Below are 115,343 nucleotides of genomic sequence, written 5' to 3' on the forward strand. Positions count from 1 at the left end.
AACTGGATATTGTTGAATATCTCCAATTTTGTGGCAGTGCCGTTGTTGTTCTACAAACACCTGTACCTGACCGCACTGTTGACCATCTTTTTGTTTATCATTGCTATCTTCGGATATTTCAGCTGGCGTAAGGCTGTGCTGCAACAGGAAACTTCCCATTCATGAAAAAAGTAGTAGTCATAGGGCCTGAATCTACAGGCAAAAGCACGCTCAGCGCCAAGCTGGCAGCGCATTTCGATACTGTCTGGGCGCCGGAGTTTGCCAGGCAATACCTGGACAGCCTCGAAGGTCCCTATGAACAGGAAGATCTGCTGAACATCGCCTACGGACAGATGATCGTGGAACAGAAAGCGGAGGCCAAAGCCAATGACCTGCTGATATGTGATACTGATCTGTATGTGATAAAAGTATGGAGCGAGCATAAATACCAGGACTGCGATCCCCGTATCCTTAGCGCTATTGCGAATCAGCGGTGTGATCATTACCTGCTTACCTATGTTGATCTTCCCTGGGAAGAAGATCCCCAGCGCGAATACCCAGACCCGGAGATGCGCCAGTATTTCTACCAGGTGTATCGGGATATCGTGATGCAGTCAGGTGTAACCTGGACGGATATACGAGGTAGTTATGAACAGCGGGAGACGCTGGCTATTGAGGCTGTGAGTCGCCTGTTGGCGGAGTAGTATTCTTCACACCGGAAACGAGTTCCATAATATCCGGGTCAGGCGCCAGATTGCGCATTTGTATCAGAATTTTCCGCTGTCTCCAGGCGGTGATCCTGGCCGGCGGGTTGACCGTATACTTAACCGGATTAGGAAGACAGGCCGCTATCATGGCAGCTTCTTCCCGGTTAAGACTAGCGGCGTTTTTATGATAGTATGCCTGTGAGGCAGCTTCAACACCGAAGATACCGTCGCCTGTCTGGGCCACGTTCAGGTATACTTCCAGTATCCGCTGTTTGCCCCAGATTTTTTCGATCATAAAAGTGAAGTATACTTCCAGGCCCTTGCGTACCCAGCTGCGGCCCTGCCATAGGAATACGTTTTTCGCCACCTGCTGGCTGATGGTACTGGCTCCTCTTATCTTTTTGCTGGCTTCGTTGTGTTTCATGGCCTTTTCGATCGACTTATAGTCGAAGCCGTCGTGGTCGGGGAACAGCTGGTCTTCACTGGCGATGACGGCCAGTTTAGCGTGCTGGGATATTTCGTCGTAGCTGACCCAGGATTTTTGAAGGTGTTTATCGGTACCCCAGAGGCTGAACCAGCTGGAGATCATAGTAATGGTGATAGGTGGATTGACCCATCGTAACAGGATGATATATACAAATTGTGCGACAAACAGGACCAGCAATATCCGCTTTAATCTCCTCCACGTTCTGGGGACAATGCCTTTTAACTTCATTCCGCGTAGGTTTGGAAAAATCGGGCTGAAAGATAGGAAGTAATTGTGGAATTATGAATTACGAATTGCATATTATGTTACAGTGAGGATTTAATTTGGTAATTTTACACTAGCAGCACGGTTGTTGCACATGTTGTCATCGTTGTTACTTTCACTTAATCTATGATACTATGCTGTTAAATGTGCACCCCGAGAATCCGAATCCCCGCCATGTAAAAACGATCATCGAATGTCTGAAGGATGGAGGAATCATTATCTATCCTACCGATACCGTTTACGGGTTGGGCTGTGATATTACCCAGCATAAGGCGATAGAACGCATTGCCCGTATTAAACAGATCGATCCTAAAAAGGCGCAATTTTCATTTATCTGTTATGACCTGAGCCACCTGTCGGACTATGCTAAAAGTGTGGACACGCCGGTATTCAGGATGTTGAAGAAAGCGCTGCCTGGTCCATACACTTTTATCCTGCCTGCCAGCAAGATGGTGCCGAAGTTGTTAAAGACAAAAAAGGACACGGTTGGTATCAGGGTGCCGGACAATAATATTTGCCGGACGATCGTACATGAATTGGGTAATCCGCTGATGAGTACTACGCTGCCCGTTGACCACTACGTGGAAGAATATACGGACCCTGAGATCATTTATGAGAAATTCGGTAAGGTAGTGGATATTGTGGTGGATGGCGGGCCCGGTGGAATAGGTTTTTCCACGGTGGTGGATTGTACCGGTCCGGAGCCTGAATTGGTACGTGAAGGCATCGGTAGTTATGAAGCGATTAGCTGATGATATTTTATGAAGATGAAATGGTGGATAATGAGTTGTCTGATAATGGGGCCTGTAACGTTACTGGCCCAGATGGCGTCTGAAAAGATACCATCGCAGGCATCCTTTGCCCGCCGCCACCTTTTTCCTGATACAGCAAAAACTACCCGGTATGTGTCTTTCGGTACTTTTACGAAAGAGGGCAAACCGTCCGGGTTGCCCCTCCCCTCATTGAATAACCAGGCCCCGTCTCCCCTTCCTGCTTACCCCGTATATATGATGGCCAGCCATGCGTATTATGACCAGCATTTTGGCTTCTTCTGTAAAAAAGAATGGACCTGGCAGAAACAGACCGGGATTCCAGTGAAATTAAGGCTGGGAAGTTATCAGTTGACCCAACAACAGGAAGGAAAACATTAATCAAGAAATTGTTAAACAATATTTTATAAATAATTATTTGACATAATCAAATATTTTTATTTGACCGTGTCAAATAAATTGACGCGATCAAAAAATGTGGTTTTCAGGGGAAATTTGCCTGATTTGAAGGCTATTTTTACTGCCTTGGCGAAACGTTATAGCATAGATTTTCCCTTCGTCCCGGGTATAAAAAAAGACCGCCTCGCTCCTAGCGAGGCGGTCTTTTTTATGTTATCGACGGGTGCTGTTTGCCCGGCTTATTAGAGTTTTAATTTTTTTGCGATATCAGTCGGCAGCGCTTTTTTGTTCACCATGAAGCTGGTGGTTTTATAAGCGAAATATGGCATAGAGGCGTAGAAATAACCCTGACCGAAATTCTCGGTGCCCCAGGAGTTTTTCACGCGGAAATATTTGTTCCCGTTCTGGTCTTTTACGATACCAACGATGTGCATGCCATGGTCGTCCTGTGTTTCGTAATTATCGAAGGCGAGCTGGCGTACCTCAGGGGTAATGGTTTTTTCCTTTACCGGTTCGAGGAACATGTTTTTCTTTTCCTCTGCGGACATGTCAGACCAGTCTTTGTCTGGTACGATGGCGAGGCCTTCTTTGAAGTTGAAGCCTTTTTCGCTTACGTCAGCGGCCCATGCGAGGGTGTAGCCGTTGGTAACGGCAGTTTCCGCGATGCGGGTGAAATCCTCCAGGGTTACGTTGTATACATTTTCCCAGTTCCAGTTGTCCGGTACTTCCAGTACGAACTGGCTGTTGTATGGATGATGGGTGAAAGAAGAGATCAGTACATAGTCGTCAGCGTTGAGGCCCAGTTCTTTAGCGAAGGACTGCGGCGTGTAGGATTTACCGTTATACTGGAATTTTTCGGGAGCTTCGCCCATGTAAGCATTCAGTACGCCATTAAATGCTTTTTGCCAGTCCGGGTTGATGGTACCATTGGCGTTGCCGATGGTTTTTACCAAACCTTCTGCAAGGTTTTCCATTTCGGCGTGGTTGTACATTTTACCTTTGTTGCCATCATAAACGCTTTGTGGTACCAGTCCGTATTCACGGAGGCACAGCAGGTCGTCAGGGAATCCGCCGCCTTCGCCGAAATTGGCTTTACCATGCATTCTTACGTAGTTGGCCGCTTTCAGCGGGTACATTTTACGTACAACGAACATTTCGCTCAGGTTGAGGCCTTTGCCTTTACCATTGCGGAGCAGTTCAGATTCAAAAAAAGAGAGGCCGGAGAAGGACCAGCAGGTACCGGTACGGCCCTGGTTTTGTACATCTCCTGCGTCCATATTTTTAATAACGGAAAACTGGTAACGGCTACCTTCCACATTGGTGCTTGTTTGCGCAAATACAGCAGTACTGCACAGCATGGCAGCGCTGATCATCCATTTCTTCATGTTGTAAGACAGGTTTTAGACAAGGGCCAAAAATAAGGGAATCGGGGTATTCATCCCTGAAAAAGATGGATGAGCGGAGCTTTGCTACGGTTTTTGTACAGTATTTTGTTGTTCCTGGTACTGTTCTCTCGTGATCTCCCATTCCCAGAGATCTTCATTTTCCTTGTTTTTAACGGCGCCGACAAATCGCATTCCGGATTTTTGCAATATTTTAACGGAGGCGTTATATTCTTCTTCGGTATGGGCGATTACTTTTTGTACGTACGAGTGTCCGAAGGCGAAGCGTACGAGTGCTTGTGCCATTTCAGAGCCGAGGCCCTGTTCACGATAATCTGCAGTAATTTCATAGCCCATCTCAACGAGCCCCTGGTGATTGGGTTTTCCTTTGAATCCGCCGGCGCCTATCAGGCGTTTATCTTCCCGGTGAATAACGAGGTAAAAAAACCATCCCAGCATGGAAGGGTCGTTGCGTAATTTATCATATGCTACCAGCACCATTTCGGGATATTCTGTCCATCCTTCCGGAACCGCAATTCCAAGAAGTTCGGCCAGTGTATCATTGCCCTGTAATAGCGACTCAAAATGTTGCAATGTGCAAGGCAACAATTGTAGTCGAGGAGTTTGGATCATGTTCTGAAACTAGTAAACTGTTTTGGGAAATACAACCATTTGGTATTTTTTCATTTTGATATTTAATTATTGGGAATGCCGGGGGTAAACGGCTTCTTCCGCGTGCAATAATTAAATATCAAAATGAAAAAATGTGCAAATTAAATTAGTGCGCCTGCAGCCAGTTTTCACCGATTCCCATTTCAGCTTCAACGGGAACGTCCAATGGCAGTGCATTACGCATACAATCTAATATCAGGGGTTTAATAATGTCTAATTCTGAACGATGGGCGTCAAAAACCAACTCGTCATGCACCTGCAGGATCATCCTGGATTTCAGGTTCCTTTCTTTAAACGCCTTGTGTATCGCGATCATGGCCAGTTTGATCATGTCAGCGGCCGTGCCCTGGATAGGCATATTGATCGCGTTCCTTTCCGCATAACCACGCACTACGGCATTGGAAGAATTGATGTCTTTCAGCCATCTTTTACGTCCCAATTTCGTTTGTACGTAGCCGTTAGTCTGCGCAAATTTTACCTGATCGTCCATGTATTTTTTGATGGACGTATACTGCGCAAAATAGTTATCGATCAGTGTTTTGGCTTCGCTTCTGGCGATACCCAGGTTTTCAGACAGGCCGAAAGCGCTCACGCCATAAATGATACCGAAATTGACGCTTTTTGCATTCCGGCGCATATCTGCGGTCACAGCGTCCAACGGAACGTTGTACACTTTTGCCGCAGTGGCCGCATGAATGTCTATTTTCTGACGGAAAGCATCCATCATTTGCTCATCCTGGGCAATGGCCGCAATGATGCGCAGTTCGATCTGGGAATAGTCGGCAGATAGCAGCACAAACTCCTCATTGCGGGGCACAAAAGCCTTTCTCACTTCCCGTCCTCTGTCTGTGCGGATAGGAATATTCTGAAGGTTGGGATTGTTGGAGCTCAGACGGCCGGTTACTGCTACAGCCTGATTATAGGAGGTATGTACGCGGTTGGTCCGTTTGTTGATCATTAACGGCAACGCATCTACGTAAGTTGATTTCAATTTGCTCAGTTCGCGGAAAATCAGGATGTCATCCACGATCTTGTGTTTGTTGGCCAGCTTCTGCAGTACGTCTTCACCGGTAGCATATTGACCAGTCCTGGTCTTCTTTGCCTTGGGGTCCAGCTGAAGTTTTTCAAACAATACCTCACCCAGTTGTTTGGGGGAAGCCAGTTTGAACCTTACGCCGGCTTGTTCATATACGCTTTCTTCGGCGCGTTTTATTTCAATTTCCAGTTCACGGGAGTAATCGGCCAGGGCCAGGGTATCAATACGCACGCCCTCAAACTCCATATCGGTCAGTACTTTCACCAGTGGGTTTTCCACATCGTAAAATACATTCTCCACTGCTTTTTCCGGCAGCATGGGCTGGAAGGTATGTTTCAGTTGCAGGGTGATGTCTGCATCTTCGGCGGCATATTCCTTGATTTTTTCCACTTCCACATCCCGCATACTACCCTGCCCTTTTCCTTTTTTGCCGATCAGTGTTTCGATGGCTACCGGTTCGTATTGCAGGTATTGGGCGCTCAGTGCGTCCATGCTTCTGCGGCCTTCCGGCTCTATGAGGTAATGGGCCAGCATGGTATCGAACAGCGGTGTAGTCACTTCCAGTCCGTACCATTTCAGTACCAGCATATCGTATTTGATGTTCTGTCCTACCAGCGTGATTGACGGATGTTCAAACAGGGATTTGAACTCATGCAGGATAGCGCGGGCTGCTTCATAATCGGCCGGCAAGGGAATGTAGTAGGCTTCGGCATTTTTGTAGGCGAAGCTCATGCCCACGATGTCAGCTTCATTGGCATCGGTACCGGTTGTTTCGGTGTCAAAGGCGATTTCTTTTTGCTGCAAAAGGTCCGCCAGCAGGGCTGCCCGTTTTTCCGGGGTATCTATCAGCACATAATTGTGCGGCGTATTATGGATGTTTTTGTCGGGTGCGAGGAAGGTGGCCGCTTCGGCGGGTTCTTCCGCCACTGCTGTTTCCACGGCCTGGCCAAAGAGATCGGTCTGTACGACTTTTGCCTTGCCCGGCTCGGGTGTACCGCCGGTCATAGCAAAACCATCTCCGAGCACTCTTTTACCGAGGGATTTAAATTCCAGTTCGGTAAATATCTCGGTGAGTTTTTCTTTATGAATACCGGTCAGGGAAAAATCTTCTTCATGGAAGGTAACCGGCACATTGGTGATGATAGTGGCCAGTTCTTTGGACAGCAGGGCGTTTTCGCGGCCGGCTTTAATTTTCTCTGCCATCTTGCCGCCGATAGCGTCTGCATTGGCCAGTACGTTTTCCAATGTTTCGTACTGCGCCAGCAGTTTCATGGCTGTTTTTTCACCCACGCCGGCAATACCAGGGATATTGTCTACCGCATCGCCCATCAGGCCGAGAATATCGATTACCTGGTGTACGTCTTTGATCTGCCATTTTTCGCACACTTCTTTCGGGCCGAGAATTTCTTCCTTGCTGCCCATGTATGGCGGTTTGTAGATGAATACGTTTTCTTTCACCAGCTGGCCATAGTCTTTATCGGGTGTTACCATGTATACGGTATAACCAGCGTCAGCGGCCTGCCAGGCGAGTGTACCGATCACATCGTCGGCTTCATACCCGTCAAGTTCCACCACCGGGATATTAAATCCTTCAATGATCCGTTTTATATCAGGGAGGGCCTCCAGCAGATCTTCCGGAGCATCTTCACGATTGGCTTTATAGTCGGTGAAAGTGGTATGGCGTTCGGTGGGCGCATGCGTGTCAAACGCAACGGCCAGATGGGTAGGTTTTTCCTTATTGATAAGGTCCAGCAAGGTGGTAGTAAAACCAAATTGGGCATTGGTATTGCGACCGGTACTGGTAAGCCTGGGATTTCTGATCAACGCGTAGTAAGCCCTGTAAATCAAGGCCATAGCGTCCAGTAAAAATAATTTCTTTTGCATCACTAAACCTACAAGAATTAATTTGAATGCACAAAATTAAGATAGTACCACAATATACGTTCAGATTGTATTTTTAAACCTGGAAAATATAGTAGCATATGAATAAGATATATCATTTGTCGACCTGCAATACCTGCAAAAAAATTCTGGAGGAAATAAAAGCCAAAGAAAGAGGGATTGAGTTGCAGGATATCAAAACGGAAAAGATCACGCCCGAACAGCTGGACGAGATGCATGCCCTGTCTGGCAGCTATGAGGCCCTTTTCAGCCGCAGGTCACAGAAATACAGGCCTATGGGGCTCCACGAGAAGGACCTCACAGAAAAAGATTACCGCGGCCTCATACTGGAAGAGTATTCTTTCCTGAAAAGGCCGGTAGGCATTGCCGGAGACCGGATTTATATAGGGGCTGAGGTGAGGAACATGTAACCCCGTGATATACATGATTATTACTGATTCGCCTGACAGGCGAAGATGATCTTTTGAGATGGAGTTGAACGGGAAAAATGCAGGTGCTTGTTTTTCCCGTTTAGCTGCTTACGGCCGTTTTTGAAGTTTTTGGACAAACTGTTTAACTATTTCTTTGTAGAGCGACATGTCCTGCTCATGTTGGAAGGACTTGAAGGGGAAGCGGGAAACCTCATCCAGCGCTGTCTTCAGATTAAATTCTTCCTGTGAGACAGAATAGAAATAACCTTTTTTCATGAGGTGTTCACCGAGATATACCTGCTCAGACTGGCCGGGCGTGGGTATCAGGATCGCTTTTTTGTTGAGTTTTACGAGGTCCATCAGGGTGGTGTAGCCGGAGCGGCTCAGCACCATGTCGGAAGCAAGCATGGCTTCGTTTAACGCTTTGGCGTCCAGATGGTTAACATGCGTTACGCCGGGAGCTACCTCTTCATGATAGTGGGTTCCCGGTTTACCGCTAACGATCAGGGCTTTCAGGGAGAGGTCCTTTACCTGGTCCAGCACGAGCTTTTCCAGGTTGGTACGCTGGGGTTCCGGCCCTGAAATGAGCACCAGGAGGTCGTATTTCTTTTCGACGTCCGGTTGTGGCTCAAAACGGCTAAGACAGCCGATGTACGTAGTGTTGGGCGGGAGTTTTGCCGGATGCGCCAGTTCACCGGAGAGATTATTATCGCCGGCGAAGTCCGGGATCCAGCAGGCGCTGTATTTACGAATGAAATTATAGTTGATTTTCTGTAATGTCCGCTCTATCCAGCCACCGAATGGTGTTTTGATCAGGAGCTGATGGGTGATGAATACGGTCGGAATGTCTTTTTGGTACAATCCGAAGCGGTTGTCCGAAATAACAGCATTGATCTGGTATTCCTTCACGATCTTTTTGAGCCACCGCTGCTCATATTTCACCGCGTTATATATTTTGGGAATCTGTTGTATAATCTTCATTCCGAAGAACTTACCTTTTTGCGCGTACTGGATGCGGTATCCTGGCAGCGGTAAAATGGTGATTTCCGGGAATTCCTGTTTCAGCAGTGCGGCATGTTTTCCTTCGGCGGCAATAAAAACCTGAGCGCCTGCGTTTAGCATTTCGTAGATGAGTGGAATGTCGCGGGTGGCGTGTCCCAGGCCCCAGTCCAGAGGCACTGTTAAAATTTTTACGGGAGGCTGGATTGTGGACAAATAAATTAAATTTTTTTGCGAATTTAGCTTAAATTACAAAGGGTGATTGTTAAGAAAAGGTAAACTAATTTGGGAAGGATTTATATTTAACCGGAAGAATATTAAATAGCACTATGAAAAGGCTTAAATGGATGGTGATCTTTTTTCTTTGTGGAAGTTTAACGATGACAGGTTGCAAAGTGTTTAAGAAGAACGATTGCGGTTGTCCCACTATGAACAAAAAACGAATGCACTAGAAGGCACATCTGACACAACATTAAAACGATTTTTACCTTATCTTTTTTGAATTATCCCATGAAAACCTGGCCAAACAATTATTTCGGGGAACAGTCAAAATTTTTTTCATGAAACCGGTAGATAGAGATTTATTGATCCTGCTACATGAAGATAGGTACACAGAGCAGCAGATACAGTCTGCTGTAAGGCAAATCAGTGAGATGTTGTCTTTAATTGAAACCATGGATTATCTGTGCGCAGTAATGGAAGTAGTAGATTGCAACAAAAGTAGAATTACCAGCAAACGATCGGTGCTGGAGAAGGCAATTTCACGTAAAGCACACAAGCCTTTCGAATTTATCATTCACCGCAACTAACAGTCGTACATTTGGCATTTCCGGTACAGTAGCATAACCCGCTGCTTATCTGCTTCATTGATGTATTTTTTTTAAATTCTTGTTGTACGTTTGCCGTCAAACAAACCCAACTAAGTGATGGCAGATTTTTCGCACCTGCAGGATTTTTTGCAGCCTGTTTCCAAAGCTTTTCTGAACGATGATCAGGAGTATGACGCTTTCCAGATTGGAGGTGTGATAGATGTTTATGAGGAAGAGCATCATCCGGACCTGGATGCTGCTGATATTGTATTGCTGGGAGTGGGAGAAGAAAGGGGCAGCGCCAGCGGAAAAACAGGCACCAGTGGGCCTGATGCGATCCGGCGGGAGTTCTTTAGGCTCTACAACTGGCACCGTGATATCAAGGTGGCTGATGTAGGCAACCTGCGTTCAGGCGCCTTTCTCGCCGATGCATATGCTGCCATGAAAACAGTTGTAGGGGAACTGATACAAGCCAATAAAACGGTGCTGATATTAGGCGGCTCCCATGATCTTACCTATCCGCAATACAAAGCCTATGCGGCTCATCAGCTGATCATAGAGGCTACTGTGGCAGATGCACTGATCGATCTGCAGGAAGAATCCTCTCACCGTAGTGAAAGATACCTGATGGATATCCTCACCGAACAGCCCAATTATCTCCGTCACTACAACCACCTGGGTTTCCAGAGCTATTTCGTACATCCGCGTATGTTAGAGACGCTGGATAAACTGCGTTTTGATTGTTTTCGTTTAGGCCGTATCCGTGAGAATATGGAAGAAGCGGAACCAGTACTGCGGCACTCTGATTTGTTCAGCCTGGATATCAATATCATCCGGCATACCGATGCGCCGGCCAACAACCTCTCCCCCAATGGGTTCAGCGGTGAAGAAGCCTGCTCTCTTGCCCGTTATGCAGGTATGAGCAGCCGGTTATCTTCCTTTGGGATTTATGGCTACCGGCCTGAAAAAGACAAGGAGCAACTAACGGCCCGCCAGATCGCTCAGATGATGTGGTATTTTATGGATGGCCGCTCCGTCAAAAACAAAGAGGCCCTGCTGGATGACCGGGACGCCTTCTGGGAATTTCATATAGCCTTCTCCGATATAGAAACTGTTTTCCTGAAAAGCAAACGTACCGGCCGCTGGTGGATGCAGCTCCCCGATCAGGAGTTTGTGCCCTGTGCGTATAACGATTACCTGCTGGCCAGTAACAATGAGATGCCGGAACGCTGGCTGCGTCACCAGGAACGATTGTGATATTTTGTTATTTAGAAATTTTCTCATTTAGAGAACCCATTAAATGACCAAATTTCTAAATAATGAAATGGTTAGATCTCCATATCAAGAAGGGCGGTGACACGGTCTTTCACATAAGCAGCCTTGTTGTCTGTAGAGATCATGTCATCGTCCAGCCCGTTCATGGTGCTTTTATGCATCTTCTCCACCCGCTCGTCTATCTTACGGAAATAGGCATCTTTCTTCTCTTCCCAGGCACCTTGTTCTGTCTGGAGGGAGTGTAGCTTGTTAGGCTCAATCTGGCTGTAAAGGCGCTGTAATGTGCTGTACAGGAGGCTGTCGAGCTGCTTGTAATATACAAGGGCGCAGCTGTAGCTGTTGCTGCCGGTAGAAAGGCAGCGCTGATAACGATTTTCCAGTGTGTCCAGTGCCGTCTGGCGGGACTGGGAATAGGCATTGCCACACAGGAATACCGCCAGCATCAGGATAGGGAGTCTCATAGGCGTTGTGGTGTACGCCAAATATACAGAAAATAATATGTAATTTATATTATATAAATGTTGACTATTCCGTTGCTCCAACGGAACCGGTGCAGGTTTCCCCCGGAGGCAGGCCGTTGAGCCACACCCGGATAGCATCTGTGCGCTGATTGGTCAGCTCAGCGAGGTAATTGGATTTACATACCGGGAACATGCTGCCGTAACTTTTCGCGGATTCCGGGTACATAGCCTTCAGCTGGGCATCGCGCAGTTGTACCCACAGCCTTTGGGCCTCCTTGAAATTGGTGATAAACGTTTTATTGGCCGCATATTTTTTCAGGATCTCCTGGTATATGGTATTCAGCTTCTTATCTGCCTCTTTGTACTCCAGGCCGGCCTGTTTGTTCATGTCTGACTGGGATTGCGCCATCCCGGTGAGGCTGCCTGCCACGATTAACAGTGTAATGACAACTGCTTTCATATGTTAAGGTTTAAGGAACTTGAATGCATATACCATCGGCAGTTTTCCTTCCATCCCTTTGATCTGAAAATGCCCGTTTTCGCCGGTGGTGTTCTGGAAACAATTGTACGGGGAATAATCAAACTCCTGAAACGTCTGTAGCTGTAAACCCTTTGTCAGCAAGGATTCGAAGACTTCGCTCAGCGGATGGTTCCAGGAATAGGCAACACCTTTTACGTCTGCGTTATCTTCAGCATCCGTATAGGTATCGTTGTTGTTTTCCACAATCGTTTCCGTATTGAAATAATCGTACTGCACGCGGGTAAACTGATCATCGAACATCCACACTACCGGATGGAATTCAGCCATTACGAAAATGCCGCCCGGTTTCAGAAAGCGCTGCACCACCCCGGCCCATTTGTTCAGGTCGGGCAGCCAGCCGATAGTACCGTAAGACGTGAATACAATATCGAAGCTGTCCTGCAAGTGTTCAGGAAGACTATAAACATCACAGCAAATAAACTGTGCCTGGTCCTGAAGACCCAGTTGCGCCGTTAGTGCATTGGCCTGGGCAATGGCTGCATCAGAGAGGTCTACTCCGGTCACGTCTGCGCCCATGCGTGCCAGAGAAAGCGTGTCCTGCCCAAAATGGCATTGCAGGTGCAGGATACGCTTTCCCCGGACATCGCCCAGCAATGCCAGCTCAATGCTATTGAGTGAGCTACGCCCTTCCAGAAAAGCCGGCACATCATAAAAAGAAGAGGTAACGTGTACGGCTGTACGTTTGTTCCAGAGTGCTTTATTGGCTGCCAGGTAATGTTGATCGTCTTGCATGATTATCACATCAGATCACCACCAGTTCATAGAAATCGCCGGGCGTGAGATATTGTTTGGCGAGTTGCTGTAATTCCTCTGCGGTGATAGTCTTGATTGTCTGAATGTTGTTGTAGAAATAGTTTTCGTCCAGATCGTTGAGGATCAGGTTTTTCCAGCGTTGTATCAGCTGGAAGGCGCCGTCCAGGTCGCCGAGGATGGAACCGATCATGTAGTTACGCACGAGGTCCAGTTCTTCCTGCGGCACCGGCTCATTTTGCAGTCTGCGCAGCTCATTGTACACTTCTTCGATAGTAGCTTCGCACACATCCCTGCCGGCTTCGGTCTGGATGTTGATAGCGCTCACCTGCCGGAAATTATACAGCTGTGAATAGATGCCATAGGTGTACCCCTTTTCTTCCCGGATGTTGCTCATCAGCCTGGAGCCGAAGTAGCCACCCAGGATAGTGTTGAGCACCAGCATCTTAGGAAAGTCCGGATGATAGCGGTTGGGGAAAGGGCGGGCGATACGGATAGCACCCTGCACACCATTTTCGTCATTGAAAATGCGGAATTTCTTTTCCTCTGCCGGTTGTACGGGCAGCTCCGGCCTGAGCAGGCTGGTCTCACCGTTCCAGCGGGTACTGCCGAAGTGTTGGTTCAGCAGCGCCAGCATATTGGCTGGCATATTACCGGCCACAAAAATGCGGCAGTTGTTGTACGTATAATGCTTTTGATAGAAAGCACGCAGCGTTTCTGTCTGTAATGCGTCATAAGCCATCATGCTGCTCACACGGCCGTATGGATGGAATTCGCCAAACAGGTATTTATCGATAAAGCGGTTGGCCACAAAATCACATTTCTGGAGATTGACGGCCAGCTTCTGTTTCTGGTTTTGTTTGTAGAGCTGTAATTCTTCTTCCGGAAAAATAGGATCGAGTATAACGTCCTGTAATACCGGCAGCAGCACTTCTGTATGTTTGGTGAGGCAGTGCAGCGTGAAGGTGGCGTTTTCATGGTACGCGTTCCGGTTAAGGTAGGCGCCATGATAATCGATAGCCTCGTTGATCTCGAGGGCTGTACGCTTGCTGGTGCCGTTTTTCATGAGAAAGTTGGTGGCCAGGGCTTCCAGGCTTTCGCTTTCATACCATGAACCGGCAGGGAATACCAGTTCCAGCTGCAGGGTATCCTGTTCTTCTGATTTGATCACATAAACGGGGATACCGTTGTCCAACGTGAATTTCTCGTAGGGCTTCAGCTTTATATCAAACTCCACAGCGTCTTTAATGGGAGGAGGAATCGTTCTATTCATATAGATCTCATTTATACCGTGTGACTGAGATGTGGTTTATCCCTGATTTTCGGCGTAATAGTAAATGGTATTGGCATTTTTTTCATCGAAGAGCAGCTTCGCTTCCCGGTGAATATCTTCGGCTGTCACCACGTCATAGTTTTCAAACTCTTTGTTCATCAGACCGGCATCACCAAGCAGCTCATAGAAGGCCAGGTTGTTGGCGCGGTTGAGCAGGCTCATATCTTCAAATGCGAGCAGGCTTTCCACGCGGTTTTTCACCTTTTGCAGTTCGCGGTCGACAATCACTTCGGCCTGTAATTTTTCCAGTTCAGTTTGTATGGCTTTTTCGGCATCTTTCATCTTCACGCCTTTCACCAGTTTACCTTCGATGGTCAGCAAACCGGCGTCGAGGCTGCCGAAATGGTAACAGTCAATATTACTGAAGAGTTTTTTCTCTTTTACCAGCACCTGGTGCAAACGGGAAGAGCTGCCACCGCCGAGGATATCGGAGACCAGGTCGGCAGCATAATAACGTTTGTCTGAACGGGCGTACATATGGTAACATTTGTACAGGGCGTCCAGTGGCACGTTGGCTTTTACATCCAGTTTATGCGCAGCTGTTTGTGGTGGTTCCACCGGCAGGTTGCGATGATATTTTTCTCCGGGAGGAATATCACCAAACCATTTCTCCGCCAATGTTTTCACCTGTTCCGTAGTGACGTTGCCAGCCACGGAAAGGATGGCATTGACCGGACGGTAAAACTTAAAGAAGAAAGCTTTTACATCTTCCAGCTTAGCGTTTTCAATATGCGACAGCTCTTTACCGATGGTCATCCAGCGGTAAGGGTGCGAGGAGTATGCCAGTTCCCTCATTTTGTGCCATACATCGCCATAGGGCTTGTTGATGTAATGTTCCTTAAACTCTTCTGATACTACTTTGCGTTGTACATCGAGGCTTTTTTCACTGAAGGCCAGTGAAAGCATCCGGTCACTTTCCAGCCAGAAAGCAGTTTCAATGTTTTCTGCCGGCAGCTGTATGTAGTAGTTGGTGAGGTCGCTGGTAGTGTAGGCGTTGTTCTCCCCTCCTGCCATTTGCAGGGGCTCATCATATTCGGGAATATTGACTGAGCCGCCAAACATCAGGTGTTCAAACAAGTGGGCAAAACCGGTCTGTTCGGGGTTCTCATCCCTTGCGCCTACATCGTACAGTACGTTTAATACAGCCATGGGCGTAGTATGGTCTTCATGTACCACAACCCGCAACCCATTAGCTAATGTAAATTTATTATAATGAATCATAATGTAATATTCGTATAGAAGTAAAAATAGGGTAAAAGGACTAATTACGTATTAGGAATTAGGAATTAGGGTTTGGGTTTTCCATTATCAGGATGGATTTGGGGGACGCGTACGGGCTACAACACAATGTCAGTGGTCATTCCAGGTAGAGTTCCTTCTTTCCGTAGTTTATTGTGATGGTGAATTGTTTCCAGACATCATAACCAATAGAGCCGGCAATTTCAGTGTATACGCCTACATCATTGATGTCTTTACAATAGCTCACGGGCACATTGGCCAATGTTTTTCCGCCCAATTGCAATGATGGGATGTTGCTGTTGATATAATACAACACCCTGACCATATCCTGTACCCTGTCTGTATTGAGTGTAGGGAGACTGTTGATGCGGTTGGAATCCACGTAAGGCCAGTTGAACAGGATGCCGTAGTCGCCGCCGGTGGTGATGTGATAATGGCCGGGAAGATGACGGCCATCAGGCATCGTGATGGCGGCATCTATTACCGGCGTGGAATAGTTGAGCTGGAAATGCAGCTGTCGCCCGGTATTGCCGACGGGTGTTTTACCATTACGGTACAACACCAGTTGTTGTTGCCGGTAATCGATTTTCACGATATACAGCTTCAGCAGGGCCACGCCGATTACACCGTCAATATCACCGAGGTTATCGAGATTTTCAAGATAGGCGTCCACGTAAGGAAGGCGTAATTCTTTCAGATACAGGGCATTGAGCGTTACCACATTGGTCCTTACCATGGCATTATTGGTGCCGCTCATGAAAGCCTGATGTCCGCTGTTGATACGCATCTTTTCAGAAACCCGTTTATGCAGCACCGTGACTTCCGCACCGCTGTCAAAAACAAACCGTAGCGTATCGGTACTGCCGGAGAGCACCACCGGTATCACCACATGTTTGTCGATCATGCGGAAAGGAATTACAGCCACAGGTTTGCTGTTGTCTGCCGCTGCGGGGGCAGCATTTTTTCGTTGTGCGAAGGCAGGCAGGAATAAATTACAGCACAAGCATATTACTATCACCAGAGTACGCCACATGCTGCAAATAACGTTAAAGAATACTTTTTATTGGCAACTTTTTAATTAACAAGTCGTTATCTCTGGCAATCAACAGCGTGGCCTTGGTGCCTACATTTTTGAGCAGTTCACGGAACAGCTGCAGGTTAGAGCCAAGGTTGTTATTGACTGCCATAATGATGTCTCCTTTCCGGATGCCGGCTTTTTCGGCCGGTGATCCTTTGATGATGTCGGTCACTTCCACCCTGCCGTCGATCAGATAGATAATAAGGCCGGTATAGGAGTAGTCGAACATATCTTTGAAATGGGTATTGGGCATCAGGTATATCTCTTTCCTGCCGTAATTGAGCGTGATATTAAACCGGCGCAGCAGGTCGTTGCCGATCATGCCGCCGAGGAAAGGATAGGCCGTGATATTGGTCCTGTCATCGAAGATATAGGTGGGCACGTTCCGGAAGGAATAGCTGCCAACACGGAACTCCTGAATGGTGGTGAGTGACATCTGCATTTTGCCACCCAGGCCCTGGGCCTCCGTTTGTATGATTTTCCTGCTTTTGCGACGATTCGTGATCAGGGCGCTGTCGTTGACAAATTGGGAAGATAACAACAGGCACATACCGGCGCCGGTATCGAAATAATAACGGTTGGTGACCGTTTTACGTTCATGACGCAGCGGTGCCGTTATCAGCGGTATCTGTGTGAGCGATGGGCGTAGCAGTTGACCACCTTTGGGATAGTTATAGCGGCCTTTGCTGTTGACGATAATTTCTTCCGTATCGTAATCCACTGTCACAATAAAGCGGTTCAGGAAGCTGTAACCGATGATACCATCTACCTGGATACCATACACCTGGCTGATCAGCTCATAATCATTGACGTGGAAATCCAGGCTGTCGATGGTGAGCCCCGGTAGCTTCAGGGTATGGTCCATCGCGAAAGACACGGTCTTGGCCGCTCCCAGCCCTTTCACCACTTTGTCTGTAGGGGTGAGCTTAATGCCCAGCCGGACACAGGTGGCAGTATCAAGAGAGATGCCGGCGCTGCCGGTGTCGAGGATAAACTGCAGGGTGTCCGGAAGGTTGTCCAGTGTGGCCGAAATGACGACTACACCACCATAATATTGTTTGAACTTAAAACGGGTGATCAACACAGATGGCTGTGTAGTATCTTTCTCCAGGATGGCATTTCCGGCAGATACTGGTTGATAAAGACCGGTTAGTGCTGCCAAAGCGAGCAGCAAGGCGAGTAACAGATTTGGTTTAGGCATACAGATGATGCAAGGGGATCATTTTCCTAAATTTAATGTATAAAACGCTACATATAAAATATTTTTATTACCCGCTGTTATTGTGCGATATACTACCTTTGTCGGGTTATTCAGCGATTAGAAAATAGCATATGGTACTTCAGGATTTATATCAAAAGGCACAGCAGTTTGAATTTCTGACAGCAGAAGAAGGGGTGTACTTGTTTGAAAATGCACCGCTGGCAGAACTGATGCACATTGCCAACGAGTTACGTAAGCAGCAGGTGCCGCATGGAAAGGTGACCTGGCAGATAGACAGAAATGTGAACACCACTAACGTGTGCACGGCCAACTGTAAGTTTTGCAACTTTTACCGCATTCCCGGCCACGCCGAAGCCTATATTACCGATATTGAGGAATATAAACGCAAGATAGAGGAGACCCTGAAATACGGCGGCGACCAGCTGTTGTTACAGGGCGGGCATCACCCGGAACTGGGACTGAGCTTCTATGTCAACCTGTTCAGGGAGCTGAAGAAGCTGTATCCTACCCTCCGTCTGCACACGCTGGGCCCCCCGGAAGTGGCGCATATCACCAAACTGGAAAAAAGCACACATATCGAAGTGCTGCGCGCATTAAAAGAAGCAGGCATGGACAGCCTTCCCGGCGCCGGTGCTGAAATTCTGAATGACCGTGTACGCAGGCTCATCTCCAAAGGCAAGTGTGGCGCACAGGAATGGCTGGACGTTATGCGGGCTGCGCATAAACTGAATATCGCTTCTTCCGCCACGATGATGTTTGGACACGTGGAAACCGTTATGGAACGCTTCGAGCATCTGGTGGACATCCGCCAGGTACAAAGCGAAAAACCGGAAGGGCATTATGGCTTCACCGCTTTCATCCCCTGGACGTTCCAGGATGTGGACACGCTGCTGGCAAAAATCCGTGGTGTGCACAACATGACCACCGCCGAAGAATATATCCGCATGATCGCTATGAGTCGTATTATGTTGCCGAATGTCAAGAATATCCAGGCCTCCTGGCTGACTGTCGGCAAACAGGTAGCGCAACTGTGCCTGCACGCCGGCGCCAACGATTTCGGTTCTATTATGATCGAAGAAAACGTGGTGAGCGCCGCCGGCGCACCGCACCGCTTCACTTACCGCACCATGCAGGATGCTATCCGTGAAGCCGGTTTTGAACCACAGCTGCGCACCCAGCTGTATCAGTTCCGTGAACTGCCCGCCGCTATTGAAGAGCAGGTGATTAACTATTAATCAAGGTCCCAGGGCTGAAGCCCTGGGCTAAGATATAAGCCTTTCGGGCTACGAGATTAAATGACCAAAAAGGGCAGCCTTTTTGGTCATTTTTTTTAATCCGTTTTAATCTCCCCGAATCAGGCGAATCAGCAGTAATCATGGCCATCACAGTTATAGGAATGTTAAAACTATCTAGTGCCTGTTACATTTTCCTCCTTGCCACGTCTAACAGATATAACACAAAAACAAGGAGGGAACCATGAAAAAGCTGGGTTTAATATTGTCAGGATTAGTGATAATGGCTTTGGCTGCGTGCAGTACGAAAGTTACTTCTTCCTGGCGCGCCAACAACGCGCAACAGTTACAGAAAGATCAGAAAATAATGGTGATGGCGCTGGTTCCTCAAAAGGACCGGGCTCTCAGAAGCCAGATGGAAAATTTCACCGCAACAGAACTCAAGCGTAAAGGATATAACGCTGTTTCTTCATTACAGGAATTCGGCCCCGATGAGTTTATCAAAATGGGTGAAAAACAGGCCATCAGGAAGCTTCAGGGCAGTGATGTAAATCAGGTCCTGACTATTGTTATGGTGGATAAGGGCAGAGAAAGAAGTTATACTCCGGGATATGCCTACGCCCCTTATGGTTATTGGGGTTTCTGGCCTTATTATTCCCGTTGGTACAATACCTATTACTCACCAGGTTATGTTACCTATAGTACCAGGTATCAGTGGGAAGGTAATCTGTATGATTTGAAAAGCGGTCAGTTACTGTACTCTGTACAATCACAATCTTTTGACCCACCTTCCACAGCAAGAATGGCGGTGTTATATGCGCAGCAGGTTGTGAAAGACATGACGAAGAGAAACCTGTTGGCTAGAAACTAACGATATTGGATAATGACAATTTTAAGTGTGATAGGTGAACGGCAGATCATTATTGATCTGCCTTTTTGTTTTATGAGTGGTTCATAATCAATAAATTCGTAATTCATAATTTTATTCGTAGGTTTATCCCCCACTTTAATTCCGGTTATGTTAGATATACCTGTCAATCAAGATATTTACCTGCGGCAACTGACCATGCAGGACGCCCCACTGGTATATAAGCAGCTGGATGCCTCCAGGAAAAACCTGCGTAAGTTCCTGCCATGGGTGGATTACAATACCAATGAAGAGCACAGTGCCCGGTTTATTCAGATGATGCAGCGGAAAGCGGAAGAACAGGAAGCGATTGCACTGGGTATTTGGTATCAGCATCATTTATGCGGCGTGATGGACCTGCATGGGTGGGACCATCAGGTACAGAAAGCGGAGATCGGATATTGGATCGGAGAGGCTTTCCAGGGCAAGGGCATCGCTACTGCGGCCTGCCGTGCGTTAATCACTTATGCGTTCAAAAAACTGCGACTAAATAAAATTGAAATCCGTTTTGTTTTACAGAACGAGCGGAGCGGGCAAATCCCCATCAAGCTGGGATTCACCCGTGAAGGTATTCTGCGGCACAACGCCAAGCTGCATGGCCAGTTTGTGGACATGGTGGTGATGGGCGTGTTGCGGCAGGATTGGAAACATTATTGACCGGCATTCAGCTCCCGCCTTACCTTGCTATGTTTCCTGCCGTAGAAATAATAAATCACTATTCCTATCGCCATCCAGATAATGAGCCTCAACCAGGTGTCCAGCGGAAGAAATACCATCATGCCTACACAAGTGAGGATACCCATGATCGGTACAAAAGGCACCCACGGTGTTTTGAAGGGCCGTGGCGCATCCGGCATGGTGTAACGCAGTATCCATACGCCTGCGCATACGATCACGAAAGCCAGCAGTGTACCGATGCTGGTCATCTCCCCTACCACCTTGATAGGTACCAGCGCGGCAAATAAGCTGATAAAAACACAGAAGAGGATATTGGACTTCCACGGTGTGCGGAAACGGGGATGTATGTCTGAGAAAATTTTGGGTAACAGACCATCTTTGGACATCGCATAAAACACGCGTGACTGTCCCCAGAGGTCTACCATGATCACGGATGTATAACCGATGATGATAGCCAGTACCACCAGTTGCCCCAGCCATTTAAAAGGCGTATGGGAGATGGCGATGGCCACCGGGGCGCCGCTGTTTTTGAATTCCGTATAAGGCGCCAGGCCGGTCATGACGTGTGAGAACAGTATAAATAATACTGTACAGATGGCGAGAGAACCGAGGATACCGATCGGCATGTTGCGTTTCGGGTTTTTTGTTTCCTGTGCTGCGGTGCTGACAATATCAAAGCCAAGGAAAACAAAGAAAACCACGCCCGCTCCCCGGAGGATGCCGGACCATCCAAAATGACCTAATTCACCCGTGTTTTTCGGGATATAAGGCACCAGGTTGGCCGGTTGTATATATTTCCATCCAAGCGCAATAAAAACCAGTACAACGCCTACTTTGAGGGATACTACCACTGCATTCCAGATGGCAGAGCCTTTGGTGCCACGCATCAGGATATAGGACATCAGTATCACTACCAGCGCGGCCGGCAGGTTAAACAGTCCGTGTACCACTTCTCCGCCAGGGAGTGTTATTGTTTCAAATGGAGAATGGACCAGCCGGGGTGGCAGGTAAATACCGTAACCGGAGAGGAATTCCACCAGGTAGTTGGACCAGCTGATGGATACTGTAGCTGCACCCACAGAGAATTCCAGCACCAGGTCCCAGCCAATGATCCAGGCAAACAGCTCTCCCATGGTGGTATAAGCGTAGGTGTAGGCGCTGCCCGCGATAGGGATCATGGCAGCAAATTCCGCATAACACAAACCTGCAAAAGCACAGCCGACGGCGGCTACCACAAAAGAGAGTGTGACTGCCGGACCGGCGTTGTTGCCTGCTGCCAGGCCTGTCAGGGAAAACAGACCGGCGCCGATGATGACCCCAAGGCCCAGCATAACCAGCTGAAACCCGCTCAGTGTACGTTTCAGGCCTTGACTGCCCTCTTCTCCGGACTCGCGTAACAGCCAGGCGAGTGGCTTTTTGTAGTATTGTTTCATTAATACCCTACTTGTTTAGTGGACTAATTGGGCGCAAAAGTAGAGGATTATTTTTTCATTTGGTTATTGGGGCATTTTTTTATTTGATTTACGGATTTGGGAATTTTCTGATTTTGGGATTTAACATATTGAAGATCATATTATAAGATCAATCAGATGATGATCTTCGCGTTTTAAATTTCTAAATCAGAAAATTCCAAAATCCGTAAATCAAATAATTAAATATCTAAATAAATCAATCACAAAATATTATGCGATATCGCAGATATGAATAGCATTATTTAATGAGGCCAGTTTATCCGGACGGGAAGGAATGAACTCCTGGGCCACATGTCCTTTGAAGCCTGTTTCGTAGATGGCTTTCATGATGGCAGGGTAATACAGTTCCTGTGTTTCATCGATTTCGTGGCGTCCGGGAACGCCGCCGGTATGATAGTGGGCGATGTATTGATGATGATCACGGATGTTACGGATTACATCGCCTTCCATGATCTGCATGTGGTAGATATCATACAGCAGTTTGAAATTTTCAGAACCAACTGATTTGCAGAGTGCTACGCCCCAGGCGGTGTGATCGCACTGATAATCATGGTGGTCTACTTTGCTATTCAGCAGTTCCATCACCAGGGTTACTTTTTTCTTTTCTGCATAACCGATAATACGTTGCAGCCCTTTGGTGCAGTTTTCGATTCCCTGTTCATCGCTAAGACCGTTGCGGTTGCCGGAGAAGCAGATGAGGTTGGAGAAGCCTGCTTTGGCTGTTTCATCGATATAATGCCGGAAATAAGTTTCCAGTTTATCGTGATGGGCCGGATTGTTGAAACCGCGGGTGATACCCCATTCCGGTCCGTTGCTGGCCACCATGGCGGTGATCATGTCATGTTTTTTCAGGATGGCAAAGTCTTTCGGGTCTACCAGATCAATCGATGGGATACCGATTTTTTTGGCTGCCACGCAAAGGTCGGCCAGCGGAATATCATAACACCACGCGCAAACGGAGTGGTTGATTTTTCCTTTCAGCGGTTCTCCAACGGCTTTGTCGTGAGCCGCAACCCTTTCAGAAAGGGAAGATAATGCAGTAGATGCCAGTGCCATAGTCGCTACTTTTTTGATCATGTCGCGGCGGGAATTTTCCTCGTGCATAATTACAGTGTGCTTTAAGTGGCATCAATTTAAATGAAAATAAGCGTATTTGCAACACTTGCTGCAATGCCGCGTCAGGAGCGGCCCGGACAGGATGTCATGCGAATTTTTTGAACGTAAACGGTCTGAAAATCTTACCTTTATATTAACAAGCTATTTTGGTAAGCATTTTGTTTATGTATTGAAAAGCGGAGGTTGAAATGGAAAAAAAATATACCCCAAGTTTATGGCTCTGTATCCTGATGGACCTGATTGGTTGTGCCAGTTACGCCGTACCGGTTTTGGGTGATGTCAGTGATCTGATCTGGGCCCCGATTTCAGCAATTATCTTTTACCGCATGTTTGGCGGCTCCATTGGTACTTTTGGTAGTGCCTTTAACTTTCTGGAAGAACTGTTCCCCGGAACAGATTTTATTCCCACTTTCACGGTGGCATGGGTTGTAAAACGCATATGGGCGGGCAGAAGAACCGTAGCCATGAAGTGAGTTTCAAATTTCCGATTTTTTGATGTTGGTATTCGAAAGGAATCTATGTCACTCAAATTCCAACATCAAAAAATCGGAAATCAATAATTTTAAAACTGTTGCGTCCTGAAACCGCCCTGTCCACCACGGGGGCCCATCATCATCCGCATACCTCTCTCCCCGTTGTTCCCTTTGTTATTACCACCAAACTTATTCAGGAAGTAGGTAAAGCTGATCATAAAGTATTGTTGCAGCACATTGGAACGAACGTCTTCAATATAGTTATCACTTACATCGCGGGAAACACTTACATACTGCCGCAACAGATCGAAGCCCTGTATTTTGATCATGCCCTGTTTCTTGGGAAATACATACTTGGACACGTTCGCATTCCACATGGTGGAAGTCAGGTTATAACCGGCAGTACGGCCTCTGTTGAGCGTACAGGTAACATCCGAACCGATCATGAAACCCAGGGGAAGATTGAAGTTCACGTCTGCATTGAAGTTATAGTCAAAGTACTGTGTATTGGGCGTAGACGGCAACGTATAGGAGGTGGCGTTATAGTTCACACTGCCTCCCAGTGCTGCATCAAACAGTTCTTTATACATATAGCTCACATTAACGGACTGCGACAGTTGCAGGGTGTTTTTATAGTTCATCACTCCCTGTGTAATGTTCACATCACGGCTGTACCCGATGGAAGTACCGGTATTCAGGTTCTGGCCAGGGGTTTTTGACAGCGGGATAGAGTTATGCAACATACCACTGAGGCTGTAGTAGCCGTTCACGTTTACCGGTTTGCTGAAAGTCTTTCCTGTAGCAGTGTCCAGCCTGGTGGAGTTGATAATCTTATTAGCGCCAAAAGAACCTCTCAACGAAGCAAACATACCCCGGAAGGTGGTATTGTTGAACTGGTTGTAGTTAATACGCAGGGTATTGTTGAAAGAAGGTTTCAGATCGGGATTACCTTGCTGTACATACAACGCATTACTGTTGTCGGGCACCGGCTGCAGCTGCTGCACGGTAGGCTGTGTGGTGTTGCCATTATAGTTTATGCGTAACCGTTTGTTCTTTGCGAAAGTATAGTTGAAGCTGGCGTTAGGCGCGAAGTTGACGGTACTCTGATGTATCAGGCTGTCTCTTTTGGTACGGAAAGAATAGGTGTTGTTATCAAGATTGTTGAACAGCACGTTCAGGCCTATGGAGTAGTCGTACTTCAGTTTGGATGTGCGGAAGGCCAGTCCTGCCTGCTGATTGACCGTATTGTTGGTAAAGGCGTTACTCAGGGAATCGTTGAGCTGATCATATACGCCTTTGCTTTCATCGAAGTCGTAAGTATATTTTTTACTATCGCTTTTGTAGTTGGTAATGCCATAGTTGGCCTCAAGGTATTTATCGTGGCCTAAAGGCTCGGTATAGGTGAGGTTGGCGCCGGCGTTTTTGCTGGTGGTGTTGATCTGGTTGCTCTGATTGAACGTAGACAGGCTGTCGTTGGCGAAATAATACACGCTGGACTTGTTGTAGTTCTGCTGATCATTAATGCTGTTGTTGTACGACAGGTTCAGGCTGAGTGTGCGGCCCGGTGTTTTAAAACGTTTTCTGAACAGGATAGACCCGCCGATATTCTGATTGTTGCCATGCCCGTCGTTGGTCGTGGTTCCTTTGTTGACGGTATCCTTGTTATTGTTCAGTGTCTGGTAGTCACGGGAGCTGAAGCTGTTTCCATTGGTGAGGGAATATGAAGGAGAAAACACGATGGAATGCATGGAGTCTATCTCGTATTCCACGCGGGCATCGAGGCGGTTGTTGCTGTTGTCTGTCTGTGACGAAGAGTTTTCGTTATAGAAAGTGGTGCTGTTGCCGGCAAAAGTCTGTCTGGACGTTTGTTGCGTCAGATTGTTTTTGGTATCATTAAAGAAGTAGCTGCCGCTAAACTGTACCTTTTTATTGAAGTCTTCACTGAAGTTGAGGCCAGCATTCCAATTACGGGTGATACCGGGGCTGCTGTTGCCGCCGCCACCGCCGCCACCCTGGGAGATGGTCATGCCACCACCACCGCCACGGCCTCCTCGGCCACGGCCGCCGCCGCCACCGCCACCGGCGGGACTGAAGCTCATCTGGTCGCGAATCGTATAGCCGGTACTGTTAATGTTATTGCCGCCGCCAATAAGGCTCATTTGTTGATTGTCGCGGAAACGGTTGATGTTGAAAGCACCGGAAAACCGGTCATCCGTACCATAACCAGCGGAGGCACGGCCAAACAGGCCTTTCTTTTTATCTTTTTTGATGGTGATGTTGATCGCTTTTTCTGTTTGCCCGTCATCGATTTTGGTGAACTCCGCCTGATCAGATTTTTTATCGATGATCTGTACTTTGTCGATGATGTTAGCGGGGAGATTTTTGGTGGCCATCTTGGGATCGGTGCCGAAGAAAGGTTTCCCGTCCACATATACTTTGGTAACGGTTTCGCCTTGTGCAGTGATGGCCCCGTCTTTATCCACGGTCACTCCGGGCAGTTTTTTGAGCAGGTCTTCCACCACCGCATTGTCGCGGGTTTTGAAGGCATCTGCATTAAATTCGAGCGTATCTTTTTTGACAACGATCGGGGGCTTTTCGTCTTTTATTTCCACAGCGTTGAGGTTAACGCCTTTCAGTTCCATGCCCAGTGTGCCCAGCGTGAGTGATGGTGTTTCTTCCGTGATTTTTACGGGCTTGTTGATGGCTTTATATCCCAGGAAGCTGATATAGAGCCGGTAGTCGCCATTGGCGATATTGGTGATCTCAAAATTCCCTTTGTTGTCGGTAATGGCGGTATTAGCCACCGTAGAGTCTTTAGTGTGCAGTAATACCACGGTTGCCGCGGGCATAGCTTCTTTAGTGCTCTGGTCAGTCAGCTGCCCTTTAATCTTTCCTTGCTGTGCCTGGGCCTGGGAGCAGATCACTCCCAAACCCAGTACCAGCAAGAGCTGTACAATTTTTTTCATAATGGAGGTTCGCGCGAAAAGGTAAGATAGGATGAATTTTTACATTTGGGGTTGCCGCTTACGTAATTTCTCCATCTCCTGTTGTCTGATATCCCGCATTTGTTCCTGACTGATTTTTTCCGCCCCTGCCGGGATGGTAAGATCTGTGTCTGTTACGGCTTGCAGGTTTACGCTGGTAGCATTATAGGCGCGTCTGCCGCCTTCTGCTACCAGTACCACGGCGTTGGCTTCCGGTAATAACCCGTTAATTGGGGAGAAGCTGAATGGCAGTTCGGTGGTGTACCATACGGTGTAGGTATCATCTTTTAGCTTGATAGTGGCTTTTTTGCAGGTATAACCCGCTATTTTCTTTGTCTTGTCGCTGGCTTTGGTATCAGCGGCAACGATAAAGTCTTCTTCTGCATAATATGTTTTACGGTCATCGCCGAAGGTGCTGAAAACATGAAGGATCTTTTTATTGGCGAGGTCGAAGTACTGTGTATTGCCACGGCCCATCATGCCCATACCTGGCCCCATTCTGCGCTGTCCCATTCCCTGTCCCTGACCTTGCCCAGGTGCCTGTGCGTTGGCCGTGTCTCTGCGGGCTCTGCCGCCCCAGCCGCCGCGGCCACCACCACCGCCGTTGCCAAAATCGGGCCTTTCGGTAGCCAGTTTAGCATGACCGTTATTAAAAGTAAGGGTTTGTTTAAAAGTGATCACATCAGGGATTTGGGGGGCCTCATCACCGTCACCACCACCGCGCTGGAACCCGCGCATCCGCTCCGGGTCTGTTTTAGCAGTCACCTCGTAAACAATAGTGCCTGACTGCTGCGCCAGCAGCGGCTGTGTAAAAGGCAGCACGAGGGCTGCGCTCATAATGATCCGGGATATACCTTTCATGGTTGCTGATTTTACCAACAAAAGTCCCGCTTCCCTGTCTCTTTTTGCGTTAAAAACCTTTATTTACTGTTATTTACTGTTAAAGATTATCTACCAGCGTTAAATAGGCTTATCTACTGTTAATTATTGTTAAGGATTTCGCCCCCTTAACGCCGGAATGGATAGTTTTGTAACGATATAAATATGATTGATGCGGCAAAGAATCCGAAACATCCTTATCCTCATGTGCAGCTGTATTCTGGGAATCTTTCTTTTCCAGGGGTATTGGGTGTACAATTCCTATCGCATCCGGCAGGAGCAGTTTAGCAAGGAAATCAACGACGCCTTGCGGACAGCGGTATTTAATAAACAATTCTCCGATGTGCACCGGCAGTTCCCGGACATGCGCAGCTACCGCTATTACAACCGGGCAAAAGACAGCGGCCGTATGGTGATAATACAGCGGGATCGTCATGGATGGCATCGCGGCGGTATGTCACCTGGCCCTCCTCCCCCGCCGGACAGCATCAAAGGAGACGTCACCGCCCGCATTTATGTCGATACCCTCGCCCGCCAGATCTCCGAAATCCTGATCGCCAATAATAACCATAACGACAGCGCCAATCTCAAAAAACTGGATTCCATCTTCCGCGCAGAACTGCATAACCGCCAGATAGCCACCCCCTACAAACTGGATACTTTCCATATGAGCTACAGTGGTTTTGAAAGAGAGAGCTTCCGCGACAGTATCCGGAAAAGAGAGCCGCGGCAAACTTCCAAGATACCCTTTAATCCTGCCAGTAACCTGTTTGTACAGGCCAGCTTTGAGTCTCCGCTGCAGTTTATCCTGCAAAAGATGCTCTGGACACTGGTGAGCTCCCTCGCCCTGTTGGTATTGACCGTACTGTGTTTTGTGTATATGCTCCGGACCATCCTCAAACAGAAAAAACTGTCAGAGGTAAAGAACGACTTTATCAACAACATGACCCATGAGCTGAAAACACCGATTGCTACTGTGTCAGCGGCTGTAGAGGCATTGCAGAACTTCAATGCGTTGAACGACCAGCGTAAAACACAGACCTACCTGGATATCTCCAAGAACGAACTGCAACGCCTGTCAGACCTTGTGGAAAAGGTACTGCACATCGCTGCCGAAGAGAAAGAAGATTTTGAGCTGTTCAGAGAGGAAACGGACCTGAACGAGGTGATTGATAATATCCTGACGAACCATCAGCTGAAGGCCAACAAGATGCTGCAGGTGCGGTATGACAACAAGTTGACCCGCCCTACTGTTTATGTAGATAAAACCCACCTGTCCAACGCCATCAACAACCTTGTGGACAATGCCATCAAGTACTCCGGAGAGCAGGTGCAGTTGTACATCAGCTGCAGCGAAGAACACGGGATACTGAAGATAAAGGTGAGAGACAACGGTATTGGTATTCCGCGGGCTTATCACGAGAATATCTTTGATAAGTTTTTCCGGGTGCCCACAGGTGATCTGCATAATGTTAAAGGGTTTGGGCTGGGCCTGAGTTATGTGAAGAAGATCGTAGAAATGCATGGCGGCACTATCCGGGTACATAGTGAGCCTGACAAAGGAACGGAGTTTACGATTAACATCCCCCTGTCCCAGGGCTAAAGCCTTGGGCTACGATGAGGGGGAATCCGTTTGGTTATTAGTATTTTGTTGTTAATTGCTTCAAGGCTTCCCTGTTGAGTTGCTCCCGATAAACATACATGCAACGTAGCCCAGGGCTTCAGCCCTGGGAACAAAAAAAATGATATGGCAAAAGTATTATTAATAGAAGATGAATGGCAGCTTGGTCAGATTGTTAAAGACAGTCTGGAGACTCGTGGATTTGAGATGTTGTATGCAGAAGACGGCAAGGAAGGACTGCGCCTGTACCAGCAGGAGCGGCCCGATGTAGTGGTATTGGATATCATGATGCCGAATATGGACGGCTTTACTGTGACGGCAGAGATCAGGAAGCAGGATAAATTCACGCCGATCATCTTCCTGACAGCCAAATCGCAGACAGCAGACGTCGTCAAAGGGTTTGAGCTGGGGGGCAACGATTACCTCAAAAAGCCGTTCAGCATGGACGAGCTGATAGTACGTATCAAGGCGTTGCTGAAGCGTTTCAGTGACCATCCGGCGGTGAAGGAGATGGAAGAAGGTTCCGTGGTGATTGGCCAGTATATTTTCAACTATGCCAAACAAACCCTTACCCGCAACAATACCACCGAGTTCCTCTCCCACCGGGAAGCCGAGATCCTGCGCCGGCTGTATGACAACAAAAATGAGGTGATGGAGCGGAAGGCCGTGCTGCTGGACCTCTGGGGCGACGATAATTTCTTCAATGCCCGCAGTATGGACGTTTTTATCACCAAATTGAGGCGTTACCTGAAGGACGACAGCCGTGTCCAGATCGTTAATATCCGCGGGGTTGGTTATAAGCTGATATTTTAGCATTATCGCTTATCTTTGTTCTTTATGGAACAGTTAGTACAGCAAATAGCAGCCTATAAACAGGAAATAGCGGCTTTTACGCCTGCCAATGCGGCCGATCTGGAGCAGTACCGGATAAAATTTCTGGGTACCAAAGGCCTCGTGAAAGCCCTCTTCGGAGAAATGAAACAGGTCCCCAACGATCGCAAGAAAGAGTTTGGACAGATCCTGAACGAATTTAAGCAGCTGGCAGAAGCCCGCTATGAAGAGTTTACAGCGCTGAAGGAAGCTGCCGGCGACAATCATCAGGATGTAGACTATACGATGCCACAGGCCCCTCACCGGCTGGGTACCCGTCATCCTATCAGCCTGGTACGGAACAAAATCATTCGCATCTTCGAACGGCTGGGCTTTACGATTGCAGAAGGCCCGGAAATTGAAGACGACTGGCATAACTTCACTGCGCTGAATCTCCCGGAAAATCACCCTGCACGTGATATGCAGGATACTTTCTTTATCAGCAAAAATCCTGACTGGCTGCTGCGTACCCAAACTTCCTCTGCCCAGGTAAGGGTGATGGAAGAAGGCAAACTGCCTATCCGTATCATCAGCCCGGGAAGAGTATACCGTAATGAAACCATTTCTGCCCGTGCACACTGCTTCTTCCACCAGGTAGAAGGACTGTACATCGACGAAAATGTTTCCTTTGCCGATCTCAAGCAGACCCTTTATCACTTCGTGAAGGAGTTCTTCGGCGAAAATACCGGTATCCGTTTCCGCCCCTCCTACTTCCCGTTCACAGAGCCCAGTGCTGAGATGGATATCTCCTGCTTTATCTGTGGCGGCACCGGATGTTCCGTATGTAAGCATACCGGTTGGGTGGAAATCCTCGGCTGTGGCATGGTACATCCCAAAGTACTGGCCAACTGCGGTATCGATCCCGAGAAATACACCGGTTTCGCTTTCGGTATGGGCATCGAACGTATTACCATGCTGAAATACCAGATCAAAGACCTTCGCCTGTTTTCTGAAAACGATACCCGCTTCCTGGAACAGTTTGAAGGAACGGTATAAAATAGTTAGCGATTTTTTGATTTACGATTTCGTGATGTAGACTGCTCCGGCATATTTCAATCAAAAAATCGTAAATCAAAAAACGCCTGAATCATCTAAAAGTCTCCCCCGATGATACACTCTATTGCTGTATGTGGCGCTGGCACCATGGGTGCCGGCATAGCCCAGGTAGCGGCTTCCAGTGGTTACAAGACGGTCCTGTTTGACATTCGCCCCGAAGGGCTGGAAAGAGCACAGGCACAGATCACCAAAAGCCTCGCCACAGCGGTGGAAAAAGGCCGGCTTAAAACAGAAGAGAAGGATGCCATCCTTGAACGGCTCACTTTTACCAGCGATATAAATCTCTGTGTGGCAGATGTGATCATCGAAGCCATTGTAGAGGATATGGCGGCTAAAACAGCCCTGTTCAGCCAACTGGCGCCTATCAACCGGGAAGACACCATCTTCGCTTCCAATACCTCTTCCCTGTCTGTTTCCGCACTCGCAGCCACGCTCCCTCATCCTCAGCGGGTGGCCGGCATGCACTTCTTTAATCCTGCCCATCTGATGAAACTGGTGGAGGTCGTGAGCGGTGAACAAACGTCACCTGAAACGGCTGATCGTGTTTATGAGCTGGCAAAGTCGATGGGAAAAGTGCCGGTAAACGCAAAAGATGCTCCTGGTTTTATTGTGAACCGGGTGGCACGGCATTACTATCTGGAAGCGATGTTGCTGGCCGAACAACGGGTAGCTGATTTCAGTACCATTGATCAGCTGCTGGAAAATGCCGGTTTCCGGATGGGGCCTTTCGCCCTGATGGACCTCATCGGGAATGATATTAACCTGGCTGTGACCCGGTCATTGTACGATGCCTTTCAACAGGCGCCCCGCTTCAAGCCTAATGCGCTACAGGAACAACGGGTGCAGGATGGAAGACTGGGCCGTAAAACAGGCCTCGGCTTCTACCGCTACGAGCAGTAAACTTTAACAGTTATAAATCCGGGGAATCGCTCAAATCACGGAAATCATTAGTTAATTTTGGGCCTCTATAAGTAAACGAATTAGTCTTCATGATTTTAGTAACCGGCGGAACAGGTTTTTTAGGCAGTTATTTGATTCGGTCATTGGTCGCAGCAGGTAAGCCTGTGAGAGCCCTTTACCGCAAAGCCCCTTCTCCCCGGTTGCAGGACCTTTCCGGAAAGATTGAATGGGTACAGGGTGATATCCTGGACGTAGGTGCACTGGAAGACGCCATGCAAGGCGTTACCCAGGTGTATCACTGTGCCGCAGTGGTCTCGTTTCAGCCTGGCAATGCTGCCAATCTCATGAAGATCAATGTGGAAGGTACTGCCAACGTAGTGAATTTAGCGCTCGATGCCGGTGTGGAAAAGCTGGTGTATGTAAGCTCAGTAGCAGCCATTGGCAGATCAAGGGAACAGGCAGCCATTGATGAAGATTGTGAATGGGAAGAGAGTCCTAATAACTCCCGTTACAGTATCAGTAAATTCCAGGGTGAGATGGAAGTGTGGAGAGGTGTCGCAGAAGGGCTCGATGCCGTGATTGTAAATCCCTCGATCATACTGGGCGCCGGCTTCTGGGACGAAGGTTCCGGTACTTTGCTGAAGAATGCCTGGAAAGAATTCCCTTATTATACCGAAGGTGTTAACGGTTTTGTAGATGTACAAGATGTGGTAAAAGCGATGATGCTGCTGATGGACAGTGCTGTGAGTGGGGAACGTTTTATCCTGTCAGCCGACAACTGGGGATACCGGCAATTGTTTACCGCTATGGCCCATGCATTGGGTAAAAAGCCACCACATATCGCAGCCAAACCATGGATGGCTGAAGTGGTGTGGCGGCTTGAAAAAGTGAAGGGGTTGCTGACCGGCAAACAGCCGTTAGTGACCAAAGAAACGGCGCGTACGGCACGACTGAAGGTGTACTACGACAACCAGAAAATACAGACCGCCCTACCGGCATTTAACTTCCGTCCGCTGGAAGAAACCATCCGGGAAATTGCTGCCGCATTCCTGGCATCCCGCAACTGATATTTTACCTCAATAACAACGCGCCAATAGCAGCTGCCAGTGTTTTGGCTGTTTCTGCAGGCGCATCTTTGCTGACCCATACACGGGGCTTTTCGCCGGGGATGACTGCCGCTACCGGCTGCCCGCGATACTGAAATTCATAACACACTTTTTCGTAGGAGTTGACCTTACCGAAACGGTTATGTGCCGTAATGCGGATATCTGTGTCTGCACACCGGAGGATACCGGCTTGTTTGTTGTTGTTCAGCTCCAGATAGCCAGGGGATTTTAATATCATTTCCCAGCGTTTCAGGGGCTCATTTTTGGTCCCGTTGATTAGTGTGTACGAAAGGGCTGCACTGCCATCGAGGTCTTTTAAAACGGCCGGTAAATCGCGATTGCTGAATGCGATCCGGGAAGTGTTCATTGTTTGTACCTGGATGTGTTCATCATTGCCGTTGACGTAGAAGTAAAAAGGGGTCTTGGGGTCTTTGATGAAGCTGCCCATCGTTTCGGCCACACCGTTTTTACGGGAGGTGGTAGTATACAGCCCGAAGGAAATGGTTTTGGCAGAAAGCCAGCCATCATTCACCTTAACAGGCCATTCCTGTGCCTGGCTGTACAGGTTGTTCTCCGGGACGGATTTAGTGGGTTGTTTGGCAGTGGTACAGGCGAGGAGAAAGAGAAAGGGAAACAGTAGCTTTTTCATGAATGATAAATTACAAGATGACGGATTACGAATGACGGTTACAGGTGGGGTCCACCCCTATCGTCATTCGTAATCCGTTATGGGTTAAAGGGATTTTACTTTGTCCCAGATTTCAGGGATACGTTTTACCCAGCCGAGTTCTCTTCTTTTTTCGCTGGCTACTTCTGCCGGGGAGCCGAAGTATACTTTACCGGCTTCGAGGCTGCTGGGCACACCGCTCTGCGCTAATACCACCGTACCTTTGCCGATGGTCAGGTCTTTGTTCACGCCTACCTGTCCCCAGAGGATCACGTTATCTTCGATGTGTACTTTACCTGCGATACCAACCTGGGCAGCAATGAGACAGTTTCTATCTATCACGGTACCGTGACCGATGTGGATCATGTTGTCCAGTTTAGTGCCCCGGCCGATGATGGTATCACCACTTACACCTTTGTCGATGGTACAGCCGGCGCCTATCTCCACATCATCTTCAATGATCACCCTGCCGCAGCTTACCAGCTTGTCGTATATCACCTCTCTGTCGGCTCTTTTCTTAAAGTAAAATGCATCCGCACCGAGTACGGTACCTGCATGAATGATCACGTTGTCACCGATAACAGCGTGGTCATAAATTGTTACGTTAGGATGTATCAGACAGTTGCGACCGATGCGCACATGATTGCCAATGAATACGTTAGGTTGTATGATGGTACCTTCTCCGATCACTGCTGAATCACTGATCGCTTTGGTTGCCGGTTCAAATGGACGGAAGCGGTTCACCAGTTTTACATATGCACTGAAAGGATCTTCCAGTACTAACAGCGCCTTGCCTTCAGGGCATTCCACTTTTTTGTTGATGATGATGATGGTCGCGGCAGATTGCAGACTGGCGTTGTAATATTTTTCAAAGTCTACAAAAGATATATCCCCTGGTGTTACCTTATGTATTTCATTGAGGCCGGCAGCCATCAGCTGGCTGTTGCCTACCAGCTCTGCGCCTATGAATGCAGCGATTTCCGTTACTGCAACGGGTGCTTCAAACTTCATATGATCTGAGTTATTGAATAATGTTAAGTGCAACAAAGGTAGTAAATCGGGGAAAGCAATAAAGAAAATATGGAGGGGTCAATAATGATAATCGGGAAGTTTCAGACTGCTGTTATCCACAATTATTTTAGTAGTGTGAATAAAATTTTTTGTAAATTTTTTCTTTTGTCATGAAATTCTTTTTAATATTGTGTAGGGAATTTTGTTTCCCTGTACTTACTAACCCATTCACATAATAAGAAAGTCTGATTGTTCCAACGGTCAGACTTTTTTTATTGCCGCTGAAACCCTTTGCTGGCAAGTATTTCAGCCGACGACTATTTTTTTCTTCCTCATCAGGTGTTCATCGCGTCATCCTTTTACGGGTCATTTTATCTCCTGCTCCCCCATCTCCGGAAAAAGACAAAAGGGAGCAAAAACACGATTAAGTATCCTTTGCTCCCCATTTTTTTCCCGATGAAGTTATATGGCTTTGCTGAACAACTGGCTTTCGGGCAGTTTTCTCCACAACCGGGCATCAAATGCCATACAAATATTGCGGATGAAAGGGCGTCCTTTGGTGGTAACAACCACACTGTTCTTCACTACTTCCACCAGTCCATCCTGCTCCAGCTCCTGCAGGCGCTGAAGCCCTTCTATCACAGCATCACATTGTGTATCTGCCTTACGCCAGCTCGTTTCAAAAGTGCACATCAGATCGCGGATATGTCCTTTTAGCAACTGGTCCTCCTCATTGAGGATATGTCCGCGGATGATTGGAAATTCACCACCGCTTACCCGCTCCTGATAAGCTGCTACCTGCTTCTCATTTTGTACATAGGCATAGCCGTTATCACCAATGGAAGAAGCGCCTAAGCCCACCAATAAAGCGGTGTGGGAAACGGTGTATCCCATGAAATTACGATGCAGTTCACCTTTCTCTGCTGCAATAAACAGCTCGTCTCCCGGCAGTGCAAAATGGTCCATACCGATCTCTGTATAACCGCTCTTTGCAAAAAGCATTTTGCCCAGTTCATACAAGCGTCTTTTCTCTTCGTCTTTGGGCAAATCAGCTTCTGAATAACGGCGTTGTCCCACTCCTTTTATCCAGGGTACATGTGCGTAACTGTAAAAAGAGATCCTGTCGGGCCTTAACAACATCACCTTATCAATGGTGTCCTGCATACCACAGGCGGTCTGTAACGGGAGGCCGTATATCAGGTCGAAATTGATGGCAGTGAAGCCGGTTTTTCTGGCGTGTTCCACCACTTTGGCCACCATCTCGAAAGGTTGTAACCGGTTGATGATCTCCTGCACCCTTGGATCAAAGTCCTGTATGCCGAGGCTGACACGACGGAAGCCGAGGTTGTATAATGTTTGCAGATGTTCAGGCGTGGTATTGCCGGGATGTCCTTCAAAACCGAGGGAAGCATCCGGCAGTAATTCCGCATGTTCATAGATGCCCTGCAGCAGCATTGTCAGATTTTCCGGACTGAAAAAGGTAGGGGTGCCACCACCAAGGTGTATCTCCCGGATACGGGGCCTGCCTTCAAACGCAGCCACGTACAACGCCCATTCTTTCAGCACTGCCTGTATGTAGGGCACCTCTACTGCATGATTGACCGTAATGTGTTTGTTGCAGCCGCAATAGGTGCAAAGTTTTTCACAGAACGGCAGGTGGATGTAAATACTGATACCGTCTTTATCGTTGGTAGCATGGAATGCTTTTTTCAGCAACGTCTTCCATGTTTGCAGGTTAAATGTGTTTTCGTCCCAGTAAGGCACGGTCGGATAACTGGTGTACCGGGGAGCTGCAATATTGTATTTGCGGATAAGGTCCATGATCATTAAGGTTTATGACAACAACGTTCTACCACTTTTTCACTGTGGGCAGACATCACAGGGCTGATATACGGTATGCCGAGGTTGAGGCCCCGCAGAATAAGCAGCACACCCATTATGCCTACCGCAAAAGGAATGAGCGCTCGGATACGGTTGCGTACTCCGATGCTTACCAGGTGGCTGAACCAGGTGACGGTCATCATCGCCGGCAGTGTGCCTGCACCAAAAGCGGCCATAAAGAGACTGCCTTTCCAGGTGGCGCCGGTAGCAACAGCACCAGCGATGGCCAGGTATACCAGGCCGCAGGGAAGCAGACCGTTCAGCACACCGATGCCATACAGGGTACTAAACCGCTGCTGACGTAACAATGCACCCAGCGCTGATTTTATTTTAGAGAGATAGATACCCGGGAGATGACCACCTTTTGACCGGTATACGCCGGTATATTGCAGTAATACGATCAGCAACAGGAGGATACCGATGCTGATAGACAGCCACTGCTGCAATCCGCCGAGATACAATTGCCGGCCCACCCAGCCAAAGATCATTCCCAGCAAGGCATAGGTGGTGATACGGCCGGCATTGTACAGCAGGATGCCTGCCAGCTTCTTTACGCCTTCGAGATGCTGCACCGGTAGCGTAAGTGCTATCGGTCCACACATGCCGATACAGTGAAAGCTGCCCAGGAAACCGAGAATAAGTGCGCCTATCATGACTGACTAGTTAATGTGAAAGCTCTCTTCCTGATAAAATGGTTTACCGCCATTTTCCCACTGCACTTTTACGAGGTAGTTGCCTTTGTGGAATAACTGGCGATTGATCACCAGCATACCATCGCTGCTAAGTTGCAGCGGCATTTCCACGTCCATGCCGGCATCAGAAGGACGGTAAAATTTTATTTTTCCGGTGATGCCGGTACCGTGCAATTCCTGCGGAAAGGTAACAGCGATACCTTCTGACTGCTGAGAGATCAGTACAGGGGAAGAGAGCGTGCCGGCATTCTTTTTCCCGTCCAGCACCTGCTGATATTTCAGCTCTTCCGCGTAATAATCCTTGGTGACCATGTCTATTTTAGTGCGCATGCTTTTGGTGACCAGCGTCAGGATACCGACTGCAAAAACAACAAACACGATGATGATTTTATGTCCCCAGTTCATGATGGTATGATTTAAATGATATAAAGTTTATTGTACAGGTCCGAGGAAGGTGGTACGCATGCGGATAATCCGTTTATCGCCTTCATAAATACCGATATAAAGGGTGGATTTCCGGTTATGCAGCGCCTTTTTCGGTACGATGATAAAGAACGTGCCTTCTCCCTGTCCTTCTGCTTTTACAGTGATGGTGTTTTTACCCACTACTTCCACATGTCCCGGCTCATCTTCCAGTTTCAGCTGCAGGGGTATTTCCGCAGTGGTTTTATTGATCAGTTTAATACGGTAGAGGTTAGAGATACTGTCGGTGCCTCGCTCCTGGTATAACATGCCGGCGGTGCGCATAATAGTACCGCTAACTGGTTTGCGGCTGGCGAGCATAAAAATGATGGCGCCGAGCAGCAGGGTGAGGATACCGGTGTAGATACGCAACCGTGGCGTAAAACGGAGTGGTGCTTTCTGAGCAATGCCGTTTTCGGAAGCGTAGCGTATCAGTCCGCGGGGGCGTCCGGTATTATCCATCATATGATCGCAGGCATCGATGCAGGCGGTGCAGTTCACACATTCCAGCTGGGTGCCGTTGCGGATATCGATACCGGTAGGACAAACTTTCACACACTGGGCGCAATCGATGCAATCACCGATGGCCCTGGAATCATCTTTACGGAATTTTCCGCGGGGTTCTCCCCTTTCGTAGTCATAAGCTACAAGGATGGAGTTCTTATCAAGCAATACGCCCTGTAAGCGGCCGTAAGGACAAACAATGGTGCATATCTGTTCACGCATGAAGGCAAACACGCCGTAGAACACACCGGAAAATACCAGGATGGCGATAAATCCGCCGGTATGTTCAGACAAAGGTGCTGTAATGATGTTGCCGAGTGTTTTGGCGCTGATGATGTAAGCCAGGAATATATTGGCGATCAGAAAGGACAGTGCATAAAAAACGAGGTGTTTGGCGGTTTTACGGATGATTTTATTGGTGTTCCATGGTTGTTTGTCCAGCATACGCTGAGCGGCGGCGTCTCCTTCAATCCAGTATTCTATCCGGCGAAAGAGCATCTCCATGAAGATGGTCTGCGGGCACATCCATCCGCAGAAAAGCCGGCCAAAGGCCATGGTGAACAATACAATAAAGAGGATAAAGGCCAGCATGGCCAGACCGAAGATAAAGAAGTCCTGAGGCCAGAAGATAGCACCGAACAGGATGAATTTGCCTTCTACTACATTGAGCAGAAATAAAGGCCTGCCATTTATGGATATAAACGGCAGGCTGAAAAAAACACTAAAATAAAAGATGCTGAGAAAGCTCCGGATATTATAGTAGCGTCCTTTCGGTTGCTGGGCGAATATCCAGTTGCGCTTTCCCTGCTTATCAACTGTGGCTAAACTATCTCTGAACGTATTGCTATCGGTCATGACTTTATTCTTTTGCACCTTGTGGTTCTTTAGGATTGGGAGGGTTGCTGCCATGGATGGACTTCACGAAGCTGGCCAGCTGGGCCAGTTGTTTCGGTGAGAAGTCTTCCTGCCATGCTTTCATCCCTTTGTCGGGCACACCGTACTTGATGGTTTTAAATACATCGTTGATTTTACCACCATGAAGCCAGTAGTCGTCAGTAAGGTTAGGACCTACCACGCCTTGTCCCTGGGGGCCGTGGCATGGCGCGCAGCTGGCAACAAATATTTTCCCTCCTGCTGCGAGATCGTCCGCATTGTCCATCATCTTCACGTTGTTTTCGTCGATATTGTTAGCGGCATTTTTCAGGTATTCGGCTTTGGCGATGGCGGCTTTCTCTTCGGCCATGGCCAGCTCCTGTATCTGATTAGGGGCGGAATGGGATATTTCCGTGCGCCAGAAATATACTACGCCGAAACAGATGCTGAAGACAAACCCCCACTTCCACCAGGGAGGTGTGGGGTTGTTCAGCTCATGGATGCCATCGAAATCATGGCCCATGTCTTCTTCTGTTTCGGTCGTAGCATCCAGGGTCCTGGTTTTGTTAATTCTCTCCAGCCAGGAGATACGTGGTTTCGCAGGATCTGCTGCATGAGCTGCCGCCCTGCGTTTGCTTTTACTTTTGATCCCGGCCAGAAAGCGCAGTACAAAAAGCAGGGAGATGATCACGGCTATTTCCAGGACAACAATGGAAACTAACAGGTATAGGGAGGACTGTGATAACGGCGTATAATAGGCTGATTGTTCCGGTGCCACGCTGGTAGCGTTTGCCGGCAGGCTTGCTGCCAGTGATAACGTTACCAGGGCAAGGATGGCCGGAAGTTTGGCGGCCTCTCTTTTCATTCTTTCACGATAAAGGTCCATGGCGCCCACCACAGCATTGCCCAGGATGGCGATCACGAGTACCAGTCCGATGATGACCGTCAACAGCACCAGCGCTACCGGATCTTTCAGTTCGGAAGGCGGCTTGGGACCGTTGGCCAGCGCGGACACGCTGCATAACAGGCTACCGCTGAGTGTATATAATAGCTTCCTTTTCATATGTATCGTTTATAGGCTTTGGGTTTCATCATTATCTAAAGGGATGCGGCTGATCTGATCTACCATGTTACGGTCTGCCCGGAATGCCCAGAAAGCGGCGAAGACAAAGAAGATAGAGAAGATCAGCAGGGAAGCCATCGGGTAGATGCTGACACCGGCAATTGATTCCAGATAATTAATGAACTTCATGGTCCTGTGTTTTTATGTTGACTAAAAATCGTTTTTGGTGGTGCCTTCGGTGCTGGCATCCGCGGTGGCGGGCTTTTCTGCCGGGGCCATTTTAATGTCCTTGCCCATTCTTTGCAGATAAGCGATCAGCGCTACAATTTCACGGTCTGCTTTCACGGGGAGTTTGTCTTTCTCCAGTGCGGCGGCAATGCTGTTGGCCTGCTTGTCCAGATCAGCGAGGGCCTGCTTTTCATAACCATCCGCATAAGGCACGCCCAGTTTACGCATCACATTGATCATGGCTGGTGTTTTGCCCCTGTCGATACGTTCTTCAAACAGCCAGGGATATGGAGGCATGATAGAGCCGGGAGACATGGAGGTAGGGTCCAGCATGTGGTTATAGTGCCAGCTGTCGGGGTATTTACCGCCTATTCTGGCCAGGTCCGGACCGGTACGTTTGGAGCCCCATTGGAACGGGTGGTCGTAGATAAATTCGCCGGCTTTGGAGTACTCGCCATAACGGGCCACTTCATCACGGAAAGGACGGATCATCTGGGAGTGACAGGTATAACAGCCCTCACGAATATAGATATCGCGGCCGTGCAGTTCCAGCGGCGTATACGGTTTCACGCTGCTGATAGTCGGGATATTGCTGCGTATCAGGAAGGCAGGCACCATTTCGAGGATACCGCCTACTGCTACTACTACGAGGCTGAATACCACCAGCTGGATAGGACGGCGTTCGATCCAGTTGTGCCAGTGCGCTTTACCATGCGTAGGAATCACTTTCGGCAGCGGTGCGGCTTCGGCTGCTTCGTTGGCCACAAATGCACCACGGCGGATCGTTTTGTACAGGTTCACGATCATGAGCACCAGGCCGCTTACATACAGCAGGCCACCAAAGGCGCGCAGGGCATACATCGGAACGATGGTGGTCACGGTTTCGAGGAACTGGTATTTCAGTTGTCCTTCTTCGGTGAACTGTTTCCACATCATGCTCTGGGTGAAGGCAGCCCAGTACAGCGGTATCACATAGAAGATAATGCCGAGGGTACCGATCCAGAAGTGGGTGTTGGCCCATTTGCGGGAGTACAGCTGTGTAGAGAAGATGCGCGGGATCATCCAGTAGAGGATACCGAAAGTCAGGAATCCGTTCCAGCCCAATGCGCCAACGTGTACGTGTGCGATGGTCCAGTCGGTATAGTGGCTGATAGCGTTCACGTTTTTGAGCGACAGCATCGGTCCTTCAAAAGTGGCCATACCATAGCAGGTAAGCGCTACCACGAAGAATTTGAGGATGGCGTCTTCCCTTACACGGTCCCATGCGCCACGCAGGGTAAGCAGACCGTTGAGCATACCGCCCCAGGAAGGTGCGATCAGCATCAAGCTGAATACGGTGCCGAGGGACTGTGCCCATTCAGGCAGTGCGGTATACAGCAGGTGGTGAGGGCCAGCCCATATATAGATAAATATCAGTGACCAGAAGTGGATAATAGACCAGCGATAGGAATATACCGGCCTGTTGGCGGCTTTGGGCACAAAGTAGTACATGAGGCCGAGGTAAGGCGTGGTGAGGAAGAAAGCCACCGCATTGTGGCCATACCACCATTGTACCAGGGCATCCTGTACGCCGGCGTACCAGCTATAGCTTTTAAACAGCGACATCGGATACTCGAAAGAGTTGATAATGTGTAACATCGCGATGGCTACCCAGGTACCGATGTAAAACCAGATGGCCACATACAGGTGGGATTCGCGGCGACGCAGGATAGTACCCAGCATGTTGGCGCCAAACACCACCCATATAACGGTGATGGCCATATCAAATGGCCATTCCAGCTCAGCGTATTCCTTGCCGGTAGTATATCCCAGGAAAAGCGTCAATGCGCCGCCGGCGATGATCGCCTGCCATCCCCAGAAGTGGATCTTACTCAGCAGGTCGCTGAACATACGGGCTTTACATAACCGCTGCAGCGAGTAGTAAACACCCATGAAGATGCCATTACCTACAAAGGCGAAAATCACGGCATTGGTGTGTACGGGCCTGAGACGCCCGAAGGTAGTAGGGGCGAAACCCAGGTTAAGCTCCGGCATTACCAGCGTAAGGGCTGCCCAGAGCCCTGCCAGCATACCGATCAGCCCCCAGAACATACAAGCGTAGGCAAACCATTTTACCGTGCGGTTGTCGTAATAAAATTTTTCGAGAGACATAGTGCTGTTTATTGTTGCTTAATAGATGGCTTATTTGCGTTTACTCGTTGGTGTTATCCTTTTTGTCTTCAAAGAGAATACGGTGTGCGGGAGAGAAATCATCTTCAAACTGTCCGTTCTTTACTGACCAGATGAAGGCGGCCAGGAAGCCCGCTGCTACGACAAGGCTGGCGCCAAGTAAAAGAATAATTACGCTCATAACAGTATCATTTTACCAGTAAAAACCTGGTTGTTTCCAAAGCTTGCAAGGCATGTTTTTCGTTGGCGCTGAATGTGAGCAAATCACCGGTTTCAAGTACCGTTACTTCGTCTTTCAGCATAAAAGCCACCTTCCCTTCCAGTATCAGTACCATGGCATCTACAGGGGAAACATGCGGCGGGATCTGATGTCCCTGTTGCATGATGATAAGGGTGGCCTCTGCTCTTCTGCTTTTCAGCAACAACCGGCTGGTTACTTTCCCGGTCCCCTCTTCCTGTAATACGTTCATGGTCTTCATCAGCATAAAATCATGGTGTGTGCAAATCCGGCAAAGCATAGATCGCCCGTTATGCACAGGCAGCCTTGTTTTCAGGCTGCCCGTACATCCATTTCAATCGGGCTTTAATACTGGCGCTTTTAAGATTTCACGGTGTGTATGTTGTGTTGATAGCAAAGGTAGCAGCAACCACGGGCCACTGCAATGATATTGCTCAATCAGGAATATGATTTTTGTCAGACATTTCTCCTGATGCTTTACCAGCAAGCTTTTTACCCTGCCATTCGCTGAGCAGGAAAGTCATCAGCACAATGCTGATAGAGCTGGCGGGCATTAATATGGCCGCTACCAGCGGAGATAAAAGCCCTTGTACGGCGAAGTAAAGACCGGTTATATTATAAACGAGAGAGAGAATGAAACTGGCCAGGATAATGCGTTTGTTGGCTTTGCACAGTTGTACGAATGACAACAATAACGGCAGTTGCGTGGCTTCGAGGATGCCATCGCTGGCGGGGGTGAAATTGTTGCTGTCCTCTGTGAGGGAGATGCCGATATCACTTTGTTTCAATGCGCCGGCGTCATTCAGCCCATCTCCTATCATCATCACTTTTTTACCCTGTTGTTGAAGGGAGACGATATAGGCCAGTTTATCCGCGGGCTTTTGTTCAAACAGTAAAGTGGTCTCATGGCCCATGAGCCTGCGCAGGTTCATGGCTTCCCGGTCGTTATCACCAGAGAGCACTGACATGGGATACTGTTGCTGCAATTGTTTCAGCAACGGCCGGATACCGCTGCGGTAATTATTATGAATGGTGAACAGTCCGGTCAGTTTATCATTGACAGAGAGGTATACGATGCTGCCGTCTACTTCATCCTTGCGGTGTGCGCCGGTAAATTCGGCATTGCCCAGTCGCAGGAAATTGCCTGCTACCCAGCCAGACACACCTTTGCCGGTAACATCCCGGAAGTCCCGCACAGGCATAGCTGCCTTGGTATTGCAATACCCGGAGATGGCTTTACTGAGCGGATGGGTGGACTGTGTGGCGAGACTGGCGATCAGGCTCTCCTGGAAAGGGGTGAGCGTATCACCATAATATTTGACATCGCTGCCGGTTTTGCCGGTAAGCGTGCCGGTTTTATCGAACACGATATGTGTGGTGTTGGCGAGATTCTCGATGGCCTGGGCGTTGCGGAGATACAGCTGGTGCCTGCTCAGGATGCGCAGGATATGTCCGTTGGTAAAAGAAGAGGCCAGCAGCAACGCACATGGACAGGCAATGATCAGGATGGCGGTAACTGCAGGCCATATACGGGATGGGTCATGAAACGCCCAGTACGTGGCGCTGAGTGCGGCTATCAGCAATACTACCCAAGTGAAATTGCGTCCCAGCAGGTGCACGAAAGACACGTGTTTTTCTTCTTTGTTCTTCAGCTCATCACGGTTCCAGAGACTGGTAAGGTAACTTTGCGCTACTTCCTTGATTGTCAGGATTTCGATATTGCCTTCCAGCTGCCGGCCGCCGGCATAGATGATCTCTCCCACGGATTTATTGACAGGCGCGGCTTCGCCGGTCACAAAGCTATAGTCGATCAGCGCTTTTCCTCTCACGATGATGCCGTCTGCGGGCACCAGTTCATTGTTGTGGATAAGCAGGGTGTCGCCTGTTTTAATATCCGGTAATGCGGTAGGTACTTCTTTCTCATCGCGTATAACGCTGACGGCTATAGGGAAATAAGCTGTATAGTCACGATCGAAAGACAAACCCTGGTAGGTTTTGTCTTGCAGGATACGGCCTATCAGCATAAAGAACACGATGCCGGACATAGAGTCGAAATACCCTGCCTGTCCTTGTGTTACGTCTGCCACGCTTCGGATGAAAGTCACTACAATGGCGAGCACAATAGGAACGTCGATATTAAGGAAGCCGTGTTTGAGGCCGCTCCAGGCGGATTTGAAGAACACCTGTGCGCTATAGAAGAATACCGGTAATGCCAGTACGAGGTTCATGTACTGGAAGAGGCGGTTCATGCCGGCGTCGGTGTGGCCGCTGCCGGTAAAATATTCCGGGAAGCTAAGCAGCATGATGTTACCAAAACAGAAACCGGCTACGCCCAGTTGATAGATAAGATTACGTTTGATACCGGGCTTCTTATGCTGAAGGTCCTGAAGACTGATGTATGGTTCATAACCAATAGCTGTCAGCACTTCGGCTACACGCCGCAAGGAGGTTTGTGTTTCGGAGAAGATAACCAGTGCTTCTTTTTTGCTAAAGTTGACGGTTACACGTTGTATGCCTTTGTCGAGCCGGTGCAGGTTTTCCAGCAGCCACAGGCAGGAGCTGCAATGTATATGCGGAATATAGAAACTGACATGGGTTTGGTTTTCGTCCCTGAACTGAATCAGTTGTTGTTGAATTTTGTCATCTTCCAGGAAGGCGAATTTATCTTTTCTGACAGTAATACGTTGATTTACACCAGGTTTGTTATTCAGGTCATAATATTCACAGAGGTCATACTGGTTCAATATTTCGTACACCAGTTTACAGCCTTCGCAGCAAAAAATTTTATCCTGGATGGTGATGTCCTGGTTGTGGCAATCTTCCCCGCAGTGGTAGCAGGTTACTTGTACGTCAGAATAGGTAGCCATGATTAGTCGATGCTTACGGTGTTAAGAATTTCATCCTGATGGATAATGATGGTGTTGGCAGGCAATACGGCCGGATACAGGATGTTTTGTGCGATATAGTGCCACTGTTGCAGCAGTTGCTCCACGGTGTACATATCACTGAGGCATATTTTATAAGCGGGGCTCCAGTGGCCTTGCAGCAGGTAGTTGCCGGTTACCTGGCGGAGTTTCTGGAGCAGCAGCATAATTTTCTCGAACGATAGCCGGATGCTGTCGTAGGCGGTGGGTTTCAGGCTTTTGCGACCTTTTTTATGGATGGAAGCGTTGCGGATGACCGGGAAGATGAGCGTCATTTCCTTGCGCATCAGTTGCGATATTTCGGTCTGCATTTTAGCAAACAGCAGTTGCTGTAGATCTGTGGTGGCCGGGGCAGTTGGGTCGTCCTGCCTTTCCAGGTTAAACCAGGCCATGACTTCTTCCGCGGTGCGTTCTATCGGTTGATGGAACTTGCTGGCAATCACGTCGCAGAGTGCGGCGGGTGTCAGTTCGTGAAAGTTAATGATAGCATATGGATGCATGGATGGATGGTATTTTTGATGTTACAAAAGTACCGGTACACCCATCCCTGTGGAATGATATGTATCAAGTCAGCGTATGATATTTGTCAGTACCTGCCTGAAACGGCGGCTAGTCCTGGAGATTGGCGGTTTTTACGATCTGCTGGAGGTCGAGGAGACGTATTTTTTTACCTTCCAGCTCGATCATACCGTCTTTTTTGAATTCGGAAAGCAGGCGGATGGCCGATTCGGTGGCGGTGCCTACGAGGTTGGCGATTTCTTCACGGGAGAGGCGGACGCTGAGGGTATGGCCGTCTGCTTCCAGGCCATAGGTTTCTTTGATGAAGAGCAGGGTCTCTGCGAGTCTTTCCCGCACCGGTTTCTGGGCGAGGTGGGTGATTTTAAGCTCGGCTTTGCGCAGTTCGCTGGACAGGATGCGCATCATTTCAAAAGAGAGGGAGGCATCCTTCTGCAGGATGCTCATGAAAAGGTCTTTTGGTACAAAGCAGATAGAAGAATCTTCCAGGGCGGTGGCGGTGGCGGTGTAGCGCTCATTGCTGAGCAGTGCTTTATACCCCATGATGTCACCGGCTTTTACCAGGCGGATGATTTGTTCACGGCCATCATCGCCGCTGTGGGACAGCTTTATTTTCCCGTCGTTGATACAGTAAACGCCAAAAGGATAGGCGCCTTCATGGAAGATCACCTGGCCTTTTTTGTAGACGGAGCATACTTTGGCCTGGTCAATCTGTTCCAGATTGCACTGTTCCGCCTTGCAGAAAATGGAAGAAAAACGGTCCTTGCAATGTTGGCAAGCAGGATTTTGTATTGTGCTACCCATATCAATCTGCAAAAGTACTAATTTACAGCTCCTTAACCAAAGCAAATGCTGTCGTGTCGTTAAATTATTATGTAATTTATAAACCATATGAGGTGCTGTCCCGGTTTACCCCGGAAGGAAACAAATCCTGCCTGGCAGATTACTTTAAAGTGCCCCGGGATGTGTATCCGGTGGGGCGGCTGGACTATGACAGCGAGGGGCTGTTGTTGCTAACGAATGACAAGTCATTGAATAACAGGTTGCTACTGCCACAATACGCACATGAAAGGGAATACTGGGTGCAGGTGGACGGAGCTGTTACAGATACCGCCGTGCATCAGCTGCAGGAAGGCGTGGATATTACGGTAGACGGTAAGCTTTATCATACAAAGCCCTGTTTTGCTGAAATCTTTTCCGACGAGCCTTTTTTGCCGCCGCGCAACCCTCCTATCCGTTTCCGCAAAAACATTCCGGCGCCATGGTTGCGACTGATATTGCAGGAAGGAAAAAACAGGCAGGTACGTAAGATGACGGCGGCCACCGGCTTTCCTACGTTGAGGCTTGTCCGTTACCGGATGGAAGAAGTCACTATAGAAGGTATGCAGCCCGGAGACATGGTACAGTTGAGTCGTAATACCGTTTATAAAAAACTCCGCTTGCAAGTATCCTGATTTGAAGGGATTTGATTACTTTAATGTTCCCGGGGCAGAAGCCCGGGACTAAAATGTTGAATGCGGATTGATCTCCATTTCTCCTGGGCTTTGGCTCCGGGAAATATCAAATAACCATTTGTCAATATTAGCAAATCCACAAATTTTAACTAGGTTTGTTGCCTACAAATATCTATTATGCTGAAATCAATGACTGGCTTCGGAAGGGCGGAAAGCACGAGAGGCGAAACAAGTATCGTGGTTGAAATCAAATCGCTGAATGGAAAGCAATTTGAAGTGAACCTGAAAATATCGCCCCTGTTAAAACCCTACGAGTTTGACATCCGTTCGCTGATGCAACAAACCCTGCAACGCGGGACACTGGATGTCAGCATCAACATTCGTCAGAATGGTGCAACGCGGCCGGTTGTGATTAACACAGACCTGGCCAAGTATTATTACCAGTCCATCACGATGCTGGCCAATCAGCTGGAGCTGCCACAGGGCGATATGCTGAATGTGCTGATGAAGCTGCCGGAAGTGGTAACGCCATCTACCGACCAGTTGACCAAAGAAGAGTGGAAAGATGTGGAAGACACCCTGAAGGAAGCACTCACCGATCTGGACATTCACCGTCAGGATGAAGGCCAGATGCTAAAGTCAGACCTGCAAACGCGCATTGATAATATCGAACAATATTCCCTTAAAGTCCGCGAACTGGACCCGCTCCGGAAAGATCGTATCCGCCAGCGCCTCGAAGGCCTGCTGGCAGAACATGTGGGCAAAGACAATGTTGACGGCAACAGGCTGGAACAGGAACTGATCTTTTATTTGGAAAAACTGGATATCTCTGAAGAACTGTCCCGTTTGGAAAATCACCTCCGTTACTTCCGTGAGATCCTGAAAGACGAAGATCCGGCCAAAGGAAAGAAACTGGGCTTTGTGTTGCAGGAAATCGGCCGTGAAATCAATACCACCGGTTCTAAAGCCAACGACGCCGGTATCCAGCAGTGGGTAGTACTGATGAAAGATGAACTGGAGAAAGCCAAGGAACAAGTATTAAACGTTTTATAGTAAGGCGTATACCGTATATGAAAAGACTATTTGGGGTAACCGCAGGTTTACTTTTACTGGCTGCAGCCTGCAAGCCGATCAAAATGGATGCCTACGAAAAGAACCTGGAAATACCGGGACATGACTGGGCTTACGGCTATAAACCTTCTTTTGATGTGAACATTCTGCCGGAAGATACTGCTACCCTGTTTGATATTTATGTGAATGTACGCCATAGCGATGCCTATCCCTACAGCAATATGTGGCTGCTGATAGGCACCAAATATCCGGATGACAGTATTCCCAAAGAACAAAGGGTAGAACTGCCGCTGGCGGATATCAACGGCAAATGGCATGGCAACGGTATCGATGATATTTTTGAACACCGGGTCCTTATCCAGCAAAAAGCCCTCTTCAACAAACCAGGCACCTATCATTTTACATTTGAACAAAACATGCGGCAAAACCCGCTCCCCCATGTAATGAATATAGGTCTGCGGATAGAGAAAGCCGGCAAACGGCCATGATGAGAAAATTCTTTAATAAAATGCAGGAAGGGCAGTCCGTGTCCTTCATTTACCTGCTGGTACTGGCTTACACTATCGTCGCTCTCATCTGGTGGGGCGTGCTGCTGTTCAGACAAAGCGAACAGATCAGTCAGTTCGAGAAACAAAACCTCTCCCTACGCATCGATAGCCTCGCCCAGCCGGTGGAACATCAGCTGGAGTTTCAACGGATAGAAAAAGACGCTCATATGCGATCTTTTAAATATGTAGGAGAAGGTGCCATTTTTTTAGGAATCATTCTGCTCGGCGCGCTCTTTGTATATAGAGCGGTCTGGAAATACATGAAGCTCAGCAGGCAGCAGCAAAACTTTATGATGGCCGTAACACATGAATTGAAATCGCCCATCGCTGCCGCCAAACTGAACCTGGAAACCATCCGCAGACATAAGCTGGATGAGGAAAAGCAGGCCAAGCTGATAGACAATACCATCCGGGAAACCAACCGGCTCGACCAGCTCTGTAATAACATTTTGCTGGCAGCACAGCTGGAAACCCACAACTATAAGCTGTTTAAGGAACCGCTCGACTTCTCCGCCTTATTGGAAGGGAATATCCGGGAATTGCGCAACCGCATCGCAACACATGTCATAAATGCAGACATTCTGCCACATGTGTGGCTGGAGGGTGACAAGCTGATGTTACAAATCATCCTCAGCAACCTCGTAGAAAATGCGGTGAAATATGCTCCCCGCAACTCCACGATCACGGTACGCCTCTTCGAATCCGGTCATCGCCTGAAATTACAGGTGTCGGATGAAGGCCCCGGGGTGCCTGATGAGGAAAAGGAACGCATCTTCATGAAATTCTACCGCCTTGGTAATGAAAACACCAGAAAAGCCAAGGGCTCGGGATTAGGATTGTTTCTCACCGCCAAGATCGTTGAACAACACAACGGCCTGATCTGGGTGAAAGACAACCAGCCTACAGGTGCCTGCTTCGAGATAATCTGGCAGGAATATTCCGTGCAAAGAGCGTAAATTAGTTGACGGATTCATGCTTCGGCAAGTCCGTGATTTATAGTCACATCAAACGATAACACATGAAGGAAGCGACCAAAGCATCCATATTACTGGTGGAGGACGAGGAAAACCTCCAGGAGGCGCTTAAGCTCAACCTGGAACTGGAAGGATATGAGGTGACCGCCGTAGACAACGGTACCGCTGCCCTGAAAGCAGTAAAAAACGAATATTTCGATCTCATCATACTGGATATCATGTTGCCGGAAATGGACGGCATTGCTGTATGCGAAAACATCCGCATCCAGAACAATGAAGTGCCCATCCTCTTCCTGAGCGCTAAAAACAGCAGCGCCGACCGCGTGCTGGGCCTCAAAAAAGGTGGTGATGATTACATGACCAAACCCTTCAACCTCGAAGAGCTGCTGCTCCGCGTAGAGAAGCTGATCGTCAAAAACAAAAAAATACAGGATAAAGACAGCGTGCCCAATGTTTACCGCTTTGGCGATAATATGATCGATTTTGCCGCACAGGAATGCGTAGGCAAAGACGGTAAACACTATGAACTGAGCAAGAAAGAAGCAATGCTGCTGAAACTGTTGATCGAAAACAAAGGCGAAGTAGTCACCCGTGAGAAAATATTGCAGGTGGTATGGGGATATAACGTTTACCCCACTACGCGCACCATCGATAACTTCATCCTCAACTTCCGCAAATACTTTGAGGAAGACAGCCGCAACTCCAAGTATTTCCACTCTGTAAGAGGCGTAGGGTACAAGTTTACCGAAGCCTGATCATTCAGCTATTTGGTTATTTGGTCATTTAAAATATTTAAATATCCAAATAACCAAATGACTGAAGACAAAACCACTTTTCCGCAATTTCTCCCCGCTTGCCTGTAAAAAACTGCCTCCGGATAATTCCCGCTTCCCCAAAGGAGTGTTTTGACCGATATTTATTGGACTGATCAGAAAGAGTTCAACTTTCCTGTAAACCTTAGACGTGGTACAACATTTCAATGAAATAGTTTTTGCTGCGGGATGGCCGTATTGGCTGTTTTTTTTGTTAAGTCTCCTTGCCATTGTAATATTTTTTATCCAACGGGAAAAAAGAATTAAAAGAGCCTCAGCGAAAGAAATAACCATACAACACACCTTAATCAACCTGGAACTCCATGCTTTCCAGGCACATATGGACCCGCATTTTATATTTAACAGCCTCAACGCTATCCATCATTATATCCTTACCACCAGTACGGATATGGCCTCGCTGTACCTCACCCGCTTTGCCCGGCTGATGCGCCTCATGATCAGCAATTTCAATAAGGAATGGGTAACCCTGCAGGAAGACCTCGAAGCGCTGGAACTCTATATCCAACTGGAGCAGCTCCGTTTTGACCAACAGTTTTCTTATCAAGTGAGAATCGTGCATGACGTGAATTCCAACAGCACCCTCATCCCTCCCCTGATCATCCAGCCTTATGTACAGTACGTGATCTGGCACCGGTTACTGATGCGTCCCGAGAAAACCGGCGGCCGGCTGGTGGTCCATATCGGGAAAGACCACAACCGGCTCTATATTCAATTGGAAGACAATGGGATTCAAGCCAGCGAATTACTGGACGACATCGGTGAGCGGCAGGCTGCCGGTATAGATATTGCCGCAGAACGGCTGTATATGATGAGTGAGAAATATCAGATGAAAGCAGGTATTCATGCTCAACAGCTGTTTGATGAAACCCGTCGTCCTAATGGCAACCGCCTCACGATCAGCATGGAGCATATGTTGTCGCGGCATATGCCGGTGGCTGTGTAACCCCGCCAGTCTACAAGTGCTTAATCCAGGCGCAGCTGATCCACCCGGTTTTACCATCTGCCAGCGATATCTTACAGTAGTCTTTGGTGGCATCAGCAATATGTACCTTCATACCTTCCTGCACTTCAAAGACATCCTTACTATTGTCGTCCGGTGCCGTTTTTACTTTGATATTGCTATGCATGATGATACCTGCCTGATGGTTGTTGGCCACAGTATAAGTATCTATCGCCATCACCAGGTAAAGCGTAAATAAGGCTCCCAGCGCATAGTTGCCCCAACGGAGGAATTTGTTTTTCCAGCCGGGCAGAAATGTATTGAGCATAATGCCGGCTATCGCCAGCCAGAAGAAAAGGATGCATCCCACGGCCCAGCCATTGGGCTTGTGCAGCTGTTGGAGCTGCCGCCACCATTGTTGAAAGAATACTAACGGTAACTCATCTACGAAGCCGTTCACTTTTTGATTCGCAAGGGCCAGGTTATGTTTGGCTGCTTCATCGCGGGGCGCCAGTTGCAGGGCCTTTTCATAATTAAAAACCGCCTCTCCTGTTTTGCCGGCTTTGTAATAGGCATTGCCGGCGTTGAAATACAGTGCTTTTATGGCGTAGCCGTCGTCTATCAGTTGTTGATAGGCGGTTGCGGCTTCAGTGAATTTGCTTTGTTGATAAAGGCTGTTGGCCGCATCAAAACGTTGTTGCGGGAGTGCCTGCTGTGCCCTGAGGAGGCTGCCGGTTAACAGCAGGATGGCCAGTAACAGGGCTGATTTAATATTTTTATATCCGGGCATACTACCTTTTCTCATGATTAATTTTTGAGTGCGTCTTCCAGATTGGTGATGATCGTCACTGCTTTGGAATAGGTGCCCTGCATTTTGTCATTGCTGTGGGCCGGGGCATACAAGGCCACTTCGCAGTTGTCAATCAGCTCAAACAGGTCGCTGGTATTGGTGCCGTTAATATGACGGGCGGCCAGTTTATCCTGTATCAGTTGTTTGCTCAGGTCTGCGAAAGGTATTTTCAGTTTGTGGCTGAGATAACCCCAAACGGCGCGGGATGTTTCTTCATAGAAAGCTTTGTCTTTGCCTTCTTTGAGATATCTGGCGGCCAGCTCCAGTCTCTTCAGGGCCACTTTATTGGCGTAGCGGTGTTTGAGCAACGCGGCGTTGGTGGTATTGTAATCTTTTCTGCGTTTGTAGAAGATCACGGCGCCGGCGATGAGCAGCGGTAATACCAGCAGCGCATAGAACCAGGGGCTGATGATGAACCAGCTGCGGCTTTTGGTCCATTGCTGGATACCGCCATCTATTTTCACCAGGTCGTTTTTGCCTACACCGAAATCGTGTTTCTCTTCTTTTACCCGTTTACCTTGTGTAATGTCGATGACAAAAGGTTCGGAGCGGAGTGTTTTATAGCTGTTGGCTGCCGGATCGAAGTAAGAAAACTCGACGGCCGGGATGGTATGTTTACCTGCTTCCTGTGGCATGAGCACGTATTCAAACTGCCGGCTGCCGGAAAGCGGGTTACTGTTTTTCTCGATGTCGTCTGTCATTTTCGGATCGTACTTCTCAAAACCGGAGGGCACGTCCAATTTGGGAGCATTGAGCAGGTTCACGTTGCCGTGGCCGCTGATAGTTACTTTGAGCGTAAGGGCATCGTCTGTGCTGAGGGTGGTTTTATCCACTACGGCAGTCATCTTGAAGCTGCCTACCGCGCCGTTATAGCTAAGCGGGCGGCCTTCTACCGGCAATGGTTTTACGTTGATCTTTATCGGGTTGCTCTGGATTTTATACGGTACGTCCTGGTATTCCACTTCCGGCCGGTTGAAGAAGTCGTCGAAGAACGGGTCTTTGAAAGCCGGGTCATTGAAAAAGTCTTCGAACGGATCGCGGCCATTGCGGTTGCGTTTTCCGTTGCCCACCAGTTTCACGAGGCGTACCTGGTTGTCCACTTCTACGGGGTCCAGCTCCAGTGTGCCGGATTGCAGCGGGAACAGCAGTGTTTTACGGATGGTGAACACTTTATAAGGCACGCCATTGATACGTTCTTCCGTTGCCTGCGGCGGATTGGGAAGTTCTATATCTTTTGCGGAGAATCCTTTGAATGCCGGTACTTTGGTGACGCTGGAGTTTGTCGGGAGCCGCGTATAGAGTTTATACGTAGCCGTTAGTTGATCGCCTTCGTAGAGGTTGGTTTTATCTACATCTACTTTGAGGAAGATATTTTTCTTCAGTTTTTCGTTGATGTCCTCTCCTTTTTTGAGGATACCGTCAGACAGCTCTTCGCTGATGCCGCCGCCACCTTGTCCGCGGTGTTGAGGCACCATCTGTTGCGGTTGTTGTGGCTGTTGCTGTGCCTGCGCGTTGCCTTTCCGTACTTCAATGAGTACCGGGTTGGACTTGATAACATTGCCGTTTACCCGGGCTTGTGCGCCGGGAATGGTGAAGCTGCCCACATGTTTGGGCTGCAGCACATAATTCAGTGCAAAATATTCAGAGCGCCGACCGTTGAAGATGGATTGACCCTGCATTTGTGAAGGGCCTTGCAGTACTTCAAAGTCTTTAAAATTGGGCGGTGTAAAGCTGGTGATGTTGGTCCCGTTTTCCAGCATGAACTGTATCTGGAAAGGTTCGTCCAGGGTAATGGAGTTACTGCTCACGCTGGTGGTAAAGCGGAGATCTTGTGCGCTGGCACAAACGACCAGCGCCAAACAACACAAAACAGAGAAAATGTACTTCCTTATACTAAATCTGTCCTTCATAGTTATGTCAACAAATTTAACCAAACCCGCTCCGGAAGCGGTGTCAACTGCCGTTAAAACTTAGTTAAAAGATTATATATATTCAATTACAAATTACGAATTACGCATTACGAGAATGGGTTTCTTTGTGAGAAGGCAGTTTAGGAGCCTTTTTATAAACATACCCTTAATTCGTAATTCGTAATTTCTAATTCGTTTAAATATCTCCTAACATAGGTCTGAGCTGTATTTCTTCAACAACAGTCTGTTTGGCCAGTGTAAAGGCTCCCCATACTACGCTGGCGATATCTTCCGGAGGCATCATCCTGTCCGGCGGTGCTTCAAAGCCGTCCCAGGAGGCGGTCAGCGTAGGCCCGGGGCTAACGGCGGTTACCCGCACGTTGTGGGACATCAGCTCCCGGCGCAGGTTTTTGGTGAATCCGAGCAGGGCATATTTGGTGATACTATAGGAGCCGCCGTTGGGATAGGCGTGATAGCTGGCGGTGGAGCACATATTGAAGATATGGCCGTTACGTTGGGCTATCATAAGGGGCAGCAGCTCGCGGGTGAGGTGGTAGGCGCTGTATACATTGACGGCCATCAGCTTTTCAAGCAGGCCGTCGGCTTCCTCATGCAGGGCGCCGGGGATAAAGATACCGGCATTGTTGACCAGTATGTCCACGGTTGACCATGTGTTTTTGATTTTCTCTGCAAATGCCATCACCTGGGCTTTATCGCCCATATCCACAGATTCGGCGATGACCGTTACAGCGGGATTTTTCTCCTGAATAGCTGCCTTGGCAGCGGCCAGCGCGTCTGTATTCCGTGCACAGATGATCACGTTGAAACCTTCTGCCGCCAGTCTTTCTGCAATAGCCTTTCCGATGCCTTTGCTGGCACCTGTTATAACTGCATTCATAATTTCTTCGATTAAAGTGTTAAAATAGTGAATTTTAGTTGAATGACCTTAGTCTGGAAACCCCATCTGTCTGGTATTTTGTACCTTTGCCGCGTTATGAGATATAAACATCTTTTCTTTGACCTGGACCATACGCTCTGGGACTTTGAAACCAACGAACAGGAGACCTTGCTGGAACTTTTCAACAGCTATGGACTGGCCAATCGCGGAGTACCATCTTTTGAAGCATTTTCCGAATCTTATGTTGGGCACAACGAACGGTTATGGGACCGCTTCCGGAAAGGGTTCATCAACCGGGCAGAATTGCGTGATAAACGTTTCCGCCTCACGTTGCTGGATTTCAAGATCGGGGATGAAAAGCTGTGCCAGGCCATGAGTACACAGTTTCTGGACATATTGCCCAACAAAAAGGCGCTGTTTCCCGAAACGAAAGAAACGCTGGACTATCTTGCGGCAAAGAACTACCCGATGCATATGATTACCAACGGGTTTGAAGAAACGCAGCTGTTGAAGATGAAGAATGCGGGAATCGAACATTATTTCACGCATATCGTCACCTCTGAAGTGGCCGGCAGCCTGAAGCCTTATGCTCCGATTTTCGAATATGCCATTGCCAAAGCCGGCACTACTGCGGCGGAAAGCATTATGGTGGGCGATGCGATGGAGCTGGATATTAAAGGGGCGCATGGTGTAGGCATGGACCAGGTGTATTTTAATCCTGCCAAGCCACCGGTAGATTTTAAGCCAACGTTTACCATCGGACATCTGAAAGAACTCAGAGATATTCTGTAAAATGAGAACGGGGATTTCGATTATCGAAATCCCCGTTCTCTTTATAAGATAGCTTTTATTACGACGCCTTCTTTGCAGCGGCGGTCCTGAGACCGGCTGTGCGGGAGGGTTGCAAACAGCAGCTTTTTTTAGTCTTGTTACGGGCTGTAGAGTCTTGTTGATACTGCATCAGCTTCGCTGTGCCGCAGGGCAGCGGTTTGCATGCTGTCGCTGAGGCCTCTTTGGCTGTCGCCTTGTGGCCGGGCTTATCCTGAGCGGTGGCTGCTCCTGTGGCCAGGAGTAACATTGTCAGTGCAGTCAAAACATTTTTCATACAAGTCCTGTTTAAGGCTACTAATATACTAGATTTTTGCGATCACGGTCTGTCCGCCCTTTACCACTTGTTCCAGTTGTACGGCCACTTCTGTGCCTAAAGGCAGGTAAAGGTCCACACGGGAGCCGAATTTGATAAAGCCCATTTCTTCGTTCTGGCTTACCTGCATACCGGGTTTCAGGTAGTTAACGATCCTGCGTGCGAGTGCGCCTGCGATCTGTCTTACCAGGATATCTGCTTTCTGGTTACCGATTACCACAGAGTGTCTTTCATTCTCCGTAGATGATTTCGGATGCCATGCCACGAGGTATTTACCGGCGTGGTACTGCGACAGTTTCACGGTACCGCTGATAGGATTGCGGTTCACGTGCACATTGGCAGGGCTCATAAAGATAGACACCTGCAGGCGTTTATCCTGAAAGTACTCCGGTTCAAAAACTTCTTCTATCACCACCACTTTACCATCGCAGGGAGAGATAACCAGGTTATCTCCGGTAGTATACTGTCTGGCTGGTACGCGGAAAAAGGATACGATAAAAAGGAAGAACAGGATGGAAAAGATCAGAATGGCATAGCTTACTGCAGGGATAGAGCCCAGCCAGTAAAATACTGCCCCGTTGATCAGCGCCAGTACCAGGAATACAAGGGAAATGGTAGCAAATCCTTCACGATGGATCTTCATTTGTTTTCTTGTTTGTTAGATTTTTATATATATCCCGGCTTTCGCCGGGATGATTAAGCAAAGTGCAAAGTTACTTCAGAAATACTTTTTTCTGTCAGATGAATATAAAATATTGATTATGTGTATACTAGCCCATCATAAAGGCATGTACATAAATCCATGCAAATGGCGTGGCCAGCAGCAGGGAATCGAAGCGGTCGAGGAAACCGCCATGGCCGGGCATGATATTACCGGAATCTTTGACGCCGGCCATACGTTTGAGTCTGGACTCCAGCAGATCGCCGATGGTGCCGAATATGGCCGCGATGCCTGCCAGCACCAGCCAATGCTGCAATGACAGGTATTGCTGGCCCCAGTAGTAGCCATATACGCCGGCGGCGGCAATGGCCAGTATCATCCCTCCCACGGTGCCTTCGATGGTTTTTTTAGGGGAGATGGAGGGGAAGAAGGGCGTGCGGCCTATGAGAGAGCCTACGATGTAGGCCATGGTATCATTGATCCAGATAAAAATGATGAGCAGCAAGGGAATCAGCCAGCCGGGGGCAGTACCTACGTTCTCCGGCGTGTAGTGAATATCCATGGCATTGAGCCGGATATTGACCAGCAGGCTGAAGGGGACTACCGCATACAGGAGTCCCATGCAGGAGTAGCCCACATTGCGGGGAGAGAAATCTTTATCAAGTAATATTTCGCCAAGCGGTAATACCAGCAGGAAGATGATAGCGACCCACCAGCCAAGGAAGCCGGTAGAGATACCGCCCATTTGAAAATAATCTCCGGTGAAAGACAGCATGACGGCGCAACCGGCGATGGTTACCCCCCATTTGTGCCAGGAAGGTATATTGCTATAACCGGTATCGATCAGGCGCATGAGTTTAAAAAATTCCTGCAGCGCAAAGAAACTGACCAGGAAAAAGAGCAGAAAGAAGGTAAAGGGACTCCATAAGATACCTCCCAGCATCACTGCCACAAACACCAGCGCAGAGGCAGTGCGGGTAAAAAAAGTCTTCATTATGCGTAGTTCTGTTAATAATTCTGAACCGCAAAAGTGTACAAAATTACCCTGCGGAGCAAATTGCTATTCCGACACCTCGTTCGGGTCGCCGGTGGGAAGGTTGTTATGATTGTGTACAAGGTCCTTTGCTATCTGTTCTTCTTTCTCGTGTACATACAATTCCGCCTGTCCGGGGAGGGTAATATTGTAGGAAGATGACTGACGATTGATCAGCACGGCGGTGATACCGTTGTCTGCCAGCATACCTTTTACTATCTCCGCCTCAAAGGGACGGTCACTTGAGAATATCTTCACCCAACCTTTTTCCATAATAATAACATTTGTCTCCCCGGTAAATTACTGATTTTCATCCACACCCATGTTGTCTATTTGATCGTCGTCTGCCTTTTGAACAGGGTCTGTCATGAGCATGGGCGTGGATTTCTGGCGTAACGCCCATAGCAGTCCGACAGATACCACAAGGCTGAACAGCGCGATATACCATGCTACCGGCGTGTCTTTGGTGGGGTCGGTCTTAATGATGCCCTGCTGGAATAAGTATATCATCACTACCAGTGAGCCGTTGTTGAGTATATGGGCAAAGATGCTTAACCAGAGGTTGCCGCTCAGCACATAGATGGCGCCCAGGACAAAGCCCAGCACTACCCGCACCATAAAGCCCAGCATTTCGAAATGGATGAAGCTGAAGAAGATAGCAGTCAGGAATACACTGAGCCATACCCTGCGGGTGCTTTTGATGAGCAGGCGCTGGAATACACCGCGGAAGAACAGCTCTTCTGCTATGGCAGGCACAATGGCCATCAATACCAGGTTGATGAAAAGGTCTTTGATAGTAGGCATACGAAGCATGACGCCCACCAGTTTTTCGGCTTGTTCCTGCATGTCGCGGGCTGCCTGTGGCACGTTCCAGGTCTGATTCCAGTTGTTCAGGTAGCCGCCAAACCAGGTAATGCTGTACATGGCCATCAGCGCCAGCAGTACCTGAATGGCGCTGGGGGCGGGTTTCAGGCCAAGGTAGCGGCCGGGGTACGGCTGCCACAGATAGGCAAAAAGGCCTGCCGGGACCAGATAAACCACCACCGAATATAAAAACTGCGTAATTTTCAGATAGCCGATAAGGTTAGGGTCCTTAATATCTCCGTTTTGAAGGTCCAGGAGCGAATGGCCGGTTAGCGGTTCCATCAGCAACATCAGGGCTGTATTGTACATCAGCATGAAGCCGATGAAAAAACCGAAAAAGGTAATAAACTGTAATGCGGGTGGGGACTGTTTCAGATAACCGGTCATAAATACTTACTGTATTAATTTTGCGTAAATTTACATCGTGAAATCCAGTTTGCAGTGATACCTGGTGATCTCCGTCATCTTTTTATGTATCCTGCCTGCTTACCTCCGGGAGTAAGGAACTGTCACTTCCCGCTGTGAAAAAGAGTAATATAAAGTATAAAAATAATAACTGCGGTCTGGCACTGTGGTATTTAACTTATGGTGAAGATAGGAAATATAGAATTGGGTGAATTCCCGCTGTTGCTCGCTCCTATGGAGGATGTAAGCGATCCGCCCTTCCGTGCGGTCTGTAAAGATAACGGAGCTGACCTGATGTATACCGAGTTCATTTCTTCGGAGGGGCTTATCCGTGATGCCATCAAAAGCCGGCAGAAACTGGATATTTTCCCTTATGAGAGACCGGTAGGTATCCAGATCTTCGGCGGAGATGAAGAGCCAATGGCCATGGCCGCCCAGATCGTGGAAACAACGAACCCCGACCTGCTGGACATCAACTTTGGCTGCCCGGTAAAGAAGGTTGTCTGCAAAGGCGCCGGTGCCGGTATCCTGAAAGACATCCCTAAAATGGTGAAGCTGACAGCCGCAGTGGTAAAAGCCACCAGGCTGCCGGTAACTGTAAAAACCCGCCTTGGCTGGGATGATAACACCAGGAACATTGAAGAGGTAGCAGAGCGGCTGCAGGATGTGGGCATACAGGCACTGACTATTCATGGCCGTACCCGTACCCAGCTGTATAAAGGCCATGCAGACTGGACGCTGATCGGTAAAGTGAAGAATAACCCCCGTATCAAAATTCCGATTTTTGGTAACGGTGACATATGTACGCCGGAACAAACGATAGCCGCCCGGGAGAAATTTGGGGTAGACGGGGTCATGATAGGCCGCGCTGCCATTGGTTATCCCTGGATATTCCGGGAGATCAAGCATTTTATGAAGACCGGTGAACATTTGCCGCCTCCAACTGTTTTGGAAAGAGTAGAAGTCTGCAAAAAGCATCTCCGCCAGTCCGTGTCCTGGAAAGGTGATATTGTGGGAATCCTTGAAATGCGCCGCCATTACGCAAATTACCTCAAAGGACTGCCCCATATTAAAGAATTCAGGCAACAATTAGTAACTTACAAAACATTAGCTGAAATAGAAGACGTATTAGACGCAATTGTTTCACAATACAAGGACCACATTTTCGAAAGGACATCTCCCCCACTAGCTGAACAGAATTTTCTACCAGCTGATAATGAAATGGCTGGTTGTAACGTTTACGTCTAAACGGACTAACCCCATCAAAACAAAAATTATAAATTACTTTCACATGACCACAATTAAAAATCTGAGAAATGAAGTCTGGAAAGACTTACAGATTAAAAACAAATCTGCCCTGCGTAAGAGATACGCGGTTTCAAACATGGGGAGAGTGATCAGTTATCATGAAAGTACAGAAGATGGTAAGCTGCTCACGGGTTCTACCGTGGAAGGCTATACGGTTTTGAATGTAAAACCGGCGGACAGCTACCAGTCACTCTACCTGCACCGGGAAGTGGCCAAGCTTTTCAACAAAAGACCAGGACGTGCTCACAGATATGTGATCCACCTGGACTATGACAAGAAAAACAATAAGGCCAACAACCTCAAGTGGGCGACTAAAGAGGAAATGGAAGAGCACCAGCAGAACAGCCCGGCGAAACTGGCTTACAAAGAGAAGCAGCGTAACCGCATCAAAGGGCTGAAACTGAATGTGACCAAGGTGAAGAGCATCAAGCGCTTACTGAACAAGCCAGGTAAAAAAACCATGAAGCAGATCGCTGAACAGTTCGACATCAGCGAAATGCAGCTGTACCGCATTAAAAGCGGTGAAAACTGGTCTCACGTAACACTGGATTAACGCCTGGTTTGCCAGGAATGATCATATATGATGTTGTCTGACTATGGCCATACAGCGTGTGGCCATAGTTGTTAGGTTACTTTTTCGATTTAGCTGTTTTACAGGCTGCCCCTGACCATCTCACCCAGTACCTTCCGGTAGTGCGGGCTTCGGCTCAAAACCGGTTCATAGCCCAGCAGGACCACCTGTTTTCGTGCACGCGATAACGTTACCAGCAACTTACGGTCTACCTCTATATCTGCTTCATCCCACGTGAAACTGCCCAGGCATTGCAGGGTATCCACCTGTGCGGCATGATAAACCGCCAGGGACACGATAATAATATCGTTTTCTGATCCCTGGAAACGCTCCACCGTGTCTATGTTCACCTGCTGCAGGGCCTTGTCTCCCGCCAGTAGCTCCCGTATCAGGCTGATCTGGGTGCGCCATGGTGTGACTACTCCTACCGTATCCCGGCTGAAGGAGTCGCCATACTGCGTTTTGAGATACTGCAACAGGGAAACGACCCTTTCAGCTTCCGTCTGGTTCATTTTGGAAGTGGCCTCATAAGGGCTGGGAATAAATATTTTCCTGCCCAGGGTCAGTATGTGCCGCCACGGCATGGTATCCGGACAGCTACCCGGATCGAAGTCCGCCCGTTGCTGCTCCCCGCCTGACGCCAGTTGCCCTGCATAATAGTGATTGACCAGGCTGGCAATACTTTCGTGCATCCGGAAATGGGTGTTCAGCATTCCCCATGCATGACGCCACTGCGCTTGTTTACAGCGGTGCATCAGTCTTTCAAAGATGGAGCACCGCAGGTCCCGTATGCCCAGTTCCTGCAGCAGCGGGTCTTTCACCCGGCAGAATGTGGCTTCTTGTGTAACCACCGGCGGCAGCTGGTTCTGGTCTCCTATCAGTATAAACTTGCGGAAAGGCATCAGCAGCCCCAATAGCTGCGGCTCTGTGAGCTGTGACGCTTCGTCAACAATCAGTGTGTCTGTGGGAATGCCCATCATCACCAGTTGCTCCAGCCGGGTAGCCATGGTGGCGACTGTTGCCACAAAAACACGATGTCCTGTGATATAGGTACGGGCATCGTCCAACGAGCCTTTCAGGCAAAGGTCGCGCAGCTGTTGCGAAGGCCCGGTACTCCGGCCGCCAAGCCGCAAATGCTGTATCTGACGGGCTTCCAGCTTGTTGCAAATCTCGTCTACGGCTTTATTGGTAAACGCTACTATCACAACGTGACGCTGTTGTTTGATCATCTCTCCCACAATGGTGGTGAGCAGCGATGATGTTTTGCCTGTACCGGGAGGCCCCTGTAACAGGTAATAGTCCTGCGCTTCCAACGCTTGCTGTACGATCTTTTCCTGATTGGCATTGAACATGGCCGGCGCCGGAAATGGTAAGGGCTGCCAACGGGGTATTTCCAGTCCGAGCAAGAGGCGGACACGCTGCGCATTTGCCGGCGACAGCATCTGGAACAACGCAGACGCTGCCATCCAATAATTGGACTCATAGATATCATGTTCAATGACCCACTCATCAAACTGCCGGAAGAAATCCAGCGTCATCTGCCGGTTGTTGAGCGAAAAGATGAGGGTATCTTTCGCCAGGTCATCGATGCGGCCTTTGAGCAGCTGTTGCTGTAAAGGCTGTAATCCGGCACCAGTACGGGGATAGATGACAGCGGTATCTCCCGTGCGAAAATTGTGGCTAACGGGACCGGCTATATCAAAAAGTACGGCGCTGTTTACATGGTCAAATTCCCGGAAACGTAATCCGGGGATGATGTTAAAGCGGGCCGCCTTTTCCGCGGCTGTCTGCAGCCAGAGAGCGGAGAAGCCATCTGCATCTTCCTCACGGTCTGTTTCGGAATACATGCCGCATTTGGCCTGCAGGTATTCCCGCAGTACAAAGGACAGGTACTGTTTATAGTAGGCTTTGGCTTCTTCCGTGGCGGAGTACCAGGCTTTTTCAAAGGCTGTAAAGTGTACGGTGCTGAAGGGCGGCAATCCTGTGGCGGCGGCACCGGTGATGGAAGACAGCACGTTATACTCCTCTCCTGCCAGCCGCAGCAGCATGGCCACCACCTGGTTGCGCAACAGCATCAGCTCATTTTCGGTACGGTGCGTGCTGCTGACATTCCGGAGCGGATTAGCCGCAGCGGCTGAATACAAAATAGCGGAACTGCCTTTACGTTGCCGGCCAAAGGCGGAACGTAACAGCAGGTTGTACCCTACTACCTGCATTTCATGGTTTTTCCACGTATTGAAGTCGGGCGCTTTCCCGCTTTTTAATTCAAATATCTCTTTACGGTGTGGGTCCTCATCGTCTTCTGTCATGAGGTCCAGCCTTCCCTGCAGGCCGTACCGGGCAGAGAAAAAGGTGGGCTCTATCTGGACCGGTTTGTCGCGCAGGTCGCGGACGGTAGCGTGGAGATTGCCCCAGTGATGTTGCCGGATATCGCGGAACATCTCGTTGAGCTGCTCACGGCCGTAGGCAGCTGCCTGTAGCACGTTTTCCGCCACCGCTTCCACGAAGGATGTTTTGACGTCCACTTCGCCGTTGCGTAGCATTTCGTCCAGCAGGGCGTTGACGAGGTTTCCCTTAAAAGCCGCTGGTGAGGCCTGATGGGGCGTCAGTTTCCGGACGAGGTATAATAAATGATTAGCGCCTTTATGGGTAAAACACTCTGCGAGATCGCTGATATCGATGAGCAGGTCCGGCTCCAGGATAATCTGGCTTTCGGGTGCCGTCAGATAGTGTTGTGGATGATCTCCCTGCCGGCAATGATGCACCAGGATGGTGTCATATGGGCGCAGCAAAGGATACAGGGCCACTACAGTCAGGTCATCAAGCTGATCGAGCGATAGTTCAAAGGTGCCTTGTTCATCGTTTTTGGCGGTGATGGTGAAAGTATGTGTGCCTTTATCGTTCAGTACCAGCGGGCTGGTACCCGTGACCATACATTTCAGCAGTGGAATATCGGAGGGGTGATGCTGATAGGACAAGGAGAGGTGGGTACCGCCGGTATCGCGGAACAGGAGCCGGATGTCTTCCGGTGCCTGCTCCTGATAAGCCCAGGCTACGGCTTCAACGAGTGCTTTAATGCAGCACTGATGTTCTTGTTCCTGCAGGGGGAACATGCCGCTGGTGGCCCTGTTGGTGAGGAGGCGGAGCGCAGACAAAGGTTGCCGGATTTCCGGAGGCACTACCTGTTTATCGAAATAAAACTGCATACGCGCAAACAGGTTACCGAAAGACCGTGTTTCTTCCCGTGTAAGATCGCGAAACAGTGTTTCGAGTATCTGCCGGTACTGGCGGATTTTATCTTCCGGGTTGGTTGAATGATGCGCTTCTTTTATCCTGGCGAAAAAAGCGGCTGCCTTGTGTGTTGCCTGCATAGTTGCAAGATAACGAATACACGCGGTTTGCATCAGTGGCGCAATTGTTATACCTTCCGTAGGATTTTATCTGAAAAAAATAAATTTTATGTCAGCCAAAAAAATAGCCATTATAGGCGGGGGAAATCTGGGTTCAGCAATCGCACAGGGATTGGTGAAAAGCGGTTTTTCCCAGCCGTCCGATATTACCGTTACCAAGCGCAATACCAGTACACTGGCCGATCTGAAGGCTGCCGGTGTGCAGGTGGAGACAGACAATGCGAAAGCCATCCGGCAATCGGAGGTGATTGTAGTGGCGCTGAAGCCGTACAATGTGCGGGAGGTGTTACAGGAACTGAAGAGTGACCTGGACCCCGCAAAACATATTCTGATCAGTGTGGTGACTGGTGTCAGTATCGCCGACTTATCACACATTGTACCGGACATGCCGGTGGTGCGGGCCATGCCTAATACAGCCATTGCCATACAGGAGTCTATTACCTGCATCTGTGCAGCTAATGCCAGCGAAGAGCAGTTGCGTTATGTAAAGACCATGTTTGATCAGTTGGGTGCTACTGTCAGCATCGATGAAAAGCTGATGGATGCCGCTACCGTGTTGGGTGCCTGCGGTATTGCCTTTGCGTTGCGTTTTATCCGTGCCAATATACAGGGCGGTATTGAAATTGGGTTCGATGTAAGAACAGCCAGCCTGATTGCTGCACAAACGGTGAAAGGCGCAGCCGAGCTGTTGATCCGTGAGAACCGTCACCCGGAAGAGGAAATTGACAAGGTGACTACTCCGAAGGGCTGTACCATAGCCGGACTGAATGAAATGGAGCACCAGGGCTTCAGTTCATCACTGATAAAAGGTATTAGTACTTCTTATAATAAGATTGTGAAAGGTTAGTTGTTGCGGGGGTAGTCGAAGAAGAGGAATTTTTTGCGGGCGAGGTCGAAGTCTTTCCAGCTGTCGGTATCGGCCTGTATAGCGAAGATGCCGGTAGTGGGCACGTTATCGATGCGGATTTCTTCAGTGAGATAATTGGCAAAGTCCGTGATGCCGGGGTTATGCGCGAAGATGGCCACCGCGTTGAAGTCGTCATCTATCTTGGTGATCACTTTGAGGAAAGTGGAAGCGTAACAGAGATAGAGTTCTTCTTCGAGGAGGATAGCCTGTTTAGGATAGTGCCATTCTTCAGCCATGATTTTGGCGGTAGTGCGGGCACGTTTGGCAGGGCTGGCGATGATCAGCTCCGGGACCATGCCTCTGGATACGAGGCGTTGGGCCATTTCCGGCGCATTTTGTTTTCCCCGCTTATTGAGCGGCCTGTCAAAATCGTCCATGTCCGGATTGGTCCAGCTGGATTTTGCATGACGGATGAGTAGGAGTGTTTTCATGGGCTGAAAACGGTGATTTACCGGAACGAAAATAAAGATTTTACAGGAAGTTAATGTGTTAGGAGAATAATGCCAGCCAGCCGGGGATGATTTAAGACAAAATTAACACGGCAGGATACCACTAAAAAAGCGAAGATCAGTTACTGATCTTCGCTTTTTTTATGATGACGGAGTCTTGATTTAGTAGCCTCTTTCATTTTTGCCTTCCATGAAGTTCATGAAGGCTTTATTTACCACGCGGTTGCCGCCGGGAGTAGGATAATCACCGGTGAAGTACCAATCGCCCAGGTTGTTGGGGCACGCCTCATGGAGGCTTTCGATAGACTGGTAGATGACTTCCACATGGGCGCCGATACCTTCCGGAGTGAGGATTTCCGCGATTTTAGCGGAGATCTGTTCCGGTGTGAATGGCTTATAGACATTCTTCACCACGTTTTGTGCGTGGAGCGTGTTGGTACGTTGTAATTCTTTGCACAGGCCATAGGCTTCCTGGAGGATGTGTTCCTTGCCATGGTCTTTCAGCAGGGCGATGGCAGCCTGGAAGGCCACGAAGTCGCCCATTTTGCTCATATCGATACCGTAGCAGTCGGGGTAGCGGATCTGCGGAGCAGAAGATACCACGATGATGCGTTTGGGGCCGAGGCGGTCGAGCATTTTTATGATGCTTTCGCGGAGGGTGGTACCACGAACGATAGAGTCATCGATCACAACGAGGGAGTCGATGCCAGGTCTTACCGTACCGTAGGTAATATCGTATACGTGCTGTACCATTTCATTACGGCTGGAATCTTCCGTGATGAAGGTGCGCATTTTCACGTCTTTGATAGCGATTTTATCGATGCGGATACGACGGTTGATCATTTCATTGAGCTTCTCCTCGTCGTAGTCTTTGTCCCAGGAGAGGATTCTCTCCACTTTGATTTTGTTGAGATAGTCTTCCAGTCCTTTTAACAGGCCATAGAAGGCTACTTCCGCCGTGTTGGGGATGAAGGAGAAGATGGTATTTCTCAGGTCGTTGTCGATGGCTTTGAGCACAGTAGCCGACAGGTTACGGCCGAGGGAGGTACGTTCCTTGTATATTTTCTCGTCGTTACCGCGGGAGAAGTAGATCCTTTCGAAGGAGCAGGCTTTGCGTTCTTTCGGTTCGAGGATTTGTTCGATTGCGTATTCGCCGTTTTCTTTTACGATGAGGGCGTTGCCGGGCATCAGTTCGAGCACTTCATTTTCGCCTACGTTGAAGGTAGTGCGGATAGCGGCTCTTTCAGAAGCGGCCACGATCACGTCGTCGTTGACATAATAGTAGGACGGGCGGATGCCGTGCGGGTCGCGGATGACGAAGGCGTCGCCGGTGCCGATAAGGCCGCAGGCGTGATAGCCGCCGTCGAACAGGGAGAATGCCTGTTGCAGGATATGTTTAACATCGAGGCCATTGCGGCGTTCTTCATCTTCTTTAGAGAGGAAGTGATGAACGGTTTCGAGCATGGCAGCGAGGTCAGAATTTTTGTGGACTTCACCGGGGTTTACCTGAACAAATTTGAAGAGCTCATCAGCATTTACCAGGTTAAAGTTGCCTGCCATAGCAAGGTTACGGGCAGGGATGGTGTTGTAGCGTACAAACGGGTGGCAGAGTTCCACGTTGTTTTTGCCCTGGGTGGCGTAGCGGAGGTGTCCCATCAGGTTTTCACCAAGAAACCGGATATGTCCTTTCAGGAGACCGGGATATTTGGTGATTTCGGGTTGATACTTTTCGATTTCCTGGATTTCCTCCCGGATTTTACCGAAAATATCGCCGATAGCTTGTGGGGCGGCGCTACGAATCCTGTGCATGAAGGGAACGCCGGGTTCCGTATTGAGTTTTACTGTGGCCACACCAGCGCCATCCTGGCCTCTGTTGTGTTGTTTTTCCATGAGCAGGTACAGTTTGTTTAGCCCATAGAACACAGTCCCATATTTTTGCTGGTAATAAGAGAATGGTTTTCTTAATCTTATGAATGCCAGGCCGCATTCATGTTTGATCGCATCACTCATCGCTGAAATTTGAAGACGCAAAGTTACGCCAAAAAAATACCAATTACGAATTGTGCATGTTGAGCGGTGAGAAGCTGGCCAACGGGAGATCAGAAAAAGGGCAGGCATCTACCTAAACAGCAATAAAACAAGCGATAAAAAGCGTTGGGGGGCGGGAAAGAAAAAGGGCGAAGACAGCAGCTTTTGTTCGCTTCTATCTTCGCCCATCAGGAAAATCAGGTTAAATCCTGTACATCACAGTTACTGTTTGGCCAGTGAGGACATCCATTGGCTGATATGTGTACAGCTTTTATAGTCTTCATCTACGTGTACGTAGAAGGTTGGTATCTTTTCGATGAGCCATTTGTTGATGGCTTCTGCTCTTTTGATATCGAGAGTCCGTTGCTGGATACGGGAGTAGTCATCGGTCAGATTTTCGCGGTGTGGCTGGGTGCGTGTTTTGAGGTACACGATCCTGACACCGGGAGCGCCTGATTCGTCGGTAAATGCAACGGGGGCGGATATTTTTCCGGGTTTAAGGGTATCGAGCATCAGTACGATATCTCTTTCGGACGGGTCATCGAGCTGGTCGATGGTGAGCAGGGTACCTTCTCCGGTTTTGGACTGGAGCATACCGCCGTCGAATTTGGCGCTTTTAGAGTCACTGAATTTCGCCACCGCTTCCGGGAAGGTGATTTTGTTATTCAGGATCAGGGTACGGATAGAATCCAGTTTAGCTGTGGCGCCGGCCAGATCGGCTTTGGTTACCGCAGCTTTCAGCAGGATATGCTGTACCGTTACATTATCGCCGGAGCGTTTGATCATCTGGATAAGGTGATAACCGAACTGGGATTTTACAGGGGAAGATATTTCACCTTCTTTCAGACGGAAGGCGGCGGCCATAAAGTCCGCGTCCCACTGTTTGTCGCTGCGGTTCATCACGTAGATGCCTTTGTTTTCCTTTACGCCGGGGTCTTCAGAGTAGAGAATCGCGAGGGAGCCGAAGTCGGATTCCTTGTTTACGACTCTTTTTTTGAAGTCCTGCAGGCGTTCTATCGCGTAGTTGTCCATTTCACGGGTAGCCTTTGGAATCAGGACGAGTTGGCCTATTTCCAGTTCAGACTCATAGAAATGGAGGCTGTCTTTCGGGATGGCGTCGAAGTAGCGTTTAACTTCTGAAGGGGTTACCTTCACGTTTTCCACGACTTTATTGCGCATAGCCTGAGCGAGCAGGCCTTCTTTGATAGGCGTGCGGAAACGTTCGCGGAGTTGGTATACGCTGTAGCCGGTAATTTCTTTCATTTTTTCTTTGGAGCCGTAGAGCTGTTCGAAGTAGCGGATACGGTTTTCCATTTGAGCTTCCACGTCTCCATCAGAAACGGGCAAGCTGTCCCTTTCTGCCTGGAGCACCATCACCTTTTGGGAGATCAGCATTTCCATGGTAGTGCAGGCAGCCTTGGGGCTGACGGTGCCATCGGGGGAGTTCCGGGCCTGGTCTGCCATGGCGCCGTCCATATCGGATTTGAGGATGATTTTATCCCCTACTACGCCGATAATTTTGTCTGCCACGAGTTTTTGCTGAGCGGCAGCAGCTTGCCATAACAGCAAGGCTCCTGCAGATAAAGCCAAAAGTTTCTTCATATTATAGCGGTAAAATCCAAAAATAACCAATTAAAGATCAGGACTGTATTTAATATCGACGGATTTAACAAAAGTTTAGATAAGCCTTTGGTTTCACGCCGATGGGCAGGGATAAAAAAAGAAAAAGCTGTCAAAAAGCGGGGATATTGAGGGTATCACCATTTCTGACAGCTTTTTTTATGACTTCCCGGTCTGGAGGGACCGGGAAGCGGGTATTAGAGTGTTCTTTTTACTTCCACCTCTTCGAAACCTTCGATAATATCGTTTGGTCTCAGGTCGCTGTATCCGCGGATACTCAGACCGCACTCCATGTTAGCGGCCACTTCCTTCACGTCATCTTTATAACGTTTGAGGGAGCCGAGTTCGCCTGTATGGACTACGATACCGTCGCGTACCACGTTGATGCGGGTGTTTCTGGTCAGCTTGCCATCGAGTACGAAGCAACCGGCCACTGTAACCTTGTCGAATTTGTAAGTTTCGCGTACCTGTACGTTGCACACCACTTTTTTCTCGATTTTGGGTTCCAACATCCCTTCCATCGCGCTCTTGATCTCGTCGATCGCGTCGTAGATGATAGAGTAGTTGCGGATTTCGATGTTTTCTTTTTCCGCAAGCTTGGCAGCCTGGGAAGAAGGACGCACCTGGAAACCGAGGATGATAGCGTCGGAGGCAGTCGCGAGCAGGACATCGGATTCGGTGATCTGACCCACTGCTTTGTGTACGATACTGATAACGATTTCTTCGGTAGACAGTTTCTGGAGGGAGTCGCTCAATGCTTCCACAGAGCCGTCGAAGTCGGCCTTGATGATGAGGTTGAGCTGTTTAAAGTTACCCAGAGCCAGCCTGCGGCCGATTTCATCGAGGGTGATATGTTTCTTGGTACGGATACCTTGTTCGCGGACGATCTGTGCTCTGCGGTTAGCTGTTTCTTTTGCTTCAGATTCGTCTTCGTACATTTTGAACTTCTCACCGGCTTGTGGTGCGCCGTTAAGGCCGAGCACCTGTACTGGCATAGAAGGACCGGCTTCATCCATACGTTGGCCGCGTTCGTTGAACATGGCTTTGATTTTACCGTAGAAGGAGCCTGATACGATAGTGTCGCCCTGGCGGAGGGTACCGTTTTGTACCAGCAGGGAGGCCACGTATCCACGGCCTTTATCGAGGGATGCTTCCACGATGCTTCCGGAGCCTTCGCGGTCCGGGTTGGCTTTCACGTCGAGCAGTTCCGCTTCCAGCAGGATTTTTTCCAGCAGGACATCGATATTGAGGCCGCTTTTAGCGGATATTTCCTGGCTTTGGTATTTACCGCCCCAGTCTTCCACGAGGAGGTTGAGCTGGGCCAGTTGTTCCTTGATTTTTTCCGGGTTGGCGCCGTCTTTATCCACTTTGTTGATTGCGAACACCATTGGGAGGCCTGCGGCCTGTGAGTGGGAGATCGCTTCACGTGTTTGTGGCATGATGGCGTCATCGGCAGCGATCACGATCACGGCGATGTCGGCGGCTTTGGCACCGCGGGCACGCATGGCCGTAAACGCTTCGTGGCCGGGGGTATCGAGGAAAGTTATTTTTTTGCCGTTGGAAGTAGTAACCTGGTAAGCACCGATGTGTTGGGTGATACCGCCGGCTTCACCCGCTACCACGTTGGCGTTGCGGATATAGTCGAGCAGTGATGTTTTACCGTGGTCAACGTGACCCATGATGGTAACGATCGGAGCGCGTGGCAGCAGATCTTCCGGAGCGTCTACGTCTTCTTCTTCTTCGGAGTCTTCCGCTGCGTCGAGGCCGATGAATTCCACTTCGTAGCCAAATTCGCCGGCTACCAGTTCGATTACTTCCGCATCGAGGCGTTGGTTGATGGATACCATGATACCGAGGCCCATACATTTGGAGATAACTTCAGCGAAGCTAACGTCCATTAGGTTGGCGAGCTCGCTCACAGAAACGAATTCCGTTACCTGGAGTTTGTTGTCATCAGCGCCTTCTCTGGCTTTCTGACTGGCTCTTTCCTCGCGTTTTTCCCTACGGTGTTTGGCTTTCACGTTTTTACCGCGACCGCCGCCACCGAGTTTGGCCATGGTTTCCTTGATTTTATTCTGGATTTCGTTTTTATCGATTTCCTTTTCTTCCACAGTGCGTTTATCATCAGCGCCGCGGCCTCCTGGTCGGAAGTTTCCGCCCTGGCCTGGTCTGTTGAAGCCGGGTCTGTTTCCACCCTGGCCACCGCCTTGTCTGTTGAAGCCGCCGCCTTGTTGGCCGCCTGGTCTGTTATGACCACCCTGGCCGCCTTGTTGGCCACCACCTCTGTTGAAGCCACCGGCACCTTGCTGGCCGCCGCCTCTGTTGAAGCCGGTACCTTGCTGGCCGCCCTGTTGTCCCTGGCCTCTGTTAAAGCCGCCGCCTTGTTGGCCGCCTCTGTTGAAGCCGCCACCTTGTTGGCCGCCCTGACGGTTACGGTTATCACCGCCCTGGTTACGGTTGTCACCGCTTTGGTTGCGGTTGTCGCCACCCTGATTACGGTTACCGCCGCCACCTTGCTGGCCGCCTTCTTTGAAGTCTTTCGGCTGGATGGGTTCAGGTTTTTTCTCCACGATAATACGTTTGCGTTTACGTTTTTCGTCGCGGTTGAAGTTGCCTTTATTGTTATCGCGTCTGTCGGACTGAACGGGCAGTTCGATTTTACCGATTACTTTAGGGCCGGTCAGTTTTTCGGCCTGGATGTTACTGATCACGGTAGGCTCTTCCTGTTGGGGAGGAGTTTGGGTGTTTTCAGCAGCGGGGGCAGGCGGAATATTGCGTTGTTCTTCCTTTACGGGCTGTTTAACAGGAATGTTAGCCGGTTCTTTGACTGCAGCCGGTTTTGCCTCTTGTAATACTTCTTCCACTTTGTTAACTACAGGTTTATCTTCAACCGGTGCGGCTTTCTCCGTTTTTTCTGTCGTATCGGTTTTAACTGTTTGCGCTACTTTCTCTGCTTGCGGAGCGGGGGCTGTTTCAGCTTTTTCCGCTTTGGGCGCTGCTTTTTCCACGTCTTCCTGTTTTGCAACAGGAGTGGCAACTGGTGCCGGCGTGGGTTCCGGTTTTTCTTCCGGTTTAGCTGCTACAGGAGGGGCAACCGGTTGTGGTTTTTCCTCTTTAGGAGCAGGTGCCGCTGTTTGTTGAGGAGCCGGTTTTTCTTCCGGTTCTTTTTTGGCAGCGGGTTTTTTATTACGGTTAAGGGCATCGAGGTCGATCGTGGTGATGACTTTCGGGCCGTTAATCTTAGGAGATTCTGTTTTCACCACTTCTGGTTCAGCGGGAGGTGCCGGTGCTTTTGGAACTTCCGCAACAGGGGGAGCTGTAACAGCCGGAGGTTCTTGTTTAGGCTTGGCTTCCTCTTTTTCTTTTACCGGAGGGGGTGTTGGTTGAGCCGGAGCAGCCGCCTGAGGTTCCTTTTTAGGCGTTTCCTTCACAGGTTCCTGTTTAGGTTCGGGGGCTTGTTCAGCTTTGGGAGCTTCCGCTACGGGTGCAGCCTCATCTTTTTCTTTCAGGTTCTTTTTTGCCGCAGCCTCTGCTTCCTCTTTCTCCTTCTTCATCTTTGTTTCTAACACGCTTCCTTTGGGCAGGGCTATCTGGTCGCTTTTGCGTTTGTTAGCCTTGTCCTGTTGGAATTCCGACTGCAGGGCTGAGTACATGACAGCCGTAAGGCGGGCATTTGGAGATCCAAAGCCGCCCATATCGAAGCCTTTATTGCTAAGGAAATCGATGAGTGTTTCCTTACCAATATTAAACTCTTTGGCTGCAGCCAGCAATCGTGGTGTGTTGTTTGTTGTTTCAGGCATATCGTATTTCGGGCCTCCCCTGTTTCCCGTTTCTTCCAAACGGGATGTTTTTTTACGTTTAAACAATAACTCGAAAAAATCAATTCCCCTTCTAATAAGCCCTTTACCTGGGAAGGTTTCTGGCTGGGCTTTATTCTTTGTCAAACTCTTCCTGTAATATTCTTCTTATATCCTGCACTGTCTCTTCTTCCAGATCTGAACGGCGAACCAGTTCTTCAGTGGTCAGCTCTAATACGCTGCGGGCAGTGTCACAACCTATTCTTTTCAGTTCATCAATGATCCATTCTTCGATTTCATCTGAGAATTCTTCCAGATCGATATCAAATTCGGCTTGTTCCTGAGCTTCGTCGCGGAAGACATCAATTTCGAAGCCTGTGAGTTCGCAGGCGAGTTTGATGTTAACGCCTTTTTTACCGATGGCCAGTGATACCTGGTCAGGGTTGAGGTAAACGGAAGCGTATTTGTTTTCGCTATCTACTTCCATGCGGCTGATCCGGGCTGGTGTGAGGGAGCGTTGAATCAACAGCTGGATGTTGGTAGTATAGTTAATGATATCGATATTTTCGTTTCTGAGCTCGCGCACGATACCGTGGATGCGGCTACCTTTCATCCCTACGCAGGCACCTACCGGGTCGATACGGTCATCGTAGGATTCAACGGCCACTTTCGCTCTTTCACCGGGTTCGCGGACAATTTTCTTGATCACAATCAGGCCGTCAAATATCTCAGGTACTTCAATTTCCAGCAATTTAGCCAGGAAGGATGGATGTGTACGGGAAAGAATGATGAGTGGCGCGTTGTTCTTCATTTCCACTTTCTTTACTACCGCTCTTACATTTTCTCCTTTCTTGAAATAATCTGTCGGAATCTGTTCAGATTTGGGCAAAATTAACTCATTCCCCTCATCATCAAGCAATAAAACTTCTTTTTTCCAAACCTGGTATACTTCCCCGGTAACAATTTCGCCAGCTTTGTCGGCATATTTCTTAACCAGGATGTTCTTTTTGAGGTCACCGATACGGGCAGAAAGGGTTTGTTTGGCGGCGAGAATAGCCCTGCGGCCGAAGTCGAGGATCTCTACTTCTTCATAGAGATCTTCCCCTATCTGGTAATCTGGTTCAACTTTAATGGCCTCTGAGTAGGCGATCTGCGCATTGTCATCTTCCACTTCACCGTCAGACACGATAGTGCGGCGGCGTAATATTTCAAGGTCACCTTTCTCTGTATTTACGATCACGTCAAAATTCTCATCTGAGCCATACTTCTTTCGCAGCAGTGTTTTGAACACATCTTCCAATACCTTCATCAACGTAGGGCGGTCAATGTTTTCCGCCTCCTTAAACTCGGTGAATGACTCAATCAGGTTAATACTAGCCATGTTTATGTATTATATTTTAAAACACGATGCACACTTTGGTGTGCTTTATTTCATTTAGTGTTAATTCGGTTTGTTTGGTTTCTTTCTTTTTGCCGATTGTTTCCTCGATGGTGATGGAGTCATCCGTAACCGTCAGCAATGTACCTTCTTTCACTGCACCGTCAAGGAGGGTGACTTCCACCTTGCGGCCAATGTTTTTCAGGTATTGTCTGTGCAGCTTCAAGGGCTCGTCCAGCCCGGGGGAAGAAACTTCCAGGGAGAAATCGTTGTCAGGAAAGAGCTCACTGGTTTCCAGCAGTGCGTAGAGTTTACGGTTAAAAGATACCAGTTTGTCTACAGGTATCCCCTTATCCCCATCTATAAAGAGTTTTACGTTATTGGTGGGTTTTATCCTGATGTCTACCAAAAAATTGTCGGGATCGTTTGCCAGCAGTCCTTCTGCCAGGTCCCGGATAGCTTTTATCACTTGTTCGTTTGCCATACAAAAAACGAGAAGGGGACGTTCTCCCGTCCCCTTCGTTTGAATCATTTTTCCTGATGCAAATCTACAAATTATTTTAATTGAAAAACAAAATCTTTAACTTGAAGAGAATTCAAACCGCAAGCAGCCCCATCTGGCGATCATATTTAAAATTTTTTAATGATATTTACGTTCCTGAAAAAGCTACATCTGGAGTTGCTGGCCTGGCCGGCAGGGCTGATATGTTTGTTTTTTCTGGACCCGGCCGCCGGTCAGCCGTCCCTGTGCCTGTTTAAAAATATCGGTATTCCCTTCTGTCCCGGCTGCGGGCTGGGCCACGGAATCCACTTTTTTCTGCATGGCCGGTGGCAGGAAGCCATACGCCATCACTGGTTATCGCCGGTTGTGGTAGTGATGCTGATTTACCGTACGGTTCAACTGGCACGGTTTCAATATGCTGAATTTAAATTATAATAAATCGTTATGTCTGAATTTTCATTTGCCATGTTACCGGGCATCGAACAGGAAGAACTGCTGTGGCTGCAGGAACTGACAAAAAGCTACAGTGCTGAAAACAAACAACGTTTCCTGGCATTATACCAGTCCCGCCGGAAAGACCCCCAGATGATACTTATCTGCTGCCTGATCGGGCTGATTGGCCCGGCAGGGATTCAGCGCTTCGTGCTCAACCAGATAGGCATGGGCATCCTCTACCTGGTGACTTTGGGCTTTTGCCTGGTAGGTACCATCGTTGACGCCATCAACCACCGCAAACTGGCCTGGGAATTCAATAAGAAGGAAGCGCTGACGAGCGCTGCGCTGCTGGGACTGGCCTGAGAGCAACGTTAAAGAAACCTTAAAATCAGCGGGTTTTCCGGTTAACGGAAAGATAATCTGCTACCTTTGTCGCACTATGTTGAGATTTTTACTATACATGTTTTTTGCGTGGCTGCTGTACAAGCTGGTATTTGAGTTTATCATACCGGTTTACAGGTCCACCAAGGCGGTTCGTAAACAGATGAACGACATGCAGCAGCATATGCGCCAGCAGTATGAGGAGCAACAGTCTGCCCAACAGGGTTATAACTATAACCAGCAGCAGTCCTCCCAGGGGACGGCACCCAAACCGCCGAAAAGAGACGATTACATCGACTTTGAAGAAATCAAATAAAAAGAAGGCCGCATTGCGGCCTTTTTCATTATCAGCCGTTCTGCGGCCTGAAAATATCCAGTATTGTTTTCGGCGCCTGCAGGTGAAGCGTCTGTAACCCCACCACCTTCGCCCCTTCTATATTGGGCAACGTATCATCAATAAATAATGTCTCCTCCGCTTTCAGCCCATTCTCATCCAGCACCATCTGGTAAGACTCGCGGTCCGGTTTCCGATAGCCCATCAGGTGGGAATAATAAGCCTTGTCGAAAAATACCGCCAGCGACGGGATACCTCTCGTGTCCTGTAGAATTTTATTGAACGTTTCCAGGTGGATCGCATTCGTATTGCTCAACAGATACATACCGTAATGCTGCCTCAATTGCTGCAGCAGCTGTAAACGCTGCAACGGGAAGTCCAGCAGCATAGCATTCCAGGCCGCGATGATCTGTTCGTCTGTCACGCCTTCGGCTACATGTTTTTTCATTTCCGCCACAAATGCTTCCGGCGTAATATGTCCCGTTTCCAGGTTGTCGAATAACCGGGAACCTTTGAACTGGTTGTATAACTGTTCAAAATGCTCTACGCCCAACGCCGTAAAAGCTTCACGGGTCAGCTGATGGTCGATATTGAGAATCACCCCACCCAGGTCGAAGATGATATTTTTTATGCCTTTCATAGTATACAAAGAAAACAGATTTTTTACAGTATAGGCGTACCCGTGCCCGTAGTTTAAAAAAAATTTAGGATAATTCGGGGAAATAATTAACTTTGCCGTCCCTTGAAAAAGGGGAATTTTAGTTCTTCGGAACGGCTCCTATAGCTCAGTTGGTTAGAGCACCTGACTCATAATCAGGGGGTCCCAGGATCATGCCCTGGTGGGAGCACACTACACTAAAAGGCTTTCAGCGTGTTTGCGTTGGGAGCCTTTTTCATTTGAGTTTACTGGTTTCCCAGTATAGGTCACACTCCTCGGAAAATCTAGTTTTGAATAAATTATCAGGACTATGTTTTCTCCCTCCCGTAAATCTATATTCATGGCTGCAGCCGCCATGCTTGCAGCGCTTTCCGGTTATACACAGGCACAGGGTAAATTTGATCCTAAACTGCTGAAGAATGACCGTTATACATTGGCTTGTTACAAAGTGAAAAATGGCCATGAGACACCGATTGGTACGCTCACCGTCGGCCTTCATGCCGCTGGTGACAAGTTTTCGGTGATTACGCTCACTGCTTTCACCGGAATGGAAGTATGGAAAGATACCGCCGTATCCGATCTGAAATCTTTCAGACCTGTCTATCGCTCCTCCCACAACAGCATGAGAGAAATGGTACTGCACTTTGAAGATGACATCACTGGTTATCATATTGATAAGAAAACCGGCCGGGAAAACCAGATCAAAGAATCCGGGAACCGGTCTTTCGTGGACAGTTATACCTACCCTTTTCTTCTGTCGACCTTGCCACTGAACTCCGGCTACCAGACTGATTTTTCAGTGTATGACTACAAACCCGCGAATACGGACAATGTGAAAACTGCTGTGGTACAGGAAGTAAAGAATAGTACCTATGTGAGCCAACTCACCGGAAATCATGATGTGTGGGAAGTCACTGTACATGAGCCTTCTACTGGTGAGAAATCGATTTCCTATATTGACAAAAAGACCCGGCACCTCTGGCAGGTGGACATATTCAGCAAGGGGCTGCAGGTAAGGATGATAGATACGGAATCTGGCTCCGGCGCCCTCAAAGTGCCTTTTGATAAAGAAGCGACCCTGCAAATGGTAAATGGCGGCAAGGCCACCATCTCCGGGCAGGTATTTGCCCGTAACCATTCGCAAAGCAAACACATAACAGCCAAAATACAACTCGTGAATTGGGACCCGAAACAGGCCGCTCCCCGTGGAACAGAGATCATCCTCATCCCGTACAACGATTATTTTAAGGAGTGGGTTAAAGTAAACGAAACACAACAGAAAAAAGGGCTGGAAGGCATCACCCTTTCTGAAGAAGCATCCGGATGTATCAAGAGAACCACTGTATACGACGATGCCGGTCACTTTGAATTTGTGAACCTGATGCCCGGGGACTACCTGCTGTACACTGAATTTAACTTTGTCCACACCTGGCGTGAAACGGAAGTAGTAGGATATTCAGATTACTACAAGAACGGTACGTATCAAACTACCGTGTCAAATACCGAAAGCAAGAAATACAGTGAAGACCTGGAGGCGAACATAAAGAAAATAGTGACGGTGAGTAAGCCCGGAGAGAAAGTGGAGGTGAAACTGAAGAAGACGAAGTAGTAAGTGCCAACAGGTTTCTATAATAAAGGCTTTCAGCGGGTTACGCCGAAAACCTTTATTATGGAAACTACTGGTTTACCAGTAGATATTACATCGGCGAAAAACCTAATTTTGTATTTGTCAGATAAACCATCAGGACTATGTTTTCTCCATTTCGTAACTCAATATTCATTGCCGCCACGACATTGTTTGCGGCTATTTCAGGTAACGCCATCGCCCAGGGCAAATTCGACCCCAAGCTGCTGAAGGATAGCAAGAGCACATTGGTGTGCTATATTGTCAATGATGGCAGTGAACAGGCGATAGGTACTTTCACCATTGGAGTCAATACCACCGGCGGGAAACTCTCCCTTACCACTACCACTGCCCTCGCCGGGCTGGAGGCGTGGAAAGATACGGCTGTATCCGATCTGAACACCTTCAAACCTATCTATGTTGCTTCCCACAATACCATGAAAGACATGGTATTGCATTTCGGTAATGATGTCACTGGATACCATGTTGACAAGAAAACGGGTGAGAAGAAACTGATCAAAGAAGCCGGGAGGCAGTCCTTCGTTGACAGTTATACCTATCCTTTCCTGCTGTCACTCCTGCCGTTAACTTCCGGTTACAAGACTGATCTGTCAGTCTTCGAATATAAGCCCACCAACACTGATAATGTGAAAAAGGTGGTTGTAGAGGAAGTGAGAAACAATACTTACGTCAGCAAATTCACCGGAAAACATGATGTATGGGAAGTGGCAGTGGTAGAACCGGCAACCAATGATAAATTGATTTGCCTGATCGATAAAAAGACCCGTCGGCTTTGGCAGTTAGAGGAAATGGCCAACGGTCAGCATATCAGGATGGTAGACATGGAGACCGACTTTAACTCTATCAAAGCACCTTTCGATAAAGAAGCAACCCTGAAAATGGTAAAAGGTGGCGACGCCATTATATCCGGACAGGTATTTGCCCGTGACTTCGACGAGGGCAACAGACTGCAGGTGGTGAATATAAAGTCCAAACAGGTCGCTGCCAAGGGCACCCAGGTTATCCTTATCCCTTACAACGATTACTTTAAAGAATGGATCAAAGTAAATGAAGAGCAACGGAAAAAAGGCCGGGAAGGCATCGCTCTTTCAGATGACGCCGCGCAATGCATTAAAAGCACCAGGATATACGATGATAATGGTCATTTTGAATTCGTGAACCTGATGCCCGGAGAGTACTTGCTGTATACGGAATTCAGTTTTGCACACTCCTATAGTCAGAGCGAAGTGGTAGGATACACAGACCGTTATATTAACGGCATATTCCAGGGTACCAGCACCAACACAGTAAGCAGGGACTACAGCACGGGCGCAGGCGCCACAGTGAAGAAAGTGGTAACCGTGAGCAAGCCAGGTGAGAAAGTAGACGTGAAACTGAAGAAGACGAAAACCTGGGAAGCGAGATAGTTTTTTATATCATATTGGAAGGCCTTCGGCGAGTGATGCTGGAGGCCTTTTTATTAGTATTTGAAGGGCAGGATTTTTTCTTAATTTGAGCGCTCAAAGCCTATACAAATGCAATTCAACATTGCATTATTGTTATTGTTACCCACCTTTTTCTATGGAGGAAGGACCTGTGCACAGGCATATAATCCTACCGGAACAAAACTGGATGAAAGCCGATTGACTTTATTCCCTGAAACTATCGTGGTAGACGATGCAACAGCTGATGGTGGAAAAGCAATCTTCCGACCTGCCAATGCTGCAGTTAATACCATGTGGTTCGGTCCATACGCTCAGTTTCAGGCCGGAAACTATCTTGTACAGTTCAGAATGAAGGTTACGTCCAATGTCAGTAATAATGCCCTGCTCCAATTGGATGTGATCCCCACCGGAGGGGCATATCAGCCCCTTTGGGTAAGAGCTGATATGTTTCGGGCCAGCAATCAATGGGAATTGATTACTATTCCCATAACATTGACAAACACAGTCTCTAATGTTGAGGTAAGAGGAATTTCGTTTAGGCCTGGTACTACAGATGTATACCTGGATTATATCAATATCATCCCGGGAGATGCAAGAGGATTTTACACCGGAGAATATACCGTGACGAATAAAGGAGATGTAGGCATTGGCACTGTCACACCTGCAACCAAACTCCATGTGATAGGAAAAAGTAAGATTGAAGGAGATATGGATGTAGTGGGAAATATTAAGACGAAAAAAGTAAAAGTGACTGTGTCAGATTGGCCTGACTATGTGTTTGAACCGGGTTATAAAATGACTGCTCTTAGTGAGTTGGAACAATACATTCAACAACATAAGCATCTGCCTGATGTAATACCTGCTGCGGTGGCAAATAAAGAAGGTATTGATGTAAGTGATACGCAGGCCGTCCTGCTGAAGAAGATCGAAGAGCTTACACGATATATTATTGACCAGGATAAGCGTATTAACGCCCAGAATAAGCGCATCGAAGAATTGGAGGCGAAAGTTACACCCACCTCTCCACTACTGCCAATCCCACCACCGCCATCACACCATAATCCTTAAACTCGCTCCGCATCACCTGTAGCGCTTTCCCCATATGCTTTTCTACCGCTTTCACGGAGATGCCTAAACGCTCTGCTATTTCCTTATAAGACAATTCATCTCTTCTGCTCAACAGAAAAATCTCTCTGCTCCGGGAGCTGAGTCTGTCCAGCGCTTCGCCGAAACGTTTCTCCAGTAATTGCAGATCGTAGTTACAGGTGCTTTCGGTGGCTTCGGGGATGAGCAGCTGTTGATGATGCTGTTCATGAATGAGAGAGTTGCGCAGTTCGTTGAGGATGCGGTTACGCAGGGCGCTGTGCAGATAGGCGCGCAGGTTGATGATCTCGCCGAGCGACGATCGTTTCCGGTACAGGGTAAGAAATATTTCCTGTAGCAGGTCTTCCAGCAAATGCGGCACGGGCAGCTTTTTAAAAGCGGCCAGGTATAGCGCCTGGGCATGGCGGTCGTACAACGTTTTGAAGGCGTTGTTATCGTCGCGTGCCAGCAGTGCTATGAGTTCGTGGTCGGATAAGGTGGAATACGCGGTCATTCGGGGCAAAAGTTAAAAAAATAAAAGCGATGTTGATAGTATCTCCCTAAAAAAGAAAAAAGAAGGGGTAGGGTGGGTAAAAAGTTATGTGTCTTATATAGACATGCAACCAGATACAACCGATCGGCAGCTGTTGGTGCTGCTGGACAAATACCTGAAGGGGGACTGTACGGAACAGGAACGGCAGCTGCTGGAGTCCTGGTACGAAGCCTATGAATCCCGGCTGGCGGATGAAGGTCCTGCTGAACTGCCCGCGCTGTATGACCGTATGGTAGTGCAGTTACAGGCCGAACAGGAATGGGCGGTGCCGGTTAAAAAAATGCGTGGCTGGTGGAAAGCCGCGGCGGCGGTGCTGGTCCTGGTGGCGGGCACGATGCTGTTTTGGGTTTTACGCGCTCCCCGGATGGAAGAAGTACGCACCCTGGCGGGGCATCACCGGCAGGTGACCCTCCCCGATGGCACACTGGTATGGCTCAACGTCAGCAGCAGCCTGAAATACAGCACCGGTATGAAAAACGGCAAACGCGACGTGTACCTGGAAGGCGAAGGCTATTTCAATGTGACAACTAACGGCCTCCACCCTTTTATCATTCATACGAAAGACATCACGGTAAAAGTACTGGGCACCCGGTTTAATCTGAAAGCCTACACCGGCGAATCACTGGAAACGTCCCTCCTGCAGGGAAAAGTGGCGGTAAGCCTGAACAACCTGCCGGAGAAATCATTGCAGCTGTCACCACAACATAAACTGACACTTACCCGCAAAGCAGACGCTGAACAGGCCACAGGAGAAGACTGGGGTGAGTTTATAGCGGAAGTATTGCCTATCCAGCGGGAGGGCGAAACCGAAACACTCTGGCAGAAAGACAAAATGGAATTCCATGATAAATCATTTTCCGAGCTGGCCAGGATAATGGAAAGATGGTATGGCAAAACCATCGTTATTAAAGACGCATCGCTGAACAGTAACCGGTTCAACGGTACCTTCCGCCGGGAAGATATCAACCGGGCACTGAAAGCCCTGCAAATCACCGCCGACTTTAACTATAAAATCAAGGGAGACACCGTAATCATTTATAAATAATCAACCAAAGAACAGAACAATGCTAGTATCCACGACTATTCCACTGCCGGGCTAGAGCCCCCTATACATCAATAAAAAAGGGAAGTGCGGCTACACCCCCCCTTTTGCCGTCAAACATGGAATGAAACAACTATTTCCGTGCGGGAAGTCATGTGTTTCAAATTGTCTAACATTCAAACCAAATGTATGAAAAAAAAGCTGTGTCCACAACCAGCCATTCCCCGGTCTTTATTGAGAAAAACACTATTGTGTATGAAGCTTTGCCTGTTACTGATGACTGCTTTTGTCCTGCAATTGCGTGCAGCAGTTTATTCACAAACCCGTTTTTCCATCAACAACAAACAGATGGAAATGCGCCGGCTGCTCGAATGGATTGAAACAAAGAGCAGCTACCGCTTTCTCTACAACTATAAGACGTTTCCTGCTACAGAAAAGGTAGATGTGAACTTCGATAATGCCACGCTGCCGGCTATCCTCGATAAGGTACTGCAACAAACCTATACCTACCGGATACTGGAAGATAACCTGGTGGTCATCTCGCCCGCCGAAAAACGGCAGGACATCACCGTAAAAGGGAAAGTGGTGGGCAATAACGGCATTGAGCTGATAGGGGTAAACGTACAACTGAAAGGTACCAGTCGCGGTGCCGCCACAGACGAGCACGGTAACTTCTCCATCAGCGCACCCGCGAACGGGGTACTCCTTATCTCCTACGTGGGATATGCCTCTCAGGAAGTACCGGTCAATGGTAAAACACAACTGAGCACCATCACGCTGAAAGCCTCCGACGCCGGCCTTAATGAAGTAGTAGTACTGGGCTATGGCCAGAAACAAATACGGCAAAGCGTTACCGGCGCGGTGAGCAGCATACAGACCAAAGAACTAAAACAAAGCCCAGTAGCCAATCTGACCAACGCACTCGCAGGACGCCTGCCCGGCCTTATTACGGCGCAACGCTCAGGTCGCCCCGGTTCTGACTACTCTCAATTATTCATTCGCGGTATCAATACTACCGGTTCTACTAACCCACTGATCGTTATTGACGGTCTCCCCCGCGGTAATGCTGACCTGGGCCAGCTGGATGCGAACGAAATAGAATCCGTGACCATCCTGAAAGACGCCGCCTCTACCGCTTTATACGGTATCCAGGGTGCGAACGGGATCGTACTGGTGACCACTAAACGCGGACAGGACGGCCCTCCCAACATACAAATCAATGGACAGTATGCGCTACAGCAACCGACATCGTTCCCCCGCTTCCTGGACTCTTACCGCTCCGGTATTCTCCAAAATGAGGCAGCCAAAAATGATGGCATGCAACCGGTATGGACCGATCAGCAACTGGAATATTTCCGCACCGGCCTCAAACCCTATGACTATCCCAATACCGACTGGTACAACGAATTGATCAGGAACTTCTCCCCGCAAAAGACCCTGAATATGAATATCAGCGGCGGCTCCAAGTATGTGCGCTACTTTGTTTCCGGCTCCTATCTCCGCCAGGAGCCACTCTACAAGCATGCCAATGAAAATATTTATGATATCAAGTACAAATACGACCGCTTTAACTTCCGCTCCAATGTGGACATCACGCTGGACAAAAACACCGATCTGCAGGTGGACCTGGCCTCCCGCCTTGAGAACCGTACCGGTCCATCATCCGACAGGGCAGATTTTGAATTCCTCTGGGTGGTGCTGTCGCAGATGACCAATAACCTCACGCCGGTAAAGAATCCCGACGGTAGCGTGGCTTCGGGCAATATGCGGGAGGACTTTTACAATCCTTATGGCCTGCTCACCCGCAACGGCTACCTCGATGCCTACTGGCACAGCACCAATGGCAGCGTGGCGCTCACCCGCAAACTGGACTTCATTACGCCCGGCCTGAAAGTAAAAGGCCTCTTTACCTTCGAAAACTACGGTACCATCAACGTGGCGTTCGACCAGGAGTTTGACTCTTACCGTTATAAACCCGTTCCCGGCACAAGCGGTGGTATTTACACCCAGCACCGTACAGCCACCAGCCTGCAACGTTCCGGCGCTTCCAGCGGTGAACGGTATTACTATTACGATGTGAAACTGATGTATGACCGCGATTTTGCCAAACACTCACTGGGTGGCCTGTTGCTGTTCAACCGCAACTACCGCTCGCAGTCCGGTGATCTGCCACGGGTATACGAAGGTTATGTAGGCCGTTTAACCTACAACTACGATAAAAAATATTACCTCGAATTCAACGCCGGTTACAACGGCTCTGAGAACTTCCCTCCCGGCCGGCGCTATGGTTTCTTCCCCGCGATATCTGCGGCGTGGATGATCAGCAATGAGCATTTCATGCCTAAAGACGGCGCGCTTAGTTATCTGAAACTGCGTTTCTCCCATGGTTATGTGGGCAACGATCAGGTGGGCAATGGCCGCTGGCTGTACATCTCTGATTTTGCTAAAACCGACGGTTTTACTTTCGGCAGTGTAGCATCTGGTGTGGGTGGTTATGTGGAAAACAGGATCGGTAATACGGCCATCACCTGGGAAAAAGCCTCCAAAACGGATCTTGGTATAGAAACAGGTTTCCTCAAAGACAAAATAAAACTGAACCTGGACCTGTTCCGTGAGCTGCGTAGCGATATCCTTACACAGGCAGGCTCCATACCGGGATACCTGGGTATCACGGCCGCGCTGAATCGCAACCTGGGCCGCGTGTTGAACAGGGGCGTGGAAGTAGAGCTGAATGTAAACACCAACATTAATAAGGTGGGCATCTTTGCGAAAGCCAACTACCAGTATGTAAAAAACAAGATACTGGAGATGGATGAGCCTAAGCTAGCTTATGCTTATCAAAGCCAGGTAGGCAATCCTATTGGCTATGGACTGGGCTATATCGCAGAAGGCCTTTTTCAGAGCAAAGACGAAATTGCTAAAAGCCCCAAACAGACATTTGCTCCTTTGATACCGGGAGATATTAAATACAAAGACATCGATGGCAATGGGGTGATTAACGAAGCAGACCGTGTTATGCTGCCCATGCTGAACGTGCCAACAGGATACTTCGGTGTTACCCTGGGAGTTGATTACAAGGGCCTCGATGTGAGCGTATTGTTCCAGGGTGCTACCGGCGGCCGCCAGATGTATTCTGCGCAGCTGGTGTACAATTACCGCGAAAGCTACCGCCCTATCCACGAAGGCCGATGGACACCGGAAACAGCTGATAAGGCTACCTTCCCCGCATTACATCTCGTGGAAAGCAATATGTCCAACAACTTCATCAGTTCTAGCTACTGGATCAGAAAAACGGATTATATCAAACTGAAAAACCTGGAGGTAGGTTACCGGCTGCCGCGCGAATGGATGAGGAAAATTAAGCTGAAAACAGCGCGTGTATACGTAAACGGTATGAACCTGGTAAGCTGGGACCATGTCAACGACCTCGGTGTGGACCCCGAAGCTAATACCGCAGACCGCTGGGGATGGCAGCCCTACCCCATCATGCGCATATACAACGCCGGCATTACCATCAACCTTTAAACCACGATCATGAAACTAACAGTGAATATAAGAACAGGTATACTGTCAGCGCTGATACTCTGTATTTGCGCCTGCAAGAAAAACTACCTCGACAGGAAGCCCAGTGACCTGATCACGGAGGAAGAGGTATTTAAAAATATCGAGAATGCAGAACGCTTTGTGAATACCACCTATCAGAGCCTGCCCAATATATTCCAGACGGGATGGCCGCTGAGCAGCGCCACGGACGAAACGAATCAGGCAATAGACAATTCCAGCGCAGACGCAGGCAATTTTAATACCGGTTCCATGAGCCCGTCCAATTTTCCATTGAGTTGGCAGTGGGAGGAGTATTACGGAAAAATACGCGCCTGTAACATCTTTCTGAAGAATTACGATAAAGTGCCTAATGACCCCAATTATCCCGACCGCCGCTCCCGGCTAAAAGGTGAGATACTGCTGCTGCGCGCGTTTTACTATTTCCAGTTGGTGGTCCGCTGGGGAAACGTACCGCTGCTGCAACAAGTAGAGAACCCTTTCGATAATCCGGAAGGCATCTACTTCAAGCGCAACAGTATCGAGGAAGTGCTGGGAGCGGTTATTAAGGACCTGGACGAGGCCACGGTACTACTACCGCCTACTTATGCTGAGCGCCCCGGCAATTGGGGCCGGGCGTCGAGGGTGATTGCGCTGTCATTGAAAGGCCGCGCGTTGTTATATTTCGCCAGTCCGCTGTATAACCCAGCCAATGACCAGAGCCGCTGGACACGGGCCGCCAATGCCTGTAAAGCCGCGCTGGACTCGGCGCTCACCAACGGCTATACGTTGAATGATAATTACGGAGAGATTTTTACACAGTATTTCAACAAAGAAGTGATCTGGAGCAGACCGGCACCCGGCGCATTTGGCGATGGCGGTATCGATCGGGAGATGAACCCTCGTGGCGCTAATGGTTATGGCAATGTAAATCCCATACAGGAACTGGTGGATGATTATGAAATGAAAAATACGGGATTACCGATTACTGATCCGGCTTCGGGATACAACCCTCAACGCCCCTATGAAGGCCGTGATCCACGGTTCTATGCTACCATCCTGTATCCTGGCTGTGTTTGGAAAGGTCGTCCGTTGAACCCGAACAGTGATGACGCTCCCCGCCCCGGCCAGAATGCTACCAATTACTGGCCACGCAAGTATTTGCTGGAAGGAGTGAACCTGTTTTCCAGCACCGGCGCCACCGATCGTAAATGGGTGTTGATCCGTACTGCTGAACTATACCTCAACTATGCAGAGGCACAAAATGAAGTGGCTGGTCCCGGTGCTGACGTGCTCGGTGCCCTCAATGCCGTGAGAGGCCGTGCCGGTATTCCTGCTGTAACTAGCGGGACTAAAGAGTCACTCCGGGAACGTATCCGTCATGAAAGAAGGATAGAGCTGGCGCTGGAAGCCCACCGCTTCTGGGATGTGCGCCGCTGGAAGATTGCGGAGGTCACAGATAACAGGGAGATACATGGTGTGACGATTACCGGCAGTGGTAATGTGACCTACAGTTACCCTGTTGTGGAGAAACGTGTTTTCGATCCTAAACGCGCTTACTGGTTGCCCGTTCCTCAGGCAGAAATGGACAAAGTGAGCGGCCGTAATCCGGAGTTTGTTCAGAACCCAGGCTGGTGATAAAGGCTTCATCCCAAAATCCAAGACAACATGAAACACATTCGATATTATCTCCTGTTGCTGTTGAGCATACTGGCATTCAGCAGCTGCAAAAAAGACAAAGGGTTTGAGCACGATGCCTCGTCTCCCATTGTTATTGATAAATTCACCCCGGCTACCGGCGGGGCTGGTACAGAAGTACTGATCTATGGCAGTAACTTCAGCCCGGACACCAGTCGTATATCCGTTACTGTTAATGGCGTAAAAGCTTATGTAGAAGGAGTGGTGGAAGATCGTATCCTGATCGTGGTTCCGCGTAAGGCCGGCAGCGGTAAAATAGCTGTTACCATCAACGGACAGGCGGCCGCCAGCAAAGAAGACTTCAACTATCAGACATCTTATGCGGTGAGTACCCTCGCCGGCAATGGCTCCGCCGGGTATGCAGATGGGAAAGGGCTTGCTGCCGCCTTTAATTTCGGTAACCGCTGCGGCCTGGATATTGATGCCGATGGCAACCTCTATGTGGCGGAAGCGGAGAACCGCCGTATCCGCAAAGTGGCGCCCGATGGTACTGTTACCACGCTGGCTGGTAGCGGCAAAAATGAATATGCAGAAGGCAAAGGCACAGCAGCTTCGTTTTTCCTGCCGATGGACGTGGTAGTGGATAAAGACGGCAACATTTTCACCTCCGACCCGTCCGCATGGACTATCCGCAAGATCACCCCTGATGGTACCACTTCCCTCGTAGGCTGGTTTGAAGCCTGGGGCATCGGCATCGATAAAAGAGATGGTACCCTGTATTATACTGATGCCCGGGGCAATGGCAGCGTTTATAAAGTAAAACCGGATGGCAGCGCAGATCAGATCATCACAGGGCTATCCTATCCTTCTGATGTGGCGGTAGACAGTAAGGGCAACCTTTTCGTGGTGGTGAACGGCAACTCCGTTATCCAGGAATATAAATACGGTACCTGGGAAAAAGGCGTTACGATCGGTCAGGCCGGGGCAACAGGCCTGGTAAACGGGGCCCCCAATGACGCCAAATTTGAATATCCCTGGATGATAGCCACAGATGCAAAGGATAACCTCTATGTAGCTGGTAACGGTACCTGGGATGGATCATCTGTTAATACCAATCAATGTATCCGCTTCATTGCTGCCGGCACCTGGCAGGTAAGCACCTACACCGGTGGCAGCACCGCCGGCTTTGCAGATGGTACCGGCGCCGCTGCGTTGTTTAACGCACCCACCGGCGTAACAGTCGGTAAAGACGGTACCGTGTACGTAGTAGACAGGAAAAATAATCGTATCAGAAAAGTAATCGCAGAATAATGATGGGAAAAGGATTTTTTAAATGGATATTATTATGGGGAGCTGTTATCATCGCTCTGCCACTTGAAGCGCAGGACTATCACTCCTTTAAATGGAATGAGTTGCCGGTAAGAGGATTGATGATGAGTGTGCCTGCCAAACAGGATATCCCGCTGTTTTGTGACTTTGTCAGAAAGGCGTTGCCCAAAGAAGGCGTTAATACCCTCGCCCTGCGGATTGAATTTTGGTACCAGTATGCATCGCATCCGGAGGTGGTGGAACCCAATGCCATCAGCAAAGAAGGGCTGTTGCAGATCGTACAGGCCTGCCGCGATGCAAAGATCCGCTTTATTCCCATGATGAACCTGCTGGCCCATCAGAGCGAGCAGTCGGAGATAGGGAAGCTGTTGAAACAATATCCGCAATTCGATGAGTCGCCGGATTACAATCCGCCGGTGCCCTGGAAAAACGGTGGCATGTTCGATTTTTACAGCAAATGCCTTTGTCCTGCACATCCCGATCTGCCTAAGGTACTGTTCCCCATGATGGATGAATTGGTTGATGTATGTGGTGCAGACGCACTGCACGTAGGGCTCGATGAAGCATGGATCATTGGTTATGATAAATGCCCCCGCTGCGGCGGCCGCGACAAGTCAGCAATATTAGCCGAATACATCAACTTGTTGCATGCTCATCTAAAACAAAAAGGCTGTGAAATGTGGATGTGGAGTGATCGCCTGATAGATGGTAAAACAACCAACCTGCTGGCCTGGCAGGCAAGTATGAACGATACGCACCGCGCTATTGACTACATCCCAAAGGATATTGTGATCTGTGACTGGAAATATGAAAGCGCACCTCCTACCCCTGCTTATTTTGCATTGAAGGGCTTTAATGTGCTGGCGAGCGCCTGTGCTAAAACAGACGTAGCGCTGGCGCAGCTGGACCAGGTACTGGCAGGTCGTAAAGACGGTACCCGTGCGGATTTCGCTTTGCCGGTGGCTGATCGCATGAAAGGTGTTTTTGAAACGATGTGGATCAATAGCAAAGATTTTATCAATGCTTATTATGGTAAAGGAGAGTTTACCTCTGGGGCCAAAGCCAATGCGGATACTTTTAAGGCTTTGTTTAAAGGTATCCGGGATGCCGCCAAACGGTGACCATGTTCATGAAATACACAAAATGCGGGGCGCTCTTTTCAAAGAGCGCCCCGCATGCGTTAGGGGGTGAATTCTTTCACCAATACCATCGTGCAGTTACGCACGGCTTTTAACCTGATGGCTTTCAGGGGTTGATAAGCCGGGTCCTGGTAACATTGGAGCGCCGCCTCCTGCGATGGAAACCGGATAATGGCGTTCATCATGCGGGGACTGCCTTCCACCGCCACACCTTCGAGGTCGGAAGCCACAACGGAGGCACCGTATTTTTCCAGAAGAGCTATAACAGCCGGTGGGTACTGGCTGAAAAGCTCCATGTCAATGATGTCGTAGCTGTTAATATAATAGACTGCCATATAAATCGAAGTTTAATAAGTGTATTCCGGTGGTGTAATACCCTGGCAGCGCAGATAAGTAGTAGCCTGGCCGCGATGATGGGTGATATGGTCCAGCGTGGCATAGAAACCGTGAATGACTTTTTCATCAGTATCAACGTTCTCTATACTTTTTTGCAGGATATCGAAGCTCTTAGACAGATATTCCTGTGTGGTTGCTGCATCTTTGGTGACAGTCGGCGGGTTCCAGTCGGCTGGTTGTTGCAGGATGTAGTTGTCATTACACCAGGTGATCCCGTAGCCAATATGATGCAGTAGGTCATTAAAACTCCAGGTGGCGGTATCCGGTTTAAAGGCATAGTTATCTGCCGGCATGGCTGAGGCCACGTTCATGGTGTATTGCCGGGCATTCTCCAGCGTACTTAATAATTGTGCTTTCATAAACATAACAAGTTGTTTGATAACACAAAGCTATCCCACGTTACCAGGCCGGATTTAAGGAAAATTGCTGTTTTTACCGCCGTGTCTGGGAAGGTGCCAATCCAAATTGTTTTTTATAGGCAGCGGAGAAATGTTCGAGGCTGTTGAAGCCGGTATCGAAGGCGATGTGTGTTACCGGTTGGCTGCTATGGCGGAGTTGAAGGTGGGCTTCTTTTAATCTTACCTGTAGCAGGTAGTTGTAAGGGGTGATGCCTGTCATCTGTTTGAACAGCCGGTTAAAATGAAAGGGGCTGAGGTGTCCGACAGTGGCTAGCTGAGGGAGGGAAATATCTTCCGAAAGATTTTCACTGATAAATGTTTTTACGGAAGATATTACGGGCAGATGATTTCTTTTTTGTTTGTCTGTCAGCGGAGGAATGACTTTTTGCTGACCACGGGAAAGCACCAACGAAAATAGTTCAAGCATCATTTGCTCTATCCACAGGCGGGGAAAATGCGGCTTTTGCAGCAAGCTGAAAATACGATGATGGAGGTATTCCATTTCAGGCGTAGCTTTTATCAGTACCGCGTGGAGGTCGGGGTTTTTCAGGAACCAGGACAGTTCCCGGCCCTGTTCTTCCAGTTGATCGATATTGACCGCCGGGAAGGAGAAGATGGTGCATTGGTCCGGCATTTCATGGACATGTCCTACCCGGTGCTCGTATCCGGGCTTGCATACGAGGAACAAGCCGTTAAAAGCATCCAGGTCATTCCGGAACACTTTGAAAATAAAATTCCCCTGACGGATGAAAGCAATAGAAAATGTATCCTGATGTTCCCAGGCAGATAGCTTACACTGCTGGCACTGGCACAGAAAGTTGTGCACATTGCCAATAGGCGACTGGTAAATATTTTGTACGATAGCTTCCATAGTTGCGGTTAGTGGCCTGTCTTTGCAAAGGTAAACAATTGTACTGTCCTGTTTTGAATCCTTGTACAGCGAGGCGGGCAGGCACATGTTTGCCCGGCAGGAATATGCCGGTGACAGATGATTCCCTAAGGCAGACCTTGCCAGCGAAATAATCAAAAAGGAATTTCTTCCACAGGGATGGTTACCTCACTCAAAAAATAAACAACTTCCCTTTCTTCCGGTTCATCCAGCCATAGCGGACATTTTTCCGGTGAGTTAAAGTGTTGTTGCAATAACTTCACGAGGTGTTCAGAAGCTATATGTGCCTCCTTTAGGATGGCTTCTTCCTCTGCTTTGCTGAGAAAAGATTTTCGGCCTTTTTTCCCCGCTGCGGGATAATGGCACCTCATTTTGCGGTAAAACGTTGGTTCGCTCCAGTTACAGGCGGTGCATACCATCTGGCGGAACCTTCCACAGAAGATATTAAAAACGGAATAAACGTCTCTGAGTAAGTTAGGATCTGAAGTCATTTTGTTTTTTGTTGTGCGTGAGGGAAAGAAAAAACGGCACTCCGAAAACAACGATCACATGATGCTGATAGCAAGTTAATCTATCAATACGCAAGGTATTTGCGTGCTCCTATATTTATCATACACACAATAAAGGATTCCTGACGATGTACTGGCCATAATCCTTACGGCAGCAAGTATGCTGCAGTGGGCATGAAAAAAATATTTGTTGTCACATGGTACTTTTTTAAAATTGCGCCGACTCCCCCATCGAGCTGTTTTTCGCGTGAAACCCTTGTCACTTTATTATAGATCTGAAAACCTTTCATACAATAGCCTAGCAATAACCCGAACGCACATGTAATTCCCTTTGAGTTGAGCACTAGTTTTTATTAACCATTATCTTAACAAACAATCATTATGACACCAAAATCTACCAATGGAGGAGCAGCGCTCCGCTGTCTTGCATTCGTCTGTTGGCTGTTACTGTCACTATCGCCGGGGAGCTATGCCCAGGTGAGCCCGACTGTTCCCGCTACCACACAACAACACAACAAACAGGTGATCGGCTACATCACCCAGTGGGACGCCTGGAAAAATGTGGCAGGTACCGTTCCGGCGGGCGGTTACAATCACTTGAATGTGGACTATTCGCAGTACACCATCCTGAACTTCTCGTTCTTTGGTGTGGCGAAAGATGGCTCCCTGCACAGTGGAGACTACCGCAACAAAAACATTTACCAGGTCGGCGCTGTACAAGACCCTGCTCCACTGGTAAATGAAGACATTTACAGCAGCTGGGACATGTACCTGCTGTATGGTGAGCTGGATATCCTGTATTACATCCCTGACAACAGCTACGCCTACTCACTCGGTTACCGCAATGGCGGCAGCGGATGGACCAACGTTAACACCGGTAAGACCGGCAGTTTCCCGCTGTCTGTGCCCAAACAGGGCGGCGCTCCCGGTGTGATCGCGCTGGCTCACCAGAAAGGCGTAAAAGTGCTGGCATCCGTAGGCGGATGGAGCATGTGCAAACACTATCCTGAAGTAGCTGCTGACGCTACTAAAAGAGCCAAATTCGTGGCTGCCTGCCAGGAGTTGATCAGCATGGGCTTTGACGGTATCGACTTCGACTGGGAATATCCCAACGATGCCGGTATGAACATTGAACACTACAGTACCGCCGACTATACCAACTTCGCGGTACTGCTGGAAGCTGTGAGAGCAGCCATCGGCCCCAATAAGCTGATCACCGGATGCTTCTCCCCTGCTCTCGCCAAACTCCCCGGCTTCGACTGGCCCCGGTTAAACAACGTCATGAACTATTTTAACATGATGACGTACGATTACAACGGCGGATGGTCCAACAAAGCAGGACACAATTCCCCCCTGTATGAGTATCCCGGCCAGGAATATACCGGATTCTCTCTCGACGCCACCACTAAAGGGCTGCGGGCTCTCGGTGTTAACATGAACAAAGTGAATCTCGGTGCGCCTTTCTATGGCCGCGGTGTGATCACCAGCGGTACCGCTGCGCTGGGCGCGGCTACCGTGAAACGCGCTGAAACCGTGCAGCCTGATGGTCCTATCCAGACCTGCGCAGACTACACCAACTGGACAAAAGATGTATGGGACGGCACGCCCAACTACAGCTATATCGTCAATACCACCGGCTCCGGATCAGGCTGGACCGACAACTGGGACGATGTGGCCAAAGTGCCTTATAAAACAAAAGGCAACTTTTTCCTCAGCTATGACAACGAACGTTCCGTTGCAGCTAAAGCACAGTATATCAAAGACAATGGCCTGGCAGGTGTGATCATCTGGCAGGTATACGGTGATATGACCAATATGACCAGCAGCACTGTGCCTAAAGGAAAACTCATCTATTGCCCCAATACCAGGTCTCCGCTGGTGAACAAAATCAATGAAGTATTTGCCACCGGCGGCAGCGGTACCAACGTGCCTCCTACTGTCAGCATCACATCACCGGCTAACAACGCGACCTTTACAGCGCCGGCCAGTATCACCATACAGGCTGCGGCCAGTGATACTGATGGACAAGTGATTAAAGTGGATTTCTACAATGGTACTACCCTGTTGGCTACTGACAGCGCTGCTCCGTATAGCTATGCCTGGAACAATGTACCGGCCGGCAATTACACCATAAAAGCCATCGCTACAGACAATAAGGGCGCTTCTACCACCTCGTCATCGGTAAGCCTGGTGGTAAATACCTCCGGACCCGGCCAGCCAGGCGACTCCGGTAAGGTCATTGTAGGTTACTGGCAAAACTGGGGATCTCCTACTGACGCTTCTCCGTATATCCCTCTCCGTAATGTCAACCCGAAATACAATGTGATAGAAATTGCCTTTGCTGTCAGCGGAACCGATCTGGCTACTATTTCCTTTGTGCCGGAAAACGTAACACCGGCGCAGTTCCTGTCCGATGTGCAGTACCTGCAATCACAAGGTAAAAAAGTATTGCTGTCGCTGGGTGGAGAAAACGGTTCCCTGAACCTGTCCACCGCCGCGAAAAAACAAGCCTTCGTCACTTCGATGAAAGCACTGCTGGACCAGTACAACTTCGACGGGTTTGACCTGGACATAGAAGGCGGTACCAACCTGCAACTGGACAATGGGGATAAGGATTTCACCAATCCTACCACACCTAAAGTACAGAACCTGATAGCTGGCGTGAAAGAGATCATCGCTTACCGGAAAGGCCAGGGTAAAAACTGCTGGCTCACCATGGCGCCTGAAACCTACTATGTACAAACAGCCTACGGCGCTACCTATTCACCATTGGTAGGTGCATATCTACCTATTATCTACGGACTGCGTAACGAACTCACTTTCATCCAGACGCAATATTATAATACCGGTTCCGTAATGGGCCTCGACAACGGCGTATACAATCAGGGTACTGCTGATTTCATCGTATCGATGTCTGAAATGTTACTGAAAGGATTCCCTGTATCGGGCACTACACAAACCTTCCCTGCTTTACGCCAGGACCAGGTGGCCTTCGGTATTCCGGCAACGCCCAGCGCAGCCGGCGGTGGTTATATTGCGCCTGCCAACGTGAAAAAAGCACTGGATTACCTGATGAAAGGACAATCCTTCGGAGGTACTTATCAGCTGCGGAATGCGGCAGGATATCCTGGTCTGCGTGGTATCATGACATGGTCCGTCAACTGGGACAAAACCAATGGCGATGAATTTGCCAATAACTATTATGATTATTTCTTCGGCTCTGCACCGATCAACAAACCACCGGTGGTGAGCATTACTTCCCCAGCCAACAACACTACCTACGCCGCTCCGGCTACCGTGAATATTCAGGCGGCAGCTTCCGACAGCGATGGCGTAGTAGTCCGCGTAGCTTTCTACCAGGGAAGCACCCTGCTGGGCGTAGACAGTGTGGCGCCTTACACCTGGACCTGGAACAATGTGGCAGCCGGCAGTTACAGCCTTACGGCTAAAGCAACCGACGACAAAGGTGCCACCACCACTTCTGCTGTGGTGAACATCAGCGCAACATCAGCGGGCAACAAACCGCCGGTAGTGAGCATTACTTCCCCTACCAATAACGCCACCTTCACTGCTCCGGCCAATGTGAACATACAGGCAGCAGCCTCCGACAGCGATGGTGTGATTACCCGTGTAGCCTTCTACCAGGGAAGCACCCTGCTGGGCATAGACAGCGTAGCGCCTTATACCTGGACCTGGAGCAACGTAGCAGCCGGCACTTACAGCCTGACTGCCAAAGCAACAGACAACGGAGGCGCCACCACTACTTCTGCAGTGGTAAACATCACTGTAAATGGCGGCAGCAACAATTGCAATGGTATTCCGGCATGGTCCGCTGCTACAGCTTATAATGGCGGTGCACAGGTGGTGTATAACGGTAAAGTATACTCTGCAAAATGGTGGACGCAGAACGAACGGCCGGATATCAGCACCGGCGATGGTAAGCCCTGGAAGTATGTTCGTGACTGCACAGGCGCCGCAATGGCTGCTTCTCAGCCGGAACAACTGACCGCTTATCCGAACCCGGTAACAGGTGGCGATGTGCAGATACTGGTAGATGCACCCGCCGGCGAAAAACTGATCGTGGAAGTGCTGGACCTGAAGGGAAGCGCTCCTGTACTGCAACAGATACATACCGCTAATGCAAAGGGCAATATTCCTTTACGCGTAGATATGTCTAAAGTGCCGAATGGTACCTGGATTATCCGGGTGACCGGCCAGCAAAGCAGAAAAATCTGGCGCAGCAAAGTAGTGAAGTTGTAAAGAGAGCACAGAAAAATACAGAAAGGCGCAAGGCAGTCCATCGTGGCTGCTTTGCGCCTTTTGCATTAAAACATAAAAAAGGCCCCCCGGAAAATCCAGGGGGGCCGTTCTTTTCTCATAAACCCACGTTAAGAAGCTCGTTACTGTTGGCAAAGGTGGCCACTTGTACCGGACAGCTTTCGGCCGGTATAAATGATCCCTGCGGATCAAACCGGGATATGGGCGATAAAAAAGAAAAAGGACTGGAGCTTACAGTAGCAGCGCTACCGTTAACGGTTATACGCTGTTTGCTGCTAAATCCATGCAGGATCAGCTTAATGTGATGGAACTGGCTGCCATAGCTACCCTGCGGCTTTTGCAGCGTTAGTGTTTGCTGCGCCGGATCATAGGTGATTGTCCTTTCATAGAAATCACCTTTCTCGTAGGAGAAGCTTTCGCCGTCATCTTCGTAGTACACGAATGTATTAGGCTGACTGCCTTTATATAGATGAAGGAAAAGCGTGTCGGCAGGTTTCTCGCGGGTAGATTGCACCAGTGATTGCATGGGCACAATGCTGCTTTCTTTTACATATACCGGTAAGGTTTTGATGTTGAGGGATGTGATAATATCCTGTCCGCCTGTAATGACGGCATCTGTATAGAGGTTGTACCATTGTCCTTTAGGGAAATAAATACTACCAAAATCCTTAGTGCTCTCAAAAGGAGCGATCATATAGGCGTCGCCAAACTGGTACTGGTTCTGGAAGCGCGTATCATATACCTGCGGATCGAAGGTGTTTTGAAGTGCCAGGGTGCGCATTACGGGCATGCCTGTACGACTGGCGGTGTATAGCGTACTGTAGAGATAAGGCAGCAGGTGGTAGCGCAGGTTGACATAATTGCGGGTGATCTCCAATGCTTCTTCGCCGAAAGCCCATGGTTCTGCGGATTTGGTGTTTACACCGGTATGGTTCCTGAAGTAGGGAATAAAGGCGCCGATCTGCATCCAGCGGGTATAAAGACTAACGGAAGGATTGCCGGTAAAACCGCCCACGTCCATGCCGGTGAAAGGAAAGCCGCTGACACCGAGACTGTTCAGCAGCCGTACGCCCAGCAGCATATGGTCTTCTTCTGCACGGTTGTCGCCGGTCCAGACGGCGCTGTAGCGCTGACTGCCGGAGTAGGCTGCACGTGTGAGCAGGAATGGCCGCTTTTGCAATGCCTCACGGGTACCTTCATAGCTGGCGCGTACCATTTGCAGACCGTAGATATTATGTGCCTGTAAATGGGTAGTGGGATGCCCTTCATAATCAAAGATGACGTTGTTGGGCATTTTCTGTCCCCAGGTGGCAATTTCGTTCATATCGTTCCAGATGCCGCTGACACCGTCACGGATATACGATTTTACCTGGCCTTTCCACCAGCTACGGCCTTTTTCACTGGTGAAATCCGGGAAATGGCACCAGCCGGGCCATACCTGCCCGGTATAGTTTTGTCCGTCGCTGTATTTGATGAAAATGTTTTCCTTTTTGCCGCTTTCGTAAGCGTGATAACCTTCTTCCACTTTAATGCCGGGATCCACGATAACGGTTACACGAAAACCCATGTCTTTCAGACGGCCGGTCAGCTGCGCAGGGTCCGGGAAACGGTCTTTATTCCAGGTGAACAGTTTATAGGCATCCATATAGTGGATATCAAGGGTGATGCCATCTGCCGGGATTTTCTTTTCACGTAAGGTTTGCGCAACCCGGTATACCTCGGTATCAGGGTAGTAGCTGTAGCGGTTCTGTTGATATCCGAGGCTCCACAGCGGAGGCATAGGCATACGGCCGGTCAGGCTGGTATAAGACCGGATGATATCTGCCATCTGCGGGTGATAGATGAAATAATAATTCATCTCTCCTCCCCTGGCGCCGAAGGAAGAGAAGCGGTTGTTGCTGGCGCCGAAGTTAAAATCGCTCTGGTAACTGTTGTCGAAGAAGATGCCGTAGTTCTGCTGGTGGTGAATACCGATGTAAAAAGGAATAGTGGCATAGATAGGGTCCCGGTTAGTAGCGTAGCCAAACACATCGGAGTTCCAGTTCGTATAGCCTTCTCCTTTACGATCGAGGTTGCCGGTTTTTTCACCCAGCCCGATAAACCGTTCGTTTTCCTGCATCTTTTTGTAGGTCGTTACTTCATCGCCGATCCAGGAAGTACCGAGGCCGGCCTCATCTTCGCTGATCACATCGCCCGAAGGGCTGAAAAAACTGACAGCAAAAGGGGCTTTCTGAATCCGCATTTTTAGGGAATCGGTGACGATATTGATTTCACTGCTGTTTTGGGTGATTTGTGCTTTTACGGGCAATGGTTTTGCCACAACAGCATAGGAGAAATCGGCAGACAGCGGGTGTTTGTCCATCCTCACCCGGATAATGGACGGACTGTAAACGGTGACCTCCGCGAAGGCATTGGTCGTTTTAATTTTTACCTGTTGACCGGAAATGCTGACGCTGTTGACATTACCTGCCGGCACCACTTGTGTCTGGGCGGTGAGCGGAAGCCGTATCAGCAGTAGTAGCAGCAGAGAAAAGATTTTGTTCATGAGACGGATGATTTGATGAAAAAAGCCTCCCCCGGACGCCTGGTGAAACCAGGCGCAGCAGCGGGTAACAGGTAAAAAGAGCCGGAGGATTCACCGGGAACAGTGCTTTTCAGGGCACCGTTCCCGGCAATGGAAAATATGGTTTAGTAACCCGGGTTTTGTGTCAGGTTTTTGTTAACAGCAAGATCACTGGTAGGAATGGGGAACAGCAGATTCCTTGGGTTATCAGCAGGTTTCAGTTGCCATGGCTGCAGGAATTTACCAAAGCGGATCAGGTCTTGTCTTCTCCAGCCTTCCCAGTAAAGTTCACGTCCTCTTTCGTCCAGCAGGGAATTCAGGTCCAGTGCGCCCAGCGCTGTAGCCCCACGGGCAAGCCGTAGTTCATTCACCAGTGCCAGTGCGCCGGCTGTATTTCCGGTACGGAGCAGTGCTTCGGCTTTCATGAGCAGCACATCTGCATAACGGAAGAAAACGTAGTCGTTGCTGGCTTCGTTGTTGTCCTTGGAGTTCTGGGAGGTAAAGAAGTCCGGTACGTATTTAATGACGCGGATACCGGTTACTTCCAGATTGGTGCCGGATTCCTTGAGCTGCACATCGCGGGTGAATGCCAGCGGATTGCCTTTACGGTCTTTCAGCGGGTTATGGTTTACATCGTATTGCTGACCGATGAGGAAGCCAACGAGCATGCCGCTGGTATCGGTAAGACCGGTGTAGGCGCCGCCTCTTCTTCTGTCTGTCGCTTCAAACTTATCATAAAAATCAGAGAGTGTAGTGAAGCCATTCCAGCCGCTGGGTGTCATGTTGTAGTGAACGGTGAATTTCCAGCGGGCGAAGGTGCCGTTGCCATTGCGTACGGTGCTGTAACCGGGCCCGTTTTGCTGCGTGAAGATGTTTTCTGTGGATTTCAGATCGTTGTCACGGGCGAAGTTATCGAAGTAGTCGGAGGCCAGTCTGTAGGTGCCGGTAGCCTTGATCTGATCGGCGAGGGTGATTACCTGCTGCATATCGGCTGCATCGAAGGTAGGTGCGGCCCTGTTGAGGAATGCGCCTTTGTTGAGGTAGCACTTCATCAGCAAGGCACGGGCGGCATCCTGATTGGCCACATAGGCGGCTGTTGCCGGGCGTACACCCAGGTCCGGAATGATGGCGTTCAACTCAGAGATGATATAGTCCAGCGCTTCCTGTGTTTTCATCACTTTGGGGGCGTTCAGGAGGGTGTCTGAAGGATTCCTGAAGGGTACCTGGCCCCAGAGGTCCAGTACGGTGAACATGGAGAGGGCGCGAAGAAAGCGGGCCTGTGCAGCCTGGTTCTTGCTGGGTTTGAAATTGAGCACGTTGCTGGCGCTGAACTGGAGGGTCAGCAAGTTGGTAAATGCTCGTTGTATATGTGCATGGTCTGCATTCCAGGTATGTTCGTGAAGGGAGCGCCATACGCCATTATCGTCCCAGTCGCCGCCGCGGGTCGGTCCTACGGTTTCGTCTGTTGTCATCTGGGAAAGCCCCCAGCTGTTATCGAATTCCTGATATGGCAGCTGCATATTGTCATAGGCGCCTTTTAACAAGGCGGGTACTTTGATCACGGAGTCGGCATCTTTCCGGTTAATAGTGGAGCCGAGCTGCTCATTGAGCCCGCAGGCCTGAAAGCCTGCGATAGAAACGATTACGATAGCGGATCGGAAAATATGTTTAGTCATGTTAGCAGTTTTTAGGTGAATGGTTTACAAGGAAAACAGGATGCCGAGCATGACCGTTCTGGCAGTTGGATACGGACCGTATTCTATGCCAAAGGAAGTCACCCCATTCACGTTTTTGTCGGTATTCACTTCAGGATCAAAGCCGCTGTATTTGGTGATCACGAAGAGGTTTTGGCCGGTAGCATATACAGCTGCATTTTTCAGGACACGGCCTACGTTGCCAATGTTATAGGTGAGTGTCACATTATCCAACTTGAAGAAGTTGCCTTTTTCGAGATAGCGGGAAGACACGGTGATAGGATTGGAGAGCGCTTCTTTGTTGCCCAATATTGACCTGGCGATATTGCGGGAACCAAGGTTGCCGATAGGCAGTACAGTATTAGCGGTATTATTGTATACTTCATGACCGAAGGCGCCGTGGCCGCTGGCTGCCAGTACCCATTTTTTGAATACCACTTCGGTATTGATGCCAAGCAGCATTTTCGGGTTGGGATTGGTGAGGTAATACAGGGTATTGCCATTATCGGCATATACCGCCTGACCTTTATCGTCGAAACCTTCAAACTTGCGGAGGTAGAAGGTATTCAGCGGATAGCCGTTGGCCAGCCGTTGTGAGGTGGCGCCGGAAACGCCCTGGCCGCTGATGGCGCCGGTGAGTACCGGAGGGCCGTCATAATTTTTCAGTTCGTTATGCAGGAAAGTGCCGTTTACGCCCAATGTCCAGATCAGATTTTTCTTCCGGACGATGTCTCCTTTGAGGGATACTTCCACCCCGTTGTTGATCACGTTACCAGGCAGATTGATCCAATAAGTAGATGCAGGTGCGGGCTGGATGGCAGGGAAGCTGAATAACAGGTTGCTGGTGTTTTTATAGAAGTAGTCCACGCTACCATAGATGCGGTTGTCAACAAGACTGAAGTCCACACCGGCGTTGAACTGTTTGGAGCTTTCCCACTTCAGATTTGGGTTGGCCACGTTGGTGAGGGCAGCGGAGCCGGAAGCACCCAGACCGTATTGTTCCTGTGCTGCGCCAGCGGGAAACTCCTGGTTGCCGGTAGCGCCATAACCAACTCTCAGTGCGAGGTTGTTAATGGTTTTATTGCCTTTCAGGAAATCTTCTCCGGTGATATTCCATTTGGCAGCAAAGGACGGGAAGTAGCCGTATTTGTTGTTGGAACCAAATTTACTGGAGCCGTCAGCCCTCAAGGTACCAGTGAGGATATATTTATCATAGAGATTGAAGGTCGCTCTTCCAAAGAAGGACTGTAGCTCAGAGCTGGGATTCCGGAAGGAGCTGATATTCGTATTGGCTTGGGTGGGAGCCTGAAGAATGTCGGTATATTTTACAGCATAGGTAGGAAACCCGGTGGCACCAAGGCCCATACCGGAATAGTCGAACTTCTGGTATTCATGGCCTACTACCGCATTTAAGTTGAAGGCAGAGGTAATCTGTTTGTTGAAGCTCAGGGTATTGGTCAGTAATTGGGTGGTCAGCTCGGCATTGCCATAATAGGCCTGTCCCTGTTTCATAACACCGGGAATATTGATGAAAGAAGCTACCTGTGTTTCCCTTTTGCCTACCTGATGGTTGATGCTGTACAGGGCACGGTATTCCCAGTTGTCATTGAATTTATAGTAGGGAGAAATACTGGCGAGCACGTAGCTGATGTTTACTTTGTCATCATATGCTTCTGACATGGCTGCCGGATTCACGGGGCTACCTTCACCGAGGAGATAAAATGAGCCGTCCGTATTCCGGATAGGCATGGTCGGGTTCCACTGCAGGGCCATGCTGATGAGGCTACCGGTGAACCCGGCGTCGTTGGTGATGGGGGCCAACTGCTCTGTCGTTTGGGCAGCCATAATATTATAATCGATGCCCAGTTTTTTACTGTCGAGGAATTTGTTCTGACCGTTGAGGGTAGCTGTATATTTTTTCAGGCCGGACTTTTTAACGATTCCTTCCTGGTCCTGTACGCCGAAGGAGGCGCGGTAACGGCTGGTTTCATTGCCGCCGCTCATGGCCACGTTGATATTATGGGTGATGCCGGTACGGAGGATGGATTTCATACCATTGGAGCTGCTACCATAATCGCCACCTGACAAGTTATAGGTTTTGAGGGCAGCGCGGTATTCGTCGGCATCAAGTACATCCAGCTGTTTCATAATATTGCTGGCGCCTACGGAATAACCGACATCGAGACGGGTGGGGCCGGGTGTGCCTTTTTTGGTAGTGATGATGATCACGCCGTTAGCACCGCGGGAACCGTAGATGGCTGTAGCGGAAGCGTCTTTCAGCACGTCCATGGAGGCGATGTCACTGGAGTTGATGAAGTTGAGCGGGTTGGCATCCGGCGTCTGGCCAAGACCGCTTACATTGATGGCGGGCCGGGATACACGTCCGTCGAGGGGCACTCCGTCTATTACATACAGGGGCTGGTTGCCGGACCTTACGGATGATACGCCCCTGATACGTACGGTGGTGGAAGCGCCGGGAGCGCCGCTGTTATTCAGTACCATCAGACCAGATACCTTGCCTTGGATCAGTTGATCGGGGGCGCTGGTGATACCACGGTTAAAGTCCGCGGCTTTCACCTGGGAGATGGCGCCGGTAATATCTTTTTTACGGGTGGTGCCGTACCCTACTACCACTACGTCGGTCAGGGTGGTGTTTTCGGCAACCAGTTTTACATCTACATGCGTTTTGTTGGCAATGCTGACTTCCTGTGCGGTTTGTCCGATAAAGGAAATGATCAGTGTGTTGGCGCTGGGACCAACAGATACTTTAAAGTTGCCATCAGGATCAGTGGTGGTCCCGGTTTTAGTGCCTTTGATTTGCACGGAAGCACCTGGAATAGGGGAGCCTTTGTCATCTGTAACTTTACCTGTCACGGTCCTGTTCTGGGCCATGAGCAGACCCTGTAACAACATGAAGCATGTGCACAGGAAAAGATGCCTGAAAAGTCGTGTTTTCATCATAATGTGGATTTTTGAGCAGTGAATGAACTGTTCTGTTTACCGTGGATTTAAAAACTTAGATTCAAATTGGTTGCTGAATGTGGAGCTGGCTCGACATGCGGAACAACGTGGATTTATCAATTAACTGGTTTACGTGGGTGGCAGTGACGCCTCTGTTTATTGGCTTTTTTATTTCAGAATCTTGGTTTACGCTTCCTTTTTGTCAAAGTAAGAAAGCAATGTTCAGGTGAACAACTTATACAGGGTAAATATAGAAAATAAAAGGCTATTTTGAGCAGGTTGTGATCGTATCTTTTTGATAAACAATAAAATACAAACAAATATATTTTTTACATATATTGATGGTGTTAACCTGTTTTAACCCCTTTTTCAGAGGGCTTTAATGGCCATAATCCGGTTTTCAAATTCTTCGTTTGGCACTAAAGAGCGTTTTTTGATTTTGGTTTTATAGGCATAAATCGTGTTGACAGAATATTCCAGAATCCGCGCAATTTTTTCATTATCACTGATGCCTATACGAATGAGGGCAAAAATCCGGATATCGGTATTTAATAATTCATTCTCCCGAAGGACTACCTGGTTGACGGGTTCAAACAGGTTATTAAATTCTTCCACGAAATGAGGGAATATCTTCAGGAATACCCGGTCGAAAGTGGTGAAAAGGTCTTCCCGCTCCTGCCGGATGTTGATACTATTTACAAGATATTTTACCTCACTCGGTTTGTTTTCTGTTAATTTTTGTTCAAGGGTCTGTTTTAATTTTTCGATCTTACTGATATAGGAAGCATAGATATTGAAACAATAGCCTACATATTCTTCTTTTATCTTATTGGCTTCCAGTAATTGATTATTGATTTCCTGTTGTTTGAGATGTGCAGCGGTGATGATTTCCTGTGCGACCTTCAGTTTACGCACCTGTCTCGTGACGGTGATGACGAGTATTACTACTGCAATCAGTAATAATGTTACAATGGATGCATAGATGAGCAGCGATTTGGTTCTTTCTTCGGCTGTATTGATCCTTTCCTGTTCAATGATGGGTAAAATACTACTAACCTGCACCTTGCGTTGTCTGGCACCGTAGAATACTGCTTCTGCAACGGCCTTTTCAATGAAGTGAGAAGCATTTTTGATGTCACCTTTTTCAAAAAGCAGGGTGGCCAGGGTATACATGGCCATGGTTTCCTTGGTGGAAGATTTAATATCCGCGATGGCAGACCGGTACATCAGCTCAATGGCGGTATCTGTCTGATGGGCATGCAGGTATATATATCCCAGCGTACAGGCGGCAACGGCCAGTTGCCGGTAGTTGAGTCCCGGCTGGTTCAGGTCGGGGTAGCTGTTACGGGCAGCGGTAAGGTTGCCCATCTTATAATATTGCAGTCCTCTGTTATACTGGTACTCGAAAGACGATGGAGGCAGCAGGTGAAGGGCGGAGTCCATATATATACTGCCCTGGTGAATATAGGAGGGCGAGTAGTACCGGTCCTGGTTATAATCGGCCAGATCGTAGTAGAACCGGCTTTTCATCAGATAATACTGGCTACGGATGCTGTCGGGCATGCCGGTTACATCGAGACTGCTGAGGAAGGCGGATGTTTCTGTGAACATGCCGGAAGACAACAGGATAAAGCCAATTCTGGTACGGGCATAAGTGAGGCGCAGCGGGTCCTGCATTTCCCCGGCCAGCTTTTCCATCAGCCGGGCATATACGAAGGCGGAGTCAAAATTGAAAACCTTGTACTGCTCATATAATAGTTGGTATATTTGGTAACGGGCACCCGGATCGGCGCCGGCATTGGCAAGGGTACGTTTGATACTATCGATGCCTTTCATTTTCAGGGCGTCGTACGCAGGTGCATTTTCAATGCTGCGGTTTAACTCCTTCAGCAAGCTGTCCTGTGGAGATTTCCCAAACACATACATCTGCAACATCAGCAAAGCCATCAGGCAGCCTAAAATACGCGTCATAAATTTTGGAATGATAAAGTCACTGGTCAGGGCTAAATTTAAGCGACTTTTTTGATATATCAGTTATTCACTGACGCGTTTGAGGCTATAGGTCATAGCGCTTGGGACAGCCTGTCTGTCCTTGTCCAGTTGGCGGAGCACATCCCCTGCCCTCCGGAAATAACGCTGAAGGTTCTGATCTTTATCGGGGTTGAGTTGTATGATCTCGGCGTCTTTGTCTTCGGCATCGCCGTGCAGCACTTTATAAGTGCCTTCACTGTTAAAAGTCTGATCTTTCCCTGCCACTCCCTGGTAGGTTTCCTTTAGTTTGAAGCTTTGTTCCCCGTCCGGGCCGTTCTCTTCGAGGCTGAGGGTGGTCTGGATGCCGCTGCAGTCTGCACAGGGCAATGTGCCAGTGTAGGTAATCCAGACAGGGGAAACGGCGGTGCTGTCGGCATGACCGGCCTGCTGGCCGGGGCGGGAATGCTGACAGGCAAAAAGGGCCATGGCAGATAATAACAGGAGGTATTTCATAACGATGAACGGTTTTCCGTATAACAACCAGGCCCGGCATTTAGTTAATGCCTGGCAGGTCAGGGAATCAACTCAAAGACAAAAAACTGGCTTTCTTCTGCGACAGAGAAGTTGTTATCTGCTACAAACACCAGGCTTTTATGGCCATTGGGTAATACGGGCCCGAAAGTTACCCCTTCAATGTTATCGATATATTTCCCCAGGGAAGCAAAATCAAAAAGTAAAGATTTAGTAACGGTCTTCACACCGGTGGCTGTTTTCAGGGAGTTGACGTGGCTGATGTCTGTGGCGCCGTGAAGGTCCACCAGAAACACTTTGATGGTACAGTCTTTTACGCCTGATGAGAAGGAGCGTTCAATGGATAGCAGCTGATGATCGGATAATACCAGGATATCAGAGATGCCATTTACTTTAAATGCATTGGCGGGAATTGCCGGATAAGCCACCGGTTCTAACCGATAGGCATATTGTGCCACTGGCTGAAGGGTTTTGTTGTCATATTTGATCAATCGTGTAAGGGCGGTGGTGTCTCCTACGTCTGCACGGGGACCGTCTTCATAGCGAGGCTCTTCCAGGCTGACGAACGTGTGGCGGTAGTCTGGTGTGAAGCCCAGGCCTTCAAAGGCGCCGTTGCGTCTTGGGCCATTTTCAGTGGCCTGCATGCGGAGCTGCGATGGCAGGGCAAAAGAATCGAGATAACGACCGTCGGTGGATATTTCATACACACCCGGATTCGTGAGGATGGTGTCTTTGGTGTTCACAATCCGCTCACCTTCGCTGCTCCATACAAGGCAACCCTTTTGGGCATTGTAACGCAATGCTTCAGGATCAGGTGTAAGGGACGGATTGACTTTTGCGCCGGGGTAAGGGTTCCCGTTCTGTTGTAACAGTGTGGTCATCCCGGTAAAGCGGACGCTGTCAAACGACTGGCCGGAAAAATAAAGTTTGGCTGTATAAAAGCGGGCTGGCGCCAGTTCGGAACGGTCATCACAGATCATATAGTACTGCTGCCGTGAAGCGTCATAGTCTATGCCAGAGAGCCCTCCTGTAACGGTGCCCATGAAAGGCATATTATGCGGTATGGTCTGCTCTCCGATGAGCCGGAGCTTGCCGAAGGCGGTGGTGGCGGAATGGGTTGCGGGACGGGTGCTGGCGCAGCTAACGCCCAAAGCCACTGCAACAATGGCCAGCAAAAACCGGGATACTTTCATGACGGCAATTTAAGACAATTACAAATTAGGAGTTACGAATGCGCAACTCCTAATTCATTATTTATACTGCTCTTCCTCTGATGATGTTAATTAAAATGGCGATGATGGCGAGTACCAGTAAGGCGTGGATCAGTGCGCCGGCAGAGTACACAAAGAACCCCACGGCCCAGCCAATGATAAGTATTACGGCGATTAGATATAACAGGTTATTCATGTTTTAAGGATTTAGTTCACCTATTTCGCTAAAAAATATGTGCCAACGCTGATAAAGCCTTTATATACAATATATAGCGAGAAGAACAGGTCCTGTAAAGGTGTGGAATCGCTTCCACCATCCGGAGAAAAAAAAGGACGGGTGAAGGAAAACCGGATCGCTGAAGTATCTGGTAATAAAGGCGGTGCAAAATGGTCGCATTTTTGGATCACTGTCAATAGATACTATTCTTTAATCCTAAAAATTTACCGGATTATGCAACAAGAAGAAATGCTTGTGGATGTAATCAGCGACCTTATCAGGATCAATAACGACAGAATGGAAGGATACCAGCAGTCAATGGATGCCACGGATGATGTAGATTTGAAATCGCTGTTCCAGCGTATGATCGCTGACAGCCGCTGCTATGCTTCCCAGCTGTATGATGAGTTAGTGGCGCTGGGAGAGCAAAGGCATCTGGGCACTACAGCTGCCGGAAAGCTATACCGTAAGTGGATGGAGATAAAGACAGCTTTTACCGGGCATGACCGGCATGCTATTTTGTCTTTTTGTGAATATGGGGAAGATGCGGCCCAACGTGCCTATAACACTGTCCTCCGGTCTGATATGCCCATGCCCTACCGTATCAGGGAACTGATAGCCAATCAACAGAAAGCATTGAAGAACGATCACGATATTATTAAGACCTATAGAGATGTACAGAAGAGTGTGTATTGAACCTGCTCTAGGGGTGGGTTTTTTGTGCAGCAAAATGACTACTGTTCATTTTGTTCAAACTGAAGCTAAATACGGTTGTTCAGGAATAGCGTTTTACTTTTGGATAGCGGTATTCCAATCATACTTATTTTTATAAGTAATATGGCAACTACGGGATTTTTCGGTACAAGGCTGCTTCTCCAAAGAAGCAGCCTTTTTTTATGCCCGTAACTGAACGGTGTTTTAGGAAGAACGATACGGTTAACCGGTCAGAAACCCGCGATTTTGTTCACCATTCGTAAAATCTGTTCATTTTGTTCATTTTTAGTGCACGGCATTTTTATATCTGCGCTCATCTTATCTTTAAAGGGATTGAGAGAAGTTATTACCCCTTGTATTAATATTGCTTTTAACCAGCTATGAAAAACAACAAAGGTGGCCGTTAGTGCCACCTTCTTTTATGTTAGCCCAATACCTGGTCCCAATCTTTCCATACCGGCTCATAGCCGCTTTTTTTCAACATCGTGGCGATAGCGGCAGCGCTTCGTTCGTCGGATATTTCAAACTGCTCCAGCGATTGCAGGTCAGCGGCATAACCTCCTGGATTGGTGCGTGATCCGGCGCTCATACTGGTAATACCAAGGCGGATAATATGATCTCTGAAAGATTCCCGCTCCCGTGTGGAAATACTAAGCTCCACTTCCTGATTAAAGAGACGGTAAGCACAGATGAGTTGTACCAGCTCCCGGTCATTCATTTCCACTTTGGGCTCCAGCCCGCCGGAGAAGGGCCGCAGGCGTGGAAAGGAGATACTGTACCGCGTTTGCCAGTATTTTTTTTCGAGATACTGAAGATGAAGAGCGGTAAAAAAACTGTCGGTACGCCAGTCTTCAAGGCCTATCAACACGCCCAGCCCCATTTTATGAATGCCGGCGCGGCCCAGCCTGTCGGGCGTTTCCAGCCGGTATTGGAACGATGATTTGCGTCCTTTGGGATGATGTTTTTTGTAATCCTCCTGATGGTAGGTTTCCTGATATACCAGCACGGCATGTAGCCCCAGCGGTATCAGCGTGGCGTAATCTGCCTCGTCCATCGGTTGCACTTCCATGGAGATATGCGAAAAATGCGGACGTAGCAGTTGCAGCGCTTTTTTGAAGTAGTCCAGGCCTACGATCTGGTGAGCTTCGCCGGTTACGAGCAGTACATGGTCATATCCCATTTCTTTGATGACGGCAGTTTCCTGTAGCATCTCGGCCGCACTAAGGGTTTTACGGCGGATTTTGTTGTCCAGGCTAAACCCGCAGTAGGTGCAGATATTCTGGCATTCATTGGAGAGATACATGGGGATGTATAACTGCATGGTATTGCCAAAACGCTGTAAGGTGCGCTGATGGCTCATTTCTGCCATTGGCTGCAGGTAAGGTGCTGCCGCAGGTGAAATGAGGGCGGCAAAATCATCGAGGGTACGGCGTTGGTTGTGCAGGGCTTGTTCCACATCTGCGGCTGTTTTAGCGTAGATGCCTGCCTTTACTTCGTCCCATTGATATTGCTCAAAAATGTCTTTAAACATGATCGCTGTTTTGATTAAGCTTCATCAAGAAAAGCCACCAGTGGGCTGGAGGCGATAGCATGGGTGCTGGTCGGCGCCAGCCCGGCTTCGTAAGCCATACGGCCGGCTGCTACGCCTGCTTTGAAAGCGGCGGCCATTTTTACCGGGTCTTTGGCCACTGCCAGCGCGGTGTTGACGAGAACGGCGTCTGCCCCCATTTCCATGGCCATGGCGGCATGAGAAGGGGTACCGATGCCTGCGTCTACCACTACGGGCACATTACTTTGTGCGATGATAATTTCGAGGAAATCGACGGTGCGAAGCCCTTTGTTGCTGCCAATGGGTGAGCCAAGCGGCATAACGGCCGCAGTGCCCACGTCTTCAAGCCTTTTGCACAGTACGGGGTCTGCGTGTATATAGGGCAGTACCACAAAGCCCAGCTTCACCAGCTCTGTAGCGGCCAGCAGTGTTTCTACCGGATCGGGCATCAGGTAACGGGGATCGGGATGTATTTCCAGTTTTATCCAGTTGGTTTCGAGTGCTTCCCGCGCCAGCTGGGCGGCGTAAACGGCCTCTTTGGCGGTACGTACACCAGAGGTATTGGGCAGCAGCTGTATATGCGGATGATGTAGATGCCGCAACAGGTCATCTGCCTGCTGTTGCAGGTCTACCCGCTTCAGGGCGACGGTCACCAGTTCGCTGCCGGAGGCCAGCAGGGCTTCTTCCATCAGCGGAGCGGAGGCAAATTTGCCGGTGCCGGTAAACAGGCGGGAGGTAAATGTCCGGCCTGCGATGGTTAATGGTTGTGTCATCACTGTTTGTTTAGAAGGTCATAAATATGTTGTACCAGCGACCGTTGCCCGGTTGCCTGTGTAATAAGTCCGCTTACCGCTATACCATGAATGCCAGTCTGTATAATGGCGGGAATGTCTGTTGCTGCAATGCCGCCAATCGCTACTACGGGTGTATTGATCTGTTGTTCATGCAATGCGGCCATGATAGCCTGATAGCCTTCAATACCGAGGATAGGGCTCAGGTTTTGTTTGGTAGTGGTGAAGCGGAAAGGCCCGAGGCCTACATAGCTGGCGCCGTTCCTGACATGTGTCAGTACGTCGGCGAGTGTATTGGCGGTACCACCCACTATTTTATCCGGGCCTACGATAGCCCTGGCTGCTGCCACAGTCATGTCCTGGAGACCAACATGCACACCGGCGGCGTCAACAGCTACGGCTATATGAGGATAGTCGTTGATGATCAGTGACACATTGTACTGGTCGCAGAGGGCTTTGGCGGCTGTAGCCACCGGCAACACGTTTTCGTGCGTTTCGTTTTTGATGCGTAGTTGTATCAGCTGACAGCCGGCGTCACAGGCCGCCCGGATGTTATCGAGGTGGCTGCGCTCGTGCGTTTGCTGAGAGATATAATGCAGTTTGTTGATCATATGTGATGATATCCGGTTAATGAAGGATGACTGGACAATAAATTTTCCGTATATGCTTTTGCGTTAGCGCAGGCGTCGGGCAACGAATGACCCAATGCAAGATTAGCCGTGATGGCGGCAGACAATACACAACCTGACCCGTGTTTGGGATGCACCGTTTGTTTTCCGGCGGGGAACCGCAGTTCTTCTTTGCCGGTGTACAGCGTGTCCTCTCCCGGGCGGGCTTGATGGTGGCCTCCTTTGAGCAGCACGGCGCAGTGGGCGGAGAGCTGTTTCGCCGCCGCATCTCCATCGTCGAGGCCGGTCAGCAGCATCGCTTCGTGATAGTTGGGCGTGATCAGGTACAGCTCGGGCAATAGCTCCTGCCATGCCTGCCGTGGGATGCTGCTATGAAAGGCGTGCCCGGCGGAGGCTTTCAGTACCGGATCGACGATAATCCGGATACCGGGTGACAGAAACCTGATGGTGCGTACGAGCTCCAGCAGGGACTGTACATCTGCCATGATGCCGATCTTGCAGTATTCCACCGTTTCGGTGGCCAGCAAGGGCCTTGCCTGCGCGAGTATGCGCGGCAAAGACAGCCAGTCCACCGAAATGAAGTCGCTGGCTGTTTGTATGGTCAGCGCCGTGCATACGCCGAGGCCATATACGCGGTGTTGCTCAAAAGTTTTGATGTCTGCCAGCAGGCCCGCTCCCCCGCTGGGGTCGAGGCCTGCGAGACTCATGACGACTGGTCGTTGCTGTTCCATCGTTCTTGTATGCGCTGATAAAGTGTGACAGCTTTGCCTGGTTGTTGCCAGATGGCGCCTAATACAGCGGCGCCATCGAAATGCCAGGCTTTCAGCTGATGAATATTGGATGCATCTACGCCTCCCAGTGCCAGTACCTGCCTCCCCTGCTTGTCCGGCAACGGCTGCGCAAAACGGCCATGGTGACCAGCTTTGGAGATACTGTCGAAAACAGGGCTGAGCAGCAGTACGGAAAAGAGCGGCGGCATCGTGGCGATAGCGGCGGTATCATGTATGCCGGTGCTGCAAAGCGGGAAACCTTGCAGCGTGCGCGTATCAATACTGCTGCGGGCTTTTTCGCTCAGATGCAGGCCCCCTACCGGGAATCGGCTGCTAGCTTCGGGCTGGTCACGGACGATGATACGCGGGTGCCATTCCGGGGCTGTTTTCTCCAGGAAGTCCAGATAGTCGGCCGTTTGCCAGGAAGGTTTGCGCAGCAGAATGTGGCTGGCTCCCGCCTGCAGCAGATCGGCGACGATCTTTTCTTCTTCGTGTATGCGTTCTGGTGGGGTGACGACCCAAATCATCGGCAGTTGTTTTTATTGATAGATTTCACCTCCCTGTTCAGCGAATGAGCGGGCTTTTTCCTGCATGCCTGTTTCGAGCGCAGCAGCATCGTCCAGTCCTTCCCTGGCGGCAAAATCCCTTACTTCCTGCGTGATCTTCATAGAGCAGAAGTTAGGGCCGCACATAGAGCAGAAGTGCGCGATTTTAGCGCCTTCGGCCGGCAGTGTTTCATCATGGAAAGAACGGGCGGTCTCCGGATCGAGGGAGAGATTGAACTGGTCTTCCCAACGGAATTCAAAGCGGGCCTTGCTGAGGGCGTTATCGCGGTGTTGTGCGCCAGGATGGCCTTTGGCAAGATCGGCAGCGTGGGCGGCGATTTTGTAGGTGATCACGCCCTGCCGTACGTCTTCTTTGTTAGGCAGACCGAGGTGTTCTTTCGGTGTAACATAACACAGCATGGCCGTACCGAACCAGCCGATCATGGCTGCGCCGATGCCGGAAGTGATATGGTCGTAGCCAGGTGCGATGTCGGTGGTGAGCGGGCCGAGCGTGTAGAAAGGTGCTTCGTGACAGTGTTCCAGCTGTTTGTCCATATTTTCCTTGATCAGGTGCATGGGCACGTGTCCGGGACCTTCGATCATCACCTGTATATGATGTTTCCAGGCTATCTTGGTGAGTTCGCCCAGTGTTTCCAGTTCAGCGAACTGTGCGGCGTCATTGGCATCTGCAATGCTGCCGGGACGGAGGCCGTCGCCGAGAGAGAAGGACACGTCGTATGCCTTCATGATCTCGCAGATATCTTCGAAATGGGTGTAGAGGAAGTTTTCCTTATGATGGGCCAGGCACCATTTGGCCATGATGGAGCCGCCGCGGGATACGATGCCGGTGGTTCGTTTGGCTGTGAGCGGGATATACCGGAGCAGTACGCCGGCATGGATAGTGAAGTAGTCCACCCCTTGTTCTGCCTGTTCTATCAACGTGTCACGGAATATTTCCCAGGTGAGGTCTTCTGCTTTGCCGTTTACTTTTTCGAGCGCCTGGTAGATGGGTACCGTACCAATGGGCACAGGAGCGTTGCGGATAATCCATTCTCTTGTTTCATGGATGTTTTTGCCGGTGCTGAGGTCCATGATGGTGTCTGCGCCCCAGCGGCAGGACCATACGGCTTTTTCCACTTCTTCTTCGATACTGGAGGTAACGGCAGAGTTACCGATGTTAGCATTGATTTTCACGAGGAAGTTGCGGCCGATGATCATGGGCTCACTTTCCGGGTGATTGATATTGGCGGGGATGATAGCGCGTCCGGCGGCTATTTCCTGCCGTACAAATTCAGGCGTGATATGTTTTTTAGGTATGTTGGCGCCCATGCTGTTGCCTGGGTGCTGGTGCCAGAGCGGGCTGTTTTCCTGGTAGTATTTCTCTGCATATTGATTTTCGCGGATGGCGATATATTCCATTTCCGGCGTGATGATACCTTGCTGTGCGTAGTACAGCTGCGTCACATTTTGACCGGGCAATGCACGTAATGGTTTAGCGGTGATGCTCATGCCGGGCATGTTATCTCCTTTTTGTTGCAGTTGCCGTACATAGGGGCTGGTATACTGCGGCAGTTGTTCCACGTCTCCCCTGCCGGAGATCCAGGATTCGCGCAGTCTGGGCAGGCCGCGGGTAACGTCTATGTCTATTGACGGGTCGGTGTAGGGGCCGCTGGTGTCATATACCACTACCGGTTCGTTTGGAACAGCATCACCTTTGCGGCCATGAATACGTGT

General features: G+C 49.1%; 104 protein-coding genes and 1 tRNA gene (2 of these 105 running past the window's edge). 40 read left to right on the plus strand and 65 right to left on the minus strand.

Features of this window, described 5'->3' with window-relative positions:
- Positions 1-165: the 3' portion of a nicotinamide riboside transporter PnuC gene (pnuC, locus tag HHL17_RS03210; RefSeq protein WP_169223346.1), read on the plus strand. The gene continues 459 nt to the left of window position 1, outside the view; the window shows 165 of its 624 coding nt (coding positions 460-624); its start codon lies off the left edge, out of view; it ends in the stop codon at positions 163-165.
- Positions 162-683, plus strand: coding sequence for an AAA family ATPase (locus HHL17_RS03215; protein WP_169223347.1), 522 nt, complete (start codon positions 162-164; stop codon positions 681-683). The genes pnuC and HHL17_RS03215 overlap by 4 nt, the downstream gene beginning before the upstream one ends.
- On the opposite strand, the gene mtgA is transcribed toward HHL17_RS03215, so the two are convergent.
- A complete protein-coding gene (mtgA, locus tag HHL17_RS03220; protein ID WP_169223348.1) occupies positions 649-1,401 on the minus strand; it encodes a monofunctional biosynthetic peptidoglycan transglycosylase in 753 nt (250 codons plus the stop codon). The two genes, HHL17_RS03215 and mtgA, sit on opposite strands and share 35 nt — an antisense overlap.
- A gap of 170 nt (positions 1,402-1,571) precedes the next feature.
- Here mtgA and HHL17_RS03225 point away from each other — a divergent pair, with 170 nt between their 5' ends.
- Together HHL17_RS03225 and HHL17_RS03230 are read left to right on the plus strand one after the other, a co-directional pair.
- Positions 1,572-2,189, plus strand: coding sequence for an L-threonylcarbamoyladenylate synthase (locus HHL17_RS03225; protein WP_169223349.1), 618 nt, complete (start codon positions 1,572-1,574; stop codon positions 2,187-2,189).
- A gap of 30 nt (positions 2,190-2,219) precedes the next feature.
- The gene (locus HHL17_RS03230; protein ID WP_169223350.1) at positions 2,220-2,588 is read left to right on the plus strand and encodes a hypothetical protein; all 369 of its coding nucleotides are present in this window, start codon (positions 2,220-2,222) and stop codon (positions 2,586-2,588) included.
- Positions 2,589-2,848: 260 nt separating this feature from the next.
- On the opposite strand, the gene HHL17_RS03235 is transcribed toward HHL17_RS03230, so the two are convergent.
- The 3 genes from HHL17_RS03235 to polA all read right to left on the minus strand — a co-directional run bounded on the left by HHL17_RS03235 (position 2,849) and on the right by polA (position 7,580).
- The gene (locus HHL17_RS03235; protein ID WP_169223351.1) at positions 2,849-3,991 is read right to left on the minus strand and encodes a C1 family peptidase; all 1,143 of its coding nucleotides are present in this window, start codon (positions 3,989-3,991) and stop codon (positions 2,849-2,851) included.
- Positions 3,992-4,075: 84 nt separating this feature from the next.
- The gene (locus HHL17_RS03240; RefSeq protein WP_169223352.1) at positions 4,076-4,621 is read right to left on the minus strand and encodes a GNAT family N-acetyltransferase; all 546 of its coding nucleotides are present in this window, start codon (positions 4,619-4,621) and stop codon (positions 4,076-4,078) included.
- Between the two features lie 145 nt (positions 4,622-4,766).
- Positions 4,767-7,580 carry a DNA polymerase I gene (polA, locus tag HHL17_RS03245; protein ID WP_169223353.1) on the minus strand — a complete coding sequence of 938 codons (2,814 nt, stop codon included), beginning with the start codon at positions 7,578-7,580 and terminating at the stop codon, positions 4,767-4,769.
- A gap of 98 nt (positions 7,581-7,678) precedes the next feature.
- On the opposite strand from polA, the gene HHL17_RS03250 reads away from it, so the two are divergent.
- Entirely contained in the window at positions 7,679-8,008 is a 330-nt protein-coding gene (locus HHL17_RS03250; protein ID WP_169223354.1) for an arsenate reductase family protein, read from the plus strand.
- Between the two features lie 108 nt (positions 8,009-8,116).
- On the opposite strand, the gene HHL17_RS03255 is transcribed toward HHL17_RS03250, so the two are convergent.
- On the minus strand, positions 8,117-9,187 hold the full coding sequence (locus HHL17_RS03255; RefSeq protein ID WP_169223355.1) for a glycosyltransferase: 1,071 nt from the start codon (positions 9,185-9,187) through the stop codon (positions 8,117-8,119).
- A 380-nt stretch (positions 9,188-9,567) separates the two neighbouring features.
- On the opposite strand from HHL17_RS03255, the gene HHL17_RS03260 reads away from it, so the two are divergent.
- Together HHL17_RS03260 and HHL17_RS03265 are read left to right on the plus strand one after the other, a co-directional pair.
- Positions 9,568-9,816, plus strand: a complete 249-nt coding sequence (locus HHL17_RS03260; protein ID WP_078669652.1) for a hypothetical protein — start codon at positions 9,568-9,570, stop codon at positions 9,814-9,816.
- Between the two features lie 117 nt (positions 9,817-9,933).
- A complete protein-coding gene (locus HHL17_RS03265; RefSeq protein ID WP_169223356.1) occupies positions 9,934-11,073 on the plus strand; it encodes a formimidoylglutamase in 1,140 nt (379 codons plus the stop codon).
- 71 nt (positions 11,074-11,144) lie between these two features.
- On the opposite strand, the gene HHL17_RS03270 is transcribed toward HHL17_RS03265, so the two are convergent.
- The 7 genes from HHL17_RS03270 to HHL17_RS03300 all read right to left on the minus strand — a co-directional run bounded on the left by HHL17_RS03270 (position 11,145) and on the right by HHL17_RS03300 (position 17,694).
- Positions 11,145-11,552: a lysozyme inhibitor LprI family protein gene (locus HHL17_RS03270; RefSeq protein WP_169223357.1), complete on the minus strand. Its 408-nt coding sequence runs from the start codon at positions 11,550-11,552 to the stop codon at positions 11,145-11,147.
- Positions 11,553-11,616: 64 nt separating this feature from the next.
- The gene (locus HHL17_RS03275; RefSeq protein WP_169223358.1) at positions 11,617-12,012 is read right to left on the minus strand and encodes a lysozyme inhibitor LprI family protein; all 396 of its coding nucleotides are present in this window, start codon (positions 12,010-12,012) and stop codon (positions 11,617-11,619) included.
- 3 nt (positions 12,013-12,015) lie between these two features.
- Positions 12,016-12,825, minus strand: a complete 810-nt coding sequence (locus HHL17_RS03280) for a class I SAM-dependent methyltransferase (RefSeq protein WP_169223359.1) — start codon at positions 12,823-12,825, stop codon at positions 12,016-12,018.
- Between the two features lie 10 nt (positions 12,826-12,835).
- Positions 12,836-14,116 (minus strand): M16 family metallopeptidase, encoded by a 1,281-nt coding sequence (locus HHL17_RS03285; protein ID WP_169223360.1) that lies wholly within the window; start codon positions 14,114-14,116, stop codon positions 12,836-12,838.
- A gap of 36 nt (positions 14,117-14,152) precedes the next feature.
- Complete coding sequence (locus HHL17_RS03290; protein ID WP_169223361.1) at positions 14,153-15,397, minus strand: M16 family metallopeptidase; 1,245 nt, start codon at positions 15,395-15,397, stop codon at positions 14,153-14,155.
- Between the two features lie 136 nt (positions 15,398-15,533).
- A complete protein-coding gene (locus HHL17_RS03295; RefSeq protein WP_206155899.1) occupies positions 15,534-16,319 on the minus strand; it encodes an aspartyl protease family protein in 786 nt (261 codons plus the stop codon).
- 142 nt (positions 16,320-16,461) lie between these two features.
- Complete coding sequence (locus tag HHL17_RS03300) at positions 16,462-17,694, minus strand: aspartyl protease family protein (RefSeq protein ID WP_169223363.1); 1,233 nt, start codon at positions 17,692-17,694, stop codon at positions 16,462-16,464.
- 131 nt (positions 17,695-17,825) lie between these two features.
- Here HHL17_RS03300 and mqnC point away from each other — a divergent pair, with 131 nt between their 5' ends.
- The 3 genes from mqnC to HHL17_RS03315 all read left to right on the plus strand — a co-directional run bounded on the left by mqnC (position 17,826) and on the right by HHL17_RS03315 (position 20,511).
- On the plus strand, positions 17,826-18,950 hold the full coding sequence (mqnC, locus tag HHL17_RS03305; RefSeq protein WP_169223364.1) for a cyclic dehypoxanthinyl futalosine synthase: 1,125 nt from the start codon (positions 17,826-17,828) through the stop codon (positions 18,948-18,950).
- 241 nt (positions 18,951-19,191) lie between these two features.
- Positions 19,192-19,818 carry a hypothetical protein gene (locus HHL17_RS03310; protein ID WP_169223365.1) on the plus strand — a complete coding sequence of 209 codons (627 nt, stop codon included), beginning with the start codon at positions 19,192-19,194 and terminating at the stop codon, positions 19,816-19,818.
- Positions 19,819-19,965: 147 nt separating this feature from the next.
- Complete coding sequence (locus HHL17_RS03315) at positions 19,966-20,511, plus strand: GNAT family N-acetyltransferase (protein WP_169223366.1); 546 nt, start codon at positions 19,966-19,968, stop codon at positions 20,509-20,511.
- On the opposite strand, the gene HHL17_RS03320 is transcribed toward HHL17_RS03315, so the two are convergent.
- A complete protein-coding gene (locus tag HHL17_RS03320; protein WP_169223367.1) occupies positions 20,505-21,965 on the minus strand; it encodes an amino acid permease in 1,461 nt (486 codons plus the stop codon). The two genes, HHL17_RS03315 and HHL17_RS03320, sit on opposite strands and share 7 nt — an antisense overlap.
- 249 nt (positions 21,966-22,214) lie before the next feature.
- Positions 22,215-23,108, minus strand: coding sequence for a hydroxypyruvate isomerase family protein (locus HHL17_RS03325; protein ID WP_169223368.1), 894 nt, complete (start codon positions 23,106-23,108; stop codon positions 22,215-22,217).
- 200 nt (positions 23,109-23,308) lie between these two features.
- Between HHL17_RS03325 and HHL17_RS03330 the strand changes: the two genes are divergently transcribed.
- Positions 23,309-23,593, plus strand: a complete 285-nt coding sequence (locus HHL17_RS03330; protein WP_169223369.1) for a hypothetical protein — start codon at positions 23,309-23,311, stop codon at positions 23,591-23,593.
- Between the two features lie 89 nt (positions 23,594-23,682).
- Here HHL17_RS03330 and HHL17_RS03335 read toward each other — a convergent pair whose 3' ends face one another.
- Positions 23,683-26,559, minus strand: a complete 2,877-nt coding sequence (locus HHL17_RS03335; protein ID WP_169223370.1) for a TonB-dependent receptor — start codon at positions 26,557-26,559, stop codon at positions 23,683-23,685.
- A gap of 39 nt (positions 26,560-26,598) precedes the next feature.
- Positions 26,599-27,438: a GLPGLI family protein gene (locus HHL17_RS03340; RefSeq protein ID WP_169223371.1), complete on the minus strand. Its 840-nt coding sequence runs from the start codon at positions 27,436-27,438 to the stop codon at positions 26,599-26,601.
- 223 nt (positions 27,439-27,661) lie between these two features.
- On the opposite strand from HHL17_RS03340, the gene HHL17_RS03345 reads away from it, so the two are divergent.
- The 5 genes from HHL17_RS03345 to HHL17_RS03365 all read left to right on the plus strand — a co-directional run bounded on the left by HHL17_RS03345 (position 27,662) and on the right by HHL17_RS03365 (position 32,970).
- Positions 27,662-29,059 (plus strand): sensor histidine kinase, encoded by a 1,398-nt coding sequence (locus HHL17_RS03345; RefSeq protein ID WP_169223372.1) that lies wholly within the window; start codon positions 27,662-27,664, stop codon positions 29,057-29,059.
- Positions 29,060-29,203: 144 nt separating this feature from the next.
- Positions 29,204-29,890: a response regulator transcription factor gene (locus HHL17_RS03350; RefSeq protein WP_169223373.1), complete on the plus strand. Its 687-nt coding sequence runs from the start codon at positions 29,204-29,206 to the stop codon at positions 29,888-29,890.
- Positions 29,891-29,914: 24 nt separating this feature from the next.
- Positions 29,915-30,943, plus strand: a complete 1,029-nt coding sequence (pheS, locus tag HHL17_RS03355; protein WP_169223374.1) for a phenylalanine--tRNA ligase subunit alpha — start codon at positions 29,915-29,917, stop codon at positions 30,941-30,943.
- 111 nt (positions 30,944-31,054) lie between these two features.
- Positions 31,055-31,903, plus strand: a complete 849-nt coding sequence (locus HHL17_RS03360; protein ID WP_169223375.1) for a 3-hydroxyacyl-CoA dehydrogenase family protein — start codon at positions 31,055-31,057, stop codon at positions 31,901-31,903.
- A gap of 89 nt (positions 31,904-31,992) precedes the next feature.
- Positions 31,993-32,970: an NAD-dependent epimerase/dehydratase family protein gene (locus HHL17_RS03365; RefSeq protein ID WP_169223376.1), complete on the plus strand. Its 978-nt coding sequence runs from the start codon at positions 31,993-31,995 to the stop codon at positions 32,968-32,970.
- A gap of 4 nt (positions 32,971-32,974) precedes the next feature.
- Here the strand turns inward: HHL17_RS03365 and HHL17_RS03370 are convergent, their stop codons facing one another.
- The 14 genes from HHL17_RS03370 to HHL17_RS03435 all read right to left on the minus strand — a co-directional run bounded on the left by HHL17_RS03370 (position 32,975) and on the right by HHL17_RS03435 (position 47,053).
- The gene (locus HHL17_RS03370; RefSeq protein ID WP_169223377.1) at positions 32,975-33,658 is read right to left on the minus strand and encodes a hypothetical protein; all 684 of its coding nucleotides are present in this window, start codon (positions 33,656-33,658) and stop codon (positions 32,975-32,977) included.
- An 84-nt stretch (positions 33,659-33,742) separates the two neighbouring features.
- Complete coding sequence (locus HHL17_RS03375) at positions 33,743-34,687, minus strand: UDP-3-O-(3-hydroxymyristoyl)glucosamine N-acyltransferase (RefSeq protein ID WP_169223378.1); 945 nt, start codon at positions 34,685-34,687, stop codon at positions 33,743-33,745.
- 462 nt (positions 34,688-35,149) lie between these two features.
- Positions 35,150-36,508, minus strand: a complete 1,359-nt coding sequence (gene hemN / locus HHL17_RS03380; protein ID WP_206155900.1) for an oxygen-independent coproporphyrinogen III oxidase — start codon at positions 36,506-36,508, stop codon at positions 35,150-35,152.
- A gap of 5 nt (positions 36,509-36,513) precedes the next feature.
- Positions 36,514-37,221: a sulfite exporter TauE/SafE family protein gene (locus HHL17_RS03385; protein WP_169223379.1), complete on the minus strand. Its 708-nt coding sequence runs from the start codon at positions 37,219-37,221 to the stop codon at positions 36,514-36,516.
- Between the two features lie 6 nt (positions 37,222-37,227).
- Positions 37,228-37,665, minus strand: a complete 438-nt coding sequence (locus HHL17_RS03390) for a FixH family protein (RefSeq protein WP_169223380.1) — start codon at positions 37,663-37,665, stop codon at positions 37,228-37,230.
- Between the two features lie 27 nt (positions 37,666-37,692).
- The gene (gene ccoG, locus HHL17_RS03395; RefSeq protein ID WP_317166512.1) at positions 37,693-39,099 is read right to left on the minus strand and encodes a cytochrome c oxidase accessory protein CcoG; all 1,407 of its coding nucleotides are present in this window, start codon (positions 39,097-39,099) and stop codon (positions 37,693-37,695) included.
- Positions 39,086-40,162 carry a cbb3-type cytochrome c oxidase N-terminal domain-containing protein gene (locus tag HHL17_RS03400; RefSeq protein ID WP_169223381.1) on the minus strand — a complete coding sequence of 359 codons (1,077 nt, stop codon included), beginning with the start codon at positions 40,160-40,162 and terminating at the stop codon, positions 39,086-39,088. Before HHL17_RS03400 ends, ccoG begins: the two co-directional genes overlap by 14 nt.
- 9 nt (positions 40,163-40,171) lie before the next feature.
- On the minus strand, positions 40,172-40,351 hold the full coding sequence (locus tag HHL17_RS03405; RefSeq protein WP_168808603.1) for a CcoQ/FixQ family Cbb3-type cytochrome c oxidase assembly chaperone: 180 nt from the start codon (positions 40,349-40,351) through the stop codon (positions 40,172-40,174).
- Positions 40,352-40,372: 21 nt separating this feature from the next.
- Positions 40,373-42,541 (minus strand): cytochrome-c oxidase, cbb3-type subunit I, encoded by a 2,169-nt coding sequence (gene ccoN / locus HHL17_RS03410; protein WP_169223382.1) that lies wholly within the window; start codon positions 42,539-42,541, stop codon positions 40,373-40,375.
- 40 nt (positions 42,542-42,581) lie between these two features.
- Positions 42,582-42,740, minus strand: a complete 159-nt coding sequence (ccoS, locus tag HHL17_RS03415; RefSeq protein ID WP_169223383.1) for a cbb3-type cytochrome oxidase assembly protein CcoS — start codon at positions 42,738-42,740, stop codon at positions 42,582-42,584.
- 7 nt (positions 42,741-42,747) lie between these two features.
- On the minus strand, positions 42,748-43,044 hold the full coding sequence (locus tag HHL17_RS03420) for a cupin domain-containing protein (RefSeq protein WP_169223384.1): 297 nt from the start codon (positions 43,042-43,044) through the stop codon (positions 42,748-42,750).
- Between the two features lie 187 nt (positions 43,045-43,231).
- Positions 43,232-45,664, minus strand: coding sequence for a heavy metal translocating P-type ATPase (locus HHL17_RS03425; RefSeq protein ID WP_169223385.1), 2,433 nt, complete (start codon positions 45,662-45,664; stop codon positions 43,232-43,234).
- A gap of 2 nt (positions 45,665-45,666) precedes the next feature.
- Entirely contained in the window at positions 45,667-46,221 is a 555-nt protein-coding gene (locus tag HHL17_RS03430; protein WP_169223386.1) for a hypothetical protein, read from the minus strand.
- A 109-nt stretch (positions 46,222-46,330) separates the two neighbouring features.
- A complete protein-coding gene (locus HHL17_RS03435) occupies positions 46,331-47,053 on the minus strand; it encodes a Crp/Fnr family transcriptional regulator (RefSeq protein ID WP_240975075.1) in 723 nt (240 codons plus the stop codon).
- 41 nt (positions 47,054-47,094) lie between these two features.
- Between HHL17_RS03435 and HHL17_RS03440 the strand changes: the two genes are divergently transcribed.
- The 5 genes from HHL17_RS03440 to HHL17_RS03460 all read left to right on the plus strand — a co-directional run bounded on the left by HHL17_RS03440 (position 47,095) and on the right by HHL17_RS03460 (position 51,039).
- Positions 47,095-47,691 (plus strand): pseudouridine synthase, encoded by a 597-nt coding sequence (locus tag HHL17_RS03440; protein WP_169223387.1) that lies wholly within the window; start codon positions 47,095-47,097, stop codon positions 47,689-47,691.
- A 177-nt stretch (positions 47,692-47,868) separates the two neighbouring features.
- Positions 47,869-48,744, plus strand: coding sequence for a YicC/YloC family endoribonuclease (locus tag HHL17_RS03445; protein ID WP_169223388.1), 876 nt, complete (start codon positions 47,869-47,871; stop codon positions 48,742-48,744).
- A gap of 17 nt (positions 48,745-48,761) precedes the next feature.
- Complete coding sequence (locus HHL17_RS03450) at positions 48,762-49,250, plus strand: gliding motility lipoprotein GldH (protein WP_169223389.1); 489 nt, start codon at positions 48,762-48,764, stop codon at positions 49,248-49,250.
- Positions 49,247-50,266 (plus strand): sensor histidine kinase, encoded by a 1,020-nt coding sequence (locus HHL17_RS03455; RefSeq protein ID WP_169223390.1) that lies wholly within the window; start codon positions 49,247-49,249, stop codon positions 50,264-50,266. Before HHL17_RS03450 ends, HHL17_RS03455 begins: the two co-directional genes overlap by 4 nt.
- A gap of 62 nt (positions 50,267-50,328) precedes the next feature.
- The gene (locus HHL17_RS03460) at positions 50,329-51,039 is read left to right on the plus strand and encodes a response regulator transcription factor (protein WP_169223391.1); all 711 of its coding nucleotides are present in this window, start codon (positions 50,329-50,331) and stop codon (positions 51,037-51,039) included.
- Positions 51,040-51,063: 24 nt separating this feature from the next.
- Here HHL17_RS03460 and HHL17_RS03465 read toward each other — a convergent pair whose 3' ends face one another.
- Positions 51,064-51,327: a hypothetical protein gene (locus tag HHL17_RS03465; RefSeq protein ID WP_169223392.1), complete on the minus strand. Its 264-nt coding sequence runs from the start codon at positions 51,325-51,327 to the stop codon at positions 51,064-51,066.
- Here HHL17_RS03465 and HHL17_RS03470 point away from each other — a divergent pair.
- Positions 51,248-52,060, plus strand: coding sequence for a sensor histidine kinase (locus HHL17_RS03470; protein ID WP_317166515.1), 813 nt, complete (start codon positions 51,248-51,250; stop codon positions 52,058-52,060). The two genes, HHL17_RS03465 and HHL17_RS03470, sit on opposite strands and share 80 nt — an antisense overlap.
- Before the next feature lie 10 nt (positions 52,061-52,070).
- On the opposite strand, the gene HHL17_RS03475 is transcribed toward HHL17_RS03470, so the two are convergent.
- The 3 genes from HHL17_RS03475 to HHL17_RS03485 all read right to left on the minus strand — a co-directional run bounded on the left by HHL17_RS03475 (position 52,071) and on the right by HHL17_RS03485 (position 55,715).
- The gene (locus HHL17_RS03475) at positions 52,071-52,862 is read right to left on the minus strand and encodes a tetratricopeptide repeat protein (RefSeq protein WP_169223394.1); all 792 of its coding nucleotides are present in this window, start codon (positions 52,860-52,862) and stop codon (positions 52,071-52,073) included.
- Between the two features lie 2 nt (positions 52,863-52,864).
- On the minus strand, positions 52,865-54,817 hold the full coding sequence (locus HHL17_RS03480) for a BatD family protein (RefSeq protein WP_169223395.1): 1,953 nt from the start codon (positions 54,815-54,817) through the stop codon (positions 52,865-52,867).
- 196 nt (positions 54,818-55,013) lie between these two features.
- A complete protein-coding gene (locus HHL17_RS03485; protein WP_169223396.1) occupies positions 55,014-55,715 on the minus strand; it encodes an SDR family oxidoreductase in 702 nt (233 codons plus the stop codon).
- A 96-nt stretch (positions 55,716-55,811) separates the two neighbouring features.
- On the opposite strand from HHL17_RS03485, the gene HHL17_RS03490 reads away from it, so the two are divergent.
- On the plus strand, positions 55,812-56,507 hold the full coding sequence (locus HHL17_RS03490) for a YjjG family noncanonical pyrimidine nucleotidase (protein ID WP_169223397.1): 696 nt from the start codon (positions 55,812-55,814) through the stop codon (positions 56,505-56,507).
- Between the two features lie 58 nt (positions 56,508-56,565).
- Here the strand turns inward: HHL17_RS03490 and HHL17_RS03495 are convergent, their stop codons facing one another.
- The 5 genes from HHL17_RS03495 to HHL17_RS03515 all read right to left on the minus strand — a co-directional run bounded on the left by HHL17_RS03495 (position 56,566) and on the right by HHL17_RS03515 (position 59,804).
- Positions 56,566-56,820, minus strand: a complete 255-nt coding sequence (locus tag HHL17_RS03495) for a hypothetical protein (RefSeq protein ID WP_169223398.1) — start codon at positions 56,818-56,820, stop codon at positions 56,566-56,568.
- A 28-nt stretch (positions 56,821-56,848) separates the two neighbouring features.
- Positions 56,849-57,502, minus strand: coding sequence for a phosphatidylserine decarboxylase family protein (locus HHL17_RS03500; RefSeq protein WP_169223399.1), 654 nt, complete (start codon positions 57,500-57,502; stop codon positions 56,849-56,851).
- A gap of 127 nt (positions 57,503-57,629) precedes the next feature.
- The gene (locus tag HHL17_RS03505) at positions 57,630-58,514 is read right to left on the minus strand and encodes a phosphatidate cytidylyltransferase (RefSeq protein ID WP_169223400.1); all 885 of its coding nucleotides are present in this window, start codon (positions 58,512-58,514) and stop codon (positions 57,630-57,632) included.
- Between the two features lie 66 nt (positions 58,515-58,580).
- Positions 58,581-58,826 (minus strand): putative signal transducing protein, encoded by a 246-nt coding sequence (locus tag HHL17_RS03510; protein ID WP_169223401.1) that lies wholly within the window; start codon positions 58,824-58,826, stop codon positions 58,581-58,583.
- Positions 58,827-58,853: 27 nt separating this feature from the next.
- The gene (locus HHL17_RS03515; RefSeq protein ID WP_169223402.1) at positions 58,854-59,804 is read right to left on the minus strand and encodes a CPBP family intramembrane glutamic endopeptidase; all 951 of its coding nucleotides are present in this window, start codon (positions 59,802-59,804) and stop codon (positions 58,854-58,856) included.
- A gap of 198 nt (positions 59,805-60,002) precedes the next feature.
- On the opposite strand from HHL17_RS03515, the gene dusB reads away from it, so the two are divergent.
- Positions 60,003-61,070, plus strand: a complete 1,068-nt coding sequence (gene dusB, locus HHL17_RS03520) for a tRNA dihydrouridine synthase DusB (protein WP_169223403.1) — start codon at positions 60,003-60,005, stop codon at positions 61,068-61,070.
- A gap of 43 nt (positions 61,071-61,113) precedes the next feature.
- The gene (locus HHL17_RS03525) at positions 61,114-61,683 is read left to right on the plus strand and encodes an NUMOD4 domain-containing protein (RefSeq protein WP_169223404.1); all 570 of its coding nucleotides are present in this window, start codon (positions 61,114-61,116) and stop codon (positions 61,681-61,683) included.
- A gap of 98 nt (positions 61,684-61,781) precedes the next feature.
- Here HHL17_RS03525 and HHL17_RS03530 read toward each other — a convergent pair whose 3' ends face one another.
- On the minus strand, positions 61,782-65,072 hold the full coding sequence (locus tag HHL17_RS03530) for a DEAD/DEAH box helicase (RefSeq protein ID WP_169223405.1): 3,291 nt from the start codon (positions 65,070-65,072) through the stop codon (positions 61,782-61,784).
- Between the two features lie 88 nt (positions 65,073-65,160).
- Between HHL17_RS03530 and proC the strand changes: the two genes are divergently transcribed.
- A complete protein-coding gene (proC, locus tag HHL17_RS03535; RefSeq protein WP_169223406.1) occupies positions 65,161-65,958 on the plus strand; it encodes a pyrroline-5-carboxylate reductase in 798 nt (265 codons plus the stop codon).
- Here proC and HHL17_RS03540 read toward each other — a convergent pair.
- From HHL17_RS03540 to HHL17_RS03565, 6 genes are all read right to left on the minus strand, one after another.
- On the minus strand, positions 65,955-66,449 hold the full coding sequence (locus HHL17_RS03540; RefSeq protein WP_168870788.1) for a SixA phosphatase family protein: 495 nt from the start codon (positions 66,447-66,449) through the stop codon (positions 65,955-65,957). The two genes, proC and HHL17_RS03540, sit on opposite strands and share 4 nt — an antisense overlap.
- A gap of 180 nt (positions 66,450-66,629) precedes the next feature.
- Positions 66,630-68,357 (minus strand): amidophosphoribosyltransferase, encoded by a 1,728-nt coding sequence (locus HHL17_RS03545; protein ID WP_240975076.1) that lies wholly within the window; start codon positions 68,355-68,357, stop codon positions 66,630-66,632.
- Positions 68,358-68,717: 360 nt separating this feature from the next.
- Complete coding sequence (locus tag HHL17_RS03550; protein ID WP_169223408.1) at positions 68,718-70,097, minus strand: peptidylprolyl isomerase; 1,380 nt, start codon at positions 70,095-70,097, stop codon at positions 68,718-68,720.
- Positions 70,098-70,312: 215 nt separating this feature from the next.
- Positions 70,313-73,954, minus strand: coding sequence for a translation initiation factor IF-2 (infB, locus tag HHL17_RS03555; protein WP_240975077.1), 3,642 nt, complete (start codon positions 73,952-73,954; stop codon positions 70,313-70,315).
- A 91-nt stretch (positions 73,955-74,045) separates the two neighbouring features.
- Entirely contained in the window at positions 74,046-75,293 is a 1,248-nt protein-coding gene (gene nusA / locus HHL17_RS03560) for a transcription termination factor NusA (protein WP_169223409.1), read from the minus strand.
- 16 nt (positions 75,294-75,309) lie between these two features.
- Positions 75,310-75,774 carry a ribosome maturation factor RimP gene (locus tag HHL17_RS03565; protein ID WP_240975078.1) on the minus strand — a complete coding sequence of 155 codons (465 nt, stop codon included), beginning with the start codon at positions 75,772-75,774 and terminating at the stop codon, positions 75,310-75,312.
- A gap of 159 nt (positions 75,775-75,933) precedes the next feature.
- Between HHL17_RS03565 and HHL17_RS03570 the strand changes: the two genes are divergently transcribed.
- The 3 genes from HHL17_RS03570 to HHL17_RS03580 all read left to right on the plus strand — a co-directional run bounded on the left by HHL17_RS03570 (position 75,934) and on the right by HHL17_RS03580 (position 76,924).
- A complete protein-coding gene (locus HHL17_RS03570) occupies positions 75,934-76,227 on the plus strand; it encodes a DUF2752 domain-containing protein (protein WP_169223411.1) in 294 nt (97 codons plus the stop codon).
- Between the two features lie 9 nt (positions 76,228-76,236).
- Positions 76,237-76,590 (plus strand): TM2 domain-containing protein, encoded by a 354-nt coding sequence (locus tag HHL17_RS03575; protein ID WP_169223412.1) that lies wholly within the window; start codon positions 76,237-76,239, stop codon positions 76,588-76,590.
- A 76-nt stretch (positions 76,591-76,666) separates the two neighbouring features.
- Positions 76,667-76,924: a DUF4834 family protein gene (locus tag HHL17_RS03580; protein WP_169223413.1), complete on the plus strand. Its 258-nt coding sequence runs from the start codon at positions 76,667-76,669 to the stop codon at positions 76,922-76,924.
- Between the two features lie 31 nt (positions 76,925-76,955).
- On the opposite strand, the gene HHL17_RS03585 is transcribed toward HHL17_RS03580, so the two are convergent.
- Positions 76,956-77,582 (minus strand): HAD family hydrolase, encoded by a 627-nt coding sequence (locus tag HHL17_RS03585; RefSeq protein WP_169223414.1) that lies wholly within the window; start codon positions 77,580-77,582, stop codon positions 76,956-76,958.
- A 134-nt stretch (positions 77,583-77,716) separates the two neighbouring features.
- Between HHL17_RS03585 and HHL17_RS03590 the strand changes: the two genes are divergently transcribed.
- From HHL17_RS03590 to HHL17_RS03605, 4 genes are all read left to right on the plus strand, one after another.
- Positions 77,717-77,790, plus strand: a tRNA-Ile gene (locus HHL17_RS03590).
- Between the two features lie 150 nt (positions 77,791-77,940).
- Positions 77,941-79,209 (plus strand): DUF3108 domain-containing protein, encoded by a 1,269-nt coding sequence (locus HHL17_RS03595; protein ID WP_169223415.1) that lies wholly within the window; start codon positions 77,941-77,943, stop codon positions 79,207-79,209.
- Positions 79,210-79,349: 140 nt separating this feature from the next.
- Positions 79,350-80,651, plus strand: a complete 1,302-nt coding sequence (locus tag HHL17_RS03600; RefSeq protein ID WP_169223416.1) for a DUF3108 domain-containing protein — start codon at positions 79,350-79,352, stop codon at positions 80,649-80,651.
- A 108-nt stretch (positions 80,652-80,759) separates the two neighbouring features.
- Complete coding sequence (locus HHL17_RS03605; protein WP_169223417.1) at positions 80,760-81,737, plus strand: hypothetical protein; 978 nt, start codon at positions 80,760-80,762, stop codon at positions 81,735-81,737.
- Here HHL17_RS03605 and HHL17_RS03610 read toward each other — a convergent pair.
- Positions 81,679-82,266, minus strand: a complete 588-nt coding sequence (locus HHL17_RS03610; RefSeq protein WP_169223418.1) for a sigma-70 family RNA polymerase sigma factor — start codon at positions 82,264-82,266, stop codon at positions 81,679-81,681. The genes HHL17_RS03605 and HHL17_RS03610 overlap by 59 nt on opposite strands.
- 103 nt (positions 82,267-82,369) lie before the next feature.
- On the opposite strand from HHL17_RS03610, the gene HHL17_RS03615 reads away from it, so the two are divergent.
- The 5 genes from HHL17_RS03615 (at position 82,370) to HHL17_RS03635 (ending at position 90,975) form a co-directional block, all read left to right on the plus strand.
- Positions 82,370-83,350 carry a FecR family protein gene (locus HHL17_RS03615; protein ID WP_169223419.1) on the plus strand — a complete coding sequence of 327 codons (981 nt, stop codon included), beginning with the start codon at positions 82,370-82,372 and terminating at the stop codon, positions 83,348-83,350.
- Positions 83,351-83,536: 186 nt separating this feature from the next.
- Positions 83,537-86,872 (plus strand): TonB-dependent receptor, encoded by a 3,336-nt coding sequence (locus tag HHL17_RS03620; protein WP_169223420.1) that lies wholly within the window; start codon positions 83,537-83,539, stop codon positions 86,870-86,872.
- A 9-nt stretch (positions 86,873-86,881) separates the two neighbouring features.
- Entirely contained in the window at positions 86,882-88,525 is a 1,644-nt protein-coding gene (locus tag HHL17_RS03625) for a RagB/SusD family nutrient uptake outer membrane protein (protein ID WP_169223421.1), read from the plus strand.
- Positions 88,526-88,555: 30 nt separating this feature from the next.
- On the plus strand, positions 88,556-89,836 hold the full coding sequence (locus HHL17_RS03630) for an NHL domain-containing protein (RefSeq protein ID WP_169225898.1): 1,281 nt from the start codon (positions 88,556-88,558) through the stop codon (positions 89,834-89,836).
- Positions 89,836-90,975 carry a family 20 glycosylhydrolase gene (locus HHL17_RS03635; RefSeq protein WP_169223422.1) on the plus strand — a complete coding sequence of 380 codons (1,140 nt, stop codon included), beginning with the start codon at positions 89,836-89,838 and terminating at the stop codon, positions 90,973-90,975. Before HHL17_RS03630 ends, HHL17_RS03635 begins: the two co-directional genes overlap by 1 nt.
- A gap of 59 nt (positions 90,976-91,034) precedes the next feature.
- On the opposite strand, the gene HHL17_RS03640 is transcribed toward HHL17_RS03635, so the two are convergent.
- The 4 genes from HHL17_RS03640 to HHL17_RS03655 form a co-directional block, all read right to left on the minus strand.
- Positions 91,035-91,328, minus strand: a complete 294-nt coding sequence (locus HHL17_RS03640; RefSeq protein WP_169223423.1) for a DUF1330 domain-containing protein — start codon at positions 91,326-91,328, stop codon at positions 91,035-91,037.
- Between the two features lie 12 nt (positions 91,329-91,340).
- Positions 91,341-91,748 (minus strand): DinB family protein, encoded by a 408-nt coding sequence (locus HHL17_RS03645; RefSeq protein ID WP_169223424.1) that lies wholly within the window; start codon positions 91,746-91,748, stop codon positions 91,341-91,343.
- Positions 91,749-91,821: 73 nt separating this feature from the next.
- Entirely contained in the window at positions 91,822-92,658 is an 837-nt protein-coding gene (locus HHL17_RS03650; RefSeq protein WP_169223425.1) for an AraC family transcriptional regulator, read from the minus strand.
- Between the two features lie 152 nt (positions 92,659-92,810).
- Positions 92,811-93,167 (minus strand): hypothetical protein, encoded by a 357-nt coding sequence (locus HHL17_RS03655; RefSeq protein WP_169223426.1) that lies wholly within the window; start codon positions 93,165-93,167, stop codon positions 92,811-92,813.
- A gap of 399 nt (positions 93,168-93,566) precedes the next feature.
- Between HHL17_RS03655 and HHL17_RS03660 the strand changes: the two genes are divergently transcribed.
- Positions 93,567-97,445, plus strand: a complete 3,879-nt coding sequence (locus HHL17_RS03660; RefSeq protein ID WP_169223427.1) for a glycosyl hydrolase family 18 protein — start codon at positions 93,567-93,569, stop codon at positions 97,443-97,445.
- A gap of 115 nt (positions 97,446-97,560) precedes the next feature.
- Here the strand turns inward: HHL17_RS03660 and HHL17_RS03665 are convergent, their stop codons facing one another.
- The 7 genes from HHL17_RS03665 to HHL17_RS03695 all read right to left on the minus strand — a co-directional run bounded on the left by HHL17_RS03665 (position 97,561) and on the right by HHL17_RS03695 (position 108,590).
- Positions 97,561-100,008 (minus strand): glycoside hydrolase family 31 protein, encoded by a 2,448-nt coding sequence (locus HHL17_RS03665; protein ID WP_169223428.1) that lies wholly within the window; start codon positions 100,006-100,008, stop codon positions 97,561-97,563.
- Positions 100,009-100,151: 143 nt separating this feature from the next.
- Complete coding sequence (locus HHL17_RS03670; RefSeq protein WP_169223429.1) at positions 100,152-101,702, minus strand: RagB/SusD family nutrient uptake outer membrane protein; 1,551 nt, start codon at positions 101,700-101,702, stop codon at positions 100,152-100,154.
- Positions 101,703-101,726: 24 nt separating this feature from the next.
- Positions 101,727-104,681, minus strand: a complete 2,955-nt coding sequence (locus HHL17_RS03675) for a SusC/RagA family TonB-linked outer membrane protein (protein ID WP_240975079.1) — start codon at positions 104,679-104,681, stop codon at positions 101,727-101,729.
- Positions 104,682-105,050: 369 nt separating this feature from the next.
- Positions 105,051-106,652: a DUF6377 domain-containing protein gene (locus HHL17_RS03680; protein ID WP_169223430.1), complete on the minus strand. Its 1,602-nt coding sequence runs from the start codon at positions 106,650-106,652 to the stop codon at positions 105,051-105,053.
- Between the two features lie 63 nt (positions 106,653-106,715).
- Complete coding sequence (locus HHL17_RS03685) at positions 106,716-107,165, minus strand: copper resistance protein NlpE (RefSeq protein WP_169223431.1); 450 nt, start codon at positions 107,163-107,165, stop codon at positions 106,716-106,718.
- A 59-nt stretch (positions 107,166-107,224) separates the two neighbouring features.
- The gene (locus HHL17_RS03690) at positions 107,225-108,376 is read right to left on the minus strand and encodes an esterase-like activity of phytase family protein (protein ID WP_169223432.1); all 1,152 of its coding nucleotides are present in this window, start codon (positions 108,374-108,376) and stop codon (positions 107,225-107,227) included.
- A gap of 61 nt (positions 108,377-108,437) precedes the next feature.
- The gene (locus HHL17_RS03695) at positions 108,438-108,590 is read right to left on the minus strand and encodes a lmo0937 family membrane protein (protein ID WP_169223433.1); all 153 of its coding nucleotides are present in this window, start codon (positions 108,588-108,590) and stop codon (positions 108,438-108,440) included.
- Between the two features lie 255 nt (positions 108,591-108,845).
- Between HHL17_RS03695 and HHL17_RS03700 the strand changes: the two genes are divergently transcribed.
- A complete protein-coding gene (locus tag HHL17_RS03700) occupies positions 108,846-109,307 on the plus strand; it encodes a ferritin-like domain-containing protein (RefSeq protein WP_169223434.1) in 462 nt (153 codons plus the stop codon).
- Between the two features lie 442 nt (positions 109,308-109,749).
- Here HHL17_RS03700 and thiH read toward each other — a convergent pair whose 3' ends face one another.
- The 6 genes in view from thiH to thiC are tightly spaced (at most 14 nt apart) and all read right to left on the minus strand, a layout consistent with a single transcriptional unit that may run on beyond the window.
- Positions 109,750-110,856, minus strand: a complete 1,107-nt coding sequence (thiH, locus tag HHL17_RS03705; protein ID WP_169223435.1) for a 2-iminoacetate synthase ThiH — start codon at positions 110,854-110,856, stop codon at positions 109,750-109,752.
- A 14-nt stretch (positions 110,857-110,870) separates the two neighbouring features.
- Complete coding sequence (locus HHL17_RS03710) at positions 110,871-111,647, minus strand: thiazole synthase (RefSeq protein WP_169223436.1); 777 nt, start codon at positions 111,645-111,647, stop codon at positions 110,871-110,873.
- On the minus strand, positions 111,647-112,276 hold the full coding sequence (locus tag HHL17_RS03715; protein ID WP_169223437.1) for a thiamine phosphate synthase: 630 nt from the start codon (positions 112,274-112,276) through the stop codon (positions 111,647-111,649). The genes HHL17_RS03710 and HHL17_RS03715 overlap by 1 nt, the downstream gene beginning before the upstream one ends.
- Positions 112,273-113,025, minus strand: a complete 753-nt coding sequence (locus HHL17_RS03720) for a hydroxymethylpyrimidine/phosphomethylpyrimidine kinase (protein WP_169223438.1) — start codon at positions 113,023-113,025, stop codon at positions 112,273-112,275. The genes HHL17_RS03715 and HHL17_RS03720 overlap by 4 nt, the downstream gene beginning before the upstream one ends.
- Positions 112,998-113,591: a thiamine phosphate synthase gene (locus HHL17_RS03725; protein WP_169223439.1), complete on the minus strand. Its 594-nt coding sequence runs from the start codon at positions 113,589-113,591 to the stop codon at positions 112,998-113,000. Before HHL17_RS03725 ends, HHL17_RS03720 begins: the two co-directional genes overlap by 28 nt.
- Positions 113,592-113,603: 12 nt before the next feature.
- On the minus strand, positions 113,604-115,343 hold the 3' portion of the coding sequence (thiC, locus tag HHL17_RS03730; protein WP_169223440.1) for a phosphomethylpyrimidine synthase ThiC. The gene runs 117 nt beyond the window's last position; only the last 1,740 of its 1,857 coding nucleotides appear in the window; the start codon falls outside the window, past its right edge — the gene reads right to left on this strand; the stop codon is at positions 113,604-113,606.

The organism is Chitinophaga fulva, assembly GCF_012927205.1.
GTDB classification, from domain to species: domain Bacteria; phylum Bacteroidota; class Bacteroidia; order Chitinophagales; family Chitinophagaceae; genus Chitinophaga; species Chitinophaga fulva.

Coding starts and splice junctions, on each gene's coding strand:
- HHL17_RS03215 (WP_169223347.1), top strand. CDS start 162: ATGAAAAAAGTAGTAGTCATAGGGCCTGAATCTACAGGCAAAAGCACG.
- mtgA (WP_169223348.1), bottom strand. CDS start 1,401: ATGAAGTTAAAAGGCATTGTCCCCAGAACGTGGAGGAGATTAAAGCGG.
- HHL17_RS03225 (WP_169223349.1), top strand. CDS start 1,572: ATGCTGTTAAATGTGCACCCCGAGAATCCGAATCCCCGCCATGTAAAA.
- HHL17_RS03230 (WP_169223350.1), top strand. CDS start 2,220: ATGAGTTGTCTGATAATGGGGCCTGTAACGTTACTGGCCCAGATGGCG.
- HHL17_RS03235 (WP_169223351.1), bottom strand. CDS start 3,991: ATGAAGAAATGGATGATCAGCGCTGCCATGCTGTGCAGTACTGCTGTA.
- HHL17_RS03240 (WP_169223352.1), bottom strand. CDS start 4,621: ATGATCCAAACTCCTCGACTACAATTGTTGCCTTGCACATTGCAACAT.
- polA (WP_169223353.1), bottom strand. CDS start 7,580: ATGCAAAAGAAATTATTTTTACTGGACGCTATGGCCTTGATTTACAGG.
- HHL17_RS03250 (WP_169223354.1), top strand. CDS start 7,679: ATGAATAAGATATATCATTTGTCGACCTGCAATACCTGCAAAAAAATT.
- HHL17_RS03260 (WP_078669652.1), top strand. CDS start 9,568: ATGAAACCGGTAGATAGAGATTTATTGATCCTGCTACATGAAGATAGG.
- HHL17_RS03265 (WP_169223356.1), top strand. CDS start 9,934: ATGGCAGATTTTTCGCACCTGCAGGATTTTTTGCAGCCTGTTTCCAAA.
- HHL17_RS03270 (WP_169223357.1), bottom strand. CDS start 11,552: ATGAGACTCCCTATCCTGATGCTGGCGGTATTCCTGTGTGGCAATGCC.
- HHL17_RS03275 (WP_169223358.1), bottom strand. CDS start 12,012: ATGAAAGCAGTTGTCATTACACTGTTAATCGTGGCAGGCAGCCTCACC.
- HHL17_RS03280 (WP_169223359.1), bottom strand. CDS start 12,825: ATGCAAGACGATCAACATTACCTGGCAGCCAATAAAGCACTCTGGAAC.
- HHL17_RS03285 (WP_169223360.1), bottom strand. CDS start 14,116: ATGAATAGAACGATTCCTCCTCCCATTAAAGACGCTGTGGAGTTTGAT.
- HHL17_RS03290 (WP_169223361.1), bottom strand. CDS start 15,397: ATGATTCATTATAATAAATTTACATTAGCTAATGGGTTGCGGGTTGTG.
- HHL17_RS03295 (WP_206155899.1), bottom strand. CDS start 16,319: ATGATCGACAAACATGTGGTGATACCGGTGGTGCTCTCCGGCAGTACC.
- HHL17_RS03300 (WP_169223363.1), bottom strand. CDS start 17,694: ATGCCTAAACCAAATCTGTTACTCGCCTTGCTGCTCGCTTTGGCAGCA.
- mqnC (WP_169223364.1), top strand. CDS start 17,826: ATGGTACTTCAGGATTTATATCAAAAGGCACAGCAGTTTGAATTTCTG.
- HHL17_RS03310 (WP_169223365.1), top strand. CDS start 19,192: ATGAAAAAGCTGGGTTTAATATTGTCAGGATTAGTGATAATGGCTTTG.
- HHL17_RS03315 (WP_169223366.1), top strand. CDS start 19,966: ATGTTAGATATACCTGTCAATCAAGATATTTACCTGCGGCAACTGACC.
- HHL17_RS03320 (WP_169223367.1), bottom strand. CDS start 21,965: ATGAAACAATACTACAAAAAGCCACTCGCCTGGCTGTTACGCGAGTCC.
- HHL17_RS03325 (WP_169223368.1), bottom strand. CDS start 23,108: ATGCACGAGGAAAATTCCCGCCGCGACATGATCAAAAAAGTAGCGACT.
- HHL17_RS03330 (WP_169223369.1), top strand. CDS start 23,309: ATGGAAAAAAAATATACCCCAAGTTTATGGCTCTGTATCCTGATGGAC.
- HHL17_RS03335 (WP_169223370.1), bottom strand. CDS start 26,559: ATGAAAAAAATTGTACAGCTCTTGCTGGTACTGGGTTTGGGAGTGATC.
- HHL17_RS03340 (WP_169223371.1), bottom strand. CDS start 27,438: ATGAAAGGTATATCCCGGATCATTATGAGCGCAGCCCTCGTGCTGCCT.
- HHL17_RS03345 (WP_169223372.1), top strand. CDS start 27,662: ATGTGCAGCTGTATTCTGGGAATCTTTCTTTTCCAGGGGTATTGGGTG.
- HHL17_RS03350 (WP_169223373.1), top strand. CDS start 29,204: ATGGCAAAAGTATTATTAATAGAAGATGAATGGCAGCTTGGTCAGATT.
- pheS (WP_169223374.1), top strand. CDS start 29,915: ATGGAACAGTTAGTACAGCAAATAGCAGCCTATAAACAGGAAATAGCG.
- HHL17_RS03360 (WP_169223375.1), top strand. CDS start 31,055: ATGATACACTCTATTGCTGTATGTGGCGCTGGCACCATGGGTGCCGGC.
- HHL17_RS03365 (WP_169223376.1), top strand. CDS start 31,993: ATGATTTTAGTAACCGGCGGAACAGGTTTTTTAGGCAGTTATTTGATT.
- HHL17_RS03370 (WP_169223377.1), bottom strand. CDS start 33,658: ATGAAAAAGCTACTGTTTCCCTTTCTCTTTCTCCTCGCCTGTACCACT.
- HHL17_RS03375 (WP_169223378.1), bottom strand. CDS start 34,687: ATGAAGTTTGAAGCACCCGTTGCAGTAACGGAAATCGCTGCATTCATA.
- hemN (WP_206155900.1), bottom strand. CDS start 36,508: ATGGACCTTATCCGCAAATACAATATTGCAGCTCCCCGGTACACCAGT.
- HHL17_RS03385 (WP_169223379.1), bottom strand. CDS start 37,221: ATGATAGGCGCACTTATTCTCGGTTTCCTGGGCAGCTTTCACTGTATC.
- HHL17_RS03390 (WP_169223380.1), bottom strand. CDS start 37,665: ATGAACTGGGGACATAAAATCATCATCGTGTTTGTTGTTTTTGCAGTC.
- HHL17_RS03400 (WP_169223381.1), bottom strand. CDS start 40,162: ATGAAAAGGAAGCTATTATATACACTCAGCGGTAGCCTGTTATGCAGC.
- HHL17_RS03405 (WP_168808603.1), bottom strand. CDS start 40,351: ATGAAGTTCATTAATTATCTGGAATCAATTGCCGGTGTCAGCATCTAC.
- ccoN (WP_169223382.1), bottom strand. CDS start 42,541: ATGTCTCTCGAAAAATTTTATTACGACAACCGCACGGTAAAATGGTTT.
- ccoS (WP_169223383.1), bottom strand. CDS start 42,740: ATGAGCGTAATTATTCTTTTACTTGGCGCCAGCCTTGTCGTAGCAGCG.
- HHL17_RS03420 (WP_169223384.1), bottom strand. CDS start 43,044: ATGCTGATGAAGACCATGAACGTATTACAGGAAGAGGGGACCGGGAAA.
- HHL17_RS03425 (WP_169223385.1), bottom strand. CDS start 45,664: ATGGCTACCTATTCTGACGTACAAGTAACCTGCTACCACTGCGGGGAA.
- HHL17_RS03430 (WP_169223386.1), bottom strand. CDS start 46,221: ATGCATCCATATGCTATCATTAACTTTCACGAACTGACACCCGCCGCA.
- HHL17_RS03445 (WP_169223388.1), top strand. CDS start 47,869: ATGCTGAAATCAATGACTGGCTTCGGAAGGGCGGAAAGCACGAGAGGC.
- HHL17_RS03450 (WP_169223389.1), top strand. CDS start 48,762: ATGAAAAGACTATTTGGGGTAACCGCAGGTTTACTTTTACTGGCTGCA.
- HHL17_RS03455 (WP_169223390.1), top strand. CDS start 49,247: ATGATGAGAAAATTCTTTAATAAAATGCAGGAAGGGCAGTCCGTGTCC.
- HHL17_RS03460 (WP_169223391.1), top strand. CDS start 50,329: ATGAAGGAAGCGACCAAAGCATCCATATTACTGGTGGAGGACGAGGAA.
- HHL17_RS03465 (WP_169223392.1), bottom strand. CDS start 51,327: ATGGCAAGGAGACTTAACAAAAAAAACAGCCAATACGGCCATCCCGCA.
- HHL17_RS03475 (WP_169223394.1), bottom strand. CDS start 52,862: ATGAGAAAAGGTAGTATGCCCGGATATAAAAATATTAAATCAGCCCTG.
- HHL17_RS03480 (WP_169223395.1), bottom strand. CDS start 54,817: ATGAAGGACAGATTTAGTATAAGGAAGTACATTTTCTCTGTTTTGTGT.
- HHL17_RS03485 (WP_169223396.1), bottom strand. CDS start 55,715: ATGAATGCAGTTATAACAGGTGCCAGCAAAGGCATCGGAAAGGCTATT.
- HHL17_RS03490 (WP_169223397.1), top strand. CDS start 55,812: ATGAGATATAAACATCTTTTCTTTGACCTGGACCATACGCTCTGGGAC.
- HHL17_RS03495 (WP_169223398.1), bottom strand. CDS start 56,820: ATGAAAAATGTTTTGACTGCACTGACAATGTTACTCCTGGCCACAGGA.
- HHL17_RS03500 (WP_169223399.1), bottom strand. CDS start 57,502: ATGAAGATCCATCGTGAAGGATTTGCTACCATTTCCCTTGTATTCCTG.
- HHL17_RS03505 (WP_169223400.1), bottom strand. CDS start 58,514: ATGAAGACTTTTTTTACCCGCACTGCCTCTGCGCTGGTGTTTGTGGCA.
- HHL17_RS03510 (WP_169223401.1), bottom strand. CDS start 58,826: ATGGAAAAAGGTTGGGTGAAGATATTCTCAAGTGACCGTCCCTTTGAG.
- HHL17_RS03515 (WP_169223402.1), bottom strand. CDS start 59,804: ATGACCGGTTATCTGAAACAGTCCCCACCCGCATTACAGTTTATTACC.
- dusB (WP_169223403.1), top strand. CDS start 60,003: ATGGTGAAGATAGGAAATATAGAATTGGGTGAATTCCCGCTGTTGCTC.
- HHL17_RS03525 (WP_169223404.1), top strand. CDS start 61,114: ATGACCACAATTAAAAATCTGAGAAATGAAGTCTGGAAAGACTTACAG.
- HHL17_RS03530 (WP_169223405.1), bottom strand. CDS start 65,072: ATGCAGGCAACACACAAGGCAGCCGCTTTTTTCGCCAGGATAAAAGAA.
- proC (WP_169223406.1), top strand. CDS start 65,161: ATGTCAGCCAAAAAAATAGCCATTATAGGCGGGGGAAATCTGGGTTCA.
- HHL17_RS03540 (WP_168870788.1), bottom strand. CDS start 66,449: ATGAAAACACTCCTACTCATCCGTCATGCAAAATCCAGCTGGACCAAT.
- HHL17_RS03545 (WP_240975076.1), bottom strand. CDS start 68,357: ATGGAAAAACAACACAACAGAGGCCAGGATGGCGCTGGTGTGGCCACA.
- HHL17_RS03550 (WP_169223408.1), bottom strand. CDS start 70,097: ATGAAGAAACTTTTGGCTTTATCTGCAGGAGCCTTGCTGTTATGGCAA.
- nusA (WP_169223409.1), bottom strand. CDS start 75,293: ATGGCTAGTATTAACCTGATTGAGTCATTCACCGAGTTTAAGGAGGCG.
- HHL17_RS03565 (WP_240975078.1), bottom strand. CDS start 75,774: ATGGCAAACGAACAAGTGATAAAAGCTATCCGGGACCTGGCAGAAGGA.
- HHL17_RS03570 (WP_169223411.1), top strand. CDS start 75,934: ATGATATTTACGTTCCTGAAAAAGCTACATCTGGAGTTGCTGGCCTGG.
- HHL17_RS03575 (WP_169223412.1), top strand. CDS start 76,237: ATGTCTGAATTTTCATTTGCCATGTTACCGGGCATCGAACAGGAAGAA.
- HHL17_RS03580 (WP_169223413.1), top strand. CDS start 76,667: ATGTTGAGATTTTTACTATACATGTTTTTTGCGTGGCTGCTGTACAAG.
- HHL17_RS03585 (WP_169223414.1), bottom strand. CDS start 77,582: ATGAAAGGCATAAAAAATATCATCTTCGACCTGGGTGGGGTGATTCTC.
- HHL17_RS03595 (WP_169223415.1), top strand. CDS start 77,941: ATGGCTGCAGCCGCCATGCTTGCAGCGCTTTCCGGTTATACACAGGCA.
- HHL17_RS03600 (WP_169223416.1), top strand. CDS start 79,350: ATGTTTTCTCCATTTCGTAACTCAATATTCATTGCCGCCACGACATTG.
- HHL17_RS03605 (WP_169223417.1), top strand. CDS start 80,760: ATGCAATTCAACATTGCATTATTGTTATTGTTACCCACCTTTTTCTAT.
- HHL17_RS03610 (WP_169223418.1), bottom strand. CDS start 82,266: ATGACCGCGTATTCCACCTTATCCGACCACGAACTCATAGCACTGCTG.
- HHL17_RS03615 (WP_169223419.1), top strand. CDS start 82,370: ATGCAACCAGATACAACCGATCGGCAGCTGTTGGTGCTGCTGGACAAA.
- HHL17_RS03620 (WP_169223420.1), top strand. CDS start 83,537: ATGAAAAAAAAGCTGTGTCCACAACCAGCCATTCCCCGGTCTTTATTG.
- HHL17_RS03625 (WP_169223421.1), top strand. CDS start 86,882: ATGAAACTAACAGTGAATATAAGAACAGGTATACTGTCAGCGCTGATA.
- HHL17_RS03630 (WP_169225898.1), top strand. CDS start 88,556: ATGAAACACATTCGATATTATCTCCTGTTGCTGTTGAGCATACTGGCA.
- HHL17_RS03635 (WP_169223422.1), top strand. CDS start 89,836: ATGATGGGAAAAGGATTTTTTAAATGGATATTATTATGGGGAGCTGTT.
- HHL17_RS03640 (WP_169223423.1), bottom strand. CDS start 91,328: ATGGCAGTCTATTATATTAACAGCTACGACATCATTGACATGGAGCTT.
- HHL17_RS03645 (WP_169223424.1), bottom strand. CDS start 91,748: ATGAAAGCACAATTATTAAGTACGCTGGAGAATGCCCGGCAATACACC.
- HHL17_RS03650 (WP_169223425.1), bottom strand. CDS start 92,658: ATGGAAGCTATCGTACAAAATATTTACCAGTCGCCTATTGGCAATGTG.
- HHL17_RS03655 (WP_169223426.1), bottom strand. CDS start 93,167: ATGACTTCAGATCCTAACTTACTCAGAGACGTTTATTCCGTTTTTAAT.
- HHL17_RS03660 (WP_169223427.1), top strand. CDS start 93,567: ATGACACCAAAATCTACCAATGGAGGAGCAGCGCTCCGCTGTCTTGCA.
- HHL17_RS03665 (WP_169223428.1), bottom strand. CDS start 100,008: ATGAACAAAATCTTTTCTCTGCTGCTACTACTGCTGATACGGCTTCCG.
- HHL17_RS03670 (WP_169223429.1), bottom strand. CDS start 101,702: ATGACTAAACATATTTTCCGATCCGCTATCGTAATCGTTTCTATCGCA.
- HHL17_RS03675 (WP_240975079.1), bottom strand. CDS start 104,681: ATGATGAAAACACGACTTTTCAGGCATCTTTTCCTGTGCACATGCTTC.
- HHL17_RS03680 (WP_169223430.1), bottom strand. CDS start 106,652: ATGACGCGTATTTTAGGCTGCCTGATGGCTTTGCTGATGTTGCAGATG.
- HHL17_RS03685 (WP_169223431.1), bottom strand. CDS start 107,165: ATGAAATACCTCCTGTTATTATCTGCCATGGCCCTTTTTGCCTGTCAG.
- HHL17_RS03690 (WP_169223432.1), bottom strand. CDS start 108,376: ATGAAAGTATCCCGGTTTTTGCTGGCCATTGTTGCAGTGGCTTTGGGC.
- HHL17_RS03695 (WP_169223433.1), bottom strand. CDS start 108,590: ATGAATAACCTGTTATATCTAATCGCCGTAATACTTATCATTGGCTGG.
- HHL17_RS03700 (WP_169223434.1), top strand. CDS start 108,846: ATGCAACAAGAAGAAATGCTTGTGGATGTAATCAGCGACCTTATCAGG.
- thiH (WP_169223435.1), bottom strand. CDS start 110,856: ATGTTTAAAGACATTTTTGAGCAATATCAATGGGACGAAGTAAAGGCA.
- HHL17_RS03710 (WP_169223436.1), bottom strand. CDS start 111,647: ATGACACAACCATTAACCATCGCAGGCCGGACATTTACCTCCCGCCTG.
- HHL17_RS03715 (WP_169223437.1), bottom strand. CDS start 112,276: ATGATCAACAAACTGCATTATATCTCTCAGCAAACGCACGAGCGCAGC.
- HHL17_RS03720 (WP_169223438.1), bottom strand. CDS start 113,025: ATGGAACAGCAACGACCAGTCGTCATGAGTCTCGCAGGCCTCGACCCC.
- HHL17_RS03725 (WP_169223439.1), bottom strand. CDS start 113,591: ATGATTTGGGTCGTCACCCCACCAGAACGCATACACGAAGAAGAAAAG.